Annotated in this window: 145 protein-coding genes and 16 pseudogenes (2 of these 161 only partly in view); 69 read left to right on the top strand and 92 right to left on the bottom strand. The window is 45.0% G+C overall.

The genetic code is table 11. The features are described 5' to 3' along the window. The 8 genes in view from RS881_RS37525 to RS881_RS37490 are tightly spaced (at most 55 nt apart) and all read left to right on the top strand, a layout consistent with a single transcriptional unit that may run on beyond the window. Window positions 1-134, top strand: partial view of a hypothetical protein gene (locus RS881_RS37525; protein ID WP_315815444.1) — the 3' portion only. Its footprint begins 61 nt before the window's first position; 134 of the gene's 195 nt are visible here — the last part of the coding sequence; the start codon falls outside the window, past its left edge; its stop codon occupies window positions 132-134. Continuing rightward, window positions 131-535, top strand: coding sequence for a DUF4843 domain-containing protein (locus RS881_RS37520; RefSeq protein WP_315815443.1), 405 nt, complete (start codon window positions 131-133; stop codon window positions 533-535). The genes RS881_RS37525 and RS881_RS37520 overlap by 4 nt, the downstream gene beginning before the upstream one ends. Further along, window positions 523-696: a hypothetical protein gene (locus RS881_RS37515; RefSeq protein WP_315815442.1), complete on the top strand. Its 174-nt coding sequence runs from the start codon at window positions 523-525 to the stop codon at window positions 694-696. Before RS881_RS37520 ends, RS881_RS37515 begins: the two co-directional genes overlap by 13 nt. A gap of 17 nt (window positions 697-713) precedes the next feature. Next, entirely contained in the window at window positions 714-1,376 is a 663-nt protein-coding gene (locus RS881_RS37510; protein WP_315815441.1) for a PKD-like family lipoprotein, read from the top strand. Next, a complete protein-coding gene (locus RS881_RS37505) occupies window positions 1,373-1,534 on the top strand; it encodes a hypothetical protein (RefSeq protein ID WP_315815440.1) in 162 nt (53 codons plus the stop codon). Before RS881_RS37510 ends, RS881_RS37505 begins: the two co-directional genes overlap by 4 nt. Continuing rightward, window positions 1,531-2,178 (top strand): hypothetical protein, encoded by a 648-nt coding sequence (locus RS881_RS37500; RefSeq protein WP_315815439.1) that lies wholly within the window; start codon window positions 1,531-1,533, stop codon window positions 2,176-2,178. Before RS881_RS37505 ends, RS881_RS37500 begins: the two co-directional genes overlap by 4 nt. Window positions 2,179-2,233: 55 nt before the next feature. Next, on the top strand, window positions 2,234-2,527 hold the full coding sequence (locus tag RS881_RS37495) for a hypothetical protein (RefSeq protein ID WP_315815438.1): 294 nt from the start codon (window positions 2,234-2,236) through the stop codon (window positions 2,525-2,527). Further along, the gene (locus RS881_RS37490) at window positions 2,524-3,540 is read left to right on the top strand and encodes a TlpA family protein disulfide reductase (RefSeq protein ID WP_315815437.1); all 1,017 of its coding nucleotides are present in this window, start codon (window positions 2,524-2,526) and stop codon (window positions 3,538-3,540) included. Before RS881_RS37495 ends, RS881_RS37490 begins: the two co-directional genes overlap by 4 nt. A gap of 134 nt (window positions 3,541-3,674) precedes the next feature. Here the strand turns inward: RS881_RS37490 and RS881_RS37485 are convergent, their stop codons facing one another. The 5 genes from RS881_RS37485 to RS881_RS37465 all read right to left on the bottom strand — a co-directional run bounded on the left by RS881_RS37485 (window position 3,675) and on the right by RS881_RS37465 (window position 6,735). Continuing rightward, complete coding sequence (locus RS881_RS37485; RefSeq protein WP_315815436.1) at window positions 3,675-4,082, bottom strand: MutS-related protein; 408 nt, start codon at window positions 4,080-4,082, stop codon at window positions 3,675-3,677. Next, window positions 4,079-4,534, bottom strand: coding sequence for a P-loop NTPase family protein (locus tag RS881_RS37480; RefSeq protein WP_315815435.1), 456 nt, complete (start codon window positions 4,532-4,534; stop codon window positions 4,079-4,081). Before RS881_RS37480 ends, RS881_RS37485 begins: the two co-directional genes overlap by 4 nt. Beyond that, window positions 4,492-4,767, bottom strand: coding sequence for a hypothetical protein (locus tag RS881_RS37475; RefSeq protein ID WP_315815434.1), 276 nt, complete (start codon window positions 4,765-4,767; stop codon window positions 4,492-4,494). Before RS881_RS37475 ends, RS881_RS37480 begins: the two co-directional genes overlap by 43 nt. Then, window positions 4,764-5,453, bottom strand: a complete 690-nt coding sequence (locus tag RS881_RS37470) for a hypothetical protein (RefSeq protein WP_315815433.1) — start codon at window positions 5,451-5,453, stop codon at window positions 4,764-4,766. Before RS881_RS37470 ends, RS881_RS37475 begins: the two co-directional genes overlap by 4 nt. A gap of 85 nt (window positions 5,454-5,538) precedes the next feature. After that, window positions 5,539-6,735 (bottom strand): aspartate kinase, encoded by a 1,197-nt coding sequence (locus tag RS881_RS37465; protein WP_315815432.1) that lies wholly within the window; start codon window positions 6,733-6,735, stop codon window positions 5,539-5,541. Window positions 6,736-7,120: 385 nt separating this feature from the next. Between RS881_RS37465 and RS881_RS37460 the strand changes: the two are divergent. The 7 genes and pseudogenes from RS881_RS37460 to RS881_RS37430 all read left to right on the top strand — a co-directional run. Continuing rightward, a pseudogene (locus tag RS881_RS37460) lies at window positions 7,121-7,663 on the top strand (class 1 fructose-bisphosphatase); the annotation flags it as partial. 143 nt (window positions 7,664-7,806) lie between these two features. Next, on the top strand, window positions 7,807-8,127 hold the full coding sequence (locus RS881_RS37455; protein WP_315824728.1) for a class 1 fructose-bisphosphatase: 321 nt from the start codon (window positions 7,807-7,809) through the stop codon (window positions 8,125-8,127). 180 nt (window positions 8,128-8,307) lie between these two features. Then, window positions 8,308-8,637: a GNAT family N-acetyltransferase gene (locus RS881_RS37450; RefSeq protein WP_315815431.1), complete on the top strand. Its 330-nt coding sequence runs from the start codon at window positions 8,308-8,310 to the stop codon at window positions 8,635-8,637. Further along, window positions 8,619-8,762, top strand: a complete 144-nt coding sequence (locus RS881_RS37445; RefSeq protein WP_315815430.1) for a GNAT family N-acetyltransferase — start codon at window positions 8,619-8,621, stop codon at window positions 8,760-8,762. Before RS881_RS37450 ends, RS881_RS37445 begins: the two co-directional genes overlap by 19 nt. A 336-nt stretch (window positions 8,763-9,098) precedes the next feature. Then, window positions 9,099-9,503 carry a CAP domain-containing protein gene (locus tag RS881_RS37440; RefSeq protein WP_315815429.1) on the top strand — a complete coding sequence of 135 codons (405 nt, stop codon included), beginning with the start codon at window positions 9,099-9,101 and terminating at the stop codon, window positions 9,501-9,503. Window positions 9,504-9,585: 82 nt separating this feature from the next. Continuing rightward, window positions 9,586-10,143, top strand: a complete 558-nt coding sequence (locus RS881_RS37435; protein ID WP_315815428.1) for an ATPase — start codon at window positions 9,586-9,588, stop codon at window positions 10,141-10,143. Between the two features lie 15 nt (window positions 10,144-10,158). After that, entirely contained in the window at window positions 10,159-10,341 is a 183-nt protein-coding gene (locus RS881_RS37430) for a DUF8506 family protein (protein ID WP_315815427.1), read from the top strand. Between the two features lie 189 nt (window positions 10,342-10,530). On the opposite strand, the gene RS881_RS37425 is transcribed toward RS881_RS37430, so the two are convergent. Beyond that, window positions 10,531-11,130, bottom strand: coding sequence for a DUF2306 domain-containing protein (locus tag RS881_RS37425; protein WP_315815426.1), 600 nt, complete (start codon window positions 11,128-11,130; stop codon window positions 10,531-10,533). Window positions 11,131-11,315: 185 nt separating this feature from the next. On the opposite strand from RS881_RS37425, the gene RS881_RS37420 reads away from it, so the two are divergent. After that, window positions 11,316-11,732: a winged helix-turn-helix transcriptional regulator gene (locus RS881_RS37420; RefSeq protein ID WP_315815425.1), complete on the top strand. Its 417-nt coding sequence runs from the start codon at window positions 11,316-11,318 to the stop codon at window positions 11,730-11,732. On the opposite strand, the gene RS881_RS37415 is transcribed toward RS881_RS37420, so the two are convergent. The 6 genes and pseudogenes from RS881_RS37415 to RS881_RS37390 form a co-directional block, all read right to left on the bottom strand. Then, window positions 11,722-12,057: a hypothetical protein gene (locus RS881_RS37415; protein ID WP_315815424.1), complete on the bottom strand. Its 336-nt coding sequence runs from the start codon at window positions 12,055-12,057 to the stop codon at window positions 11,722-11,724. The genes RS881_RS37420 and RS881_RS37415 overlap by 11 nt on opposite strands. A 961-nt stretch (window positions 12,058-13,018) precedes the next feature. Beyond that, entirely contained in the window at window positions 13,019-13,888 is an 870-nt protein-coding gene (eutC, locus tag RS881_RS37410; RefSeq protein WP_315815423.1) for an ethanolamine ammonia-lyase subunit EutC, read from the bottom strand. Between the two features lie 112 nt (window positions 13,889-14,000). After that, window positions 14,001-15,373 (bottom strand): annotated as a pseudogene (locus tag RS881_RS37405) (ethanolamine ammonia-lyase subunit EutB). Between the two features lie 193 nt (window positions 15,374-15,566). Next, a pseudogene (eat, locus tag RS881_RS37400) lies at window positions 15,567-16,639 on the bottom strand (ethanolamine permease). Between the two features lie 581 nt (window positions 16,640-17,220). After that, the gene (locus tag RS881_RS37395) at window positions 17,221-17,736 is read right to left on the bottom strand and encodes a DinB family protein (RefSeq protein ID WP_315815422.1); all 516 of its coding nucleotides are present in this window, start codon (window positions 17,734-17,736) and stop codon (window positions 17,221-17,223) included. Window positions 17,737-17,889: 153 nt separating this feature from the next. Further along, entirely contained in the window at window positions 17,890-18,147 is a 258-nt protein-coding gene (locus RS881_RS37390) for a hypothetical protein (protein WP_315815421.1), read from the bottom strand. Window positions 18,148-18,371: 224 nt separating this feature from the next. Between RS881_RS37390 and RS881_RS61870 the strand changes: the two genes are divergently transcribed. Further along, a complete protein-coding gene (locus tag RS881_RS61870) occupies window positions 18,372-19,334 on the top strand; it encodes an AraC family transcriptional regulator ligand-binding domain-containing protein (RefSeq protein WP_315815420.1) in 963 nt (320 codons plus the stop codon). A gap of 69 nt (window positions 19,335-19,403) precedes the next feature. Here the strand turns inward: RS881_RS61870 and tnpC (RS881_RS37380) are convergent, their stop codons facing one another. The 3 genes and pseudogenes from tnpC (RS881_RS37380) to tnpA (RS881_RS37370) form a co-directional block, all read right to left on the bottom strand. Further along, complete coding sequence (gene tnpC / locus RS881_RS37380; protein ID WP_315815419.1) at window positions 19,404-20,990, bottom strand: IS66 family transposase; 1,587 nt, start codon at window positions 20,988-20,990, stop codon at window positions 19,404-19,406. 175 nt (window positions 20,991-21,165) lie between these two features. After that, a pseudogene (gene tnpB / locus RS881_RS60450) lies at window positions 21,166-21,548 on the bottom strand (IS66 family insertion sequence element accessory protein TnpB). 3 nt (window positions 21,549-21,551) lie between these two features. Continuing rightward, window positions 21,552-21,869 carry an IS66 family insertion sequence element accessory protein TnpA gene (gene tnpA, locus RS881_RS37370; protein ID WP_315814461.1) on the bottom strand — a complete coding sequence of 106 codons (318 nt, stop codon included), beginning with the start codon at window positions 21,867-21,869 and terminating at the stop codon, window positions 21,552-21,554. Window positions 21,870-22,208: 339 nt separating this feature from the next. On the opposite strand from tnpA (RS881_RS37370), the pseudogene tnpC (RS881_RS60445) reads away from it, so the two are divergent. Together tnpC (RS881_RS60445) and RS881_RS60440 are read left to right on the top strand one after the other, a co-directional pair. After that, a pseudogene (gene tnpC, locus RS881_RS60445) lies at window positions 22,209-23,275 on the top strand (IS66 family transposase); the annotation flags it as partial. After that, on the top strand, window positions 23,273-23,440 hold the full coding sequence (locus tag RS881_RS60440) for a transposase domain-containing protein (RefSeq protein WP_350340287.1): 168 nt from the start codon (window positions 23,273-23,275) through the stop codon (window positions 23,438-23,440). The pseudogene tnpC (RS881_RS60445) and the gene RS881_RS60440, both read left to right, overlap by 3 nt. 12 nt (window positions 23,441-23,452) lie before the next feature. Here the strand turns inward: RS881_RS60440 and tnpB (RS881_RS37355) are convergent. Together tnpB (RS881_RS37355) and tnpA (RS881_RS37350) are read right to left on the bottom strand one after the other, a co-directional pair. Further along, window positions 23,453-23,760, bottom strand: a pseudogene (tnpB, locus tag RS881_RS37355) (IS66 family insertion sequence element accessory protein TnpB). A gap of 3 nt (window positions 23,761-23,763) precedes the next feature. Then, a complete protein-coding gene (tnpA, locus tag RS881_RS37350; protein ID WP_315815416.1) occupies window positions 23,764-24,081 on the bottom strand; it encodes an IS66 family insertion sequence element accessory protein TnpA in 318 nt (105 codons plus the stop codon). Window positions 24,082-24,198: 117 nt separating this feature from the next. Between tnpA (RS881_RS37350) and RS881_RS37345 the strand changes: the two genes are divergently transcribed. Further along, on the top strand, window positions 24,199-24,432 hold the full coding sequence (locus RS881_RS37345) for an IS66 family transposase (protein WP_315815415.1): 234 nt from the start codon (window positions 24,199-24,201) through the stop codon (window positions 24,430-24,432). 104 nt (window positions 24,433-24,536) lie between these two features. Here the strand turns inward: RS881_RS37345 and RS881_RS37340 are convergent, their stop codons facing one another. Genes RS881_RS37340 through istA form a run of 3 tightly spaced genes read right to left on the bottom strand, consistent with a single transcriptional unit; the run spans window position 24,537 to window position 26,867 of the window. Next, the gene (locus RS881_RS37340; RefSeq protein WP_315824727.1) at window positions 24,537-25,082 is read right to left on the bottom strand and encodes an ATP-binding protein; all 546 of its coding nucleotides are present in this window, start codon (window positions 25,080-25,082) and stop codon (window positions 24,537-24,539) included. Window positions 25,083-25,111: 29 nt separating this feature from the next. Continuing rightward, a complete protein-coding gene (locus RS881_RS37335; protein ID WP_315815414.1) occupies window positions 25,112-25,294 on the bottom strand; it encodes an ATP-binding protein in 183 nt (60 codons plus the stop codon). A gap of 19 nt (window positions 25,295-25,313) precedes the next feature. Further along, window positions 25,314-26,867, bottom strand: a complete 1,554-nt coding sequence (istA, locus tag RS881_RS37330) for an IS21 family transposase (RefSeq protein ID WP_315814078.1) — start codon at window positions 26,865-26,867, stop codon at window positions 25,314-25,316. A gap of 232 nt (window positions 26,868-27,099) precedes the next feature. Here istA and tnpA (RS881_RS37325) point away from each other — a divergent pair, with 232 nt between their 5' ends. From tnpA (RS881_RS37325) to RS881_RS37315, 3 genes and pseudogenes are all read left to right on the top strand, one after another. Beyond that, on the top strand, window positions 27,100-27,399 hold the full coding sequence (gene tnpA, locus RS881_RS37325) for an IS66 family insertion sequence element accessory protein TnpA (protein WP_315815413.1): 300 nt from the start codon (window positions 27,100-27,102) through the stop codon (window positions 27,397-27,399). A 20-nt stretch (window positions 27,400-27,419) separates the two neighbouring features. After that, window positions 27,420-27,802: pseudogene (tnpB, locus tag RS881_RS37320) on the top strand (IS66 family insertion sequence element accessory protein TnpB). Between the two features lie 175 nt (window positions 27,803-27,977). After that, window positions 27,978-28,922, top strand: coding sequence for an IS66 family transposase (locus RS881_RS37315; protein ID WP_315815412.1), 945 nt, complete (start codon window positions 27,978-27,980; stop codon window positions 28,920-28,922). A 25-nt stretch (window positions 28,923-28,947) separates the two neighbouring features. Here RS881_RS37315 and RS881_RS37310 read toward each other — a convergent pair whose 3' ends face one another. From RS881_RS37310 to tnpA (RS881_RS37290), 5 genes and pseudogenes are all read right to left on the bottom strand, one after another. After that, on the bottom strand, window positions 28,948-29,103 hold the full coding sequence (locus tag RS881_RS37310; protein ID WP_315824726.1) for a transposase domain-containing protein: 156 nt from the start codon (window positions 29,101-29,103) through the stop codon (window positions 28,948-28,950). Then, window positions 29,104-30,002: pseudogene (gene tnpC / locus RS881_RS37305) on the bottom strand (IS66 family transposase); the annotation flags it as partial. Window positions 30,003-30,295: 293 nt separating this feature from the next. After that, window positions 30,296-30,541 (bottom strand): hypothetical protein, encoded by a 246-nt coding sequence (locus tag RS881_RS37300; protein ID WP_315815411.1) that lies wholly within the window; start codon window positions 30,539-30,541, stop codon window positions 30,296-30,298. 174 nt (window positions 30,542-30,715) lie between these two features. Next, window positions 30,716-31,098, bottom strand: a pseudogene (tnpB, locus tag RS881_RS60435) (IS66 family insertion sequence element accessory protein TnpB). Between the two features lie 3 nt (window positions 31,099-31,101). Further along, window positions 31,102-31,419 carry an IS66 family insertion sequence element accessory protein TnpA gene (gene tnpA, locus RS881_RS37290; protein ID WP_315814461.1) on the bottom strand — a complete coding sequence of 106 codons (318 nt, stop codon included), beginning with the start codon at window positions 31,417-31,419 and terminating at the stop codon, window positions 31,102-31,104. A gap of 107 nt (window positions 31,420-31,526) precedes the next feature. Between tnpA (RS881_RS37290) and tnpC (RS881_RS37285) the strand changes: the two genes are divergently transcribed. Next, entirely contained in the window at window positions 31,527-32,177 is a 651-nt protein-coding gene (tnpC, locus tag RS881_RS37285; RefSeq protein ID WP_315815410.1) for an IS66 family transposase, read from the top strand. A 3-nt stretch (window positions 32,178-32,180) separates the two neighbouring features. Then, the gene (locus tag RS881_RS60430) at window positions 32,181-32,411 is read left to right on the top strand and encodes a transposase domain-containing protein (RefSeq protein WP_350340286.1); all 231 of its coding nucleotides are present in this window, start codon (window positions 32,181-32,183) and stop codon (window positions 32,409-32,411) included. Between the two features lie 510 nt (window positions 32,412-32,921). On the opposite strand, the gene RS881_RS37280 is transcribed toward RS881_RS60430, so the two are convergent. From RS881_RS37280 to RS881_RS37250, 7 genes and pseudogenes are all read right to left on the bottom strand, one after another. Further along, complete coding sequence (locus RS881_RS37280) at window positions 32,922-33,728, bottom strand: alpha/beta hydrolase family protein (protein WP_315815409.1); 807 nt, start codon at window positions 33,726-33,728, stop codon at window positions 32,922-32,924. Between the two features lie 56 nt (window positions 33,729-33,784). Next, on the bottom strand, window positions 33,785-34,735 hold the full coding sequence (locus tag RS881_RS37275; RefSeq protein ID WP_315815408.1) for a hypothetical protein: 951 nt from the start codon (window positions 34,733-34,735) through the stop codon (window positions 33,785-33,787). A 394-nt stretch (window positions 34,736-35,129) separates the two neighbouring features. Continuing rightward, complete coding sequence (locus tag RS881_RS37270) at window positions 35,130-35,450, bottom strand: hypothetical protein (protein ID WP_315815407.1); 321 nt, start codon at window positions 35,448-35,450, stop codon at window positions 35,130-35,132. A gap of 194 nt (window positions 35,451-35,644) precedes the next feature. Next, the gene (locus tag RS881_RS37265; protein ID WP_315824725.1) at window positions 35,645-35,887 is read right to left on the bottom strand and encodes a fibronectin type III-like domain-contianing protein; all 243 of its coding nucleotides are present in this window, start codon (window positions 35,885-35,887) and stop codon (window positions 35,645-35,647) included. A 174-nt stretch (window positions 35,888-36,061) separates the two neighbouring features. After that, window positions 36,062-36,828 (bottom strand): annotated as a pseudogene (locus tag RS881_RS37260) (glycoside hydrolase family 3 C-terminal domain-containing protein); the annotation flags it as partial. A gap of 92 nt (window positions 36,829-36,920) precedes the next feature. Next, window positions 36,921-37,817: a glycoside hydrolase family 3 protein gene (locus RS881_RS37255; protein ID WP_315815406.1), complete on the bottom strand. Its 897-nt coding sequence runs from the start codon at window positions 37,815-37,817 to the stop codon at window positions 36,921-36,923. A 238-nt stretch (window positions 37,818-38,055) separates the two neighbouring features. After that, complete coding sequence (locus RS881_RS37250; RefSeq protein WP_315815405.1) at window positions 38,056-38,598, bottom strand: hypothetical protein; 543 nt, start codon at window positions 38,596-38,598, stop codon at window positions 38,056-38,058. A 384-nt stretch (window positions 38,599-38,982) separates the two neighbouring features. Here RS881_RS37250 and RS881_RS37245 point away from each other — a divergent pair, with 384 nt between their 5' ends. The 17 genes from RS881_RS37245 to RS881_RS37165 all read left to right on the top strand — a co-directional run bounded on the left by RS881_RS37245 (window position 38,983) and on the right by RS881_RS37165 (window position 49,666). Then, a complete protein-coding gene (locus tag RS881_RS37245; RefSeq protein WP_315815404.1) occupies window positions 38,983-39,189 on the top strand; it encodes a hypothetical protein in 207 nt (68 codons plus the stop codon). Continuing rightward, entirely contained in the window at window positions 39,186-39,695 is a 510-nt protein-coding gene (locus RS881_RS37240; protein WP_315815403.1) for an RNA polymerase sigma factor, read from the top strand. The genes RS881_RS37245 and RS881_RS37240 overlap by 4 nt, the downstream gene beginning before the upstream one ends. Window positions 39,696-39,786: 91 nt before the next feature. Beyond that, window positions 39,787-40,524 (top strand): hypothetical protein, encoded by a 738-nt coding sequence (locus RS881_RS37235; RefSeq protein ID WP_315815402.1) that lies wholly within the window; start codon window positions 39,787-39,789, stop codon window positions 40,522-40,524. Continuing rightward, window positions 40,509-41,000: a FecR family protein gene (locus RS881_RS37230; protein ID WP_315815401.1), complete on the top strand. Its 492-nt coding sequence runs from the start codon at window positions 40,509-40,511 to the stop codon at window positions 40,998-41,000. The genes RS881_RS37235 and RS881_RS37230 overlap by 16 nt, the downstream gene beginning before the upstream one ends. A gap of 499 nt (window positions 41,001-41,499) precedes the next feature. Further along, window positions 41,500-42,003 (top strand): STN domain-containing protein, encoded by a 504-nt coding sequence (locus tag RS881_RS37225; protein ID WP_315815400.1) that lies wholly within the window; start codon window positions 41,500-41,502, stop codon window positions 42,001-42,003. Window positions 42,004-42,103: 100 nt separating this feature from the next. Then, a complete protein-coding gene (locus RS881_RS37220) occupies window positions 42,104-42,892 on the top strand; it encodes a TonB-dependent receptor plug domain-containing protein (RefSeq protein ID WP_315815399.1) in 789 nt (262 codons plus the stop codon). After that, window positions 42,877-43,410 carry a hypothetical protein gene (locus tag RS881_RS37215; protein ID WP_315815398.1) on the top strand — a complete coding sequence of 178 codons (534 nt, stop codon included), beginning with the start codon at window positions 42,877-42,879 and terminating at the stop codon, window positions 43,408-43,410. Before RS881_RS37220 ends, RS881_RS37215 begins: the two co-directional genes overlap by 16 nt. Further along, window positions 43,410-43,898, top strand: coding sequence for a TonB-dependent receptor (locus tag RS881_RS37210; RefSeq protein ID WP_315815397.1), 489 nt, complete (start codon window positions 43,410-43,412; stop codon window positions 43,896-43,898). The genes RS881_RS37215 and RS881_RS37210 overlap by 1 nt, the downstream gene beginning before the upstream one ends. 215 nt (window positions 43,899-44,113) lie before the next feature. After that, on the top strand, window positions 44,114-44,788 hold the full coding sequence (locus RS881_RS37205; RefSeq protein ID WP_315815396.1) for a SusC/RagA family TonB-linked outer membrane protein: 675 nt from the start codon (window positions 44,114-44,116) through the stop codon (window positions 44,786-44,788). 334 nt (window positions 44,789-45,122) lie between these two features. Next, a complete protein-coding gene (locus RS881_RS37200; protein WP_315815395.1) occupies window positions 45,123-46,352 on the top strand; it encodes a RagB/SusD family nutrient uptake outer membrane protein in 1,230 nt (409 codons plus the stop codon). 190 nt (window positions 46,353-46,542) lie between these two features. After that, a complete protein-coding gene (locus tag RS881_RS37195; protein ID WP_315815394.1) occupies window positions 46,543-46,944 on the top strand; it encodes a thioredoxin family protein in 402 nt (133 codons plus the stop codon). Beyond that, window positions 46,938-47,753 (top strand): tetratricopeptide repeat protein, encoded by an 816-nt coding sequence (locus tag RS881_RS37190; RefSeq protein WP_315815393.1) that lies wholly within the window; start codon window positions 46,938-46,940, stop codon window positions 47,751-47,753. The genes RS881_RS37195 and RS881_RS37190 overlap by 7 nt, the downstream gene beginning before the upstream one ends. 224 nt (window positions 47,754-47,977) lie before the next feature. Beyond that, window positions 47,978-48,262 carry an FAD-dependent oxidoreductase gene (locus RS881_RS37185; RefSeq protein ID WP_315815392.1) on the top strand — a complete coding sequence of 95 codons (285 nt, stop codon included), beginning with the start codon at window positions 47,978-47,980 and terminating at the stop codon, window positions 48,260-48,262. Continuing rightward, window positions 48,220-48,564 carry an FAD-dependent oxidoreductase gene (locus RS881_RS37180; protein WP_315815391.1) on the top strand — a complete coding sequence of 115 codons (345 nt, stop codon included), beginning with the start codon at window positions 48,220-48,222 and terminating at the stop codon, window positions 48,562-48,564. The genes RS881_RS37185 and RS881_RS37180 overlap by 43 nt, the downstream gene beginning before the upstream one ends. A gap of 56 nt (window positions 48,565-48,620) precedes the next feature. Beyond that, window positions 48,621-49,256: an NAD(P)/FAD-dependent oxidoreductase gene (locus tag RS881_RS37175; RefSeq protein WP_315815390.1), complete on the top strand. Its 636-nt coding sequence runs from the start codon at window positions 48,621-48,623 to the stop codon at window positions 49,254-49,256. 27 nt (window positions 49,257-49,283) lie between these two features. Next, window positions 49,284-49,448 carry a class I SAM-dependent methyltransferase gene (locus RS881_RS37170; RefSeq protein WP_315815389.1) on the top strand — a complete coding sequence of 55 codons (165 nt, stop codon included), beginning with the start codon at window positions 49,284-49,286 and terminating at the stop codon, window positions 49,446-49,448. Next, window positions 49,418-49,666 carry a class I SAM-dependent methyltransferase gene (locus tag RS881_RS37165; RefSeq protein WP_315815388.1) on the top strand — a complete coding sequence of 83 codons (249 nt, stop codon included), beginning with the start codon at window positions 49,418-49,420 and terminating at the stop codon, window positions 49,664-49,666. The genes RS881_RS37170 and RS881_RS37165 overlap by 31 nt, the downstream gene beginning before the upstream one ends. An 18-nt stretch (window positions 49,667-49,684) precedes the next feature. Here RS881_RS37165 and RS881_RS60425 read toward each other — a convergent pair whose 3' ends face one another. The 12 genes and pseudogenes from RS881_RS60425 to RS881_RS37110 form a co-directional block, all read right to left on the bottom strand. Next, a complete protein-coding gene (locus tag RS881_RS60425; RefSeq protein WP_315824491.1) occupies window positions 49,685-49,849 on the bottom strand; it encodes a transposase domain-containing protein in 165 nt (54 codons plus the stop codon). Further along, window positions 49,822-50,106, bottom strand: coding sequence for an IS66 family transposase (locus RS881_RS37160; RefSeq protein WP_315815387.1), 285 nt, complete (start codon window positions 50,104-50,106; stop codon window positions 49,822-49,824). The genes RS881_RS60425 and RS881_RS37160 overlap by 28 nt, the downstream gene beginning before the upstream one ends. Before the next feature lie 83 nt (window positions 50,107-50,189). Further along, the gene (locus tag RS881_RS37155) at window positions 50,190-50,336 is read right to left on the bottom strand and encodes a transposase domain-containing protein (RefSeq protein ID WP_315824535.1); all 147 of its coding nucleotides are present in this window, start codon (window positions 50,334-50,336) and stop codon (window positions 50,190-50,192) included. After that, window positions 50,337-51,361: pseudogene (tnpC, locus tag RS881_RS37150) on the bottom strand (IS66 family transposase); the annotation flags it as partial. Then, a complete protein-coding gene (locus RS881_RS37145) occupies window positions 51,262-51,774 on the bottom strand; it encodes a hypothetical protein (protein WP_315815386.1) in 513 nt (170 codons plus the stop codon). The gene RS881_RS37145 and the pseudogene tnpC (RS881_RS37150), both read right to left, overlap by 100 nt. 176 nt (window positions 51,775-51,950) lie before the next feature. Beyond that, window positions 51,951-52,333, bottom strand: a pseudogene (gene tnpB, locus RS881_RS60420) (IS66 family insertion sequence element accessory protein TnpB). A gap of 3 nt (window positions 52,334-52,336) precedes the next feature. Then, window positions 52,337-52,654, bottom strand: a complete 318-nt coding sequence (gene tnpA, locus RS881_RS37135) for an IS66 family insertion sequence element accessory protein TnpA (protein ID WP_315814461.1) — start codon at window positions 52,652-52,654, stop codon at window positions 52,337-52,339. 223 nt (window positions 52,655-52,877) lie between these two features. Next, a complete protein-coding gene (locus RS881_RS37130; RefSeq protein ID WP_315815385.1) occupies window positions 52,878-54,290 on the bottom strand; it encodes a coniferyl aldehyde dehydrogenase in 1,413 nt (470 codons plus the stop codon). Further along, window positions 54,287-55,093: an SDR family oxidoreductase gene (locus RS881_RS37125; protein WP_315815384.1), complete on the bottom strand. Its 807-nt coding sequence runs from the start codon at window positions 55,091-55,093 to the stop codon at window positions 54,287-54,289. The genes RS881_RS37130 and RS881_RS37125 overlap by 4 nt, the downstream gene beginning before the upstream one ends. A gap of 412 nt (window positions 55,094-55,505) precedes the next feature. Further along, a complete protein-coding gene (locus RS881_RS37120; RefSeq protein ID WP_315815383.1) occupies window positions 55,506-55,727 on the bottom strand; it encodes a hypothetical protein in 222 nt (73 codons plus the stop codon). Window positions 55,728-56,349: 622 nt separating this feature from the next. Then, a complete protein-coding gene (locus tag RS881_RS37115) occupies window positions 56,350-57,162 on the bottom strand; it encodes a hypothetical protein (protein ID WP_315815382.1) in 813 nt (270 codons plus the stop codon). A 306-nt stretch (window positions 57,163-57,468) separates the two neighbouring features. Further along, on the bottom strand, window positions 57,469-58,227 hold the full coding sequence (locus RS881_RS37110) for a hypothetical protein (protein ID WP_315815381.1): 759 nt from the start codon (window positions 58,225-58,227) through the stop codon (window positions 57,469-57,471). An 820-nt stretch (window positions 58,228-59,047) separates the two neighbouring features. Between RS881_RS37110 and RS881_RS37105 the strand changes: the two genes are divergently transcribed. From RS881_RS37105 to RS881_RS37045, 13 genes are all read left to right on the top strand, one after another. Continuing rightward, complete coding sequence (locus RS881_RS37105; protein WP_315815380.1) at window positions 59,048-59,347, top strand: hypothetical protein; 300 nt, start codon at window positions 59,048-59,050, stop codon at window positions 59,345-59,347. Next, a complete protein-coding gene (locus RS881_RS37100; RefSeq protein ID WP_315815379.1) occupies window positions 59,344-59,529 on the top strand; it encodes a hypothetical protein in 186 nt (61 codons plus the stop codon). Before RS881_RS37105 ends, RS881_RS37100 begins: the two co-directional genes overlap by 4 nt. Before the next feature lie 1,185 nt (window positions 59,530-60,714). Further along, window positions 60,715-61,881: a carboxypeptidase-like regulatory domain-containing protein gene (locus tag RS881_RS37095; protein ID WP_315815378.1), complete on the top strand. Its 1,167-nt coding sequence runs from the start codon at window positions 60,715-60,717 to the stop codon at window positions 61,879-61,881. Then, window positions 61,809-62,486, top strand: coding sequence for a hypothetical protein (locus RS881_RS37090; RefSeq protein ID WP_315815377.1), 678 nt, complete (start codon window positions 61,809-61,811; stop codon window positions 62,484-62,486). The genes RS881_RS37095 and RS881_RS37090 overlap by 73 nt, the downstream gene beginning before the upstream one ends. Continuing rightward, window positions 62,483-62,665, top strand: a complete 183-nt coding sequence (locus RS881_RS37085; RefSeq protein WP_315815376.1) for a hypothetical protein — start codon at window positions 62,483-62,485, stop codon at window positions 62,663-62,665. The genes RS881_RS37090 and RS881_RS37085 overlap by 4 nt, the downstream gene beginning before the upstream one ends. Then, a complete protein-coding gene (locus tag RS881_RS37080) occupies window positions 62,613-63,521 on the top strand; it encodes a TonB-dependent receptor domain-containing protein (protein WP_315815375.1) in 909 nt (302 codons plus the stop codon). Before RS881_RS37085 ends, RS881_RS37080 begins: the two co-directional genes overlap by 53 nt. A 44-nt stretch (window positions 63,522-63,565) precedes the next feature. Continuing rightward, window positions 63,566-63,880, top strand: a complete 315-nt coding sequence (locus RS881_RS37075; RefSeq protein ID WP_315815374.1) for a hypothetical protein — start codon at window positions 63,566-63,568, stop codon at window positions 63,878-63,880. A gap of 17 nt (window positions 63,881-63,897) precedes the next feature. Next, window positions 63,898-65,385 (top strand): SusD/RagB family nutrient-binding outer membrane lipoprotein, encoded by a 1,488-nt coding sequence (locus tag RS881_RS37070; protein WP_315815373.1) that lies wholly within the window; start codon window positions 63,898-63,900, stop codon window positions 65,383-65,385. A gap of 336 nt (window positions 65,386-65,721) precedes the next feature. Next, window positions 65,722-66,162, top strand: coding sequence for a carboxypeptidase-like regulatory domain-containing protein (locus RS881_RS37065; protein WP_315815372.1), 441 nt, complete (start codon window positions 65,722-65,724; stop codon window positions 66,160-66,162). Beyond that, window positions 66,156-66,338 carry a hypothetical protein gene (locus RS881_RS37060; protein WP_315815371.1) on the top strand — a complete coding sequence of 61 codons (183 nt, stop codon included), beginning with the start codon at window positions 66,156-66,158 and terminating at the stop codon, window positions 66,336-66,338. The genes RS881_RS37065 and RS881_RS37060 overlap by 7 nt, the downstream gene beginning before the upstream one ends. Window positions 66,339-66,563: 225 nt before the next feature. Then, window positions 66,564-67,223, top strand: a complete 660-nt coding sequence (locus RS881_RS37055) for a hypothetical protein (RefSeq protein ID WP_315815370.1) — start codon at window positions 66,564-66,566, stop codon at window positions 67,221-67,223. Then, window positions 67,180-68,076 (top strand): TonB-dependent receptor plug domain-containing protein, encoded by an 897-nt coding sequence (locus RS881_RS37050; protein WP_315824724.1) that lies wholly within the window; start codon window positions 67,180-67,182, stop codon window positions 68,074-68,076. The genes RS881_RS37055 and RS881_RS37050 overlap by 44 nt, the downstream gene beginning before the upstream one ends. An 86-nt stretch (window positions 68,077-68,162) precedes the next feature. Then, complete coding sequence (locus tag RS881_RS37045; protein WP_315815369.1) at window positions 68,163-68,798, top strand: sigma-70 family RNA polymerase sigma factor; 636 nt, start codon at window positions 68,163-68,165, stop codon at window positions 68,796-68,798. A 434-nt stretch (window positions 68,799-69,232) separates the two neighbouring features. Here RS881_RS37045 and RS881_RS37040 read toward each other — a convergent pair whose 3' ends face one another. The 13 genes from RS881_RS37040 to rbp form a co-directional block, all read right to left on the bottom strand. Continuing rightward, window positions 69,233-69,625: a hypothetical protein gene (locus RS881_RS37040; protein WP_315815368.1), complete on the bottom strand. Its 393-nt coding sequence runs from the start codon at window positions 69,623-69,625 to the stop codon at window positions 69,233-69,235. After that, on the bottom strand, window positions 69,559-69,801 hold the full coding sequence (locus tag RS881_RS60415; RefSeq protein ID WP_350340285.1) for a siderophore-interacting protein: 243 nt from the start codon (window positions 69,799-69,801) through the stop codon (window positions 69,559-69,561). The genes RS881_RS37040 and RS881_RS60415 overlap by 67 nt, the downstream gene beginning before the upstream one ends. Before the next feature lie 164 nt (window positions 69,802-69,965). Continuing rightward, window positions 69,966-72,038, bottom strand: a complete 2,073-nt coding sequence (locus RS881_RS37035; protein ID WP_350340284.1) for an MFS transporter — start codon at window positions 72,036-72,038, stop codon at window positions 69,966-69,968. A gap of 53 nt (window positions 72,039-72,091) precedes the next feature. Next, window positions 72,092-72,871, bottom strand: coding sequence for an MFS transporter (locus tag RS881_RS37030; protein WP_315815366.1), 780 nt, complete (start codon window positions 72,869-72,871; stop codon window positions 72,092-72,094). Between the two features lie 30 nt (window positions 72,872-72,901). Continuing rightward, complete coding sequence (locus RS881_RS37025) at window positions 72,902-73,153, bottom strand: HlyD family secretion protein (protein WP_484557641.1); 252 nt, start codon at window positions 73,151-73,153, stop codon at window positions 72,902-72,904. Between the two features lie 119 nt (window positions 73,154-73,272). Then, a complete protein-coding gene (locus RS881_RS37020) occupies window positions 73,273-73,623 on the bottom strand; it encodes a hypothetical protein (protein WP_315815365.1) in 351 nt (116 codons plus the stop codon). Then, a complete protein-coding gene (locus RS881_RS37015; RefSeq protein ID WP_315815364.1) occupies window positions 73,605-73,946 on the bottom strand; it encodes an HlyD family secretion protein in 342 nt (113 codons plus the stop codon). The genes RS881_RS37020 and RS881_RS37015 overlap by 19 nt, the downstream gene beginning before the upstream one ends. Continuing rightward, window positions 73,918-74,880, bottom strand: a complete 963-nt coding sequence (locus RS881_RS37010) for an AraC family transcriptional regulator (RefSeq protein ID WP_315815363.1) — start codon at window positions 74,878-74,880, stop codon at window positions 73,918-73,920. The genes RS881_RS37015 and RS881_RS37010 overlap by 29 nt, the downstream gene beginning before the upstream one ends. Before the next feature lie 123 nt (window positions 74,881-75,003). Beyond that, complete coding sequence (locus RS881_RS37005; RefSeq protein WP_315824722.1) at window positions 75,004-75,975, bottom strand: bestrophin family protein; 972 nt, start codon at window positions 75,973-75,975, stop codon at window positions 75,004-75,006. Between the two features lie 90 nt (window positions 75,976-76,065). Next, window positions 76,066-76,785 (bottom strand): SDR family NAD(P)-dependent oxidoreductase, encoded by a 720-nt coding sequence (locus tag RS881_RS37000; RefSeq protein ID WP_315815362.1) that lies wholly within the window; start codon window positions 76,783-76,785, stop codon window positions 76,066-76,068. Window positions 76,786-77,038: 253 nt separating this feature from the next. Beyond that, window positions 77,039-77,128 carry a hypothetical protein gene (locus tag RS881_RS36995; protein WP_315824721.1) on the bottom strand — a complete coding sequence of 30 codons (90 nt, stop codon included), beginning with the start codon at window positions 77,126-77,128 and terminating at the stop codon, window positions 77,039-77,041. 19 nt (window positions 77,129-77,147) lie between these two features. Beyond that, entirely contained in the window at window positions 77,148-77,435 is a 288-nt protein-coding gene (locus RS881_RS36990) for a hypothetical protein (RefSeq protein ID WP_315815361.1), read from the bottom strand. A gap of 98 nt (window positions 77,436-77,533) precedes the next feature. Further along, on the bottom strand, window positions 77,534-77,839 hold the full coding sequence (gene rbp / locus RS881_RS36985; protein WP_315815360.1) for an RNA-binding regulator: 306 nt from the start codon (window positions 77,837-77,839) through the stop codon (window positions 77,534-77,536). 373 nt (window positions 77,840-78,212) lie between these two features. Between rbp and RS881_RS36980 the strand changes: the two genes are divergently transcribed. The 5 genes from RS881_RS36980 (at window position 78,213) to RS881_RS36960 (ending at window position 81,428) form a co-directional block, all read left to right on the top strand. Beyond that, the gene (locus RS881_RS36980) at window positions 78,213-78,782 is read left to right on the top strand and encodes a class I SAM-dependent methyltransferase (RefSeq protein WP_315815359.1); all 570 of its coding nucleotides are present in this window, start codon (window positions 78,213-78,215) and stop codon (window positions 78,780-78,782) included. Beyond that, a complete protein-coding gene (locus tag RS881_RS36975; RefSeq protein WP_315815358.1) occupies window positions 78,770-79,018 on the top strand; it encodes a hypothetical protein in 249 nt (82 codons plus the stop codon). Before RS881_RS36980 ends, RS881_RS36975 begins: the two co-directional genes overlap by 13 nt. A 27-nt stretch (window positions 79,019-79,045) precedes the next feature. Further along, window positions 79,046-80,122: a helix-turn-helix domain-containing protein gene (locus RS881_RS36970; RefSeq protein WP_315815357.1), complete on the top strand. Its 1,077-nt coding sequence runs from the start codon at window positions 79,046-79,048 to the stop codon at window positions 80,120-80,122. A 53-nt stretch (window positions 80,123-80,175) separates the two neighbouring features. Next, window positions 80,176-80,499, top strand: a complete 324-nt coding sequence (locus RS881_RS36965) for a hypothetical protein (RefSeq protein ID WP_315815356.1) — start codon at window positions 80,176-80,178, stop codon at window positions 80,497-80,499. A 161-nt stretch (window positions 80,500-80,660) separates the two neighbouring features. Beyond that, window positions 80,661-81,428, top strand: a complete 768-nt coding sequence (locus tag RS881_RS36960) for a DUF4932 domain-containing protein (protein ID WP_315815355.1) — start codon at window positions 80,661-80,663, stop codon at window positions 81,426-81,428. Between the two features lie 243 nt (window positions 81,429-81,671). Here the strand turns inward: RS881_RS36960 and RS881_RS36955 are convergent, their stop codons facing one another. The 4 genes from RS881_RS36955 to RS881_RS36940 are packed head-to-tail and all read right to left on the bottom strand — an operon-like array spanning window position 81,672 to window position 84,065. Continuing rightward, window positions 81,672-82,106: a TonB-dependent receptor domain-containing protein gene (locus RS881_RS36955; protein ID WP_315824720.1), complete on the bottom strand. Its 435-nt coding sequence runs from the start codon at window positions 82,104-82,106 to the stop codon at window positions 81,672-81,674. Between the two features lie 8 nt (window positions 82,107-82,114). Further along, the gene (locus RS881_RS36950) at window positions 82,115-83,380 is read right to left on the bottom strand and encodes a TonB-dependent siderophore receptor (RefSeq protein WP_315815354.1); all 1,266 of its coding nucleotides are present in this window, start codon (window positions 83,378-83,380) and stop codon (window positions 82,115-82,117) included. A 38-nt stretch (window positions 83,381-83,418) separates the two neighbouring features. Continuing rightward, window positions 83,419-83,622, bottom strand: a complete 204-nt coding sequence (locus tag RS881_RS36945) for a hypothetical protein (protein WP_315815353.1) — start codon at window positions 83,620-83,622, stop codon at window positions 83,419-83,421. Further along, on the bottom strand, window positions 83,619-84,065 hold the full coding sequence (locus tag RS881_RS36940) for a carboxypeptidase-like regulatory domain-containing protein (RefSeq protein WP_315815352.1): 447 nt from the start codon (window positions 84,063-84,065) through the stop codon (window positions 83,619-83,621). Before RS881_RS36940 ends, RS881_RS36945 begins: the two co-directional genes overlap by 4 nt. 343 nt (window positions 84,066-84,408) lie before the next feature. Here RS881_RS36940 and RS881_RS36935 point away from each other — a divergent pair, with 343 nt between their 5' ends. The 5 genes from RS881_RS36935 (at window position 84,409) to RS881_RS36915 (ending at window position 86,044) form a co-directional block, all read left to right on the top strand. Then, the gene (locus RS881_RS36935; protein WP_315815351.1) at window positions 84,409-84,510 is read left to right on the top strand and encodes a tetratricopeptide repeat protein; all 102 of its coding nucleotides are present in this window, start codon (window positions 84,409-84,411) and stop codon (window positions 84,508-84,510) included. Continuing rightward, window positions 84,500-84,700, top strand: a complete 201-nt coding sequence (locus RS881_RS36930) for a hypothetical protein (RefSeq protein ID WP_315815350.1) — start codon at window positions 84,500-84,502, stop codon at window positions 84,698-84,700. The genes RS881_RS36935 and RS881_RS36930 overlap by 11 nt, the downstream gene beginning before the upstream one ends. Before the next feature lie 521 nt (window positions 84,701-85,221). Further along, window positions 85,222-85,518: a hypothetical protein gene (locus tag RS881_RS36925; protein ID WP_315815349.1), complete on the top strand. Its 297-nt coding sequence runs from the start codon at window positions 85,222-85,224 to the stop codon at window positions 85,516-85,518. A gap of 23 nt (window positions 85,519-85,541) precedes the next feature. Next, entirely contained in the window at window positions 85,542-85,763 is a 222-nt protein-coding gene (locus tag RS881_RS36920; protein ID WP_315815348.1) for a hypothetical protein, read from the top strand. A gap of 17 nt (window positions 85,764-85,780) precedes the next feature. Next, window positions 85,781-86,044 carry a hypothetical protein gene (locus tag RS881_RS36915; protein WP_315815347.1) on the top strand — a complete coding sequence of 88 codons (264 nt, stop codon included), beginning with the start codon at window positions 85,781-85,783 and terminating at the stop codon, window positions 86,042-86,044. Between the two features lie 31 nt (window positions 86,045-86,075). Here the strand turns inward: RS881_RS36915 and RS881_RS36910 are convergent, their stop codons facing one another. The 14 genes and pseudogenes from RS881_RS36910 to RS881_RS36845 form a co-directional block, all read right to left on the bottom strand. Then, entirely contained in the window at window positions 86,076-86,219 is a 144-nt protein-coding gene (locus RS881_RS36910; protein WP_315815346.1) for a hypothetical protein, read from the bottom strand. After that, window positions 86,201-87,517, bottom strand: coding sequence for an alpha/beta fold hydrolase (locus RS881_RS36905; protein ID WP_315815345.1), 1,317 nt, complete (start codon window positions 87,515-87,517; stop codon window positions 86,201-86,203). Before RS881_RS36905 ends, RS881_RS36910 begins: the two co-directional genes overlap by 19 nt. Before the next feature lie 255 nt (window positions 87,518-87,772). Further along, window positions 87,773-89,055, bottom strand: a pseudogene (locus RS881_RS36900) (TonB-dependent receptor domain-containing protein). Next, window positions 89,040-89,399 (bottom strand): hypothetical protein, encoded by a 360-nt coding sequence (locus RS881_RS36890; RefSeq protein WP_315815343.1) that lies wholly within the window; start codon window positions 89,397-89,399, stop codon window positions 89,040-89,042. The pseudogene RS881_RS36900 and the gene RS881_RS36890 overlap by 16 nt, the downstream one beginning before the upstream one ends. Beyond that, window positions 89,350-89,649 carry a hypothetical protein gene (locus RS881_RS36885; RefSeq protein WP_350340283.1) on the bottom strand — a complete coding sequence of 100 codons (300 nt, stop codon included), beginning with the start codon at window positions 89,647-89,649 and terminating at the stop codon, window positions 89,350-89,352. Before RS881_RS36885 ends, RS881_RS36890 begins: the two co-directional genes overlap by 50 nt. Next, entirely contained in the window at window positions 89,649-90,176 is a 528-nt protein-coding gene (locus RS881_RS36880; protein WP_315815341.1) for a carboxypeptidase-like regulatory domain-containing protein, read from the bottom strand. Before RS881_RS36880 ends, RS881_RS36885 begins: the two co-directional genes overlap by 1 nt. A 52-nt stretch (window positions 90,177-90,228) precedes the next feature. Then, a complete protein-coding gene (locus tag RS881_RS36875; protein ID WP_315815340.1) occupies window positions 90,229-90,483 on the bottom strand; it encodes a helix-turn-helix domain-containing protein in 255 nt (84 codons plus the stop codon). Window positions 90,484-90,502: 19 nt separating this feature from the next. Next, window positions 90,503-91,039: a hypothetical protein gene (locus RS881_RS36870; protein WP_315815339.1), complete on the bottom strand. Its 537-nt coding sequence runs from the start codon at window positions 91,037-91,039 to the stop codon at window positions 90,503-90,505. A gap of 294 nt (window positions 91,040-91,333) precedes the next feature. Further along, window positions 91,334-92,062: pseudogene (locus RS881_RS36865) on the bottom strand (transposase); the annotation flags it as partial. Then, the gene (locus tag RS881_RS61865; RefSeq protein WP_425476304.1) at window positions 92,007-92,222 is read right to left on the bottom strand and encodes a hypothetical protein; all 216 of its coding nucleotides are present in this window, start codon (window positions 92,220-92,222) and stop codon (window positions 92,007-92,009) included. The pseudogene RS881_RS36865 and the gene RS881_RS61865, both read right to left, overlap by 56 nt. A gap of 174 nt (window positions 92,223-92,396) precedes the next feature. Then, the gene (locus RS881_RS36860; RefSeq protein WP_315815338.1) at window positions 92,397-92,660 is read right to left on the bottom strand and encodes a hypothetical protein; all 264 of its coding nucleotides are present in this window, start codon (window positions 92,658-92,660) and stop codon (window positions 92,397-92,399) included. A 101-nt stretch (window positions 92,661-92,761) separates the two neighbouring features. After that, window positions 92,762-93,145 (bottom strand): class I SAM-dependent methyltransferase, encoded by a 384-nt coding sequence (locus RS881_RS36855; RefSeq protein ID WP_315815337.1) that lies wholly within the window; start codon window positions 93,143-93,145, stop codon window positions 92,762-92,764. A gap of 896 nt (window positions 93,146-94,041) precedes the next feature. Further along, the gene (locus RS881_RS36850) at window positions 94,042-94,473 is read right to left on the bottom strand and encodes a RagB/SusD family nutrient uptake outer membrane protein (protein ID WP_315815336.1); all 432 of its coding nucleotides are present in this window, start codon (window positions 94,471-94,473) and stop codon (window positions 94,042-94,044) included. 108 nt (window positions 94,474-94,581) lie between these two features. Further along, complete coding sequence (locus RS881_RS36845; RefSeq protein ID WP_315815335.1) at window positions 94,582-94,845, bottom strand: hypothetical protein; 264 nt, start codon at window positions 94,843-94,845, stop codon at window positions 94,582-94,584. Here RS881_RS36845 and RS881_RS36840 point away from each other — a divergent pair. Further along, window positions 94,833-95,087, top strand: a complete 255-nt coding sequence (locus RS881_RS36840) for a hypothetical protein (protein WP_315815334.1) — start codon at window positions 94,833-94,835, stop codon at window positions 95,085-95,087. The genes RS881_RS36845 and RS881_RS36840 overlap by 13 nt on opposite strands. After that, window positions 95,039-95,823: pseudogene (locus RS881_RS36835) on the top strand (SDR family oxidoreductase). Before RS881_RS36840 ends, RS881_RS36835 begins: the two are co-directional and overlap by 49 nt. A 19-nt stretch (window positions 95,824-95,842) precedes the next feature. Here the strand turns inward: RS881_RS36835 and RS881_RS36825 are convergent. Genes RS881_RS36825 through RS881_RS36815 form a run of 3 tightly spaced genes read right to left on the bottom strand, consistent with a single transcriptional unit; the run spans window position 95,843 to window position 96,940 of the window. Then, complete coding sequence (locus tag RS881_RS36825) at window positions 95,843-96,250, bottom strand: DUF6055 domain-containing protein (RefSeq protein ID WP_315824718.1); 408 nt, start codon at window positions 96,248-96,250, stop codon at window positions 95,843-95,845. Beyond that, window positions 96,247-96,666, bottom strand: a complete 420-nt coding sequence (locus tag RS881_RS36820; protein ID WP_315815331.1) for a DUF6055 domain-containing protein — start codon at window positions 96,664-96,666, stop codon at window positions 96,247-96,249. Before RS881_RS36820 ends, RS881_RS36825 begins: the two co-directional genes overlap by 4 nt. Continuing rightward, complete coding sequence (locus RS881_RS36815) at window positions 96,632-96,940, bottom strand: DUF6055 domain-containing protein (protein WP_315815330.1); 309 nt, start codon at window positions 96,938-96,940, stop codon at window positions 96,632-96,634. The genes RS881_RS36820 and RS881_RS36815 overlap by 35 nt, the downstream gene beginning before the upstream one ends. Window positions 96,941-97,271: 331 nt before the next feature. Here RS881_RS36815 and RS881_RS36810 point away from each other — a divergent pair, with 331 nt between their 5' ends. Then, entirely contained in the window at window positions 97,272-97,520 is a 249-nt protein-coding gene (locus RS881_RS36810) for a hypothetical protein (protein ID WP_315815329.1), read from the top strand. 39 nt (window positions 97,521-97,559) lie between these two features. After that, a complete protein-coding gene (locus RS881_RS36805; protein WP_315815328.1) occupies window positions 97,560-98,243 on the top strand; it encodes a methyltransferase domain-containing protein in 684 nt (227 codons plus the stop codon). Window positions 98,244-98,352: 109 nt separating this feature from the next. Here the strand turns inward: RS881_RS36805 and RS881_RS36800 are convergent, their stop codons facing one another. From RS881_RS36800 to RS881_RS36735, 14 genes and pseudogenes are all read right to left on the bottom strand, one after another. Beyond that, on the bottom strand, window positions 98,353-99,468 hold the full coding sequence (locus tag RS881_RS36800; RefSeq protein WP_315815327.1) for a DUF4302 domain-containing protein: 1,116 nt from the start codon (window positions 99,466-99,468) through the stop codon (window positions 98,353-98,355). Between the two features lie 32 nt (window positions 99,469-99,500). Continuing rightward, a complete protein-coding gene (locus RS881_RS36795) occupies window positions 99,501-99,668 on the bottom strand; it encodes a DUF4302 domain-containing protein (protein ID WP_315815326.1) in 168 nt (55 codons plus the stop codon). Window positions 99,669-99,709: 41 nt separating this feature from the next. Further along, window positions 99,710-100,905 (bottom strand): annotated as a pseudogene (locus RS881_RS36790) (substrate import-associated zinc metallohydrolase lipoprotein). Between the two features lie 149 nt (window positions 100,906-101,054). After that, window positions 101,055-101,585: a RagB/SusD family nutrient uptake outer membrane protein gene (locus RS881_RS36785; protein WP_315815325.1), complete on the bottom strand. Its 531-nt coding sequence runs from the start codon at window positions 101,583-101,585 to the stop codon at window positions 101,055-101,057. After that, entirely contained in the window at window positions 101,518-102,531 is a 1,014-nt protein-coding gene (locus RS881_RS36780) for a RagB/SusD family nutrient uptake outer membrane protein (RefSeq protein ID WP_315815324.1), read from the bottom strand. The genes RS881_RS36785 and RS881_RS36780 overlap by 68 nt, the downstream gene beginning before the upstream one ends. 24 nt (window positions 102,532-102,555) lie before the next feature. Beyond that, window positions 102,556-103,713 carry a SusC/RagA family TonB-linked outer membrane protein gene (locus tag RS881_RS36775; protein WP_315815323.1) on the bottom strand — a complete coding sequence of 386 codons (1,158 nt, stop codon included), beginning with the start codon at window positions 103,711-103,713 and terminating at the stop codon, window positions 102,556-102,558. Beyond that, window positions 103,710-103,985 carry a TonB-dependent receptor gene (locus tag RS881_RS36770; RefSeq protein WP_315815322.1) on the bottom strand — a complete coding sequence of 92 codons (276 nt, stop codon included), beginning with the start codon at window positions 103,983-103,985 and terminating at the stop codon, window positions 103,710-103,712. The genes RS881_RS36775 and RS881_RS36770 overlap by 4 nt, the downstream gene beginning before the upstream one ends. Before the next feature lie 94 nt (window positions 103,986-104,079). Then, window positions 104,080-104,673 carry a hypothetical protein gene (locus tag RS881_RS36765; RefSeq protein ID WP_315815321.1) on the bottom strand — a complete coding sequence of 198 codons (594 nt, stop codon included), beginning with the start codon at window positions 104,671-104,673 and terminating at the stop codon, window positions 104,080-104,082. Next, window positions 104,664-105,443 carry a TonB-dependent receptor plug domain-containing protein gene (locus tag RS881_RS36760; protein ID WP_315815320.1) on the bottom strand — a complete coding sequence of 260 codons (780 nt, stop codon included), beginning with the start codon at window positions 105,441-105,443 and terminating at the stop codon, window positions 104,664-104,666. The genes RS881_RS36765 and RS881_RS36760 overlap by 10 nt, the downstream gene beginning before the upstream one ends. Next, entirely contained in the window at window positions 105,394-106,176 is a 783-nt protein-coding gene (locus RS881_RS36755) for an STN domain-containing protein (RefSeq protein ID WP_315815319.1), read from the bottom strand. Before RS881_RS36755 ends, RS881_RS36760 begins: the two co-directional genes overlap by 50 nt. 239 nt (window positions 106,177-106,415) lie before the next feature. Beyond that, the gene (locus tag RS881_RS36750; protein WP_315815318.1) at window positions 106,416-107,603 is read right to left on the bottom strand and encodes a FecR family protein; all 1,188 of its coding nucleotides are present in this window, start codon (window positions 107,601-107,603) and stop codon (window positions 106,416-106,418) included. A 147-nt stretch (window positions 107,604-107,750) separates the two neighbouring features. Continuing rightward, window positions 107,751-108,413: an RNA polymerase sigma factor gene (locus RS881_RS36745; protein ID WP_315815317.1), complete on the bottom strand. Its 663-nt coding sequence runs from the start codon at window positions 108,411-108,413 to the stop codon at window positions 107,751-107,753. 143 nt (window positions 108,414-108,556) lie between these two features. Beyond that, on the bottom strand, window positions 108,557-108,982 hold the full coding sequence (locus RS881_RS36740) for a fibronectin type III-like domain-contianing protein (RefSeq protein ID WP_315815316.1): 426 nt from the start codon (window positions 108,980-108,982) through the stop codon (window positions 108,557-108,559). Window positions 108,983-109,021: 39 nt separating this feature from the next. Further along, window positions 109,022-109,362, bottom strand: partial view of a DeoR/GlpR family DNA-binding transcription regulator gene (locus RS881_RS36735; RefSeq protein WP_315815315.1) — the final stretch only. It continues 442 nt past the right edge of the window; the window shows 341 of its 783 coding nt (coding positions 443-783); its start codon lies beyond the right edge, outside the window; it ends in the stop codon at window positions 109,022-109,024.

Genomic DNA, 109,362 nt, shown 5'->3' with positions numbered 1-109,362 from the left:
TTAAGACCTTTGATGGCAAGCCGCAGGTGTACTTTATGTATGCCTCTCAACCCAAGGAATCGTTCAACGATATCCTGGTTGATTCTACTATTTTTACTTTTGCCTTTACTCCTGCCGGAAAAAGGACTCAGTGATCATCATACCGATAAAAGCATCCGGGACGATTATGAATACGGACCGGGCTTATGTATTGAAAACCAATGACTCTTCTACGGCCATTGCCGGGCAGCATTATGAAATAGTGAACAGTGATCTTACGATCGCTGCAGGCAAACTCACGGATACGGTGTATATCAAGCTGAAACGAACCCCTGATATGCTCACCACCTCTTTCAATATTTACCTGGAATTGAAAGGGAATGAAAATTTCAATGTAGACTATACCCGGAAATTAACTTCGGCCGGTGGCAATAAAAGCGTCAGCACCACCTGGCACCGGGTTATGGTGAATGATATACTCAGGAAGCCCAACTATTGGCTGGATACCTTCCTGGGTGTCTTTTCCCGGAAAAACTCTACCTCATGTCTGATCTGATGGGTATTCCGGTAGACCGGCTCAATACGACTATCACTATTGCGGAGCTTATTTACTTTGGCAGGTTCATGCAACGGTATTTGAATGAGCAAAAAGCGGCCGGTAATATCATTAAGGAAGAGGATGGCTCGGATATGATCATGGGCCCATCGGTTCAATAACCTGAAAAGTAAACATTATGAAACTGAATTTGCTACATTATATGACAGGTGCATTCGTTGTATTGATGTTGAATGCCTGTTACAAGGACCTTGGGAACTATGATTATGAGGATCCCAATAAAGTAATCTTTGGCGGTATCAATGATCGGTATTCTGCTATGCAGGGCAGTTACTTTGAGATCATCCCGCAATTGAACTTTACAGACCCTGCTGCTGCTGATTCGGCCAGGTACAAATATGAGTGGATTGGTATGAAGATCGGAGCATTGTTTGCTGATAAACGCAAGGACCTGGGCAACAATAAAGGACTCCGTTTCAAAGTAAACCTTACTGCGGGGAGGTATACGATTTATTACCGGGTGCTTGATACGCTGACGGGTATTCAGTGGCAGAAATCCTTTGAACTGGAAGTGACAAGTAATATTTATGAGGGTTGGATGCTGATGACGGAGGTGAATGGCAAGGCCCGGCTGGATATGATCAATAAGCTGAATAACCAGTACACGGTTTTACCGGATGTATTGACCAGTACGGGATCGGGCCTGAGTTGCAGGGTAAGCCGGTGGCTGTCAATTGTTTCAGGCTGTCGCAGGCAGCCAACGGTTATGCGATATTTCTGGGCACGGATAAAACAACGGAAAGGATCGATGCGGAAACCTTTCAGTATAAAAGTACCATGAATATCAAGTATGAAATGGTATCTAATGTGCCTGATAATTTTGCCCCGCATTCCTTTGGACTTGGCTCATCGGGTATTGTGTATATGATAGAGGGTACAGATGCTTATTATTATGATAATGTATTTAATATTCGCTGGGGCTGCCGGTCAATGTATTGAAAGGTCAAGCGAACACCTTCCGGGTTGCCCCGTTCATGGCACCCAATGCTTCGAGTGGAAGCAATATGACGGCCTTTTATGATATGGACAACAAGCGATTTGTAAGGCATGTAGGATCTGAAGGATCGATGAGCTTCATGCCCGCTACAGATACGCTGTTTGATTACAATACAGGCAAAGACCTGGCCTATATGACATATACACCCTTTGCCAATGGGAATGTATTTGCCATTCTGCGTGAATCAGACAGAAGCAAATATTACCTGGCGCGCTTTACATTGGGCAGCAGTACCAAGCAGGTGGATTATGATGAAATGACGGCTACGGATATTGATAAAGCCTCTTTCTTTGCGGTGAGCCCTGATTTTGGTTATATCTTTTATACAGTGGGGGCTAAATTATATTCCTACGATATATCGGCCATGGCCAGTAAGTTGATGATGGACAAAGGCAATAAAGTGTTTACGCAGCTGCGTTTCCGCAACAGCGAGCTGGTAGCTGCCAGTGTAGATCCCGGCCAGCCTGAGGGCGCCAATGGCACGCTGGAAATATTTACGGTACAACCCGTGCAGGGGCCGCTTGTGCTGCAGAACAGCTGGAGTGGCGTAGGTAAAATTGTAAGCTTTTCTTATCGAGTCCGCTAAAATTATATTCCGCCGGATAGCGCCTTTGTTCGCATCCAACAAACAAATCAACACCATGAAACAGTTTTTATTGTCCTTATGCACTTTGTTGTGCATACACTTTGTTATTGCACAATCCAAACCAACAACGGTTAATGGCCTATTGAGCCGCCCCACCAAAGAAGCGGTAAAACTTTATACGGTCAATCACGGACGACTTGAAGAGATAGCCGCTTCCAGGCCTGATACCTCGGGCAGGTTTGGTTTTCTTTTCTATCCGGCTGTGGAGGGCTTTTATATTATCGGAGTAGGGAGTGAGCAGATACTCATGGATAAACACTCCTTTATTTCAAACCGGGTGACCAGTTGAATGTAACGATCGGGGAGGGTAATTACCAGTTAACCGGAAAGAATAGTAATGAAAACCTGGCATTGGCTAGCTGGCATCAACATGCCGCTACGGTGGAAGAAACTGCGGTTTATTTGCTACGTGGCAAGTCAGCCACGTTTAAAGAATTCTTTCCCCAGCTGGAAAGTTTTACAGGCAGCCTTGCTGGCTGGCAACCTGCCAAAACAGGTAATGCGCCATTCGATGAGGATTTTGCCCGCCGCCGTAAGGCAGATGTGCTGAGCTGGGCCATTGGTTTTATTACCAGTCCCAACTCTGTTCATCCAACGGCTGAAGATTATACGGCTTATTACCAGTCGATAAAAGCTGAAGATTATACGCGTGATGGTTACCTGCTCAGGTATCCCATGGGTGTGCGGTTGGTTTCTTTCCTGCCAATGGTGGAAGATATGGTGGCCGGCCATAAGCTCAATATGCAACTGGATGAGCGCTTGAGCCGTGTATTGAACGATACTTTGAGGGGTGAGATGGTTTTGCAAAATGCCAGCGGTCTCAAAACCTACCTGGGTTACCAGGACCTGGATAAAAATTATGGGAAGTTTATATTGACGGCAGATCAGCAACGGCGTTTATCAGATATCAAGGCAAAACTAGCCAGGGAATCCTCCAAGCCGGGAGCAGCTGGCATTGACTTCACTTATCCTGACCTGGATGGTAAAAAGGTTTCGCTTACTGATTTCAAAGGGAAAGTAGTGCTGGTAGATGTATGGGCTACCTGGTGCGGCCCTTGTAAAGGGGAAATCCCACACCTGAAGAAAATGGAAGAAGAAATGCGGGGCAAGGATATTGTGTTTATGAGTGTATCGGTTGATGAGCAAAAAGACCATCAAAAATGGAAAGATTATATCGCTAAAGAAGCGCTCAAAGGGGTACAGTTGTTTGCTGCCGGGTGGAGTGATATTGCCCGCAATTATGATATCAAGGGCATACCGCGTTTTATGGTGTTTGATAAAAAGGGAATATTGTGTCCATAGATGCACCCCGGCCTTCGGGTACAGAATTAAAGTTGTTGCTGGAAGCTGAATTGAATAAATAAGCCCCCTCTACTCATGTGAATACAGGCTCCTCTATCCAGAGGGGCTTTTGCTTCTATGGCGCTTCCGGCTTATTAAATGATCTCCATTTTCTGCATCAGGAAGGAAGCATTCCTGTTTTTGGCTACGCCGCGTTGGAGGGTATAATCAAAAATGAGTTCGCCATCCCGGATGATGCTTTCAAAACAGTAATTGCTAAGTTGTCCGGGTAGTTCCTGTTCCAATACACTCAGAGAAAGATCGTGGGTGGCAAACATGGTGAGGGAATTGTATTGGAGCAGTTTTTTGATGAACTGTTCGGACCCATGGGTTTTGTCCTCTGAATTGGTGCCTCTCAATATTTCGTCAATCAACACCAGGGCGGGTGTGGACCGTTCCTGCAAATGGCGGATGATCTGTTTCAATCTTTTCAGTTCGGCCATGAAATAAGAAGTATGCTCCTGTAAAGAATCGCTTACCCTGATGGAGGATAAAATATTCATGGGGGTAAATGAAAAGCTGGCAGCACATACGGGGCGCCGCATTGGGCCAGCAGGAGGTTAACACCTACTGTTCTTAAGAAGGTGGTTTTACCGCTCATATTGGAGCCTGTTACCAGGGCCAGGCGTTCTTCTACGCCCAGCGTAAAATCATTGGCTACGCATTCGGCGGCGGGGATCAGTGGATGGGCCAGGCCTTTGCCTGTTATTGATACGCCGGTAGTATTAACCAGGGGCCAGTGCATGGCTGCATTATTAAAGGCGAAAGTAGCCAGGCTGTTTAATGTTTCAATAGCCCCTACGCAATTGATCCATTGTGCAAAATGGTCTTTATGGGTAGCTTTCCACTTTTCCAGCGACGCCATGCATTGCAGATCATATAAGAGGAGGGGATTCAGGAACAGCAGGACGATCATATTGATGCGTTGATCAAAGAGACCTGATAGCTTTGACAATTTTTTATAGCCTGATGCGCAGCAGCAGCCGTGGCTTGTTCTCTTTGTAATAACGTGGCGTTGGCGGTATTGATGCCACTGAATAACCTTAATATAGCTGCATACTGGTCAAGAATGGATTGCTTTTTGCCCAGCAGGCTATGTTGTTGGTTAACTTGTTTGGCAAAGGCGCCAATGATGCACCAGCCAATGAAATAGCCTGCCAGCAGGGGCAGGTAGTTGCCGGTGATCAAACAAAAACAAGGCTTCCCACATTCAAAGCAGGTACCAGCAGGCGTAGGGTAGTGGGCCATTTTTTTCCCTGTAGGATGGGCTGCCAGCGCAACCAGGAAGCCACATCGTGCAGATTGCCTTCTTTTTCGTCATGAAGCAATCCATGGGCGGTGATCAGTTGCCTTAATTCTTTTTGGGTGCTAAGCGACCGTACTGCCTGTTGTTGTTGTTCAATGGCCTCTTTGCCAAGGAGAGATTGTTGTAGTAATCCTGCCAGGGCTTGTGTACCATGATGCGTAGTGGTACGGTTGAGCAGGTGGTATACCGAGTTGGCCCCAAATATATCCAGGTCGCCTGAATAGTTGTCGTTGTTGGTAAATGATACGCCATTGCTAAACTGGTTGGGTTCGTATTGCAGGATGCCCAGTTCATTCCGGTTGAGGAATAATAATTTCTCCAACAGCTTTTTCTTATCACTCAAAGTAAGTGCAATGCGGATGAAGAGGATAAACAGTACCAGGAAGCCACCGGTGGCAATTTTATAAATATCGGCTCCTTGCTGTGCCCATTGCCAGATGCTCCAGGCCAGGGCCAGGAAACTAACCAGGCGGGCACCCGATACCAACAGGCTGCGCTTTTGTAACAGCTGTAATTCAGTACCGTATTGCTGGATCTTTTCTTCGTAAAAAGCGATGGGCGTTTGCATGATGAGAAACGTTATGGGTTGGGTTGCATCAATACCTGTACCGTTTCGGGCGATTGTTGCCTGAGCTCAATACGATGGCCGGCAATCATTTTTGCAGTATTTCCTCATTGTAGTGGCGGATAGTGAGCAGGGTAAGCCCTTTTTCCACAGCTACCTCAAAGAAGGCGGATGCTTCCAGTGCCAGCTTTTCAATTTTATCGGGCCGGTCGTCCAGGCATACCTGTATACTTACAGCACCTGTTTGCATCAGGTTGGGTTTTGTTCTGATCTCGGCCAGCAGTTCATACAGGTCGGCCACCGGTTTTTCACCTACAAAGGAGAAGTCCCTGGAATGTAGGTGTATCAGGGCCTGCTGCGGTTTTACCACAATGATGGGAGGTAGGTCTTTCACCGCTTTATTGTGGATGACAGTACCCGGCAGGTTTTTATCAAGGAAACATTTTACCTGCAAGGGGATGCCTTTGTTTTGTAATGGTTTGATGGTTTTGGGGTGGATCACCTGCGCGCCATAATAGGCCATTTCAATGACCTCGGTATAGTTGAGGGTACTGATAAATTGTGCATCGGGGAATGCCTTGGGGTCGGCATTCATTACCCCTTCTACATCCTTCCAGATGGTTTGGCTTTCGGCATCCAGCATATTGGCAAATACGGCGGCTGTATAATCACTTCCTTCGCGGCCCAGGGTAGTGCTTTCATTTTCATCGGTAGCGCCAATAAATCCCTGAGTAATGATGAGGTCATTGCTTTCAAACAGGGGCAGTATTTCGTCGTTGATCTTTTGTTGGGTAAAGGCCCAATCAATATTGGCATCGCGGAAATTATTATCGGTACGTACAATATCGCGTACATCGATCCAATGGTTGGCAATGCCTGTTTCGTTGAGGTAGGCACTTACCAGGCCGGTAGACAGGAGCTCGCCGGCACAAACAATCTGGTCGTAATAATAGTCGTAACCCCTTACCGGTTTATCATGCAGCAGCCATTCTACCTCGGTAAAGAAGTTGACGAGTTGTTCCAGGGCATCATTGTAGTGGGTTACCAACAGGTATTTGGCGGTGGTAAGGTGCGATTGCTTCACGGCTTCAAACAATAGGAGGGCTTCTTCCTGGTGGTTGTTGAAAAAAGCATCGACTACTTTTTCCAGGGCGTTGGTGGTTTTGCCCATGGCGGAAATAACGACGAGTATCTTTTCATTGGGGTAACTCTGTAATATGTCTGCCACCAGGTGGACCCGCTCGATACTTTGTACACTGGCGCCCCCGAATTTAAAAACCTTCATGCTTGGTTGATAAGTTTATAAGTTGAAAGGTTGACAGGGTTTTGTGGATCACCCGGCAACGGGGGCAAAAGTCGTTAAAAATTGATAGTTAGCGTAGAAGAGGGAGTTGGAAAGCCGGGAAAGTCGGGAAGTCCGGAAGACCGAAAGACCGGGAGTCCGAAAGTCCGGAAGACCGGTAGACATCAGGACCGACTTTCGGACTCCCGGTCTTTCGGTCTATCCGGGCGGAGGGGGCGTAATTGGATAAATATTTACCCCTTTTTGCTTCAGCTATACCGTTTTTGCAGTTCTGGCTTGGCTTTGAAGGGCCCGGCATACTTTGACTTTCAGGGCTTTCGCCTTACTTTTGGCCCCACTTTACCAAACCAACATTAAAACCAGCTACATGAGCACCATCAACCGGCAAGTAATGACCCTGGACGAGTTTACCATCCAACAGCTAAGGGATTTTCCCCATGCTACGGGTGAGTTAAGTGGCTTGCTGCGCGATATGGGAAGGGCTGCCAAAAGGGTGAATGTGGAAGTGAACAAGGCGGGCCTGGTGGATATATTGGGTGATGCAGGGGCGGTGAATGTGCAGGGTGAAGATGTGAAGAAGCTCGATATTTTTGCCAATAACCAGTTTATGGGCGTATTGCAGCATGGTATGAGCTGTGCGGGTATTGCCAGTGAAGAGCTGGACGATTTTGTATCTTTTGAGGATGCAGTAAGCTGTAACTCAAAATACATCTGTATGTTCGATCCGCTGGATGGTAGCGGTAATATTGATGTGAATGTTTCGATTGGCACCATCTTCAGTGTATACCGCCGGGTGAGCCCAATTGGTACACCGGTGGTGGCGGAAGATTTTCTGCAGCCGGGGCGTAAGCAGGTTGCTGCCGGTTATATGGTGTATGGTTCTTCTACCATGCTGGTATATGGCACGCGCCGGGGAGTGAATGGTTTTACCCTCGACCCTTCAATAGGAGAATTCTGTCTTAGTCACCCCAATATCAAATGCCCTGAGTTTGGTAAAATATACTCCGTGAATCACGGTAACTTTTTCAGTACGCTCCTGGTGTACAGAAGTATATTGACCTATGCCAACGCAAAACGAAGGACAATGGCGGTCCCTATACACAACGTTATATTGGCAGTATGGTGGCCGATGTACACCGCAACCTCATTAAAGGAGGCATCTTTATGTATCCCGGCACGACGGATAAGCCCAAGGGTAAATTGCGCTTGCTGTATGAGTGCAATCCTTTTGCCTTTATTGCCGAAGTGGCGGGTGGCAAAGCTACCAATGGCATACAACGGATACTTGATGTGCAGCCCACCGAATTGCACCAACGCTCACCCTTATTTATTGGCAGTAAAGGAATGATGGAAGAGCTGGAAAGCTGCCTGTAAGGAAAGTCCGTTTTGGTGATCAATAGGCGCTCTCTTGCCTATTGTGGCAAAATTTTATTATCTTGCCATTCTACTCGTTGGTCCACGTAAAACACAATGCCTTCAGCAGGTGCACCTATTTGCATCCAGGCAGTTCCATTTTCATTTACTTATTTATTTAACAAGCCTAAAATTGGTTTTATGATCACTATTGTATTATACGAAGACAGGTATGCAGCCGATTTCAAACGCATTAACCTGGAATGGCTGGATAAATACAACCTGACGGAATCACACGACCTGATGGTATTGGATGATCCCCGGGGTACGATCATGGACCGGGGTGGCATCATTTTCCTGGCGATGGCAGGTGATGAAGTAGTTGGTTCGGCTGCACTGATGAAAGAAGGAGAGGGGGAATATGAATTTGCTAAAATGGCTGTTACGCCTGCCTGGCAGGGAAAAGGCATTAGCCGCCAGCTGATTGATCAATGTATGCAAACAGCCCATGAGTGGAAAGCCAAAAACTGACGCTTTTCTCTAATAGTCAGCTTAAAACAGCGATCGGGTTGTATGAGAAATATGGTTTCCGGCATGTAAAAGTGGAACATTCGCCCTTTGCTACGGCCGATGTGAAGATGGAATTGGATTTATGAGGAAATGAATCGGCAATCGGTAATGGGTTGCTGCTTTCGGTACCTTGATAGCATTGGGTAACGGGCATTAATAAATGCCGGTTGGAAGCTTGCTACCCCAATGCCTTTCAAGTAAATGATTCCGATTGTGTTAAATTGTATGTTCATTCACTAAAGCTGGTATAAAATTAGTAAGGGGGTATAGTAAATTTAGTTATTCATGCAAAGGGGACTTTCTTACACAATTGTATTGTATATCAGTGTTTTTATCATTGCCTTTTCTTCCTGTTCCAGCAGTAGGCCGGGTTCTACTGCCTCAAGTCGGCCACCGGTACTAAAACCACCAGCAGGCCCGCCTTGCCCAAGCCCTCTACGGCTACCGTAGCCCCGGGCCTGGAAGACCAGATATTGGATTTGATCAACCAGTACCGGCAAAAGAAGGGATTACCAGCATTGGCTACTGATCCTGTGATTGAAGCGGAAGCCCGCCGGCATACCATTGCTATGGCTTCGCACCGGTCGCCTTTTGGACATGATGGTTTTTCATACCGCAGTAAGGTCATTACGTCCAAAATACCAGGCGTGACGGCTACGGCCGAAAATGTAGCTTATGGCAGCCGGTCGGCCAGGGAAGCGGTGGATGGATGGCTCAGGAGCCCCGGCCATAAAAAGAATATCGAAGGCAAGTTTAAACTTACGGGTATTGGAGTAGCGCGGGATGAAAAGAGTACACTTTACTTTACACAGATATTTGCGAATTAGGGAGCAAAGTCTTTCCCTGCAATTTTACTGTTATTGCAGTTGTGTCTCATGATATAATAGCCTAGATTAGTGAATTTATTGAATGCCTAACTTATACATTATAGCAGGATGCAATGGTGCAGGGAAAACAACTGCGAGTTATACAATATTGCCAGAAATCCTTCATTGTCGGGAATTTGTCAATGCTGATAGTATTGCGGCTGGGCTTTCGCCTTTTAATGCTGAAAGTGTAGCATTGGAAGCAGGTAGAATTATGCTTCATAGAATTAATCAATTGATGGAAGAAAAAGCGGATTTTGCTTTTGAAACTACTCTTTCCACTAGAAGTTATGCATCCTTAGTTAAAAAGGCGCAAGAAATCGGTTACCAGGTAACTTTACTTTTTTTTTGGTTAAATTCTCCCGAATTAGCAATTGAACGAGTTGCTAAGCGGGTGAGCCACGGAGGGCATAATATCCCTGTCAATATTATTGAAAGAAGATATTGTCGTGGGCTTCACAATCTGATGAAAATGTATATTGGAATTTGTAATAACTGGCTGATCGTTAGTAATATGGATGCGGACCCAGATATTATTGCCGAAGGCGGATCAGGAATTGATACGGTCATAAAAATACCGATATTTGGCAGATCATATTGAATCAAAGCAATCAAGGTGATCAATAAACCAACATATAATAGTGAGCTTTCAACAAAAGTTTTGCAAGGAATCAAGGATGCCGTGCGAAAACTTGTTGAAAAAAGTGCCGCCAATGATGAATCGTTGGCCATTGGTGATAAAGACGGAAAAGTAAAGATTGTCCCTGCTAAGGAATTATTAGAAACACTCTCAAAATAGAGGCGAAAAAGCATTCCCATTATCCACAATAATTGTCTCCTGCTTTAGCCATTGATCTCAACCTGTTGCCGGCTTCTTAAAAATATTGGTAAAAAAGATTGCCAGGTTTGTCCAATTCGTGTTGTCCCGGTCATTAGTAGGTTGTAATCCCACTTAAATATTTGTCTATTTTGGATCAGCCTTCATAAATCAGCTCTTTCTACGAAACGCTAACACCACCTCATACACAAACAAAGGCACCGACCAGCCCATCCAAAAGAAAGTAGGGGAGATATCGGCAAAATCACCCAATTGCTTTACCACCGGTAATTTGAGGGCCAGGCCCGAAACAATAAATGCCAGGGTGACGATATAGCTGCGTACCATCCATTCTTTATGCAGTTTGAACTTGCGTTTAATGGCAGCCCAATAAGCAATGACCGTTGCAATGATCCACACACTGACCCAAACCTGCGCAGAAAAGGCATACGCCCAGTTAATGGCATAAGCCGTGGTATGCGCCAGCACCACCGCACTAATGGAACTGGTTAAAATGGCCAGCAGGTAGAGAAAGCCGATGATCCTATGCAGTTTCCAGTTGTTATTGCGTAGTTTTTCCCAAAACTGTAAAGGCCCCAGTATGAGTGCACCACCACCTGCCGTGATATGGGCTATCAGGAACCAACGGTAATTGAAGTATTTACCGAGTGCTTCGCGTGTAAATGCCAGATAATGATCGGCGCCATGCATAAATGTCCAGGTAATGAAAATGATTGCTGCCCACCGCAATAGTTGAAATACATCGCTCAATTCCAGTCTTCTTGTGATTTTCATATTAGTAGAGAATGATTGGTTGTTCAATGTTGACATCGCAAAATTTGGACATTGGCGGGATATGAAAAATAACCGAACAATTATTCCTGTACCGAATAATTGTTCGGTATGAAATGAACTAGGAGGAAGAAAGTATTGTTCTAACTTTACAAACAAAAAAGATGTACGAAAAAAAGATCAAGGAAGACCTGGACTGTGGTATCTACCTGGCGATGAAAGTATTTGGAGCCAAATGGAAACCTTGTATTATTGATGCCATTAACCGTGGCGCCAAACGTCCCAGTGAATTGCAACGGGCCATCAATACGGCCAGTCCCCGGGTGATTGAAATGCAGTTGAGTGAATTGATCAGGTTTGGCGTTATTACCAAGGAAGTGTTTGGAGGTTTCCCCCTTTATGTGGAATATTCACTGACCGGACTGGGCAAAAGCATATTACCCATACTGGTGCAAATGGAAGCCTGGGGGCAGACCAATAAAGAATTCATTAAAAGCAGGAATGGTGACACGGAGATGGATAACAAGACAGAAGTATCGACTTGTTTAGTGGGCGAGGGGCGGCGCTCGCCTAATGCGTAACAATATAATAACCCAGGAGTGCCAATGCCGTGGCAATAAAGAGCATGGAAGAAATGGTATATGGCGGGGAAAGGTATTTCTTATCTTCTTCACTTAGTTCAAAATTGGCTCTCAGGCCAATGGCCAGCTTAAGGCCTACGGTAGCATCATAGAAACCTACCAAATTATTGACAATAATGGCCATGAGGGGCCCTTCAATGGCGGCAACGCGATACCCGATATACGTATATACAATACAAGAGGCAATACTTAACCACATGTAGTTAAAGTTAAGCCGCCGTGAAGCAATGGCGCCAATAGTCCCTATTAATGTTACTGCCACCAAACCGGCGAATAATACCGGGATAACATAAATAGAATGCATGGTGATGTTGGCTGAGGGGTATAGAAATAATATACAAGTGTAAATCTAATCATAAAGTATGGTCAATGCAAGTGGCTATTCCCTAAAACAAAAGCCCCGCTCCAATGAGCAGGGCTTTTATCATATCTATAGTAAGACGAGCGGTATAGTTTACCTTCCTGATATCCATTGATCTCCGCGCAGACCCGCGTGCCCGCAACGATGCCGCCGGTTACCCGTCAGGCGCTGATCGAAATAAACCAACAACCAAAACCTGGGCCTAACACTTTCTGTTTGATAACATCCTGCTCTTTGATTGGTAGTCGACGTTCACCATAACCATTGATCACACGTATCAGAAAATTACCCCAGTGGCAATAGCCCTCAGCTGACAGCCGATCACCATCAGCCAACCGCTAATCGCTATATCTCAACAGCGAAAGCCAGATCAAAAAACTGAAAGACCGAAGCCAAAGGCTCGTAGCTCAAAGCTCGTAGCTCGCAGCTTGTATTCAGCAGTGTTGCACAACACTTCTTCATCATCATCAACCATGCTTAGGGGCCCCGTCCACATGGTCGATCGCTTTGGTAACTGTTCCCTGCAAACGTACAACATTCAGATACCCGTTTCCAAATGCCTGATTGTCGATTCGGCCTTTTTGGTCGAAACCGCATAAAATCGACTACAATGACGTCGATTTTATACCAAAACAACCAAAAATAACCAAATCGGCCATGCCGCATTTGGATTTGGCATAGACTATGTTGTATGTTTGCTGAGCGTTATTTGAAGTCAGTATGACAGGGTAGCCTGACAACAAAGCCAACAATCAGCTACCCTACAGTATGGCTTCAGTATAGCTTCAGTATACCTTCAGTATGGATAGAGTATGCTAATAGCACTAAACGCCAAAACAGCCACTTTTTGCAGAAAATGGGAGGGCTACGAACGCCCCTGACTTAAAATGGGAAGACATCGATCTTTAGATAGCTGTGTAGTGCAATTACTATTCCAGGTTGCTGTTTCCGGAACTTGGTTCGGGAGTAACGCTCCTGCATTATCCTTCAATCCTACACCCGATAGTTGCATGCGCATGGCCTCCTGTATCAGCCAAAATAATTTATTGGCTGCCGCCTGGTAAGACAATCCTCCCGGCCGCACATTGGAAATACAATTCCGTGCTTCATCCGTGAGGCCCACTTGTGGATGGTAGGTGAGGTATATACCCAGACTATCAGGTGAGCTCAGGCCCGGCCTTTCGCCGATCAGTACCACCGTGAGTGTAGCATTTAATAAACTACCAATCTCATCACCAATTGCTACCCGGCCTTGTTGTACAATGCTCAGAGGCGTTAATGCAATACCTGCCTCCTGTAGCATAGGCAGCAATATGGCCAGTAAAGGAATGGTATTCCGGTTCACCGCTGTCGCGCTTAAGCCATCGGCCAGTATAATGGACACTGTTTGTGGCGCACCATCATTGTCCGGTGAAGATAACAGGCCGGCGGATTCCTCATGCAGTCTTCTTCCCTTATCCGGCCGCTGCAGGTAAGTGTACCGGTCGGCAGCCTGACTCTGTAGCAGGTTCACGGTTATGGGAAACGCTTGTAGTTGTGTGATCAGGCTGTCTGTATCCAGCAGCGAATGTACCGCATCCCTGGCATGCGCATGCGCCATGCGAAATTGCAATACTTCCTGTAAAGGAATAGCGGTACCCGTTCTGCCCAACGCAATACGTGCCGGTGTAAAAGCCCGCAACGATACCCAGGGATCAGCCGCTGCAATGCTATGATGGATATTGATATCGCTCATGTTTATATTTACTCAGTAATACATGCAATATGCCTGCTTTCTACGCACAATTTGCCCCACAGTACTTTCAAAGCCAAAGCTCTGCCCACTGCGGATTGCCGACTGCCGGTTTTCACATCTCGCGACTCACCAATTTATGCCCCTCACTCACTGTCAGCAAATTTCCCTCACTGCTCATGATCCCCTGCTTCACCAGCCATTGCTCAAACTCCGGTGCAGGACGCAAACCCAACACCTTCCGCACATACAATGCATCATGGAATGAGGTAGACTGGTAATTAAGCATAATATCATCAGCGCCCGGAATGCCCATTATATAATTGCAACCCGCCACACCCAATAACGTAAGCAGGTTGTCCATATCATCCTGGTCAGCCTCTGCATGGTTGGTATAACATACATCCACACCCATGGGCAGTCCCAACAGCTTGCCACAAAAATGATCTTCCAGCGCCGCCCGGATGATCTGCTTGCCATCATACAAATACTCCGGACCAATAAAGCCCACCACCGTATTGACCAGTAATGGACTGAACCGGCGAGCCACCGCATAGGCCCGCGCCTCACAGGTTTGCTGGTCTGCACCTGCATGCGCATTGGCAGATAGAGAGCTGCCTTGGCCGGTTTCAAAATACATCACATTATTGCCAATCGTGCCGCGTTGTAACGAAAGCGCCGCTTCATGCGCTTCCTGCAAGAGCGCCAGGTTCACACCAAAACTGCTATTCGTTTGTTCAGTGCCGCCAATGGATTGGAACACGAGGTCTACCGGCGCTTGCGGCATTATCGTAAGAGCAGTGGTTACATGACACAATACGCAGGACTGAGTTGGAATATCGAATTGCTGACGCAACCCGTCAATCATTTGTAATAACTGGATCACCACGGCGGGACTATCCGTAGCCGGATTGATGCCGATCACTGCATCACCACTGCCATAGAGCAATCCGTCTACCATACTGGCGGCAATGCCTTTCGGATCATCGGTCGTATGGTTGGGCTGCAACCGTACCGACAGCCTTCCTTTAAGGCCCAATGTATTCCTGAACTTTGTTATAACTTCTACTTTGCGCGCTACACTGATTAGGTCCTGGTTACGCATGAGCTTGGACACCGCCGCTGCCATTTCAGGAGTAAGCCCCGGCGCCAGCCCCCGCAAGGTCAAAGTATCGGCTGCATCACTCAACAACCAATCCCTGAACTGCCCAACCGTAAAATGACTAATGGGGCAAAGGCCCTGGCATCATGCGTATCTATAATAAGCCTCGTTACTTCATCCGTTTCATAAGGTATAATAACCTGCTGCAGGAAATCCCGTAGCGGAATATCAGCCAGCGCAATCTGTGCTGCCACCCGCTCTTCATAGCTGCCCGCTGTAATGCCAGCCAGCGCATCACCCGATCGGAAAGGCGTTGCTTTGGCCAATACCGTTTTGAGGTCATCAAACCGGTATACGAAATGGCTGATGGTGGTTTTGTACGACATGTGATTCTTCTATGCTTATGTTGTCAGGGTGGGTCGCCCTTGCCATGCTTTGTGCCAGGCACAGGGCGGCTCACCCTAATATCCTTCCGTTAAAATTACACCTTTCCCTTCCGTCTGCCGGTGTTTGCCCATCCCTGCAAATATCAAAACAGCAATAGCCAGCCCGCCAAAGAACAACAGGCTTAGCCACCGGTTATAATACATAATGGCCAGCAGGGCCACGATCGACAATATAAGTGCGATGGCCGGGAACCAGGGATACAAAGGCACTTTGAAAGGCCGGTGCAGCGCAGGTTCTTTTGCGCAACACAAAAAGACTGATCATGCTCATGATGTACATCAGTGCAGCGCCCAATACAGAAAGGACCACCAGTTGATCTGTTTTGCCCAGGCACAAGGCGATGATGCCTAGCAGTCCACCCACCAATAGCGACCAATGCGGCGTTTGATATTTTTTGTTGACCCTGGCCAGTATGTCCGGTAGGTATCCACTGCGGCCTAGCGCAAACATTTGACGCGAGTATCCAATTATGATAGAGTGGAAAGATGCGATCAGGCCAAACAATCCAATGCCGGCAAACAGTTTCGTAATGCTGTTGTTTTTGCCCAGTACAATGCCAATCGATTCCGGCAGCGGATAGTCAATCGCTGTAAGCTGTTGCCAGTCTGTAATACCTCCTGTTAACACCATCACCCCAATAGCCAGCAGCATAAGCGTGAGGATGCCGGAAATATAACCGGCCGGGATCGTCCTGGCGGGATCTTTTACCTCTTCTGCTACCATCGCTACCCCTTCAATGCATACATACAGCCACATGGCAAGGGGAGCGCTGCAAATACACCGCCCCATCCGGCCGGCATGGCATTATGAAGAAAATTAGTGGCCTTAAAGGAAGGCCCTACAATGCCCATATAGATCAGGAGTTCTCCCACCGCCAGCAGCGTGACTACCAGCGTAAAGATCGCCGATTCTTTAATGCCGAGCAGGTTGATGCACGTAAACACCACATAGCAGCCAATGGCTGTCCAAAGTACCGGCAGGGAAGGGTAGAGGAAATGGACATAATTACCCAGCGCAAAGGCGATAGCAGGCGTGGCCAGCAGGAATTCCGCCAGCGTGGCATAACCCGCCACCAGCGCGCCCAGCGGGCCGAAAGCCTTATAGGAATAGGCAAACGGACCACCTGCATGGGGTATCGAAGTCGTTAGCTCCGTAAAACTAAAAATGAAAGTGATGTACAGTATGGTAATAATGAGCGTGGCCATCAGGAAACCCACCGTTCCGGCCACGCCCCAGCCATAATTCCAGCCAAAATACTCCCCTGGATCACTAACCCCACGGCAATGGCCCACAGGTGAATAGGACGTATTGCTTTTTAGCATCGTGATGGATTCGCTCATATTTAGCTTGTTTTCCTAAAAATAAGGCATGTTGGAGCGATAGCATGTGATTGATGGTTAATTTTTACAACATTGATTGAGTTGTCCTCTGATTTCTATAAATATTTTTTTTGCGTATGTATTGAGCCTGTTCTTCTGTCCCATCGGATTTTGCCTCCCGATGGTGGGAGCAACTGTTTGGTGTCAGGCTACAGCTTTGTAGAACAATCAAATCAAGCGTGTATTCTGCCCCATAGGGGCTACAGCTTTGTAGAACAATCAAATCAAGCGTGTATTAGCCCCATAGGGGCTACAGCTTTGTAGAGGCTACAGCTTTGTAGAACAATCAAATCAACCGTGTATTCTGCCCCATAGGGGCAATACAATTCCTTGTAGTGCCCCACAAAATAAGCCCGGCTTTAGCAGCCGGGCCTCCTAAAAAGAGCGATCAGGTTAATGATTAATGTTTACTGCTTTTTATCCAGGTATATCAATTGTCCCAGGTGGTAGCTCTGGTGGTTTGTTCTGTTGATCAGAATATTCAGTTTATTCCTGTGTGGTTCTTTGGCAAAGTCTTCGGGTGAAATAGCGCTATGCCGGGTAAACCACTCCTCGGCAGGCAGGGCCGTGAAGTACTCCGTGAGCTTTGCATTGAGGGCATTCCACTGATTTTTCAGCTCAGCCAGTGCAGGTGCTACCACACCGGGTTTATTGACCTCACCGGTGAAGGCTGCTTCCAATTCGGGGTACAATTTTTCACCCAATCCCAATAAAGTGATCATACCATCATTCACTGCTATGAGGTGGCCCAATATCCAGGTGCCGGTATTACGGCCTGGCGCAGTGGGGGTATTCATTTGTTCGTCGGACAGTTTGGCGATCAATTTATTCACCCGGGCATTTTGCAGTTCCCAGTTGGATACTACCATTTTTATGAATAATTCTTTTTCTGTTATTGGCTTCGTTGATGTTTGAGCTTCCATGATAAGATGTTAATTAAGTTAGAATGATTGGCTGTATAGTAACAGTTCTTCTCCCTAATTGTTGAACCCGTTTTCAATAGGCTGGCTAACAATAAGAAACCCGGACCAGCCAGGCGGAATCCTGTGGTCCGGGCGTCCTGGTTTTCATGGCTATTACCTGGCTGCCAACTGATTTAATCCCTTTACTTGCAGGAAGGCCATCAGGGCTACCCAGCCGGCTACCGCTCCGATGAGGAAGTATCCCAGGAAAGAAAGTCCGAATAATTGGGGAACGACAATGACCAGACTTTCTATTACCCAAATGATGTCCAGCGCGATGATGCGTTTTACCCATCCTTTTTGGATGACCTGTTTGCGGCTTTGGCTGAATACCAGGGCAGCAAAGACAACCAGAAAAATACCTGCTACCATAAAGGGCCAGGATAGGGCGGCGCCACATAAATCGGCTGCCAGACCGGGAAAAATACCAATAATAAACCAGTAGCGCCTGAACTAAGTGCGTTGATTAGCAATACATTTTTAAGCATATTCATTGTTTTAATTGTTTTGTATAACACAAAAGTAGATTGGCGGGACGGCGGGGAATTGATAAATTGCGACAATATGAAACTCCTCGCTTTACACCTGTATCATTTATGGATTATGCCCGGGTACGGGGTATTGCCTGGCAGGATATGGAAGCATTGATCAAACAGCCTCCTGTCGATCTTATGGATGAGCAGGCAACGGTAGAAGAGGAGGACCTGTATACTGTAATACAGTTCATTGATGAGCAGCTCAAAGACAAAGCCTGGGGTATTCAGTGCGGGCATTTTATTTCGATGAAGCTGCTGGGGCTTATCTATAAGATATCCTTGCAGGCTACTACGATACAGGAGGCCTTGCATTACCTGCAATCTTACCTGGCGGCAGCCGTGCCGCTGGTTAAAGCGGAAACGGCTATTACAACAGATGCTGTTGCCATTCACTTCAGTGTTCATAATCGTTTATCTGCCCTCAATCGCATTATCCTGGAATATACGTTGGCAGTAGTGGGACGCGAGATCAGGTTAATGGCGGGCGAAGGGGTAGCTATTCGCATCAGCTCACCTGCCTACCTGGAGGATTATCCGGCAGCATGGAGTTATGCGGAAACTTACACGGTTGCTTTTGAGCCCATAGTGCTAAAAGCCGCTTTGCGTAATACGAGTCATTTGCAGGTGGATATACTGGTGCCAGAATACCTTAAAATGATAGAGCAGTTAAAGCCGGATGATAGTTTTGCGGGTAAGGTGAAAGTTACCCTACTATCCATGTCTGATCCGCAACTACCAGATATCCAAACGGTGTCCGGCGCTTTGTATGTGACGCCCCGTACTTTGCAAAGAAGGTTGGGAGCGGAAGGCATCACTTTCCGGGAACTGCTGGAAGAAATAAAAAGCAGATCTGCTCTTTTCTGTTGCGCCATGACCGGTATACCATTGCCGGTATCTCCAATATATTGGGTTATGCGGAGCCAGCTGCTTTTATACATTCCTTTCGTAAATGGTTTGGTGATTCGCCCGAAAGATTGCGGAGGAAGATGTGAGTCGGCAATCTGCAATCTTTTGTGTCGATAGTGTGTCTACTCCTTTCTGTGTGTCTCCGAGTAGCCTAAAAATCGTATTGTTTAGTTGCCTAATTTTGCTTTAAGCCGTAGTGATGGCTTGTGTTTTTTTCCACTGGTGGGGTAAGAGTTTCCTGAGTTGCGCGGTAGTCATCTCGTTGATGTTATGACTAAGCACTTCGCGGAGCCACTCATAAGGGTTTACGGTATTAAGTTTGCAGGTAACCAGCAGCGAGTATAAGAGGCCTGCTCTTTTGGCCGCTTCATGCGAGCCACAGAACAGGTAGTTTTTGCGTCCGACAGCCAGGTTTTTCATACAGCGCTCTATGGGATTATTATCAATATGCAAATGATTAGTAGAGGCATAGAGACTTAAGCCGTCCCAGCGTTTGATGCTGTAAGCTATAGCCTGTGCTATAGGGCTTTTCGGTTTTAGCTTTACATACTCCTGCTTCATCCACTCTCCCAGTTCTTTTAAAATAGGCACAGATTGTTCTGTCCGCCGCACTTTGATCTGGTCCGGGTTGAGCTGCTCTTCTCTACATTGCTCCTCGATCTTATAAAGCTTCGCTATCTCGGTCAAAGCATATTCTGCCCGAACTTTATCATTGCCTTTCGCCTCATAAAAATGACGGCGGGCATGGGCCATACAAAAGAACACATGTATTCCTTTGATGTCCAACTCTTCATAGACATCATAACCATCTACCTGCAAGTGACCCTTAAAATGTTGTAAGATATGTTTGGCTGCCAATGTATCCCTCCCCCGATGATAATCAAAGTAGATCAGTTGCCCGTTATGCGTTAAGTACGTCCAGTAATACCCCTGGTGGGTATCTTTCTTCTTATTCCTGTCCAGAACCTGTATGGTTGTTTCATCACCATGCCAATAATCATATTGGTACATCTCATGCAGGTGCAGATGGCCCAGTGGCGCTACCACGTTCGCAACCTGCCGTACCCAATCGGTAATGGTTGAATAAGCAATGGTGACATTACTTCTCTTGAAGCAGTCCAACTGACGATTCAGCGGTTTATGATCTATAAACTTATCTATAATGATCTGTGCTAACAACTCCGGCGTGGCAATGCTCTTAGACAAGGCTTGCTCTGGAAGATGCGCCTGCACTATACGATGCTGATCAGGCCGTTCTGCTACAGAGCATTTATACTGAGGGATAATAGTACGTTGGAGAAATATTTCTCCCGGCTTCCAGCCAAGCTGTTCCTTTACTTCTTCTCCCACCTTCTCGCATCCGCTCACATCTTCCGGAGGCTCTATCACGGTCTCTTCCACCCGTAGATGATCCGGAAAGGCATTGGCTAACCCGTTTTCCCGTTGAACCTGTTTTTGCTTTACGTAACTTATCTTTTGAACATCAGCAAGGTTGGTTGCTTTATACCCCTGCTCAAAGGAAAGGCCTAATTCCTGCTGTTGCTGTAAAGGGGAAGGAACAAACTTCTCAGTCTTAAAACCACCCAGTAACTTCGTTAGTTGATACAATTGATATTGAAGCTGCGTTACCTGATCGCGTAATTCTTTATTGCTTTGTAATAGCTCCTGGTTGTTTTGTGGTAATTGTCCATTATTTTGTTGCTGTAGTTGCAGCATTGGAAGCAGTTGCTCATAGAGCGCTTTGTAATCTATATTTTCTGCTGCTGCTGACATTATACAAAGATAGCCCGGCTATGCATTTAAGCTATATCGTATAACCGAAAGTTATACAGCCGATGCGTGGATAAACCCGCATTCAAAAATGATTTTAAAAAACAGCACCAAAAATGTGGATAACCCGGCCTGTTTTTCTTAAAATAAAAAACGTTGCCATTTTTCGATGGCAACGTCAAATATATTCAACCCATGATCCATAAGGATTACATCGTACCGATGTACCGCTTTCGAAAAACGCTTTCTTCAAAGAAACGCCCTGTAAGATCATACTTAATTGTTTAGCCGTAATACTACTGTGAGTGCCTTCCATAATACCTGCCGGTAACTCAAAGGTACCTTCCTCTAATCGCTTATAGTATAAGCTAAAACCATCCCCTTCCCATTCTAACGCCTTCAGGTGCGTTTGCCGTTTGTTCAAAAGATAAATACATCACCCGTCTGAATTTCCATTCCCAGTTCGTTGGTAACAAGCCCGCTCAAACCGTCAAAACTCTTCCTTACATCCGCCCACTTATGATACAACCAGTAATGGGTGCCGTTGTTGATCTGTAACATAAGTTAACTGATTAAAGCTTTTAAAAAACTCACAGATGGCTCCCGGTAAAAACGGATGCCCCGGTATTCCGCAAAGAGATCCTGGGAAATGGAAACCTCTTGCTGCCCTGTCACTGTTAGCAAAGTGAAACTACTTTGATTCTCCATCGGCTTATCTTCCAACCGGGCGTGATATTTCTTCTGCCAGTAGTGATATGTACCAGGTGAAAGATCATACAACTCACAAAAATCTTTTACTGTCATCGAACTGGCTTCATGTTCAGCTATCAACGCGAACATTTTTTGCTCCTTCGATAAGCCACTTGATTGCTTTTGTTCCATACGTTTACATTTTTGATAAGCCCAAAAAGTAAACTTTTTATAATATCTTAATTTTTAGCTACTCGGAGGTACACGGAGCTATTACAAAGCAATAAAGAATTACGCGATCAGGTAACGCAGCTTCAATATCAATTGTATCAACTAACGAAGTTACTGGGTGGTTTTAAGACTGAGAAGTTTGTTCCTTCCCCTTTACAGCAACAGCAGGAATTAGGCCTTTCCTTTGAGCAGGGGTATAAAGCAACCAACCTTGCTGATGTTCAAAAGATAAGTTACGTAAAGCAAAAACAGGTTCAACGGGAAAACGGGTTAGCCAATGCCTTTCCGGATCATCTACGGGTGGAAGAGACCGTGATAGAGCCTCCGGAAGATGTGAGCGGATGCGAGAAGGTGGGAGAAGAAGTAAAGGAACAGCTTGGCTGGAAGCCGGGAGAAATATTTCTCCAACGTACTATTATCCCTCAGTATAAATGCTCTGTAGCAGAACGGCCTGATCAGCATCGTATAGTGCAGGCGCATCTTCCAGAGCAAGCCTTGTCTAAGAGCATTGCCACGCCGGAGTTGTTAGCACAGATCATTATAGATAAGTTTATAGATCATAAACCGCTGAATCGTCAGTTGGACTGCTTCAAGAGAAGTAATGTCACCATTGCTTATTCAACCATTACCGATTGGGTACGGCAGGTTGCGAACGTGGTAGCGCCACTGGGCCATCTGCACCTGCATGAGATGTACCAATATGATTATTGGCATGGTGATGAAACAACCATACAGGTTCTGGACAGGAATAAGAAGAAAGATACCCACCAGGGGTATTACTGGACGTACTTAACGCATAACGGGCAACTGATCTACTTTGATTATCATCGGGGAGGGATACATTGGCAGCCAAACATATCTTACAACATTTTAAGGGTCACTTGCAGGTAGATGGTTATGATGTCTATGAAGAGTTGGACATCAAAGGAATACATGTGTTCTTTTGTATGGCCCATGCCCGCCGTCATTTTTATGAGGCGAAAGGCAATGATAAAGTTCGGGCAGAATATGCTTTGACCGAGATAGCGAAGCTTTATAAGATCGAGGAGCAATGTAGAGAAGAGCAGCTCAACCCGGACCAGATCAAAGTGCGGCGGACAGAACAATCTGTGCCTATTTTAAAAGAACTGGGAGAGTGGATGAAGCAGGTGTATGTAAAGCTAAAACCGAAAAGCCCTATAGCACAGGCTATAGCTTACAGCATCAAACGCTGGGACGGCTTAAGTCTCTATGCCTCTACTAATCATTTGCATATTGATAATAATCCCATAGAGCGCTGTATGAAAAACCTGGCTGTCGGACGCAAAAACTACCTGTTCTGTGGCTCGCATGAAGCGGCCAAAAGAGCAGGCCTCTTATACTCGCTGCTGGTTACCTGCAAACTTAATACCGTAAACCCTTATGAGTGGCTCCGCGAAGTGCTTAGTCATAACATCAACGAGATGACTACCGGGCAACTCAGGAAACTCTTACCCCACCAGTGGAAAAAACACAAGCCATCACTACGGCTTAAAGCAAAATTAGGCAACTAAACAATACGATTTTTAGGCTACTCGGAGACACACTACTCGGAGACACACTGTAATACTACTGTGAGTGCCTTCCATAATACCTGCCGGTAACTCAAAGGTCCCTTCCTCTAATCGCTTATAGTATAAGCTAAAACCATCCCCTTCCCATTCTAATGCCTTCAGATGTGTTTGCCGTTTATTCAAAAAATAAATACGTCACCTGTCTGCATTTCCATTCCCAGTTCGTTGGTGACAAGCCCGCTCAAACCGTCAAAACTCTTCCTTACATCCGCCCACTTGTGATACAGCCAGTAATGGGTGCTGTTGTTAATCTGTAACATGAGTTAACTGATTAGAGCTTTAAAAAAACTTACAGATGGCTCCTGGTAAAAACGGATACCTCGGTATTCCGCAAAGAGATCCTGGGCACTGGAAACTTCTTGCGACTCCGTCACGTTAAGCAAAGTGAAACTACTTTGGTTCACTATCGGCTTATCTTCTAACCGGGCGTGATATTTCTTTTGCCAGTAGTAATACCTCCCAACCGACAGATCGTATAACTCACAAAAATCTTTTACTGTCATTGTACTGGCCTCATGTTCGGCTATCAGTGCAAACATCTTTTGCTCCTTCGATAACCCATTTACTTGTTTCTGTTCCATTTGTTTACTTTTTTGATAAACCCAAAAAGTAAACATTTTTCGACGCCTTAGTTTTTAACTCCTCGGAGGTACACGGAGCAATGTAGAGAAGAGCAGCTCAACCCGGACCAGATCAAAGTGCGGCGGACAGAACAATCTGTGCCTATTTTAAAAGAACTGGGAGAGTGGATGAAGCAGGTGTATGTAAAGCTAAAACCGAAAAGCCCTATAGCACAGGCTATAGCTTACAGCATCAAACGCTGGGACGGCTTAAGTCTCTATGCCTCTACTAATCATTTGCATATTGACAATAATCCCATAGAGCGCTGTATGAAAAACCTGGCTGTCGGACGCAAAAACTACCTGTTGTAGTCGGCAACCCAAAGTGCAGAGTTTTTGGCAATCACGAGTGCAGAGATTTCGGCAACAATGAGTACACAAAAATGGCAACACGAGTGCAGAGCTCAAAAGTAGATTTAGTTGTTCTGTTCTTCAAAAATAGTTTTGCGATTTTTAAGCCTGTAGCTCTTTCCAGTGAGGTTAATCACTTCGCATTGGTATAGTAGCCTATCCAGTAGTGCCGTTGCCAGCACCTCATCATTAAGCATCTGTGCCCATTCCGCCGGTTTTTTATTGGTGGTAATAATGAAAGATGTTTTTTCATAAACCTGGTTAATAAAATTGAACAGTAATACCGCCTCTTTCTTTTCTACGGGGAACAGCATGATGTCGTCTATTACAATCAGGTGGGCGTTTAAAAGACGCTTGTATTCAGCCTTTGCGGAGGCTGTAATCTCCTTCATCTTAAGCGTGCCGATAAGTGTGTCCATAGTGCGGAAGTAAGCCTTATAGCCTTTCTTTACCGCTTCATTGCATAGTCCTGCCGAGAGGAATGTTTTTCCTGTACCGGATGGCCCCATCAAGATGATATTAAAAATCTGATCCATCCAGTGTAGCTCCCGTAATTGATGTAGCCGGGTAATACTAAGGCCATTTGTGAAGGCTGGGTCATAAGCTGCCAGATCACAGTATCGGGGCAGGGTGGCCAGTTTTAGCCGCTTTTGATGTCTCTTTGCCTGCGGTACTCTGCTTCGGTGGTCAGGAAGCCCAGGGTATAATCAATATACCCCAGCGCCCTGGCTTCCGCATCGGTAATAAGTTCGTCTATTACCTTGTTTACGCCAGTCATGTTAAACTGCTGGCAGTACTGCCTGATCATTTGTTTTTGTTCCATGTATTGCTGTTGTGTGTGTTTAAAACATATCGTAATCGTTAATAGAGCTGGTGTCAGGCTGTATTAGTGCCTCTGTGGGTGTTTTGTGGTTTAGTGGATTGAGGTACACTACAGGGGCTTGCTGATCTTCCAGCTCGTTGTTCAGATGCAGCACCACTGATTTAAAGTCGGCAGCTCCTTTTGCTCCAATCTTCAGACAATAGGCTAATGCCTGCGCTGCAATAACCGGTTGGCAATGCTGCGCCACCTGTATCAGCAGCAGTAACTGGTCGCGTATGTAACGAGGTTTATCCTGCCGGATGGCAGAGATGAACCTGCCGGCAGCTTCAGCATCACTGACCAGTGAGCAGAACTGGTCTTCCAGCTCCTGTATAGCAGGACTCTTGTCACGGCGATGATCATTGTTAATAATTTTCTCTCCGCTGCCAGAGCTGATCAGATGGCGGCAGAGTTCCTGGTGTTCTAAATTATAGACAACAATGCAGGTGCCTTGCCTTGCCAGCAGCACCTGGCTGCCGCGTCCCTGATAGGTGCTGGAAGGTAAAGAGTAGAAGTTGCCTTTATAGGAGAAGCTGTTGTCTTTACGAACGGCATAAAGCGTTCCTTTAGGCCCTTGCAGTACCAGTGGCGTATAAGGATGAAGCAGGGATTTTTCTATGATCCATTCCTGTATGGGCTGTTTGCGGGTGGTACTATGGGGTAACTCATTGGCTGTTCTGCTTAGCCAGGCCAGTGCTTCTGCATTCAGGGTATCTATATCGCTAAAGGAGCGATTATACAGGAAGTTCTGTTTTACGTATTTTACGACGTTCTCTACCTTTCCCTTGCTTTCCGGATCGGATTTACGGCAGAAGTGCAGCTTGAACTTACGCTGGCTGCTATAGGCCCTGAACTGTTCAGTAAGGATCAGATCTCCCTTATTCTCATCTACAATGAACAACCTGTCCTGATCGTATACCACTGTATCAGGCAGTCCCTCTATAAAGGCAAAGGCATGCTCATGGGCTTCTATAGCGGTGATGGCAGTGAAGGGTTCCTGTGAGAAAAAGACGTACTTATACCGGGATCTTGACAGCACTAGTGTAAAAAAGTATACTTTAACCCTACCACCCTGTGTGTTACGCATATTGTACTGCCCAAAGTCGACCTGTGCCTGCGCTCCATAAGGTGTCTCCGGCACCATCTCATACACCCGTACCCCTTCGGTTTTCACTAACTGGTACCGCTGGCGTACACGGGATACGTAATTAAATACGGTTCTCACAGATACGGAAGGCAGATCAGGGTAATGTTCTTTCAGCCAGTCGTGCATCTGTGCCGATGAGGTGTCGGGATACTGCTCCAGCTTCAACTTTATAAACACTTCGTAGCGATCCAATATACAATCCTTTTCTACCCCACGTTGCAGTATCTCCTCGTAATCACGGTCATCCTCTACCACCAACAGGCGCTTTACAGTACGCCAGTTTAAACCCAGGTGATTGCTGATGTAACTGATGGAAAATCCTTCTCTCGATAATCTGTGTACTTCGTGATACGTCATAAGCTTCGATAAATACGGTGTCAGCGCCATGAATGGGGTATTGATTAACCCACAAAGCTCTGCACTCTTTGTTGCCGATTTCTCTGCACCGTTGTTGCCGAAAACTATGTATCAGTTGTTGCCGATTTCTATGTATTCCTGATTGCCGAAAACTGTGTAGTTGTAGTTGCCGATTACACCTGTTCTGTGTGTACCTCCGAGTAGCTAAAAATTAAGATATTATAAAAAGTTTACTTTTTGGGCTTATCAAAAATGTAAACGTATGGAACAAAAGCAATCAAGTGGCTTATCGAAGGAGCAAAAAATGTTCGCGTTGATAGCTGAACATGAAGCCAGTTCGATGACAGTAAAAGATTTTTGTGAGTTGTATGATCTTTCACCTGGTACATATCACTACTGGCAGAAGAAATATCACGCCCGGTTGGAAGATAAGCCGATGGAGAATCAAAGTAGTTTCACTTTGCTAACAGTGACAGGGCAGCAAGAGGTTTCCATTTCCCAGGATCTCTTTGCGGAATACCGGGGCATCCGTTTTTACCGGGAGCCATCTGTGAGTTTTTAAAAGCTTTAATCAGTTAACTTATGTTACAGATCAACAACGGCACCCATTACTGGTTGTATCATAAGTGGGCGGATGTAAGGAAGAGTTTTGACGGTTTGAGCGGGCTTGTTACCAACGAACTGGGAATGGAAATTCAGACGGGTGATGTATTTATCTTTTGAACAAACGGCAAACGCACCTGAAGGCGTTAGAATGGGAAGGGGATGGTTTTAGCTTATACTATAAGCGATTAGAGGAAGGTACCTTTGAGTTACCGGCAGGTATTATGGAAGGCACTCACAGTAGTATTACGGCTAAACAATTAAGTATGATCTTACAGGGCGTTTCTTTGAAGAAAGCGTTTTTCGAAAGCGGTACATCGGTACGATGTAATCCTTATGGATCATGGGTTGAATATATTTGACGTTGCCATCGAAAAAATGGCAACGTTTTTTATTTTAAGAAAAACAGGCCGGGTTATCCACATTTTTGGTGCTGTTTTTAAAATCATTTTTGAATGCGGGTTTATCCACGCATCGGCTGTATAACTTTCGGTTATACGATATAGCTTAAATGCATAGCCGGGCTATCTTTGTATAATGTCAGCAGCAGCAGAAAATATAGATTACAAAGCGCTCTATGAGCAACTGCTTCCAATGCTGCAACTACAGCAACAAAATAATGGACAATTACCACAAAACAACCAGGAGCTATTACAAAGCAATAAAGAATTACGCGATCAGGTAACGCAGCTTCAATATCAATTGTATCAACTAACGAAGTTACTGGGTGGTTTTAAGACTGAGAAGTTTGTTCCTTCCCCTTTACAGCAACAGCAGGAATTAGGCCTTTCCTTTGAGCAGGGGTATAAAGCAACCAACCTTGCTGATGTTCAAAAGATAAGTTACGTAAAGCAAAAACAGGTTCAACGGGAAAACGGGTTAGCCAATGCCTTTCCGGATCATCTACGGGTGGAAGAGACCGTGATAGAGCCTCCGGAAGATGTGAGCGGATGCGAGAAGGTGGGAGAAGAAGTAAAGGAACAGCTTGGCTGGAAGCCGGGAGAAATATTTCTCCAACGTACTATTATCCCTCAGTATAAATGCTCTGTAGCAGAACGGCCTGATCAGCATCGTATAGTGCAGGCGCATCTTCCAGAGCAAGCCTTGTCTAAGAGCATTGCCACGCCGGAGTTGTTAGCACAGATCATTATAGATAAGTTTATAGATCATAAACCGCTGAATCGTCAGTTGGACTGCTTCAAGAGAAGTAATGTCACCATTGCTTATTCAACCATTACCGATTGGGTACGGCAGGTTGCGAACGTGGTAGCGCCACTGGGCCATCTGCACCTGCATGAGATGTACCAATATGATTATTGGCATGGTGATGAAACAACCATACAGGTTCTGGACAGGAATAAGAAGAAAGATACCCACCAGGGGTATTACTGGACGTACTTAACGCATAACGGGCAACTGATCTACTTTGATTATCATCGGGGGAGGGATACATTGGCAGCCAAACAGTGTGTCTCCGAGTAGCCTAAAAATCGTATTGTTTAGTTGCCTAATTTTGCTTTAAGCCGTAGTGATGGCTTGTGTTTTTCCACTGGTGGGGTAAGAGTTTCCTGAGTTGCCCGGTAGTCATCTCGTTGATGTTATGACTAAGCACTTCGCGGAGCCACTCATAAGGGTTTACGGTATTAAGTTTGCAGGTAACCAGCAGCGAGTATAAGAGGCCTGCTCTTTTGGCCGCTTCATGCGAGCCACAGAACAGGTAGTTTTTGCGTCCGACAGCCAGGTTTTTCATACAGCGCTCTATGGGATTATTATCAATATGCAAATGATTAGTAGAGGCATAGAGACTTAAGCCGTCCCAGCGTTTGATGCTGTAAGCTATAGCCTGTGCTATAGGGCTTTTCGGTTTTAGCTTTACATACTCCTGCTTCATCCACTCTCCCAGTTCTTTTAAAATAGGCACAGATTGTTCTGTCCGCCGCACTTTGATCTGGTCCGGGTTGAGCTGCTCTTCTCTACATTGCTCCTCGATCTTATAAAGCTTCGCTATCTCGGTCAAAGCATATTCTGCCCGAACTTTATCATTGCCTTTCGCCTCATAAAAATGACGGCGGGCATGGGCCATACAAAAGAACACATGTATTCCTTTGATGTCCAACTCTTCATAGACATCATAACCGTCTACCTGCAAGTGACCCTTAAAATGTTGTAAGATATGTTTGGCTGCCAATGTATCCCTCCCCGATGATAATCAAAGTAGATCAGTTGCCCGTTATGCGTTAAGTACGTCCAGTAATACCCCTGGTGGGTATCTTTCTTCTTATTCCTGTCCAGAACCTGTATGGTTGTTTCATCACCATGCCAATAATCATATTGGTACATCTCATGCAGGTGCAGATGGCCCAGTGGCGCTACCACGTTCGCAACCTGCCGTACCCAATCGGTAATGGTTGAATAAGCAATGGTGACATTACTTCTCTTGAAGCAGTCCAACTGACGATTCAGCGGTTTATGATCTATAAACTTATCTATAATGATCTGTGCTAACAACTCCGGCGTGGCAATGCTCTTAGACAAGGCTTGCTCTGGAAGATGCGCCTGCACTATACGATGCTGATCAGGCCGTTCTGCTACAGAGCATTTATACTGAGGGATAATAGTACGTTGGAGAAATATTTCTCCCGGCTTCCAGCCAAGCTGTTCCTTTACTTCTTCTCCCACCTTCTCGCATCCGCTCACATCTTCCGGAGGCTCTATCACGGTCTCTTCCACCCGTAGATGATCCGGAAAGGCATTGGCTAACCCGTTTTCCCGTTGAACCTGTTTTTGCTTTACGTAACTTATCTTTTGAACATCAGCAAGGTTGGTTGCTTTATACCCCTGCTCAAAGGAAAGGCCTAATTCCTGCTGTTGCTGTAAAGGGAAGGAACAAACTTCTCAGTCTTAAAACCACCCAGTAACTTCGTTAGTTGATACAATTGATATTGAAGCTGCGTTACCTGATCGCGTAATTCTTTATTGCTTTGTAATAGCTCCTGGTTGTTTTGTAGTAATTGTCCATTATTTTGTTGCTGTAGTTGCAGCATTGGAAGCAGTTGCTCATAGAGCGCTTTGTAATCTATATTTTCTGCTGCTGCTGACATTATACAAAGATAGCCCGGCTATGCATTTAAGCTATATCGTATAACCGAAAGTTATACAGCCGATGCGTGGATAAACCCGCATTCAAAAATGATTTTAAAAAACAGCACCAAAAATGTGGATAACCCGGCCTGTTTTCTTAAAATAAAAAACGTTGCCATTTTTCGATGGCAACGTCAAATATATTCAACCCATGATCCATAAGGATTACATCGTACCGATGTACCGCTTTCGAAAAACGCTTTCTTCAAAGAAACGCCCTGTAAGATCATACTTAATTGTTTAGCCGTAATACTACTGTGAGTGCCTTCCATAATACCTGCCGGTAACTCAAAGGTACCTTCCTCTAATCGCTTATAGTATAAGCTAAAACCATCCCCTTCCCATTCTAACGCCTTCAGGTGCGTTTGCCGTTTGTTCAAAAGATAAATACATCACCCGTCTGAATTTCCATTCCCAGTTCGTTGGTAACAAGCCCGCTCAAACCGTCAAAACTCTTCCTTACATCCGCCCACTTATGATACAACCAGTAATGGGTGCCGTTGTTGATCTGTAACATAAGTTAACTGATTAAAGCTTTTAAAAAACTCACAGATGGCTCCCGGTAAAAACGGATGCCCCGGTATTCCGCAAAGAGATCCTGGGAAATGGAAACCTCTTGCTGCCCTGTCACTGTTAGCAAAGTGAAACTACTTTGATTCTCCATCGGCTTATCTTCCAACCGGGCGTGATATTTCTTCTGCCAGTAGTGATATGTACCAGGTGAAAGATCATACAACTCACAAAAATCTTTTACTGTCATCGAACTGGCTTCATGTTCAGCTATCAACGCGAACATTTTTTGCTCCTTCGATAAGCCACTTGATTGCTTTTGTTCCATACGTTTACATTTTTGATAAGCCCAAAAAGTAAACTTTTTATAATATCTTAATTTTTAGCTACTCGGAGGTACACGCCAAACATATCTTACAACATTTTAAGGGTCACTTGCAGGTAGATGGTTATGATGTCTATGAAGAGTTGGACATCAAAGGAATACATGTGTTCTTTTGTATGGCCCATGCCCGCCGTCATTTTTATGAGGCGAAAGGCAATGATAAAGTTCGGGCAGAATATGCTTTGACCGAGATAGCGAAGCTTTATAAGATCGAGGAGCAATGTAGAGAAGAGCAGCTCAACCCGGACCAGATCAAAGTGCGGCGGACAGAACAATCTGTGCCTATTTTAAAAGAACTGGGAGAGTGGATGAAGCAGGAGTATGTAAAGCTAAAACCGAAAAGCCCTATAGCACAGGCTATAGCTTACAGCATCAAACGCTGGGACGGCTTAAGTCTCTATGCCTCTACTAATCATTTGCATATTGATAATAATCCCATAGAGCGCTGTATGAAAAACCTGGCTGTCGGACGCAAAAACTACCTGTTCTGTGGCTCGCATGAAGCGGCCAAAAGAGCAGGCCTCTTATACTCGCTGCTGGTTACCTGCAAACTTAATACCGTAAACCCTTATGAGTGGCTCCGCGAAGTGCTTAGTCATAACATCAACGAGATGACTACCGGGCAACTCAGGAAACTCTTACCCCACCAGTGGAAAAAACACAAGCCATCACTACGGCTTAAAGCAAAATTAGGCAACTAAACAATACGATTTTTTAGGCTACTCGGAGACACACTGTTCTGTGGCTCGCATGAAGCGGCCAAAAGAGCAGGCCTCTTATACTCGCTGCTGGTTACCTGCAAACTTAATACCGTAAACCCTTATGAGTGGCTCCGCGAAGTGCTTAGTCATAACATCAACGAGATGACTACCGCGCAACTCAGGAAACTCTTACCCCACCAGTGGAAAAAAACACAAGCCATCACTACGGCTTAAAGCAAAATTAGGCAACTAAACAATACGATTTTTAGGCTACTCGGAGACACACCTTTCTGGTTCGGAACCTGCGTTTGTAATGATCTGCAATCAGTCTTATGCAGGAAGATTCCTATATCCAGGTTAGATCAAATACAAGCTAATGCATTCGCTAAACTAAATGTTCGCCAATTCACATGGTTTTGCTTGTGCCTTGGGTAGTGGAATATTTTTACAAGCGATTTTTGACCTAAAGTAGCTCAACTTGCTTTAGGTTTTACATCTGCCCCCAAAATAGGGAAGAGTTTTAAACTTGGAGAGTATTACAATTGCGATAATGATATTAGTGCATTTGATTTGTCGAATCCAAATCATAGTTATTAGGTGAAATTGATGTACCCATAGTTGCAGGAGTTGTCATCCATTTCGGGGCAATCTTATTTTTAAGATAGTGATCAAAATATTGCGTAATCCGTATGGTAAAATCATATGCACTTTCATTTCTTAAATTGTGTTTTTGCCCTTGATATTCTAATAGCCAGGCTTTCTTTTTAATCGTCTCAATGCCAGAAACATCTCAACACCTTGCATCCATGGAACGGCATAATCCTCTTTATTGTGCATAATCAATAATGGGGTCACTATGTTTTTTGCCAATAGAATAGGGCTACTACTTAAGTACAAATCTTGCCTTTCCCAAGGTGATGCCCCCATACGACCCTGCCCAAATTCAAAAAAGTTCATGATTTGATTTTCAGGATTGCCTAATGCCCCAGATAATCTTAAATATGAACTTATCTGATCACTAGTGCCAGCCGCTTCAACTGCTGCTTTAAAGTAGTTAGTTTGTGTAATTATATAATTCGTGCATCCGCCAGCCATACTATGACCTTGAATTCCTACTTTTTCCGAATCAATCCAAGGTTGTTTATTTAGTTCCCTAATTGACGACATTATAGCGTCAAATGCATTTTGAGCGTTAGTCTTATTACTTCCTGCTGCTAAACCTAGGCTAATATCTGGTGTAAATACAAGATACCCTCTGCTAACGAACCATGGAATATTGATGTTGTCGCTTGTAAGGTCAGGGGTGGGAAATTCGTTTAATCGATGCGAAAGCTGTTCATAAAAGTTGATTATTAGCGGATATTTTTCTTTTGCATTAAAATTTGATGGCTTATATAAGACTCCTTGTAAGGATTTACCTTCACTTGATTTCCATGTGAATAGTTCACTTTTTGGCCAATTGTATATGGTATGTGGGGCCAAATAGGTCAGCTGATTAAATTGTTTAAAGTCAGATGTTATATGAAAATTGGGGAAAGTCGTACTATTCATTCGCTGTACAATCCATGACTTTGCATTGCGTGCTTTTATTATTAAATTTGAGTAAGTTAGGTGAAAAGCAGACGGCGGAATTGGGATTCTTCAGTATATATTAAACAAGAACATTTATAAAGCAATTTTGGAATACTATTCGCATTTATTTTAAAGGAATAGAATCCATTCTCTTTTGTTTGCTCATTGACCGATGTGACGAAAATGTCTTCTGAAACAGATGGTTTAATTTTTGTTTCAATGAGTCTTAGTTTAATATTATTGTTTCTTCCAAAAAAGTTTGTTACACAAATTGGTTCTGACACGCCCAATGGATCAAGAAGCCAAATGTCATGGTTGTCATATGCTAAAAATGAGTTAGTCGATTTAATAAAAGTTGCTACTCCTATATCAGGGCAATGACCGGATGGTATTAAGTATTTATAATATTCATTAAAGAAGGTTACATTAGAGGATATTAACTTGGTCTCATAATTTGTCAGGCTCAATGAATAATATTTACCATCCTGCTTATAAAAAAAAATAACATATTTACAATCTGGCGTAAAAAATGGATCACTTCGATCGTCATTTTTAATAAAGTGCTTTTCTCCATTTGTTAGTGACGTAACGTTGTATTTTTTTTTCTTGTACCCTTCAAGCCAAGGCTCTGTATTAAAGGCATTTGTATTAGTGATAGCAAAGTTTCCTAATTCAGAAATTGCTACAAATGACTCTTCCGACGATTCTAATTTAATCAATAGGTTCGATTGCAAATTTATGGCTGCGAGGAAGTGATTTTGAAACTCCTTCTGCTTATTTAATACAGGTTTAATTTTTAAATCTTCATAATGCCAAATTTCTACATTTACGTTATCGTTAGATGAAGATAAGTTTAATGATTGAGGAAGGTTGTACTCAAGATTAAATAATACCGTTTGTCCATTATCCGAAAGATCTAATTTAGTATCACTAATGCGAAAATTTGGATATAATGTGTTAATAAGCGAATCATTAATCGATTTCATGAAATTCCTCTCTACATCAAAAACGAAAATCTCCACCGCCTTAGAACTTGTTGTCGAAAAAGCAATTGTTTTCCATTCTCTGATTCGGAAATATTAGAAATTCTTTGATTGCCTCTTTGACTGCTTATCCAAATTGTATCAATTATTAGTTTTTCCAATGAGCACTTAATTAATTGTAGGTTCACCCAATCCCCCTTTCTTGATTCACAATGAAGTATTACCGTGTTAGCATTATTCTCAAATTGTACATGTTTAACTGAGTCAAAGGTTAAAGATGTTTTATCGGAAATATTTTTAACTACAATTCTTCCTGGAATTGATTTTACCGAATAAGCATACCATATTTTACTTGCGTTTCGACTGAAATAGAGATCATTTACTTTTTCAATGAATCTTAGCCTTTTATTTTCGAGACCGTACTTAAATAGTGAATCTTTTTTTTTTGGAGAAGTGCATTTTGGCTATCACCTGTAAAGAATATGTCATCATACTCTTGAAAATGATTAGAAGTATTGGTTTTAGTTGATTGAACCACTAAAAAATTTGATGTATTGTTATTGCTTTTAAGCTGATATGAAAAGTAATTTGCATTATTGCTTAGTTTGGGGTTTTGGAGTTTAGGCCAATTATTAATAGTATTCGTATCTATGATGCTCTGGCCAAAAGTATTTGCCCTGGCGAGGATGTAGATTGCGATTAATAATTTGATTTTCATTAATGTTATTTTATGTTTATGTATTGACTGTAGATTTCTTAAACTGTTCTCATGGATTTAAGATTCATATCTAAGTTCTGATAAGTAAATGATGGATTTGGGATTTATCATCTATTCTTGGGTATTCTGTTGTAGAGAGATATCTATGTGAGCTTAAGAAACATTTATAGCGCCTTAGTCAATTATAGATGTGCTTAATTTTCAATCGTTAGATTTATCTTCTGCAAGTTATTTGAGTTTTTGCCGGTCATTACTTCAATAGTGGATGTTTCTGTCCGGTATTTTAGTTCTGAATCCCAAAATGCCAATTTGGTAGCATCCAATGTAAATTGAACCGTTTTCTTCTCTCCTGGCGCCAGTGTAACCCGCGCAAATCCTTTCAGTTCTTTTACCGGCCGGGTGACGGATGCCATTTTCTGATGGATGTACAATTGCACAATCTCGTCTCCTTTCAGGGTGCCGGTATTGGTGATATCCAGGGATACTATTACCGTACTATTCCTTGTCAAAACTGTATCTGACAATCTCGGAGAGGAATATTGAAAACTAGTGTAACTGAGGCCATGTCCAAATGGGAAAAGTGGCGTGTTCTTTTCTGTCACGTATTCGAAGAACTGCGCTCCGGGCTTATGGTTATAATACATGGGTATTTGGCCTACTGAACGGGGATAAGTGATGGTGAGCTTGCCAGAAGGACAAACATCACCAAAGAGTATGTTGGCAGCAGCCTGGCCCGCTTGCTCACCCATGAACCAACCGTCCACTAAGGCAGGTATATGATCATTAATCCAGTTGATGGTTAAAGGACGGCCATGTACCAAGTAAACGATTAGCGGCTTGCCAGTAGCTGCCAAGGCTTTTACAAGGTCTTCCTGCTGGCTTTGGAGATTTAGATCTGCCATATCACCAAAGTGGTCTGACAGCCAGGATTCACGGGAAAACTGTTCGTTCTCACCAATGGCGAGGATGATAATATCGCATTGCTTCGCCACTTGTACCGCTTCATTGATCAGACGTTGATTATCGGCCACTGTGGGCAGGCTAATTTTATTTATATACTGGTAATTGTTCTGGCTAATGGTATCGCCATTGGTGGTAAGGTTGACACCTTTGGCATAGATCACTTCGGCGGCGGTACCCACTTTCTCCCGAATGCCTTCAAAAGACTGGTATTGTGCAGGGGGATACCGGAATAATCGCCAAGATAGTTGACGGCGGCACAGGGTCCTATTACGGCGATCTTTTTATACTGGTCTTTCTTCAGAGGCAGCAAATTATTGTCGTTTTTGAGCAGTACGATCGATTCTTCAGCCGCTTTGAGCGCTAACTCACGCCCTTCGGGATTGGTGATGCTTTCTTGCACTTTAGCGGCATCCATAGACCCTTGTTCAAACAATCCCATTGCGAACTTAAGCCTTAACACGGCTGTTACGGCACTATCCAGTTCTGCCATGCGCAGATTCTTATCTTTTACGAGTTGGATGAGATGCCTGTAGTTCCTGCCATTCGGGAGGTCAGCGTCACGCCTGCCTTGAAGGCTTTCAGAGCTGCTGCAGGCTCATTAGCAGCGATATAATGCTTATTCCACAGTTGATCAATACCATACCAATCCGACACTACAACCCCTTTAAAGCCCCATTCTCCCCGTAACACATCCCGCAGCAACCAGCTATTGGCATGGGCGGGAATGCCGTCTATTTCGTTATAAGAGGCCATGATGGCCGCCGGCTTGGCGTTTTGTATACATATCCTAAAAGATTCCAGGTGTGCCTCCCAGAACGTGCGGAGCGAATAATTGGACGGAGCTTGGTTTACGCCCCCTTCCGTTTGACCATAGCCAGCAAAATGTTTGAGTGTTGCCGCTACATGCCCCGGGGCAATAGAACCATCCTGGCTGCCCTGGAAGCCTTGTACCATTGCGCTGCCCAGCGAACCTGTTAGGAAGGGATCTTCGCCCAGCGTTTCTCCCGTACGCCCCCAGCGGGGATCACGACACACATCAACAACTGGTGTTAGCACCAAGTTGGTACCCCAGATGGCCGATTGTCGGGCAATATAATTGTAAACATTACGAAGCAGGACAGTGTCCCAGGAACAGGACAGGCCAATGCTATGCGGAAATACGGTGGTTTCCCTAGCCAACAAGCCATGGTGCGCTTCATCAATAAAGATCACGGGGATGCCGAGTCTTGTTTTAGTCTTAAGATATTGCTGGAGGGCATTGTGCCTATTGATCACTTGTTCTTTGGTAGCGTCAAATGCGGGATTGATCATACCTAGGCCATTGCCATAAATGGAATCCATTTTGGTAGAATTGGTCAGAATCGCCTCTGTAAGCGTACTTACATTGGCGTGGTTCGTTTGCAACTGGGCAACCTTTTCTTCAAGGGTCATTCTGGAAAGCAAATCCTTAACTCTTTGATTAATTGGCAGTTTAGAATTCTTATAATCTTGCGCAGAAATTTTAATAAGACTATCGAATAGAACGACAAGTAAGAATATTTTTTTCATTTACTATTTGCCTTGCATATTTTATTATTATACTACGAGAGCTTTAGTATCAAGCAATATGATTAGTTTTTACGGCCTCCAAATCACGAAGGAACTATTGTTTAATAAATATGCCTCTTACTTCCCAACTATCGCCTTTTGCCTCTATTGATTTCTTATCTATGTTCAATTGCATCCCATCTTTTGATAATTGCCATATTTCGATTCTTGTCAGATCAATTTTGTTTTCATTTTCTGGCATGGAATAAACTGAAGTAATAGTGAGCTTTGTTTTATCTTCTGACCAAGTCAAACTTCTTACGATTTTTCTTTTACTTGTAGGGTTAATATAAGTTACTGATGTTCCACTCATGGAGAGGGTATGTGCATTAATTATGTCTTTACCTTCAGTTCCTACACTAATGGTTTCAACAAAGAGCGAATCTCTTTGTTGAATGTTTACTTGTTTGGCCAACGCATTGGCATATTCGGGGCCGGATACATGTTCTGTTGAATTTAATATCCAAGATCCGGAAAAATCGGACTGAGCATTTGCAATGGAGGATATAATAAGCAGTCCAATAAATACAAAAACGGAGCACCTGAATTTCATAATATTTTTTGATTCTAAGACGATTGGCCTTTCGATATATTTCAAAAAAACAACAGAAATATTGAATAGATATGGAACACGGATTAATTCAAGAGTGAATTTTATTGCTAGGTGATATGTGAAAAAAGTCATTTTTGATCTTAAAAAACAATACAAAACAAAGGATTATACCAGTTTTTCACTATTTTGTGGCTGCTTGTGCGTCGGTTTACCCACCTTATTTTTTGAAATTTCCCCATATCCTTAATTCACCGTTAGTCAGTCGTTAACTTTTTCAAACCACCTTTCTATTATCTGGTGCCAAATTTGGTTGCGTGATATACTATTGTTATGATTTTGAGGATATTAGTACATTTACCCGTCAAAACTAATTAACTATTGATAATGGTTAGGCTTTCTCTTCCACATAGAGAATTATTGATTCAACAGTTGGGGATCATCCGAAGTCGCTGGGAGACTATAAGGGAAAAATTTATTTTAAAGCGCCTCCTCACCATTTCTGATAATGGTGAGGGCGACGATCACCCTACGCCTGTATTCCCTATTTCCGTAAGGCCTGCTTATGCCTTGTCCGAACGTGAAAAAGAGAACGTGAACGGTTTAATGCGCTATTTGAGGAAGTATATACTCCTTTGACCAGCCTTGCTAAATCCATTGTGCAGAACGAGGCTCAGGCAGAAGACATTATCATGGATGTTCTTTGCACGTATTGGGAGAAGAGAGGTGATTTTCATCAGGTTAGAGATGTCAAAGCATACCTCTATGTAACTGTCCGGAACCGTTGCTATGATTATTTCAGGCATCAACAGGTGATTAAGGCGGCGGGCCCTCAGTTGGAATATTTATTCCAGCCAACAGACGAAATAAGTTCTTTTGAGGAGATGCAAGCCGAGGTGACAGTTGCCGAAACTATTGTACAGCTTTATCAAGCCATAGAAGGGTTGCCTGAGAAATACCGGCGGATTTTGGAACTGCAGTACTTTGAAAATAAATCTATTACGGAAATTGGGGATATCCTGGCGAAACCTTATCAAACAGTCGTTACCCAACGACTGCGTGCACTCAGTCGATTGAAAATCAAACTACATCATACCAGGGCCAGCGCGTTCTTACCCCTCATTTATTGCGCCGTCCACTCCTGATATTTCGACTTTATTATCTCAATAATATTTTTCCTTTAATTTTTGAAATATTCGAAGGGGTAGCTCGTCGTTATACAAATAAGTAATCGTTTTGAAAATTAACCTGGAAAGATCCACTTACCTATGGATGCGTTTGTTACAAGGGGAAATTTCCTTGGACGAACGGGCTGAGCTTGATGCATGGATTCAGCAGAGTAAACGAAACGAGGAAGCTGCTGTTGCTTTGCAAAATAGCGACGTTCTCAAAGAGCAATTATCAGGTATCGCGCAGATCAATACTCGCAAAGCTATTGTTGAAGCAAAATTACGTGAAAGACTATTTGAACTTCCTGGAGCTGAAGTCGTTCAAGTGGACAATAGAAAAGCAATGAGCTTGTGGGCTAAAAGAATAGCGTCGGCTGCAGCCGTTGTGATTGTTTTATTTTCTACTTATTGGATTATTAACTTCAGAAGTAGGCAACCTGAAATTATTGACAAAACGACTATTGCTGAAGCACCATTACCCGGTGGCAATAAGGCCGTGCTGGTGTTAGCGAATGGGAAGCAAATTGCTTTAGATACTATTGCTTCGGAGAAAATAACATTACAGGAAAGCACGGCTATCTTAAACGCCCGTAAAGGTGTTATCACTTACGAGGACCAACGTGGGTTGAAAACTAAAGGCATTGAAAGAAATACATTGCGCACACCAGTTGGGGGCCAATACAAATTGCGTCTCAGCGATGGGACAATTATTTGGCTCAACGCGGCTTCTTCCGTTACCTACCCTACTTCTTTTTCAGAAAAAACAGATTCATCAGCGTTACTGGCGAGGTGTACCTGGAAGTAGCAAAAATGAAGAATCGCCCATTCATAGTAAGAATGCCGGATCAATCTGAAATTGAGGTTTTAGGGACCAAGTTCGCCATTAATGCCTACCCGGATGAGCCGGCCAGCAAGGCAACCCTGGTAGAGGGTTCAATATTATTGTCAGCAAACGTGTTGGGACAAAAGAAGGAAACTATTCTTAGGCCTGGGCAACAAACGCTGTATAACCATGAAAATCTTACCTTAATACCAGACGCCAATGTAGAGGAAGCCACGGCATTTGCGAGAGGCTTCTTCTACTTCTCAAAGGCCGATATTAGAGCGGTGGCCAGGCAGCTTGCTAGGTGGTACAATGTTGAAGTGGTGTACACGCGGCCAGTTCCGGTCCTCAATTTTACCGGCAAAATGGAGCGAAGTTTATCCCTGGAAGATGTGTTGGACATTTTAAGATTGAATCAAGTTGAATTTACCGTTTCAGGGAATAAAATTATCCTGTAATAAAGTCAACTATTGGAATACATGGGGAGAGCCCATTTTTGGAGCAGAATGAGGAAACAACGGTAACGGTTGGTCTCTACCTTCCGTTTTACCTTTTACTTCAGGTGTTCATTTTCAAGATCGCCCAATTGTTCATTATTATAGATCATTGCAGCTGGGTAGAACCTCTGCAGTAGTTAACCTGGCCTTATCCTTCAAACAAAGCAACCCAACCAATCATGAGACAGACATTCAAATTCCCGTATGTGCTTACCCGAAGACCTCTTCAGTTCATGCTAGTTAATCAAATACGTTCCTGTTATTTCTATCCGATCGATTCGCCCCATTGACTTTTTGGTCCATTAGTCTCGAATCTATGCCTATAAACGGTATCAGATCCCCTCACGCGATCAAACGTTAACCACTCAAAAAGAAAACCACTGCCGGGTGCGACCGTAGTGGTTTAGGTTAAAACGTAACAACAGGAATCGTTTATTACTCATTTTAACACACCAAAGCTATGCATGAACTTGCAGCCAGCAAAGGGTTTGCCATGGAATTTAATGGGGTAAACCGTATAAAATCTACTTATGAACTCAAAACAGACAGGTACTGGTCAACAACGGCACATCTTGCTATCAACAACCTGAACGCACAAATAGGAAAAGTTATGAAACTAACTCTACTATTATTATTGGTCGGCATTATCCAGACAAAGGGAAACATCTACGGCCAACAAATTACCCTGGATATCAAAAATCAATCGCTGGGGATGGTTTGTGGCGCTATTGAAAAGCAAACTCCCTATGTATTTTTCATTGCCTCTTCAGTCGACCAGACAAAGACCATCACCGTAAAAATTCAATCGGCCAGCATTGAAGAAGTGTTGAGGCTGATCTTAAAAGATTTACCACTCGATTACGCTATTAAAGGGAAAACCATTACTATAATTAAGCGAATACAAAAATACATACAGCGGCACTTTCTAATCTCCCGCTACCTATCGATGTACGTGGTCGCGTGATCAATGAGGAAGGAGACCCTGTAGAGGGGTTAACTGTTATGTTAAAGGACAAATCAATCACTGTACTAACTAACGCCGAGGGAGTTTTTTTCTTAAAAATGTGAATAATGACGAAGTAATTATAGTGTCTGGAATATCGATCGAAACTTTGGAAGTAAAAATATTGGAAGCCAGAAATTTGAATCTAGTTGTTAAACGAAAGGAAACAAGTTTGCAAGAAGTAATAATACGCAAAGGCTACTATGATGAAAAACGTAAATTTAGCGCTAGCAATGTTGGACAAGTAACTGGAAAAGAAATCGAAAGACAGCCAGTAAACAATCCATTACTTGCTCTACAAGGTAGGGTTCCTGGTTTAGTAGTGACTCAAACCACTGGGCTGCCAGGTGGTGGAATTACAGTCAAAATACAAGGACAAAATAGTATTGGGAATAGCAATGATCCTCTATTTATTATTGATGGAGTTCCATATGCCTCCCAAATGCTACCAACAACTGTTGGTGGACCGCTAGGGTCTTCATCAACTGGAGGCGGAGGATCAAATCCGGCTGGTGGGGGTAACCCTCTTAGTTTTATAAATCCCAACGACATTGAAAGTATTGAAATATTAAAAGATGCTGATGCAACTTCAATTTATGGATCACGAGCTGCGAATGGGGCGATATTGATAACCTTAAAAAAGGGTAAATCAGGTAGAACTAAATTAGAAATAAACTTAAGAAATGGTTGGGCAAAAGTTACAAAAAGATTGGATTTGCTTGACAACAAACAGTATTTGCAAATGCGAAGGGAGGCCTTAGTTAATGATAACGGTTCAATTTCATCAACTGATTATGATTTAAATGGGTTTTGGGACACAACCCAAAATACGGATTGGCAAAAGAACTAATTGGACATACTGCCCACTATCTTGATGCCTCTGTTAGCTTATCTGGTGGTAACTTTTCAAATTCATTTTTATTGGCAGGTAGCTATCATAAAGAAAGTTCGGTGAGTCCTGGGAATTTCTCCGATAGAAAAGTTTCTATAAGATTTAATTTTGACCATCGAAGTATCGATGAAAGATTTAAAATCCAATTTTCTAATAACATATTATACGACGATAACCAATTGAGACCTACCGATCTTACTAGATTAGCAATTACACTAGCACCAATAGTCCCCTCCTTGATAAATTCTGACGGAAGTTTAAACTGGGCTCCCAACCCTTCAGGAACTTCTACAATAAATAATCCATTAGCCGCAAATTTAAATAGATATAGAAGTCAATCAATAAACTTATTAAGTAATATTAATTTTAGTTATAGAATTTGGGACAAATTGAATTTTTCCACCGCCGTAGGGTTTAATAGATTAGAAACAGATGAAGTAACAACCAATCCAAAAAAGCCAGACGCCCAGAAGTAATGGCAACTGCTTCAAATTCAGCATTTTATACCAAAAGCAGTATTACTACCTTTATAATTGAACCTCAGTTAAATTATTCCCTTAAAATCGCTCGTGGTGAACTTAACGCATTCCTTGGTGGGACAATTCAAAAAAACCTAAACTTGGGCCAAGAATTGAGAGGTAGTAATTTTATTAGCGACGAGGTGTTAGAGGATATTAGATCAGCAGCAGCTATTCAAGTACTTAGTTCAGTAAACTCAAGATATAATTATAATGCCATCTTCGGTAGAATAAATTATAATTGGGACGATCGTTATGTGATGAATTTTAACGTTAGAAGAGATGGAAGCAGCAGGTTTGGTTCTGAGAATCTTTATGAGAATTTTGGATCGCTTGGAATAGCTTGGATTTTTTCTAATGAGAAAGTGATAAGAGAAAAATGGAGGTGGCTAAGTTTTGGTAAATTTAAGGCAAGTTATGGAACCACTGGGAATGACCAAAGGTAATTACCGGTTTATGAACTTGTACTCCCCATATTCTACTGGTGTTCCATATCAGAATATTATTGGTCTAGAACCTTTAGGCCTTCCTAATTCACATATACAATGGGAACAGACAAAAAAAAGTACAATTAGGAATGGAGTTGGGTCTTTTCAATAGCATATACATAACCACAGCCTTCATCCGAAATAGATCGTCTAATCAACTGTTAAGCTTTTCGTTGCCTACAACTACCGGTTTTATTTCAGTTATTTCAAATTTTCCCGCAACTCTTCAAAATACTTCTTGGGAATTTCAGATTAACTCAGATAATATAAAAAATAAGAGTTTCAAGTGGTCCACAAATGCAAACTTGACAATTCCTAGGAATAAATTATTGAAATTTCAGAACCTTGAGAAATCAACATATTCATACCTAATTATAGGGAAATCCATTAATACTGCACGCGCGTACACATCAACAGGGGTAGACCCAACAACGGGCAAATACATCTTTGTCTCAGTAGAAGGAAACCCAACCTTTTCACCCGATTATGCTACCGATAGAACATATATATACAATCCTGATATCAAATTTTATGGAGGATTGGAAAATAATATACGATTCAATAATGTTGAACTAAGCTTTTTATTTCAATATGTGAAACAGATTGCTCCCACATTCTTTAATGATGTTATTCCTGGCAATTTCAATTCAGGATATGGCAATCAATCTACGTCTGTTTTAGATCGTTGGCAAAAGGTAGGTGACAACTCAAAATACCAGCGCTTTAGCACGAATTCTAATGTTGGAGATGCATTATCAAATTACAGAAACAGTAATCTTGCCATTGGCGATGCCTCTTTTCTTCGGCTTAAAAATGTTTCACTATATTGGACTATTCCAAAAAATTAATAGCCAAACTTCATTTTAGTAATTGTAAACTATTTATTAACGCGCAAAATCTTGCAACTTTTACAAACTATGACGGGTTAGATCCTGAGAGCCGAAGCTCGACATCACTGCCTCCACTTAAAGTATTCACTTTTGGAGTCAATGCAATTCTTTAATTAACCATATAAAATGACGTCATGAAGTTATTCATAAACAAAAATATCTTGTCTAGGAGTATAATACTGTTATGCATTTTGTTGATATCAAGTTGCAGGAAGCTAATTGAGGTTTCGGCACCAGTTACTACTGTTAATCAAAAAACGTCTTTCAAAGTAATAGTACTGCCATCTCCGCAATGACCTATCTATACTCAAAAATTAGTAGCGATGGATACTTAGGAAGTGGAGGATTAACCACCTTTAGTATATATGCAGGCCTTTCTGCCGATGAACTCTCGTTACATTCAAGCGTGGGTAGCTTACAGTTACTCGCATTTTATCGAAATGACTTAAGTGTTAACACGGGAGGGTATGAATTTTGGAGTATAATTTATTCTCATTTGTTTGTATGTAATTCTATGATTGAAGGATTGAATAATAATACATCCATATCTGCTATTGTACAAAAGCAACTCTTAAGCGAAGCAAAATTTATGCGGGCCTTATTGTATTGGTATTTAATTAATATCTATGGAGATGTACCTTTAATCCACGGAACTGATTATAAGATTAATTCTGGTTTATCAAGATCTCCTAAAAGCGAAGTGATCGCGTCAATAATAAAGGATCTAGAAGAAGCGGAGCAATTTTTGAGTAAAGACTATTTAGATAGAACTTTGCTCAAAGTTTCTTCTGAACGAATTAGGCCAAACAAATATGCTGCCTCAGCTATGCTAGCTAGAGCTTATTTATATAATAAAGAGTATAGCAAAGCAATTTCAAAATCAACAGAGATAATAACCCAAGATTCCTTTTATGGCCTAACCGAGCTCGAGAATGTGTTCTTGAAAAACAGCAAAGAAGCTATATGGCAGCTACAACCTGTAAATAGTAATTGGAATACGGAAGATGCAAGAATCTTTATTTTACCATCCACAGGGCCTAACAATTCATCAAATCCAGTATTTCTCTCCCCTTATTTGGTTAATGCTTTTGAGATTGGTGATAGAAGAAAAGAAATTTGGACTAGTGTCTATTCAGACATTACTGGAGATTATTTTTATCCAACGAAATATAAAAATGCGACAAATGGTCTTGCTGTTACAGAATATTTAATGGTGTTACGATTAGCAGAGCAGTATTTGATTCGAGCAGAAGCCCGGGTAATGCAAGGAAATATAGAAGATGGCATTTCTGATGTTAATTTGCTTAGGGCAAGAGCGAGAGATAACATTCCAGGAAGCTTACCCAATTTGCCAAACAGTTTGAATAAAGAAGAAGCATTGATGGCTATAATTCAGGAGCGAAAAATTGAATTATTTACTGAATGGGGACATAGATGGCTTGATCTAAAAAGGTATGATATAATAGATAATATAATGAGCAGTGTGACATCTCAAAAAAGGTGGTATTTGGGTTACGACTGATCAATTGTATCCTATACCTTCTAACGATATCCTCTTAAATCCTAAGTTAGAGCAGAACTTAGGATACTAGAGCACGGCGTGATCCTTTTGTCATCCAATATCGACCTAAGCTGTTTAATAAGTTATTTAGACAACTGCATAATGATTTCATAAATAATTAATAAATGAGTAATTATAACTTAATTAAATATTGGGGAGGATTACTAGTATTGGCTTTTTTACCTACTCGCATTTTTCTCAATCTTATACCTTTAAAGCAAAAAGTTGGAGTGAAGCTCTTACAAAATCACGAGCTAGTGATAAATTTATAATTGTCGACTACGGCGCAACGTGGTGTAAACCTTGCAAACAATTAGATAAATTATTTCTAGATAGTGACATTATAAAATTAATTGACACAAACTATGTTTTATTGAAAATGCAGGCAGATACGACAACTAAGGATAGTAAATCTACAAAGAGTATGTATCTAACTTCAAGAATGTTTAAAGATTCATTTGAAATTAGATCATATCCTACTTTGTTATTTTTTTCTTCAGAAGGAACGATTTTGCATAAAGAAGTAGGATTAAAACAAAAGAGGAATTGGTGAATATTCTTCGAAAGACCTTAGATAGTTCAAGTCAATTTTACACGACAATTCGAAACCTTAAATCATTTTCTAAGAATGCTTCGTTGTATTCCCCAATATTAAGACATGCGAAACAAATTGGAGACTTTAAAATTTATGAAAAAGTAGGAAGTGATTATGTTTATGGGTACCTAGAAAAAGAACCAAACTGGGGATTGACCAAGAAAGATAATGTACAAAGTGTGGCAAGTTTGATTATTGATTATCCAAATCAATTTAATAAAATTAGGAATTTCTTTTTTTCAAATCAACGCTTTATTGATTCAATTTACGGCGAAAAGCTTGTTACTAAAGTTCGTGACATTTTTATCAGAAAAACTGAAATAGATCCAATAGTATACAGCAAAGAAGGTTTCAAGGAAGAACAATGGCAGCTAATTAATAATAATATCTCTCGAGAATATGACAGTCTGACTGCAGATCGATTAGTGTTAGATTCTAAAATTGTCTATTACGAAAAAATAAAGAGTTGGGATTATCACGTTCACTATTTCTTAATGAAATTTAGAAAATATGGGGTGGACAAAAGTGACTGGCTAGCAGATGCAGCCTTAAATAATCAACTTTGGAGTAGCGTTTTTCTTCACAGTAATAATAAACTGCACTTATACGAAGCAGTGGAGATAGCAAGGCAATTAGTAGAAAGAAATAAAGGGGATTTCAACTATTGGGACACTTATGGAAATCTTTTATATAAACTAGGAGATAAAGCCAAAGCCCTTTCTGCAATGAGAGAGGCAGAAAGGTTGAATCGAATAATTCAGAATTAGAGAAAAGTATTACTAAAATGGTAAATAATATTCCTACCTGGGAAGTCGAAATTAAAAAGGTTTCTAATACTTTATGTTTACAAATATGGAATTGCATTTTCGTTATTTAGTTAATTGATTCGGAAGAATTTCATAGTGATCTATTTTCTCGGAATTGTGTAGCTCTACTTTGTCACATTAGATTTATCTAATGTGACAAAGTAGAGCTACATTTGACCTTTAAAATGGATGTAATTTATGAACGGACAGCAAAAAAAGTGGTGGTCATCGGAGGAGGATTCGCCGGCGTCTACCTGATCCAGCAGTTAGCTAAAGATCAACGCTTTCAAATTACCCTGGTCGACAGAAACAACTACAACTTCTTCCCTCCTCTTATTTACCAGGTTTCTGCCGGCTTTCTCGAACCTTCCAATATCAGTTATCCATTCCGTAAGTTGTACCACCATAAAAGAATGTCACTTTTCGTATGGGCGAATTCCTGCGCGTACTACCGGAGCAGCATAAGGTAGAATTATCATCCGGTGAACTGGGGTATGATTACCTGGTTTTTGCTACAGGCACCCAAAGTAATTTCTTCGGCATTGAGAATGTTATGAAGAAAGCCGTGCCGATGAAAACGATCAATGATGCCATTGAGTTGCGCAATTACATATTACAAACCATCGAGAAAGCTACTATAACTACCGATCCGGAAGAGCGTAAGAAATTGCTCACGATGGTAGTGGCCGGTGCTGGTCCCAGTGGAGTGGAAATATCCGGCATACTGGCCGAAATGAAGAATGGTATCTACAAAAAGACTATCCCGAGCTGATAGGTCAGCCAGGTGATATTTACCTGGTAGATGCTGGTCCAAAAGTATTAGGCCCCATGAGCGCCCAATCACAGGATTATACCCATAAGTCGCTGGAGAAAATGGGCATCAAAATACTGTTGAGCAAACAGGTAAAAGACTATGTGGATGGCAATGTGATACTAGCCGATGGAGACAAGATCCCTACCGATACCCTGATCTGGACAGCGGGTGTAATTGCCACTGAAATACCGGGCCTGCCCAAAGAAAGCATTGGCCGGGGCCGTCGTGTATTGGTTGATGCACACAACAAAGTACAGGGCTTTGAAAATATCTATGCCATTGGCGATAGCAGTCTAATGACCACCGACCCTGCCTTCCCCAACGGTCACCCCCAACTGGCCCAGGTAGCCATGCAACAAGGCACCAACCTGGCCAACAACCTGCGCCTGGCACCCGGCAAACCATTAAAACCCTTTATCTATTGGGACAAAGGCACCATGGCTATTATAGGAAAAACAAAAGCGGTGGCCGATATTGGTAAATTACATTTCAAAGGTTTCATTGCAGCATTGATCTGGGGTTTTATCCATATCTGGTCACTGATCAATTACCGCAATAAGTTCAAGACCTTTTTCAACTGGGCATTCACCTGGTTCACGAGGGATGTGGCCATGCGCTTTATTTTCAGGCCAAGTAATAAAAATCCTTAGCGACTTATAGTCATACAAAATAATCATATGGATACTAGAACAGCCTATAATACCTGGGCCTCACAATACGATACCAACCTCAATAAAACCAGGGACTTCGAAGCGAAGGCCCTCCGGGCCACCTTGTCGCCCATCCCTTTTGAACGTTACCTGGAAATTGGTTGCGGCACAGGAAAAATACCGAATGGCTGATCAAGAAAGCGCAGGAAGTAACAGCCGTAGACCTGTCGGAAGAGATGCTGGCCGTAGCCAAAGTAAAGATCAACTCACCTAATGTACAGTTTATTCAAGCGGATATTACCACTCCCTGGACCTTTACCAAAGGACAGTATGATATAGTGGGCTTTAGCCTGGTGCTGGAACATATTGAACAATTGGGGCCAGTGTTTGAGAAGTGTGTCTCCGAGTAGCCTAAAAAATCGTATTGTTTAGTTGCCTAATTTTGCTTTAAGCCGTAGTGATGGCTTGTGTTTTTTCCACTGGTGGGGTAAGAGTTTCCTGAGTTGCGCGGTAGTCATCTCGTTGATGTTATGACTAAGCACTTCGCGGAGCCACTCATAAGGGTTTACGGTATTAAGTTTGCAGGTAACCAGCAGCGAGTATAAGAGGCCTGCTCTTTTGGCCGCTTCATGCGAGCCACAGAACAGGTAGTTTTTGCGTCCGACAGCCAGGTTTTCATACAGCGCTCTATGGGATTATTATCAATATGCAAATGATTAGTAGAGGCATAGAGACTTAAGCCGTCCCAGCGTTTGATGCTGTAAGCTATAGCCTGTGCTATAGGGCTTTTCGGTTTTAGCTTTACATACTCCTGCTTCATCCACTCTCCCAGTTCTTTTAAAATAGGCACAGATTGTTCTGTCCGCCGTGTGTCTCAGTAGTGTGTCTCCGAGTAGCCTAAAAAATCGTATTGTTTAGTTGCCTAATTTTGCTTTAAGCCGTAGTGATGGCTTGTGTTTTTTTCCACTGGTGGGGTAAGAGTTTCCTGAGTTGCGCGGTAGTCATCTCGTTGATGTTATGACTAAGCACTTCGCGGAGCCACTCATAAGGGTTTACGGTATTAAGTTTGCAGGTAACCAGCAGCGAGTATAAGAGGCCTGCTCTTTTGGCCGCTTCATGCGAGCCACAGAACAGGTAGTTTTTGCGTCCGACAGCCAGGTTTTTCATACAGCGCTCTATGGGATTATTATCAATATGCAAATGATTAGTAGAGGCATAGAGACTTAAGCCGTCCCAGCGTTTGATGCTGTAAGCTATAGCCTGTGCTATAGGGCTTTTCGGTTTTAGCTTTACATACTCCTGCTTCATCCACTCTCCCAGTTCTTTTAAAATAGGCACAGATTGTTCTGTCCGCCGCACTTTGATCTGGTCCGGGTTGAGCTGCTCTTCTCTACATTGCTCCTCGATCTTATAAAGCTTCGCTATCTCGGTCAAAGCATATTCTGCCCGAACTTTATCATTGCCTTTCGCCTCATAAAAATGACGGCGGGCATGGGCCATACAAAAGAACACATGTATTCCTTTGATGTCCAACTCTTCATAGACATCATAACCATCTACCTGCAAGTGACCCTTAAAATGTTGTAAGATATGTTTGGCTGCCAATGTATCCCTCCCCGATGATAATCAAAGTAGATCAGTTGCCCGTTATGCGTTAAGTACGTCCAGTAATACCCCTGGTGGGTATCTTTCTTCTTATTCCTGTCCAGAACCTGTATGGTTGTTTCATCACCATGCCAATAATCATATTGGTACATCTCATGCAGGTGCAGATGGCCCAGTGGCGCTACCACGTTCGCAACCTGCCGTACCCAATCGGTAATGGTTGAATAAGCAATGGTGACATTACTTCTCTTGAAGCAGTCCAACTGACGATTCAGCGGTTTATGATCTATAAACTTATCTATAATGATCTGTGCTAACAACTCCGGCGTGGCAATGCTCTTAGACAAGGCTTGCTCTGGAAGATGCGCCTGCACTATACGATGCTGATCAGGCCGTTCTGCTACAGAGCATTTATACTGAGGATAATAGTACGTTGGAGAAATATTTCTCCCGGCTTCCAGCCAAGCTGTTCCTTTACTTCTTCTCCCACCTTCTCGCATCCGCTCACATCTTCCGGAGGCTCTATCACGGTCTCTTCCACCCGTAGATGATCCGGAAAGGCATTGGCTAACCCGTTTTCCCGTTGAACCTGTTTTTGCTTTACGTAACTTATCTTTTGAACATCAGCAAGGTTGGTTGCTTTATACCCCTGCTCAAAGGAAAGGCCTAATTCCTGCTGTTGCTGTAAAGGGGAAGGAACAAACTTCTCAGTCTTAAAACCACCCAGTAACTTCGTTAGTTGATACAATTGATATTGAAGCTGCGTTACCTGATCGCGTAATTCTTTATTGCTTTGTAATAGCTCCTGGTTGTTTTGTAGTAATTGTCCATTATTTTGTTGCTGTAGTTGCAGCATTGGAAGCAGTTGCTCATAGAGCGCTTTGTAATCTATATTTTCTGCTGCTGCTGACATTATACAAAGATAGCCCGGCTATGCATTTAAGCTATATCGTATAACCGAAAGTTATACAGCCGATGCGTGGATAAACCCGCATTCAAAAATGATTTTAAAAAACAGCACCAAAAATGTGGATAACCCGGCCTGTTTTTCTTAAAATAAAAAACGTTGCCATTTTTTCGATGGCAACGTCAAATATATTCAACCCATGATCCATAAGGATTACATCGTACCGATGTACCGCTTTCGAAAAACGCTTTCTTCAAAGAAACGCCCTGTAAGATCATACTTAATTGTTTAGCCGTAATACTACTGTGAGTGCCTTCCATAATACCTGCCGGTAACTCAAAGGTACCTTCCTCTAATCGCTTATAGTATAAGCTAAAACCATCCCCTTCCCATTCTAACGCCTTCAGGTGCGTTTGCCGTTTGTTCAAAAGATAAATACATCACCCGTCTGAATTTCCATTCCCAGTTCGTTGGTAACAAGCCCGCTCAAACCGTCAAAACTCTTCCTTACATCCGCCCACTTATGATACAACCAGTAATGGGTGCCGTTGTTGATCTGTAACATAAGTTAACTGATTAAAGCTTTTAAAAAACTCACAGATGGCTCCCGGTAAAAACGGATGCCCCGGTATTCCGCAAAGAGATCCTGGGAAATGGAAACCTCTTGCTGCCCTGTCACTGTTAGCAAAGTGAAACTACTTTGATTCTCCATCGGCTTATCTTCCAACCGGGCGTGATATTTCTTCTGCCAGTAGTGATATGTACCAGGTGAAAGATCATACAACTCACAAAAATCTTTTACTGTCATCGAACTGGCTTCATGTTCAGCTATCAACGCGAACATTTTTTGCTCCTTCGATAAGCCACTTGATTGCTTTTGTTCCATACGTTTACATTTTTGATAAGCCCAAAAAGTAAACTTTTTATAATATCTTAATTTTTAGCTACTCGGAGGTACACATTTCAATGATTGATTTATAATGTTTCATCTTTTTATTTTCTATCTTTTAATAAGGTCAGATGGAATTTCACGCAAAAAATATTCATTAACCCGGGTATAAAAATGAATATTTTTTATGTTCCATTTCATTACTCTTAAAGTTAACGAATTAACGAAGAAAGAGATTAATAAGCCTGTCCGTATTTTTAGTGAAGGGAGCATGCAGAAGGTCCATACCATTCCAAATACCCTGTTCATAAATTCCCTTGGCATGACTGAGTGTTCGGAAACCTTCTATGCCATGATACGCACCCATGCCGCTTTCGCCTACGCCGCCAAAAGAAAGATCATCTTGTGCGATATGAGAAAACGTTCCATTGATCGTCACATTGCCAGAGACAGTTCTGTCCAAAACTTTTCTTTTATCGTCGTCATCATGTGTGAAAAAATAAAGTGCTAATGGTCTTGGCCGGGCATTTACATAATTAATGGCATCGTCAATAGATTGATAAGATAATACTGGTAATATAGGCCCGAAAATTTCTTCTTTTGCAATGCGCATTTCATCGGTTACTCCCAACACAATAGTTGGTACCATTGTATGCGGACGTTTTGCTGCATCACCGGGGCGAACACCCACTTCTATTATCTTAGCTCCGTGGCTTTGAGCATCATCCATCAGGCTTTTTAAGATTGCATATTGTTGTTCGTTCACAATTGAAGTATAATCGTCTCCGGTTGGTCCTTCAGGATAAGCCAATTTTACATGGTGATCATATGCCTTGATAAAAGCATCCACTTCACTTTCATGTACCAATGCATAATCAGGTGCAATACATGTTTGCCCGGCACTTAGGAGTTTACCATACACAATACGGGAGGCGGCTTTTTCCAGTGGATAATTTTTAGAAATAATGACAGGCGATTTACCTCCCAATTCCAGGGTAACGGGCACGAGGTTTTCGCTTGCCGCTTTCATCACAGATCGTCCTACGGCTGTACTGCCGGTAAAAATAAGATGGTCAAAAGGTAATTTGCTGAATGCGGCGCCATCACCATTCACAAGGGTTACCTGCTCTTTTGGAAAAATTTCACTAAACATCGCAGCAATCACCGCATTAGTGGCAGGTGTAAACTTTGATGGTTTAAGCATTACCCGGTTGCCGGCAGCAATAGCAGTAACAACCGGCATCAACGATAAATTGATCGGATAATTCCATGGTGATATGATCCCAACTACACCAAGTGGCTGGTATTCCACTCTCGCCGTTCCAAAACGCATGTGCAATGCAACTTTTCTTTTGCTTGGAGCCATGAATTTCTTCAGATTGCTGCTTAGGTATTTGATGCCCTCTATAACGGCTACAATTTCTACGATTGCAGTTTCGTGCCGGGAGCGATGACCAAAATCAGTATTTATCGCTTCTTCAATTTCTTTTCTCCGGGCAACCATTGCTGATTTAAATTTTTTCAAATCAGCCCGGCGTTGTTCAAGTGTGGGTGGACCATCCTGCAAAAAAGCATTCCTCTGATTGGTGAGAATGGTATGGAGTTCGTCTGGTGCTAAAATATTTGTTGTCATGATCTTTCAATATTATAATGTAAAGAGAAAATGTGTTTACGATTGAAGCTGGAGGGCATTTTTGCAGGATTCACTAATCTGTATGCCAGTTTGGGAAATAAACGGTTGAATACATACACGATTTTAGTATCTCCAACACGTATGGTGAACCGGTTATTCTTGATGCCGGCAATCAATGCGTTTACCAATTTTTCCGGAGAGATTCCTTTGGTCTCCATGCTTTCCGTCATGCTTGTTGCCACTACAGGTGGTAACAGCTCAAACACTTTCACCCTGCTGCCCAGTATTTTTAAATGATCTCTCAGCGACACTGTGTAAGAGTGCATGGCCGCTTTGCTGGCAGAGTAGGTTGCGCCAAGATTTAATGGCACATAGCTTAAAATGGAAGAAGTATTGATGATGGCCGCTTCTTTCCTTGACTTCAACATTTCGATGAACAGGTTGTTCAGGCGGATCACACCCAGGTAGTTAATATCCATTTCATACTTTGCCAATTCAAAATGTTTGTCATCCGCTATTCCCAAATTTGGTGGATAGCTCATAACGCCGGCATTATTGTAAAGGATGTCAATTCCTCCAATCTCCTTAATCTTATTGAAAAGCAACTGGGCGTCGTCTGCATTGGCTACATCACTTTTTATAGCCGTTAATGCAGGATATAATTTTTTGGCTTCGTCCAGTTTATCCTGCTTCCTGCCGGTGATGATCACTTTTGCGCCATTGGCTAAAAATTGCTTTGCTGCTTCCAAACCGATACCAGCTGTGCCGCCGGTTATCAATATTGTTTTTCCTTTTAGTTGCATAATTTTATTTTTTGAATATTTATAAATCGTTTGATAATGCTTCTTTTAAGTTTTGCTTTATGCTTCATCCTTAATTGCATTTTGACAAAACAAAAGTAGCTTGACCTGATGCCTGCGTTTTAACCCAAAAAGCGGAACGTCTGACACAAAATGACGGAACAACCGGGGCCGGTCCCGGTTTTAATCGATAGAAAGGGAAGTATGGTACAGCCGCTAAAAGAGGTAGATGCTAAGATTTATAGCCTGGGTTGATTCGATAATATTAGCTTTACTTTATAAAGTGTCAAAATCTTTGCGAAAGGCTGTAATTCAATACCTTAATAAGGGTTTAAGCTGATAAATCAGGTTTAAATCCTCAATAAACCGGTTCGATAAAAATCTTACGTGGGGCACTTCAGAAGCCTTCTAAGTCTTAAAACTTAGGAGGCTTTTTTGTTTTTGTAGTGTACCGCTTTTTGTAGTCATAAAAGCCGGCGGCGAGTGAGTGACCGCCGGTTTTGTAGGGTTGACCGATCAAATTATTTTTCTTCATTGCGTTTTCAGTAATTTGATCAGTGATCTTCGTTGAAGCGACTGTGGCGGATCCTATGGTCCGAGACCCACCAAGGGCAATCTTGCTGAAGCCATATCTCATTTTTTTGTGGTTATCAATATTGTTTTAATCCCAGTTAAAGAATGCACAGACTTTGTCTATATCAAGGTTCATTTTAGTACAGAACTCCGGAAGGTAAACCAGGGCCCCCTCAGGCTTTTTGAAATAATTCCTGGTCTCCTGCAAGAAACTGGTTGCCCGCCGGGGGATACTTTCATTAAGCTCTGTACGTGTTTATTTTCAATTATCCGGAAGTCTCTGGAACTTGCCATATTTATCCATTTTTTAATTTTATTTATTGGTTAAGTAAATGCAACAACAGTTGCAATGGAGTAGTCGCTAAGGGAGGTGGTTGATGATCATGGTGGTCCGTTAGGCATGGGCCAGCCGCAGCAAGGAAGCAATTGCATGGCGTTTAGTTTAGTCGTTAATAAAAATGGTTTGTTAAAATGCTGCAATAGCCTGGCCTATTGTAGCATAATGGGAAGCGGCAGCATTCAGTCATGATGCTGTGGAAAGGATGTAGCTGAACGGACCTTTCTTTGTGCGTGTAAAGACAAGGTTTAACAAATAGTGATGGCTGGTTGGGCGATGGAGCACTAACAATGATCCAAGGGGCGATCGTTGTAAAAAGAATAAGTGGTACTCAATGGTGGGGGACCAATTACAAGGGCTCTACTATTGAGATGTTGGGGTTGCGTTTTTCCATAACAAAAATATAAAAAGTTAGAAAGACCGAAAACCTGGCTTCATTGGTGCCGGATATAGATGATGCTAAGAGGGCCGGGGGCTTCCTGATCAGGGCACCTTTATAACCCGCGGGGGCATACCAGTTGATACCGACGGCCACTATGATGAGGCGGTCTTTCATGTGGGTCAATTCTGCCGTGAGATGCCTGGCTTTTAGCTGTATCTGTTTAATGGGGATTAGTGTGGTGGTCTTGGTTATTGTTTGCGTCTCCTCTTCGTCCTGGAAGCTAATGGCTGCTGTTGTAGTAAAGATGCGACAATGGGTAAAACCTTCGGGCGGTACCAATGCCTCGGAGGGAATGAAGGCGGGCAGCCTGGTGGTGATCCAGTTTTTATTTGTATTGGCTACTACTTCGGGAAGGATGGTGGTGCATTGCTGCCAATCGATGCGGAAATTGAAGTTGAAGTCAATGAGGTTATCGAAACAGGCGGTGGAGAAATCGCGGCCGGCGGATGTGCTGGTGCGCAGGGCAGTAAATAATCTGCCTGCCAGCAGGTGGACATTGGTTTTGATGGTGGTGTGTTGGAGCAATGCATTTCGGATGCGTTTGCCAAGGCGGGCTGCTTTTGCAAAGTCGCCGGCACATAGGCGGGTGCGGTGAAAAGCCGGATCATTTTTTACGCGATCGGCGGTGAGGCTGATCTTTCTTACCTGGTGGTGATCGCCTTTGGGAATGAGGGAGTAGCCGGGAATGGCGGTGCGGGAGATCTTGTTTTTGTAGATCATGATGTTCGTTTTTGGATGAAGAGAATACAGAATACAGAATACAGAATACAGGAGACAGAATACAGGAGACAGAAGAATACACGGTTGCTTCGATAGCTTCGGTCCCGCCATGCGGCGGGAGCAATGAATACACTGTTGCTTCGAAAACAGCTGCGAGCTACCAGCTGTGAGCGAATACACGATTGCTTCGATCATTTTTTTGAAAAGGAACCGGGATGGACCCGGTCCCTTTTTTTGTATGTGGGCTATCTACCAGGGTGAGCCTTCCCGTTAACTAGCGGGAAGGGCGACCCACCCTTTGACCCGTTAAGGGAGTTGGTCGACCTCCCGGACCTGTAAGGAGCTAAGGCCCTTACTGAGTGGGTATGACTTGCCGTTGACGAGCTTCACAAATTCGACTCCCAGCAGGAGGAAAATGGGGAGCGGGGTATTGGGCGCCACAGCCATCTGCAATACAGAGAGTGTAGTAGGGTTATTGTCCCATGGCAGGTTGGCACTGTTTGCCCGGGTAATGGAATACTCACCTGTTGCAAAATCAATTGCGGCTGCTGCAGCAAAGAAATTGTAATGGGTGGCATTTTCGGGTGCTGCTATTTCCAACTTTGGAATATGGGAAAGCAGGTTAATGGATACCTGACCTGAAACGCGGTCGATGATAAAAGGAAACAGGGTTTTGACGGTGGCCGCAAAGGTGACACCGATGTTGAACTCAAATCCTTTTAACAATGTGAGGTCTCCATTTTCCACGCGCCGAAACCCGAGATCACTGACGGGATCCGATTGCAGTATGGCCACCATGGCCTGAGTAACCCTACTGGTGACGCGGTTGTCACGGGCTTTGTTGAGCTCGGTAATCCATACGTCGCGGAAGAGTTTTCCGGATTTGCCGCCAGCGCCAAATTCCTGACCAGCCCTGCGGGTGAGGTCGAATTTGGGATCTGTCTTCATGCGTTCGGCAGAAATGGAAGTTTTCTGTCGTGCCATGAACCCGTCCTGGGATTTGTAGAAACTGATATCGTCAATGGCTCCTTTGAGCTTGACGATGGGACTTATTTGTTTGGGCATTGTTGTTTTTTAAAAAATGATAAAAATGTTCTTTAGTTAATCTGTGACAAAGCCGGAGGCTTTGAAATAGGCGTCACCAGCCGGAGGCTGGCGACTGCGCGGCTGTCAACTGCTCGAAGCCGGAGGCTGCGCGACTGCGCGAGCCGGCAATCGACAGTCGGTATTAGCGCTTGCTTCGCCAGGTCCATGCTTTGTAAGTGACGGCTTCACTAAAGAACTGTTTTGGGACGGTTGCCCGCGGTGCAACCTATATACATCCATAGCTTCCCTGGGTGGGAGGCGCCAGCTTCCCTACCACTTTTAGTAACAATGGGCTGTTTTTGTGTTTGGTGCTTTTTGTATACTCTATCTATACTAAAGCTTTACTGTAGGTATACTGAAGAGATGGCTGAAGTGAGTTCCCTTGCTGTTGTTCTCTTTTCTTTCTTGTCTTTTATTTTTTTCTCTTTCAATAACACTGTCAAACAAACATACGATAACGGATAGGCCATTTCCAAATATCAAAATGTCGTTTCGGCTATTTTATGTCTAAACCGCTATAAATTGACGTCATTGACGTCGATTTATAGCGCTAACGACATAAATCGGCAATGGGGTGTTGGAAACGGGTATCTGCGTGTCGTATGTTTGTGATGAGGAGTTATAAAAATCATTCTGTATTCATGCTTAAACTTTTTATTATGCGCATATATACAACCGGTACATATAAGAAACCTGTAAAGCCAACCGGCGCACAGGCTGAATTTTGCAGGGTGGCGAAGTGCAGCAAGCTGATCCGTGATGCCTTTCACCAGCAATTGTTCAACCTGGGGAGGCCCGATTGGCGAATCGTTTGTTTTCACGGGTATTTGATGTATTGCGTCAGGATAGGGCGCATGCTGTTGGATCGCGGAAGATAGTTGCCGGTCAGTTGAATAAGCTGGAAGGCTTTGAATTTAATAAACGAAAACGGTTGCCGAGGATCTTTAACGGAACATTCGATGTGACGATCAATCGTGGTCAAGGGCTCTGTGTACTGGAGATACCTGGTTTTGATCCGATGTGTGATCTACGCTGGAACGGACGGGTGACTCATTTCAAGATAGTCGCTGCTACAGCGGTACTGGACTTCAGGGGATGAAATACCTGACGTTTGGAGAGGAAAGTGATTACCTGGATGTGCAGCAACTTACAGCGGCGACGCTGCTGATGCCGCTGCCTGCCAGGACGCGGCGACCGATCGTTGTGGTGATGGGGATAGCTTATTACCAGTTTGTAGGAAGCCGGTATTTTTGCGTCAACAGGATGGAGCGAAGTCGCTGACGATTGTGAAGGCGGATCGCTGATTGAATCGCGGATCAAGGGATTAAAGGGATTTCGTGGATTGAGGAGTTATGAACTTTTGCTTCGCTGCATCTCTTATGAGATGTGGTGGATTTAATCCCGGGTTTGATCGCGGATTGACGGATCAAACTGATTTCGCGGATTGAGGAGTTATGAACTTTTGCTTCGCTGCATCTCTTATGAGATGTGGTGGAAATAAAATAAAAATGCTGATCGACTGTGTGGACGGGGCCCCTAAGCACGGTTGATGTATGGTAGTGTTGTGCAACACGAAATGAAGGCAGCTGTGAGCTGCGAGCTTCGAGCTACGAGCATTGAACGGTCAATCATCAAAGGTTGATGGTTTAGTGTTAGCTATCAGCAGTTTGGGTTCAGCTAATAGCTTTTAGCGATTGGGTTTTAGGGATTGGCTTCTTAGGTTTTAGCTGCCGTTATTTGCTTTTGCAGATAGCTATCGGCTGAGGGCTATTGCCACTGGTTTTTATTTTGCCGCTGTGATCAATAAAAGCTTTGGTGAGCCAGCCACCAGGCACTGGACAGTGGTCCGCAAGCAACGGGGAATAAAAGGCAGGTTTTGGACGAGACATACAGCTACCGGAAGTTAGTTGTCTGAATCCAGTTATTAGCAGTTATGAATTAACTGTTAGTTATTAGCTGTAACCAATAGCGGATAAGGTATTGGAGAAGTAGTTATTTTTAACAATAGAAAAGGCCCCGCTCGCAAGAGCGGGGCCTTTTTTTCAGAACTACACAGGCTACACAGTTATGCAGAGAAGGGTATTGATAGGGCCAATACTCAGGTGGTTATCATAAATCATTTACGCCAGGCATCGAGCGAAACAAGGCCCGCAAAGTGGCTGGACTTTAGCAGGCGGCATTGCCTACGCCAATGGAAGATACTGTCAAGCCTTGTCTCAATAGGTTATCAACTCTCCTAAGCTCCCCTGTAAGGTCCAGGACTCTCATTGACAAGGTACACGCCAACGACTGCCTTCGATTGACCAACCTGCCAAAACTGCTGACCAATGAATTAACAGCAACGCTGTTGCCTGTTGGTATTGGCAATGGCTTCGCCGGTTGATTAGGCAAAACGATGGTGCAGCGGCCAATTAGTTTCGGTGCTCCAATAAGCCTAACGGGTTTATTCACCAAAACTAATGTACAATGAGAAAAGTTCTATTCCTGCTCTCCGTAGGGCTGCTAATCACTATTGCCCTGCACGCACAAAAGACCATACAGGGTCAGGTGCGCGATGAGGATGGTAAAGCCATCCCTTATGCTTCCCTTCTTTTAAAAGGTCAAACAAAAGGCAGCACGGCTGATGCTTCCGGCAAGTTTTCGCTACGCAATGTGGAGAACAGTGCTGTGATCATTTTCAGCGCACAGGGTTATGTTCCTGTAGAACTGCCGGTGGCTTCGACTACTTCCTGGGGCGTAGTGCTGAAGCCTGGCGGTAACCAGCTGGCCGAAGTGGTGGTTACTACGGCATTGGGTGTTGTTCGTACTCAGCGTTCCACAGGTTATGCGAACCAAAAGATCTCCGGCGAAAAGCTTACGACCACAAAAATTGCGGATATCAATACGGCCCTCGCCGGTAAGATAGCTGGTGTGCAGGTGCGCAGTGGATCGGGCGCCAAGTTCGGTACTTCGATGATCCGCCTGCGTGGTGTAAACACGCTTGGCGGCGGTAGTCCCATCTATGTGGTGGATGGTGTGATTGTAGGCGCGGATGGTATCAACCCGGACGATGTAGAGTCGCTTAACGTATTGAAAGGCCCCGCGGCTACAGCCCTTTACGGTCAAAGGGGTTCGGAAGGGGCAGTGGTGATCACTACCAAGAAGGGCAGCAAGAAAGGTATCGGTGTGGACTTCAACCACAACACGACGATTGAGCGGGTGTATATTTTGCCCGATTACCAGGATGAATATGGCGGAGGTTCTTCGCAGACCTGGCAAACGTTCACGTACAATCCTGCCACGCATCCGGCTTACCTGGCCCCTATGAATGGCGCCAAGTATTACCGGTATGATGTAGATGAAAGCTGGGGACCCAAAATGGACGGCACGCTGCATGCGCCCTGGTATGCCTGGGACCCTACTGATCCGGAATTTGGCAAACTCAAGCCATTTGTAGCGCAACCGGATAATGTGCGTGAATTTTTCCGTACGGGCATTGCGAACAACACGACTGTATCCTTTTCAAAAGTGGGGATGCCAGCAATACGCGTGTTTCCTTCACCAATCTTAGCCGGACTGGTGTGGTGCCTAATTCGCGCCAGCAAAAGAACTGGCTTGCACTTACGAATACGATCGATCTTACCAGCCGGTTAACGGTGGGTACCTCCTTCAATTATGTGTATGAGTACCTCTTCAATGTACCCGCGGAAGGCTATAGCACACAAACAGCAGCTTCCTTCAACCAATTTTTCCAGCGCAATGTGGAAACGGAAAAACTGAAGCGTTATAAAAGGGCAGATGGCACGTATACGACCTGGAATATCACTTCGCCTACCAACCTTACGGCCAAATTCTGGGATAATCCCTATACAGAGGTCAATGAAAATATTGCCCACAACTATATACAGCGGCTGTATGGAAATGCTTTCGTGAGCCTGAAACTGTTGCCCGGCCTGAAACTGTCGGCCATCGCCAGGGGTAATTTCCAGAATGTCAATGGTGATGCGCGGATTGCTTCCTACACGCTGGGTACGCCAAGATTCGCTACGTCGGAAAGCAAGTTCAGGGAAACCAATTTCGTGGGTTCGGCAGAATATGAAAAGACGTTCAGCGACTTCACGCTGAATGCAGCGGTGTTGGGCGAACTCATGACTCAGCAAACGGACGTTGTCAACGCCTCTACGAATGGTGGTTTTATCCTGCCCAACGTGTACAACGTCAGCAATTCGCTCGGTGAAAAACAGCGAGCAATGCCATGAGTGTGAAGAAAGTGAATAGCCTGTACGGATATGCCAATGTCGGTTACCACAACATGCTCTTCCTGGAGTTGAGTTTGCGCAACGATATATCTTCCACGCTGTCGAAAGACAATAACTCGTACGTATATGGCGGCGCCTCGGGATCGTTTGTCTTTTTCGGAGCTGATGGGCAAAAATAATATCCTGTCCTTTGGTAAGTTCCGGGCCTCGATAGCCCGTGTGGGTACAGATATTGGTCCGTATAATACCCTGGCGTCGTACCCGCTTGGTATCAACTATGTAAAACCCGTTGGCGCCAGCAATGTGACTTATTCCACCCAAACGATACCCAACAGGCGCACGAATGAAAACCTGGCGCCAACGCTGTCTACCAGCTACGAAGCCGGTCTCGATCTGCGATTCCTGAAAAGCCGTGTGCGGATGGACCTCAATTATTATTTCCGCGAAGCCAAAGGACAGATCATCCCTGTGAATGTACCTGGCTCAACAGGCTATACTTCTCAACTGATCAACGCCGGTAATATCCGTAACTATGGCGTAGAACTTACGTTGGGCGGCACGCCGGTGAAGAAACCCAATTTCTCCTGGGATATGGATTTCAACTTCGCGGTGAACCGCAATAAGGTGATTGAACTGGCGGATGGTATTGACAATATTCAATCGGGCCTGGATGGTTCCAGTTTATCCACTGGTTTTGTAGGTTCGCCTGCTTTATCGCTCAATGCGAAGGTTGGCAAGCCTTACGGCATGATCATCGGTAACAGTATTAAGAAAGATCCGGCTACTGGTCAGCGCCTCATCGGTGACGATGGTTTGTATGTTACAGAAGACAATAAAGACCTGGGCACGATCCTGCCCGAATTTACGGGGGCTTCTCGAACTCCATTCATTACAAAAATGTATTCCTCGCTTTCACGCTCGACTTCCAGCGGGGGTAGATTCATTTCTACCACGAAGATGTTCAATGCTGCATCGGGATTATCTGAAGAAACAGTGGGCCTCAACGAGAGAGGAAACCCAAGAGAGATCCGGTAGCCAATGGTGGTGGCGTTAGGTTGAATGGTTTGAACGCGAATACGATGAAAGAAAATGAAGTGTATGCAGATGCACAGGAACTGTATGAAACGGCTTTGTTTTCGGTATGGGAGAACTGGATGTTTGATGCTAGCTATGTTAAATTGAGGGAATTGTCTATCGGTTACCAGTTGCCCAAATCGCTCTTCGGCAAAACAGGCATACAGGGAGCCTCTGTATCGCTGGTGGGACAAAACTTATGGCTTATTTACAGTAAAGTGAAAGGGCTCGATCCATCGGAGCTGGAGCAATCTTGGCGCGAAGGTGGTCAATTACCTGGCACGCGTACGATGGGCATCAACCTCAAACTGAACTTTTAATCTCATAACAATCCATTATGCACACACGAACTATTAAGCTGCTGTTGCCTGTGATACTGGTGGCAATGGTGCTCTCCTCCTGTAAAAAAGATTTCGGCGATATCAATACGAGTCCCAATGCTCCGGCTACGCCCAGTACTAAATTCCTGTTTGGCAGTGCCGTGCTTGGCGTTACCACGACCCGCAATACTGCCGGTGCTCTCTACGTACAGCATATGGCGGAGTTTATCTATACGCAGGAGTCGCGTTATTTAAACCGTATATTCAATTATGATCCTATTTATGCAGGCCCCTTGATGGACCTCCAAACGATCATAAACCTCAATACTGATGCTGCCACTAAGAATACGAAGGCGATATTGGACAATGGCACGAATAACAATCAATTGGGGCATGCACGTATTCTAAAGGCCTATTTCATGCTGCATATTACTGACCGTTGGGGGGATGTTCCTTACAAAGAGGCTTTTCAGGGCGGCGGCAATACGAAACCTGTGTTTGATAAGCAACGGGATATTTACGTGGACCTGCTGAAGGAACTGAAGGAGGCTACTGCACAGATCACGGGCGGGCTTAGCAATGATCCGCTGTTTGATGGCAATGCCAATGCCTGGAAAACCTGGGGCAACTCGTTGCGGGCGATCATTGCGCTGCGGATGAGCCGCACCGCAGATGCCGAACTTGGGAAAACGGCCTTCAATGAAGCTGTGACAGCCGGTATCATGGGCAGTAATGCAGACAATGCGATTTACAAATACCTGAGCAATGCCAATTACGAAAACCCTTTTTATACGAACTACACGCGTAGCGGGCGGTACGATTATGGTACTTCTGCTACATTTATTGACAAGCTGAAAGCAACCAGTGATCCCCGGCTCCCCATTTTTGCCCGCCCTTCGATCAATAATACCAGCTTATACATTGGATTGCCTTATGGCAAAAATGAATATTATGATTATGCTGATTTCAGTTTGTTGGGTCGTGCTATTTATGCGCAGAATGCACCCTTGCAAATAACGACGTATGCTCAAATGTGCTATACCATGGCGGAAGCAGCTTTGCGCGGCTGGGTAAGTGGTGGGGATGCAACGGTGGCTACCTGGTACGAAAAAGGTATCAATGCTTCGATGGACCAATGGGCGGCGGTGTCTACCAACCCGGTAGTAACTGTCTCTGCGCAGCAAAAGAATGATTACCGTATACAGGCTACGATCAATATTGCGGCTGCCAACACGCTTAGCTTCGAGCAAAAGCTGGAGCGTATTCAAACGCAAAAGTGGCTCAACTTTTACGTAAATAATATTTATGAGTCCTGGGCGGAATGGAGAAGAACGGGTTATCCGGTGCTGACGCCTGCGCTCGATCCGTTGAATACGGATGGTAAAATACCCCGCCGTCAATGTTATCCGCTAACAGAGAAGGACCTCAACAGTGCCCATTATGCAGAAGTGCTTTCATCGCAGGGACCTGATGAATTGTCGACCCGCATGTGGTGGGATAAATAATTGCCTGCTAAGGTGTCGATTGTTCCTCATGTGACGCTGTGGTGTTTTAAAGGCCCGCATTTTTATGCGGGTCATTTTTTTATTGGATAAAATGGCAGGGGCTGTAGCCCCGGGTGTATACGTTTATTGGGGTATTGGATTGGAAAGAATAATCGGTAGCCTGATTTGCAGGCTCTTCAGCTAGCTGTCACAAAAAGATCTCTCTCCTGTCATATGTTTCGGTAATAAACCAGCCTGTATGTAGCATATCCGGACCATCCTGGCCTGGTATGGCGGTTTTTACTATTATTTTAAATAAATAAACATGTATAACAGGGTCTTTTACACTATTTTTCAATGTTCATCAGTACTATAATGGTGGCGCAGCACAAAAGCGGCATCAAAGGAAAAGTAATTGAATACAGAACAAAGCAGCCACTGGCGGGGGCTACGATAGCCATCAGGGAAAAAAATATGGTAACGGTTACAGACAGCACAGGGATTTTCTTTATTCCCAACCTGCCTGCCGGTACTTACAGTATAACAATAACCAGTATTGGTTATTATGATAAAACGTTGAACGATATAAATATAGTGCCCGGTAAAGTCTGGTATTTTGAAACAGAACTGACGGAGGAAACTGTGAAGCTGAGCGATGTTACCGTAAGGGCTTTTAAAGGAGAAAACAATCCCCAGATGCCCGTATCTGCTTTTGCGCTTTCGAGGGAAGAGATATTCAGAAGTCCGGGGGCGCAGGGCGATATTTTCAGGGCGATCGGCATCCTGCCGGGGTGGTAAGCAGTGGCGGTCAGTATTCTGCCATTGCAGTGCGTGGACAGGGCACTTCAGATAATTTGTTTATAGCCGATGATATACCCCTGTTCCAGGTCTCTCATCTGGAGATCGAAGGGTTCAATACTGGCTTTAATGATCCCAACGGCGGGCGTTTCAGCATATTTGCCCCCGTGTGGTAGAGAATGCCACTTTCCAGGCTGGCGGCTTTGGCGCCCGCTATGGAAGAAAAGGTTCATCCTACCTGGGCCTCGGCATCAAAGAGGGTAACCGCACCAATCCCTATACAGTGGTCAGTTCGACCTCATTGGTTTTACACTTATGTACGATGGTCCCTCAGGCATCGACAAAAAAAAACAAGCCTCTTTGCTTCCGCCAGGTACCAGCATTTCGATCTGCTGCTCAAAATGATTGGCCTCAGCCATTCCGGATCTCCTTCCTATGGGGATTATATGCTCAAAACAACTACAGAGATCAACGCCCGCAACAAATTATCCTTCATTGCCATGTTCAATCCGGAAACTTATAAGCGTACTCTCAAGAATGTGCTGGAAAGCAAAAACCTCAATGATGACAACAATTCCAATTTTATCGGCCGGTCAAAAGTAAGCAAAGCGGTTGCCGGCCTTAACCTGCGTACGCTGACAGGGAAATCCAGCTACTGGAAAAATATCCTTTATTTCAGGATGATGGACGTTAACAACGATCTTGGTTACTCAAATCCTGTGATTGAGCCCGATGGGGATATTGTACCAACTGATAAGATCAATTTTGAACGGGACCTCCGGAAAATTGAGAACAAACAACAGGAAGTGGGTTACCGGAGCATTTTTACACAGCAGGGAAAACATATTTCATTCACCGCGGGAACTGATGTGGCCAGGGTGAATATGGATTATAACCGCAGACTGAAGCATACTGATACGCTGTACAGTTTTTGCCTACGGATTACAGGCCCAATCCCGCACAATATTATCTCATCCTTACACCAGGCCGTTTCAATGCAGCTTTTGAAGATGCCGCCTGGAATGTCTCCGGTATCTCGATCTTTCCTTTACGCTGTTTAAGGGGCTCACTTTAAATTCTGGTGTAAGATATGACTACACTGGTTTTGCGGCACAACATACGTTGTCGCCAAGGATCAGTGGGACGCTTGAGTTGGGAGCAAAACACAGTATCAATTTTGCTTCAGGTATTTATTACCAGGATCCCGCCCTGGCGGATGTTGCTTCTCAGCCGCAGGGCCACCGGTTAAAGGTTGAACGTGCGATTCAATACATACTTGGCTACAAAATATACTTTAGCCCTGATGTGAAATTGATTGCAGAGGGATGGTATAAAGAAATGGATGACCTCGCTGTAAGGTCATCCAGTGGTCAGCCGTTGTTGAACAACAATGGAACGGGAAAGGCCCATGGGTTTGATGTAAGTCTTACCAAGCGCCTCTCTCAAAAATACCACGGACAGATTAGCTATTCCTACATGAATTCCAGAAGAAATGACCATGATGGATTGGGCGAATACAACTATATTTTTGATCTTCCGCATGTGATCAGTTTGCTTGGCAGTTACAAGCCCAATAACAAATGGATCATCTCCGGCAAATTCAGGTATGCAAGCGGCCGCCCTACTGATAAATACATCGTGCATGCCGATGTTTTTGATAATTCAGGCTATTTACGGTATGGGCAGGAAGTAATAGAAAAAAATGGTGAGCGCTTGGCTGATTTTATCAGCCTCGACCTGCGGGCTGATTATAAATTCCAATTGAAGAAAATTGGATGGACAGCTTTCTTTGATGTAGTAAATGTGCTGAACAGGTTCAATGAAAGCTCCGCTCTATTCCAGCCGCTCACGGGAAAGACTTATTTTCTTGGCCTTGCGGTTTTCCCGACATTTGGTATGCGGATGGACTTTTAGCTGTCACAAACAGACCGGGTAATTTGTCTTCTGTTACAAGGCTTCCCTGCAGCACTGTAATATGGAAGGCTAAAATTATTGACCTCATGAACAATAAAACAGCAATATTTCTCGAATACAAATCACTCCTCTTTTCAATAGCCTACAATATGCTGGGCAATATAGATGCTGCTGAAGACATTGTGCAGGATACCTTTGCGAAATGGTTGGAAATCAATTCCGAAGAGATACGTCATACAAAAGCCTACCTCGTTAAGGCTGTTACCAATAAAAGTATTAATTACCTGCAGAGCGCCAGGGTAAAACGCGAAGAATATACCGGCATTTGGTTGCCAGAGCCACTGGGTGACCAGGAAAGCAACAGTACGCATTCAAAAATAGAGACTTACCACGCGCTCTCTATTGGCATACTGGTGCTGTTGGAAAAATTAACGCCCAATGAAAGGGCGATATTCCTGTTAAAGGAAATATTTGCCTATGACTACTCGGAGCTGGCAGATATATTTGATAAAACGGAGGACAACTGCCGGCAGCTATTTAAACGTGCCAAAGCCAACCTGGGCAAAGACGTACGGCGCTTTGAGGTGGACCTGAAAGTGCACGAGAAAATGTTAAACACCTTCCTCCTCGCAGTTTCCGAAGGAAACCTGGAAGACCTGATCCAGGTATTGAAAGACGATATTGTTCTCTTTACAGAGGGGGAGGGGCTACTTTCTTCGTAAATGGTCAGCGCCTTTCTGCTTTCTCGAAACCCATTTTTGGAAAGGCCAATGTAAGCAGGTTATTGCTAAACATTTTCCCAAAAATAGATCAGTATATTCCTGATCTGCACCGGGAAATCGTTATCGTCAATGGCATGCCTTCCATTATCAGTTATTCCGGTGATACTGCCAGGGCGCTGGTGTCGATTGAACCAGCCGGTGATCAGATCAGAAACATTTATGTGCAGACAAATCCGGAAAAACTTAAACGGTTCAAAGGCATATTCGCAGGTGAAGGCTACCGGTCCGCCAAAAGCTATCTGGTCAACTTGGTAAGCTGTTGGTTTTTAAACAGTATGGAGATAAAACCGTCGTCAATAAACACCAGGATATGCGGCGCCGCGAATAGTCTGTAAAAAGGGCAGCAGTGGATGATAGATCGTGAAGAAAACTACCTAATTATAAACCAACACTTCCTTCCGCCCAATAACCTTGCAGCTTGATGTTTTTAGAATTGATACCCTGCTTTTTAGCACCGTTCGGAACTTTTGCACGGAAGCTATATTGCCCGTGAGGTAAAACACGGATTGCTTCAATAGTTCGGGTTGGGCTGTTAAGTATTCTTCTAATAAAGTAATGGCTTCCCTGGCTGGCTCCTCAGGGGTTCTTGGTACGGTCTCGACATCGTAGCCCAGGTCTTCCGGGATGCGCCTGTTGATCTCGTTCAATTCAAAGATGCACTTGATACATTGGTTGTTTTTGTTGATCTCCCTACATAGGGCTATATAGAAGCTGAGACTGGTCTCGTCTCCGAAAAAGAAATGGGTCGTTTTGTCCTTGTCATACAACTTTTTCCGCCAGGTACGGATACTTTTAAACGCTCTCCGGGTAATAACCGGTCTGCCAGCTTGCTGCCCGGGCCATTGCCATGTATGTGAAACAGTACTTCAAACATTCCCCGCTCGCGGTCAAAGGCCGATGGTGTGTAATGGCGCAGTTCCCTGTCACTAGCCCGAAATACCATGGATGAACCAGGATAGAAGCCGATATGGTTCAATGGTGCACGGAACGTTATTTTTTTATTTCGGGGCTGTACCGGATCGTTTCGATCACCTCAACGTCAAGGTATTTGGAGGACAATAAATTCTCCATCTGGTCGGCAACCCATTTAGGTACATTAGGCATAAGTTATTGATTGGTGTTAAAATGGTTGGTGGCCTTTTGCAACTGAATTTGCGCCAGTATCAGTTCATAAACGTTTTGAATGTAGTTGCGCTCGGTGGTGCTGACGCTTTTCTCTGTATCCAATAAGGCGGTGTAGTCAAATGCGCCCAGGCGGTACTGTTGCTGCTGATTTTGGAGGATGGTTTTGGATAGCTCATAGCTGCTCCTGGCACTCTTCATATTGAGGACCGCATTGGCGAGTGTGGTACGTGCCTGCTGTACCTCGTAGTTGATGTCCGCCTTCTTTTGCAGCAGCATTAATTCATGCTGGCTGATCTTTTGCCGGTATTCAGCCATCACTGCCTTATTCTTGACATGCGCAGAGATCGGAATATGGATGTTCAGTGTGAAATAACTGAATGGGCTCCACCACCTCCCTTTTCCGTAATTGAAATCATTGGACAGGAATTGCTGGGAATAATTGGCGCCTACCGAAACTGATGGCAGGGTGGTCTGCTGGTACTTCTTCAGGTTCAGCTTATTTTCCTCCTGCATGATTTCCAACTGGCGTATTTCGGTACGTTGGCCAGTCATTTGATCATCAGTGAGCTGGTCTTGTGTTGCAAGGCCCAGGGAATCGCTCAGTTGCAGGGTTGTATTGTCCGGCAAGTTGAGCTGGTACAGTAGTTGTAGTAAGGTAAGTGCATAGTTCTGCCCGGCCTGCTGCTGTAGCTGATCGGCATTTTCCCGGTCTAATTTGGCCCGCAGGTAATGGTTCTCGATCAGCGTTCCGTTTCTAACCATGCCTTCCGCAATGGCTTCGTATTCTTTGTTCCGCTTTGCCATGTCGCCCGCCACTCTTTTCTGCAACCCACGTAACCCGGCATTGAGATAGGCCTGGCTAATGGTGAGCATGATCTCAATCTCGGCAGCGCGGTTCTTTTCCTGCTGCAGGGCAAGCTGGTTTTTCGCGAGTTTGCTGTCATTGATCAGGTTGGCGTTGTAAATGGGCTGGCTGAGGTTGAGACCCAATACCGTTTCGTTCTTTACGATCAGCGGTACCAGGGTAGTCTGTTCAAAGCCCGGAAGCACCCCTCCCGGTATTACTGAATTTTGCAGTTGCGGGCTATACTTGATTTGTCCGTCGCCGCTTAGCTCCGCCCACCAATTGTTTCGTGCCTGCCTGATCCGGGTCTCGGCGATATTGATGTTATATTGGTTGGCTTTGATATCAAACCTGTTTTTCAAACCGATCTGTATGGCTTCGTTAAGCGATATGGTAAGGGTGTTGGTGGCGGTTTGAGCCTGGCTAACCACTACCGCTATGATGTTAAATAGGAGCGCAATTATTCTTTTCATTGTAATGTTTAGTTTAATGTGCCTGTGCCACCGCTTCTTTTTGGCTTTGGGTGTTTTAATAAGCAGGATAACAGGTATGCACAGTACAAAGAGGAAAGCAAAGGCAATGAAGCCGTGGTTGTAACTGAGTAAGGTTTGCTGGCTGATAATGCTTTTGTCCAGCACCTGGTGGGCCGCCCTGGCTGCCTCATCGGTTGCATAACCTGCACTGGCAAAGGTTTGGGTGAGCATGGCTGCTCTTTCCTGCGTTGCTGTATTGTATTCAGTAACATGGCCAACCAGGTTACTGCGTACAAAGGCCATATTATTGGTGGTGTAAATGCTGATGAGGGCTACACCGATGGCGCCTCCTAATTGCCGGGTCATGGTGGAAAGACCGGTGGCCTGGGCGAGATCTCTGCCGCGCAAGGTACCTACGGCAATGCTCATCATGTTGGGGGCGACAAAAGCCACGCCGATATTGCGGATGATGAATGGCCAGAAGAACTGGTCTTTGGAGGCATCCGGCGAAACGAGTCCCATTGGTATGAGGGAGATGATGACCAATACCAGACCGGTGGTCATCAACACTTTTGGGCTGGTTGCCGGAAATGCCTTTTTAACCACGATCATGGAGATGGCGCCTACCAATCCACCGGAGATCAGAAATGCCCCGGTTTGTGTGGCAGTCCAGCCCAGGCTTACCTGTGCCAGCAAAGGGAATATGAACAGTGTGCCATTGGCCATGATGCCGTACATCAAACCAATAATATTGCCCAATATCAGATTGAAGTTCTTGTACAGGCGGAGGTCTACGGCCGGATGGGGGTGGTTAGTTCGCGCCAGACAAAAGCAATAAAGGATAGGATGGAGATCCAGAAAAAGGCGCGAATCTCGGCGCTGTCAAACCAGTCGTGTATCGATCCTTCCTCCAATACGTATTGCAGTGAGCCCAGGGCCAAAGCAATGAATAGGATCCCGGCCCAATCGATCCGGGGCGGCTTCACAGCGTCTGCCAGGTCGGTAACGTAGATCCAGGATAAAAACCCAGCGATGATACCGATGGGAACGTTGACGAAAAAGATCCAGTGCCAGGAAAGTGTATCCGTAATAAATCCCCCAGTACGGGGCCGAATACCGGCCCGATCATGATGCCCAGGGCAAAGATCAAAAAACCGGTCTTTGCCTGTTCGGGCGGGAAGGCACCAGCACGATGGACATGGCTGTTGACAACAGGCCGCCTCCGGCCATACCCTGTATAAAACGCCATAGCACGAGTGTCCATAAACTGTTGGAAAGACTGCAAAAAGAGAGGTGATGGTGAAGATGATGACGGAACAGGTGAAGTACAATCGCCTGCCGAAGAGGTTAGCCAGCATGCCCGACAAGGGAATGATGATCACGTTGCCGATGCCATAGGCTGTAGAAACCCAGCCGATCTCCGTTACCGTAGCGCCGATATTGCCGCTGATCTCCCGCAGGGATACGTTTACAATAGTACTGTCGATCAATTCCATGACGGCACAGGACACGCAGGTAAGCACGAGGATCCATTTGGCTGCGCCGGTTGGATAGATTGTTTCTGCTGTCATGTCAGTTCACTTTTACTTTTACAAATGCACTTAGACCGGGATACAGGGGGCGTTTCCGGAGTAGTTGTCCAGTTTGATGCGAACTGGGAATCGTTGTGCGATCTTAATAAAGTTGCCAGTAGCATTGTCAGGAGGAACCAGTGCAAAGCGGGCGCCGGTTGCGCCGCCATACGAATCGATCGTGCCGGTGAGTTGGATGTTTTCGAAAGCATCAACGGAGATCGCTACTTGCTGGCCGGGTTTGATCTTGTTCATCTGCGTTTCTTTAAAGTTGGCTGTTATCCAAAGGTCCCGGTGATTGATGACCGCGCACAGGGCTTGTCCTGCGGTGATGTATTGGCCGGTCTGTACATTGCGTCGGGTGACGATGCCTTCAAACGGGGCGATGATGAATGCATGTTTCAGGCGGGCTGTGGCTGCGTCGAGTTCGGCTTTTTCTGCAGGATGACGTTTTGTGCAACCGCCACCTGTTTATCGTCCGTCTGCGCCCGCGTCTTTAATCCCGTCGAACTGCTGGTAGAAGATAGCTGTAGGGTTTTGGCTCTTAAGTATGCTGCCTTTGCTATCTCTGACTGTGTTTGCAACTGCTCATAAGCTGTTTGGGTAATGGCTTTGATAGCCAGTAATTGCTGGGCCCGGTTAAGATCGGTCACGGCCTGATCATAGGTAGCTTTGGCGGACTGTATAGCCTGGTTGCCGGACGCTAACTCAAAGACGGCGGCCTGGGCATTTTCTAAACTGGCCTGTGCCATACCCCTGAAACGGCCACATTCAGTCGAGCATTTTCCAGTTCGGCACTTATTCTTTCTACTTCCGCTTTTAATTCAGCCGTATCAAATACGATGAGGGTATCGCCGCACTTGATCTCCTGGTTGTCCTTAAAACGGATTGAAGCGACATAACCGCTGATGCCGGCCCTGACGGGTAGCAGGTCGCCGTCGAGCTGGGCGTTATCGGTAGTTTCATATACGCGGCCGTTCAGGTAGGCGTTGACGGCATATACCAGGATACCGATTATAAGCAGAGCGCCGATCAGCAGCTTCTTCTTATTGTTTTTGGGTGCTTTTTCTTCCATTTTTTTGTCTTGTTTTGAATAAGACAAAGGTCGGAAGGCAGGTAGGGCGAGTCAATGAAGCATCCCGGGGAAGGTCTGGACTATTTGCGGTAATTGCTCCGGAATTGGAGGGAGGCATGCCGGCGATCTTACTGAAAAGGCGGATAAAATAAGTGGTGTCCGCATATCCTAGCAGGTGGGATATCTCTTTAACGGTGCTGTTGGTATAAAAGAGCATTCGCTTGGCTTCGAGCATAATTTCCTGGTGTATCCAGTAGCTAACGGGATGGCCTGTGGTGTCTTTCACCACTTCATTGAGGTAGGAGGGTGATATGTTGAGTGCAGCTGCATATTCAGCGGGGCTCTTCATGTCGCGGAAGTTCAATAGCAACAGGGTCCTGAACTGCCTGGTGATGAGCTGGGGTCGGAGCGCCGATGGCGCTATGAGGCTCCTATCGCCCTGGCAGGCAGCTACAAACAAACCAATGCATACTTCGAGCATGGAAAAAACCGGCTGGTTTTCTATAGTCATTTCGGATTGTTCATCCAATTGCTTGAGCAGTGAAAAGCTTTGGCTGAATAATTCACCTTTTGAAGGTGGCAGCGGCACTGCCTTGTTCATAATGGCGAAGCTGGCCAATACAGTGCGAAAAACTTCTTTGATGCAGGTTGGATCCAATGCCAATACCCACGCAGTGGTATTGCCTGTAGAAACGCCGTAATGCACCTGGCCTGGAAGGATGCAATAGATGGCGCAGCCTGCAATGGTGATCTCCTGGAAATCGACCATGACGATACTGGAGCCGGATTGCTGAAACAGCAGCAAATAGTTATCATCGCGGTGTGCCTGGTCCCAATGCGAGATGTCGGGATATCGATCTAATGAGAGCAGTTGAAAGCTCCTATTGGTGCGTTCGTGCAAATGGTATACTGGGATCGGCGGCTTGTGTTTCATTCAAGTAGAAAGCATCAGCAAGGTACACCCTGGCGACGGTAAAAGGATGGAGCAATCGCGGAATACACTGGACTATTCGCGGTAGTGGGGCTCATTGGCAGGATACAACTGTTGCTGCATAGCCTAGGTCAGGATCATGTTTTTGGGTTGAATGGCAGGCGGTATAACTGGTTCATCGAGCATTTCCAGCAGGTCGATCTCGATGGTTCTCGATAAGGCAGTAATGGGCACATCATTGGCGCCCCCTTCAAAAGGATTTTCCGTATTCTCGCCAATGCGTTCCATGGTGAGAAATACCCAGCCAATCAGGGTGGCCAGTGGAATGGCTACCCAGGTCATGAGATCGCCTAGTTTTTGAAATTCATTGAGCATGCCAAAAGGTACCAGGCATACAAATAACCGCGTAAGCATTTGGCTAATGGTAGCAAATTGACGGGGATAGGGAAAGTTTTTGATCCGCTCACATCTTCCCTGCTGGTCGTATAATACCGTGAGCAGGTTTACCAGTTCTACATAGTCCAAGGGATCGATTTGACCTGCTTCCTTCAATACTTTCAGTTCTTTTGATTGGAGGGCTATCAGGTGGGTAGCCCGGTTTTTCTTACTCAATACGTAAGCCAGGTCTTCGGCAGATAGGTAGGGTTGCAGGCAGGAGGCCAGGTCCTTGTCCCATTCGTCGATGCTGAACTTGAGTGCATATCGTTTATTGGAAGGTTTACTGCGGCTGGTTTCCCAGGTGCGTTGTTCTCTTAACTGGAAACGCAGGGCGGTTAACCAACCAATATGGCGCATTACTAATTGCCGGCGTATTGGGGTCAGCTGCCTGTTATTGCTGCTGCCCACCAGGTCGCGTACCATCATGCCCCAGGAGCGGCTATTGTTTACAATGGAGCCATAGATCTGCCTGGCTTCCCATAGGCGATTATAGGTTTGTGTATTGCGGAAGCCTACAATAAAGGCGGCGGCAGTGCCAACCAGGGCAATGGGTATCCAGGGAATGCCGAGCCAGGTCCAGCCTGTTATTTTGGAAATGACTACGGGTATGGAGGATAGAACGGCCATGAGCACAATATCACCGCGTGTCCATAACAGCATCTCTGGCAAGGAGTATCTTTGGCCTGCATGCATAACTTATTGTTTAAAGGCTTAAAAATAAGGTTTTGCCTGCAAGTAGATGCCATGCCGTTACCAGTTCACTTCTTGTCCATTGTGTAAAAACTTGCCAGAGGGCGCCTGATCGCCTTGTTCGATCAATTCAATAATGGGGGCTACGGCTTGAGCTGGAGTAAGCGGTGCAGCGGGACCACCCATATCGGTTTTTACCCAGCCAGGATGAATGGCATTGACCTTGATATTGGTATCGTTGAGCAAACTGGCCAGGTGTAGGGTATAAGAATTCAAGGCCGCTTTACTCGTATTGTAAGCAAAGGTTTTGGGCATACCGGGTTGTGTAGCCTGCAGATGGAGGGAACCCATATTGCTGCTGATATTGATAATGGAAGGGGCGGCGCTTTTCAGCAGCAGGGGAATCAGGCAATTGGTTAATTCCACAATGCCAAAGAAATTAATGTCAAAAGTTTGCTTCAGGGTTTCTGGCAGGATGGAGGCTGTTGAATTGTTCATTAATTCACCATCCAGCATGACGCCCGCGTTGTTTATCAGTACATCGAGTTTACCATACGTGCGTTCTATATGTTCATAAACCCAGGGGAAGGAGAGGGGATTGGCCATGTCGATAACGAGGGTTTGTGCCGATTGTTTGCAGGGTAGTTTTTCCCAGGCAGGAACGGCTTGCTGCGCATTGCGCACACCCATTAATACAAAATGGTTTTTGGCGGTCAGTTGATTGGTTAGTTCCCAGCCAAGGCCACGGCTGGCGCCGGTTACCAGTGCAATTCTTTTCATACAGGAAATAATGTTGAGGTTTACGATCGAATGCACAAGTATAGGCAGATAGGCCATCAAAAATGACAGCTATAGCTGAAGAGGTGTTTTAGCTGCTTCAACTGCCCAAGCAATAGGCCGGATCATTGGGCATAAAAAAACCTGGCAGGCATGCCGGGAGGAATGCCTGCTGTATTTTGAGGTAGTAATTAATTAACCTTGTTTGATAACTTGCACTTGCACGGCTACATAGCCTTTGGGGCTTCTTTCCACTTCAAAGGTCACAGTGTCTTTTTTCCTTGATGGGGCCGGATAAATTGTTCACGTGTACAAAGATCCGTTCGCCGGTTTGGCTGTCGTTGATAAACCCAAATCCTTTACTGTCATTGAAAAACTAACGACTCCAGTTCTGGGTTCGTCTTGTGCACGATCTTCCTGCTTGGGAACGCTGATCTGGATATCTTCCTGGGCAAAAGTTCGTTTTTGGCGGGATTGGGCGGGGTAGTGGTTAAGTTGCCATTTTCATCCAGGTAAGCCATCATGTTTTCCAGGCTATTGCCTTTGTCTTTGTTGCTTTTGCGCTCCTTCATTTTCTCCTGCTTGTCCTGCTGTTTCTTGATGCGCTGTTTTTCTCTTTCTCTTTTGTTAAATGTTTCCTGGGATCTTGCCATATTATAAATTTAGTGATTCCTGTTAAACAGGATTGTTGTTTAGAATCAAATTGTTGAGTGTATAGGGTCCGTGAGTTACCACGGACCTGAGTTTAATATTACCACTTACGTTTGCCGAAATTAGAGTCGTTTTTAAAAGGACTATTGTTGAACGATTTTTCTGGTTTGGGCTTGGCTTCTGATACTTTTATCTGTCTGCCATCAATGCTTGATTGATCCAGTTGGCTAATGGCTTCACGGGCTGCATTGTCGTCTTCCATTTCTACAAAACCAAAACCTTTAGAGCGTCCGGTTTCTCTGTCATTGATCACTTTAGCGGCACTAACCTGTCCCAAAGGCGTAAATAAATTCTTCAATTCCTCATCCCGGACAGTAAAAGCGAGGTTCGCAACATAGATGTTCATGTATAAAATTTTAAATAATAAAATCTGAGTAAGGCAAGAAGTAAAGGATAAAAAACGCAGCTAAAGAGCAGATTATGACAATACTGGATGCAAGGCTCAAACGAATGTTCCAAAGTTAGGTTTATTTATCCAAATGGTCACCTTTTATTTGAATTGAGGGCCTTATAGGTGATTTTTAACCTTTTATAAATTATTGGGGAACTGCTTATTGGTGGAATAATGGGTTTTATTAGTTATCTTACCTGACCAATCAAACGCAGCAATGCCGGAATTGACCAGGTGACACCTTGTGTATCATTGCTTTCTCCGTAGATGGTCCGGCTAACCCACATTCTTTATACATCACTGGCATTCTTAACTAAAATAATATCGTATGGTAGCTAAAGCATTTTTGTCTTTAACAGAATACCCAGCCTTTAGAAGAATGATCTGGAAACCTGTATATGAAGGTCTTGCCCGGTATTTTAAAATTAATGACTGGCATTTTATGAATTATGGGTACGCCCCGGGAGCCGAACATGTTTCATTGACCTTGCTGCCACATGATGAGATCAACCGTTACCCCATACAATTGTATCATTTCCTGGCACAAAAAACGTCCATTAAAGACAAGCATGTCTTGGAAGTAGGCAGTGGCCGTGGTGGAGGAGCCAGTTATATCAGCCGCTATTTATACCCGGCCAGGATAACCGGAATGGATATTGCCAAAAATGCTGTCCGGCTGGCGAAAGAACGGCACCAGGAAAGTAACCTTGATTTTATGCAAGGCGATGCAGAAAAGCTGCCCTTTGCCAATGAAAGTTATGATGTGGTGATCAATGTAGAAAGTTCACATGCCTATGGATCGGTGCCCCGTTTTCTGTCGGAAGTAAAAAGGGTGTTGAAACCGGGGGCATCTTTTTATGTACCGACCTTCGTGGACCCGAAGGTATGGAAAAACTGAAAGGGCAACTGGAAGGTAGTGGCCTGCAGCTGGTATCGGAAGAGAATATCACCCATAATGTAATCCATGCTATTGAAAAAGAGGACGATATAAAGCAAAAGCGGATCAAGAAACATATTAAGGGATGGATGCGTCCCGCCTTCAGCCAATTTGCCGGTACCAAGGGGTCACGTATTCACAAAGACCTGCAAACAAATGCCCTGATCTATTATAGTTTTGTACTGCAAAAACAGTGATCTACATTTAGGGCAATTCTTTTAGTCATGGATAGTTGGCAAACAAGTGCCTTATTGCTGGCAGGAGGGCAGGGCATCTTTTTGAGTATAGCGATGTTATTGCCGGGTGAACAAAAACACCGTTCCCGCTTTTTCCTGGGGCTGCTATTGCTGGTACTTTCGCTGGTGGTGCTTAATGTGTGGGGCATGCAGTCGGGCTATCACCATTCGCCTCATGCTTTTCCATTCTGGTTATTTGAATCATTCCTGTTGATACCGCCCTCCTGCTGGTTTTTCATCCGGCTTAATACTACACGGTCTTTTCAATTCCGGTCAAAACATTGGTTGTTTTATTTGCCTGCGCTGGTGGAGGTATTAACCGAATCGACGCTGTACGTTTACAATCAATATACCGGGGCAAGAGTAAACCTGCTCAGCCAAACGGGCTGGTGGCTGGCTACAGAAATTGCGCCGGCATTGTGGATGGCAGGCGTATTAATAGCAGGCGGACGGTTACTGCTTGCCCAGGCCCGGCAAGGTGGTTCTGCAGCTTCTTTTCCTGCCTTACATCCTGCCAGGTTCTTAGCGATCTATATTTTGTTATGTGTATTATCGCTTTTATGGATTGGGGATGCCGTTTTACAGTTACCGGTATTTCCAGCGGTTGAATTGGTCCTGGTTCTGGTGTTGTTTACCTTAAGTTTCCTTTCGTATGCCCAATCGTCCTTATTTGAGGTTGCCAGGGTGATAAAAAGCAAATTGCCCGTTCAGCAGGCATTTTCAGGCTACCATGACCAAACTGAATTAGACCGGCTACAAGGGTGTTTAGAACAGGCTGGATTATATAAACGGTCAAAACTTACGTTGGAAGAACTGGCCGGCGAATTGGATCTGCCGGTACGGTATCTGTCTTATCTTATCAATACTTATCATGCTAACAATTTCCACCAGTTCATCAATAGTTGGCGGGTACAGGAAGTGATCCGTAAGATCAAAGATCCTGGAGAACGTCATAAGACGCTGCTGGCCCTTGCGCTGGAATCGGGCTTCAGCTCCAAATCGTCCTTTAACCAGGTGTTTAAGACGCACACGGGCAAATCGCCCTCCCAGTATTTCAGGCAATAAGGTCCAATAAGCCGATCATTGGACTTGTACACCCGCACCTGGTAAGCATTTGAGTGACGGGACTGCTTTCTTTGCAATTAAAAGAATTGTATGAAAGTATCAGTGCTCATTGCCCGCTCCGCTGGCTTGTATTTCACAAAGCAGGCATGCTTTTTTCAAAAATAGCTGCCCTGTTGCTGGTTTGCCTGCTGACCAGTAGCCTGGCCAACGGACAATTGTTCAGCAACAAAAGTCAGGGGAAGGAAATAGGGGTAAGGTTTTATAAGAACATTGAATTACTGGGATTTGCTTTTTTGTGGGTACAATGGCCAGTGATGCTGACCGGGAAGAAGCAAAGATGCCAAATGGTACTAAAAACGCGATTGGTTTGCCTATGACCTGATGCTGTATAAAAATACAAGTCCTTTGCCAACGATGCTGACCTATTGACAGTGGCCCGCTTTGGAGAACAACACGACGGCAATCATCTTGCTTTGCTGCTCATTCATCTTCCTGAATTTCCTCATGCTGCGATCAGTCGGGAGAAGGATGCGTTTTTTTGAAGCCTTTTATCCGGCCTGGCGACAGTGCAGCCTCGGTGAAGGAGGTGTTTGAATTTGTGGCTGCTGCCAACCGCTTGTACCAGGCGGTGGATTTTGATGCCTATTTCAGGGAAAGTGCGCCTCTTTACAAAAAAGCCTTGCAGGAGATACAATCTGTATTACCCGATGCGCGGCTCATCAAGACCATGGAACAATTTCACCGGAAGCAATTTGATGAGTATACGTTATTGCCCAGCCTTACCATTCCTACCGGGATGGCCTTTGGGGTCAATTATAGTGCCGGAGGTAAAACAAGGATCATGAACCTTTTTGGTCCGTTTGCCATACAGCAATTCAAGGATACCGGTTCCCTGAATATGGGATTTGCGGATGCTGATCATATCCGGGAGCTGAGTACTCATGAGTTTGGACATCCTTTTTCCAATCCCGTGGTGGCACTCATTCCGCCAATGCTGGTAAAGGAAACAGCTATCCTGTATGAGCCGGTAAAAGAAGCAATGGATAATCAGGGATACAATACCTGGAACAGTTGTTTGTATGAATATTTTGTACGGGCAGGGGAAGTGGTGATAGCCCGTAAGCTGGGTAATATGGCGGCTGCCGGCCGGTTGCATAAATATTATACGGAAGAACGCCGCTTTGTATACCTGCCCCTGGTCATTGCAGAATTGGAAAAGTACGACCGCGCACCCTGGATGTCTTACCTGGAAGCGGTAACAAAGGCCATGGAAAAGTTGCGGGCGATAGCGGTTGCCGGTAAGTAAGATCGTTGAAGAGGGTGACCCTGAGAGGGCGACCCACCCTTGGTGAGCCGTCCTTAGAGGGTGAGCCGCCCTTGGTGAGCCGCCCTAAGATCAAGGACTGTGTATTATGTATGTTTATAAAAAGCCCGCCCTTGAATACCGGGGCGGGCTTTTGGGTTTTGCTCATAGTGCAGACTGCTTATTGCCAATGTGCATGCGAGGTTGCGGTTGTTCAATACACAAACAAGGTATAATGGTGATCAATTAAAATTTATAACTGATGCCAAACCGCACATTCCTGGGTGGTTCGGATTGCCAGTAATAGGCTTTGAGCCAGTCATAATAACTGCCGCTGTACAGGTTCTCATCCAGGATATTGAATACATTGAAGGTGAGCCTGATCTTGTCTTTTTCCCAGAACAAACCACCATCCAGTTTGAAATAATCGGGTAATTCCTGCCTGTTAGGCGTTTCACTCCAATCCGAGGTAGCCCGGTCTATCAGCCAGGTAAAGCCGGCTGAAATACCGGCACCTTTCAGTATGCCATTGGATATTTTATAGTTGAGCCAGCTATTGGCGGTGTGTTTGGAGAAGCCAGGTACCAGGTCGCCTACTTTATACTTACCGCCGGCTGCTACTTCAGTAAACTTACCATCGGTATAAGCATAGTTGGCCACGATGTTTAATCCTTTGAGGATCGTACCTCTTACATCGAATTCAAACCCTTCGGCCTTTTTTGTCCTATCTCCACACTGAACCCGGACGTGGGATCCTGGGGATCTGCTATCAGTTCATTGTTCTTGATAATGCGGTAAATAGAGGCTGTGGTATTCCAACGTCCGTTGAACCAATCCCGCTTGATACCAAATTCTACGTTTCCGCCGGTGATGGGTTGTATTTTACCGCCATTCCTCATCCGGCCACTTTGTGGTACAAATGCTTCATCGTACAATGCGTATACTGAGGTATTTCTGTCTACCGATACACTCAATCCAATACGGGGTGTAACGCGTTTGGCTTCTTCAGATGCGCCGCCAAAGGAGGATTGTTTTACAAATGTATAGCGGCCTGCCAGGGTAAGCCTTACGGTATTATCGAAGAAGCCCAGTTCATCGGAAACATACAAGCCAGCATACTTCTGGTTGATATCGCCGCCTGCTTTTGCCGATCTGGCTTCAATGCTGAGGCTGCGGTCCCAAATGGGAAATCCGTTTACCGGAACGCCATAGAAAGGGTTGGCGGGGTCAAATTCAGCGCCGGCAGAATCCAATGGGTGTGATTGTGACCAATCGGCAAAATATTCCTTGGTACCCATGTCCAGTCCTGCCAGTATGCGGTGTTGTATTAAACCGGTAGTAACGTTACCGTTTACAAATACCTGGCCCAATGTCATTACACTCTTTGCATCCCAGACGCCTACGCTTCTGATCATTTTACCATCGGGGTTTACTGAGGCTGGCCACATGCTGGAGCCTTTCTGCTGGTAGTTATAATAAGCGGCTTGGGCAGTCAGCTTCCAATCATCATTTAACTGGTGTTGTAGGTTAACGGTCAGGCTGTGGTCATTGATCTTTGTAGGATCAAGGCCAGGCGGCATGGCTGTGAAATTGCGTGGCAAGCTGGCATAACCGGCAGGGCTGAATACGTAATAAGAACCCACGTCGGACATCCGGGCGCTTTGCAGGTTGTATTCAACGGTAAGTTTTGTTCTTTCATCCACCTGGTAAGAGAGGACGGGTGCAAATGTATACCGGTTATTGAATTCAAAATCGCGGAATGATTTTTTGTTCTGTGCAGCGAGGTTGAGGCGATAAAGGAGTCTGCCATCTTTGCTCAACTTGCCATCGAGATCGAGTGTTGTGCGGTACATGTCGAAGCTGCCTACAGTAAAAGTTGCTTCACCTCTGGTTTGCCCGGTTGGTTTTTTGGTCACCACATTGTACAAACCGCTTGGGTCGCCATTGGCCAGCATGAAACCTGCCGGACCTTTTACAAATTCGATATGGTCTACTATGCTGGCATCTTCTGTGAGCGGGCCCCAAAAGAGCTTACTACATTGAAGCCATTGCGGAAAGCCTGTATTTGGGAACCGCGCATGTGGATATTGGCATATAGATCACCCCAGTGTTCCATGCGCACGGCGCCGCTGATATTGCGGATCACACCATCACTCATACTGATAATTTGCTGATCGGCCAGGTTGGCAGCGGTCACAACTTGTATGTTCTGGGGGCTTCCAACAGCGGTTCATTTAACCGGAGTGAGGCAGAACCCTGTCTGGCATTGTACATACCCTTGCTGCTTCTGATGATCACTTCCTGTAATTGCTGATTGGATACACTCATGGTGAGATCGACGGTACTGGTCTTATTTTCTTCCACGGTAACGCTTTTAACAGCGCTTATATAACCTATGAGGCTGGCCTCCAGCTCGTAGGTGCCGGGTTTGATGTTTTTCAGGGTAAAATGCCCCTTTTCATCAGTAGAGGCCGTTTTTTTATAGCCTTTTAATTGAATGGTGACCCAGGCTGCGGGACGGTCGTCATTGGTAGTGATATGGCCCTTTACCGACCCTGTGGCCTGCTGCGCCCATACTGGCATAGCCAACAGGGAACACAAACAGGCGAGTACTAAAGCAGTGTAGTGTTTTAAATGCATATTGTACAATATATTTCAGGCCGCAAATTAGAATACGGAGCAGGCGGGGAACTTATCAAGCGGGAAATTGTGGTTACGCAAATGGGAATTTTGAGCAATCGGAAAAGTCGGGAAGACGGGAAGTGGGGAAGTCGGGAAGACGGAAAAGTCCGGAAGACGGAAAAGTCCGGAAGACGGAAAAGTCCGGAAGACGGGGAAGTCGGAAAGTCGGGAAGTCGGGGAGACGGGAAGACGGGAAGTCCGGAAGCCGAAGGTTCGGGAGAGTGGGAAGAGCTAATGACAAGAGAATGTATTCCTGAAAACAGGTAGCTGATGATACTGGTAAGCAGGTAACCGCGGTCATGTGTACTTTATCCGGCAACAGTATAACCAGGCCATTACCAATTATACCAAATCCATTGAACTGTACGACAAAAATCCAGATGCTTACCTTAATGTCGACTGAAGCCAATCAATACCGCATTCAGGCCTATGCAGACAGGGATGGCCGGTTTGTGTTTGAAGGGCTGAAACCAGGTAAGTATTTTATTCAGATCATCCATAGTTTTAACCAGGCGAAAACGTCCAGGATATATACGGGTTCAACTGTTTCTCAGCATGGCCCCTGTGCGTACAACAACGAATTATTATTATGACCAGGATTATACGGTTGCGCGTTCAAAAGACTGGAGAAATTTGTAGAGATCAAAGAAGATGGAGATGTAAAAAAGATCACGATGGCGAATGGATTGATCAAGTCTTGTGCGTTGTATTAGGAATGCAAGTTACGAGCTTCCAGCTTCTAGCTGCGAGCTGAATGGCATGAATCGGAGGACCACGGATTATATGAATTAAACGAATACCGCGAGTTGGCGTGGTTGTAATTGATAAAGCAGGAAGTGTGAAGGCTTCCTGCTTTTTATTAATAATTGTCAAAGGAATTGAGCTTTATTGATAAATGTCGTGTACCGATAGATACCTGTTAATGCGAATGGTAGTATTTAATAAATTACAGTGATTCCCCGCTTGACTTTCTTTAGAATAGTATTTAATGTTGTATTGCTTCTCTCTATTTACCTGCCTTTGTTTACCACAATGATGTATTGCTGACCAATTGAACGGTTATTGGTTATGACTGTGTACTGTTTTTAAGTAATAAACCCCATAAGCCTTGCTTATGCGAAACCTTATTCCTATGCTCGTGCTGATCATGAGCTTGCCGGTAATTGTATTGGCACAAGACGGCCCTGTTGTTGATAACGTAGACTTGCATTCGGGTGGAACAATCCTGAATGCGCATGACAAGGAGCTGAAACAAAAATGGCAGGCTTGTGTCGATGCGAAAAGATACTATGATAGTGTGGCTGATCCACACCAGGATTTGTCCAAGGACAGCCTAAGGCGGCGCGGATTGTATACTAATATTCTGGAAAAGGCATCCGATCAAATTAAAAAGCAAAGAACCTTTATTTAAAAGTACATGAACGGTGGCGTTGTGTGGAAGAGGATATCCTGGAATACAGGAACAATGACCCTGTAGGGTATAAAGCGTTGAGCGAATTAAAGGACAGCAAAGGACAGGTAATTTATGTGTATATCGGTAGGAAAGATATTTGTCTTATTCCCGGAGCAACCTATTGGGATTATCATAACGCGTATAAACAGTTTTTTTGTGTTGTGGACTCCATCCTCCTGAATGATGCTTTTTTGTGTGCCTGAATAAACCAGGCCTTGATGTGGGCAGGGTCATTGCGCATGAGCAAGGACATATTGCTCATATACTTAACAATGTAAATGATTATATGACCCACCTGGGGGAGTGGAACAGTTTGAATTGCCAGGCATGGGAAAACAGGAATCACCGGTATGTAGTGCCAGCCAAAGCAGCCGAGGATACGTTTGTGAAACGTAAGGATAGGTTAAAGCAGCCTTATAAGCGCAATAAATATGATAAAAAGTGGTGGCGCGACTGGGTTGATACCAAGCTGGGTGTACAATAAGCCCGGCTGGGACCCAGCCGGGACTTACAGTTTACTCTACGGTTACTTCTGGTATGGGTGATACCAGTTTTTTATAAGGATGGGCGATGAACATTTTGAGAAAGTCTACGCCTTTCACTGCTAGCCGGGCGCCATGGGTATTGTTGCGCACGGTTATTATCTGTGCATTGGGCATGGTGCGTTTGATGAGGCGGTTATAAAAGGCCGGCACCAGGGATCTGCATCTCCCCCTGCTATCAGGACCGGCACTTTGGAATATACAGGCGTTTTGACGATGGGCGGTTCCCGTTTTACATTCCAGCAAGCACAAATCGGATGGTTTACATTGTTGAAGGGATGACCTGCCAGCCAGGGTAGGATGGCATCCTGTTTTTTGATAAGTGCTTCATCGCTGTACGCGATTTGCTCCGAGCAATAAACACTGTACCGCATACCCTGCGACAGACCAGGATTGCCAGTAAAAATGCCATTCAATTGCTCCCGTACGTAGGGTGCATGGTTGCCATTGATGATCTCATTCATTATAAAGGGCACTGTTTTTAACTGGGCATTGTTCATGTGGTCGATCACGGCATCGGTCAACTCGTTTTTTGAATAATGGATGGTGAAACTATCCTGCTTACCGGGTTCGGCATAGCGAATGGAGAGTGACCTGCCTGCCAGAGCGGTAAAATATTGATGGAAACGCTGTCTTAGATCGGTATAGCGGGCATCATGGGTAGAGTCGGCCTCGCAATTGCTAAATACCTGGTCGAGGGCTTCATTGTGATTGAACAGGGCATGTTCTTCATAGTTCACAAAACTGGGCAAAGGGCTGTTCAATACGAGCGCTTTCACGGCTTCGGGGTGGTTGCGGGCTACGGTAAGCATCAGGCCGCCGCTATAGGAAATCCCAAATACGTTGAGTGAATCGAGCTTTAACGCCTTGCGCAGGTCGTTGATATCGGCGGCGCTTTCGATGGTGTTGTAGGCGGAGAGGTCAATTCCCTGAGCAGCCAGGCGCTGGCGGCACTGTTTTACGGCCATTAATTCGAGACTGTCCTTCGATAGGTTTTCTCTGTAGGCGCGTTTGTAGGCTTCTCCTACTTCGGGACAATCGAGGCAGGGTTGTGATCGTTTGGTGCCGCGCTGATCGAAGGCAATGAAGGGGCCAAATTGAAAGAAGTCTGAATTGTATCGCAGGCTGTCGAAATTGGCAATGGTGCTGTAGCCGGGGCCGCCTGTAGTGGTAAGGAATACGTTTTTGACGGAGTCCATACCGGGCTGGCGAACGAATACAAAGGGTATTTTAATGGTGCGGCCCTTAGGCTGTTGGCGGTTTTCGGGCACCACCAGGTAGCCACAGCGGGCTATTAAACCAGCCGCTATTTTGATCTGGCAAGCGCCGGTTTCGATCCTGGGTGTGTATCCCTGGGCAAAAATGGGACTCCCTGCTGTACAGAGGATACCTAACAAGAGGTATACGGTTTTCATGGCGCTTAATTTGATGCAAATTAAGTACCTGCGCAGTAGCAAGAAAGGTAAAAATCGGACAATCTGGGAGCGGTAGGGTGAGCCCGCCTTAAGTCGGTTTCGACGGGCCCTTTAGATAGCTGTCTGGGTCTGTAGCCGGAGGCTACAAAATCACCTCACTCGCCAGAGGCGAGCGAGTGAAAGACAACAAAGCCGGAGGCTTTGAAATCGGCACCACCAGCCAGCCGCTGGCGACTGAAGAAGATCGGTTTCGATCTAAAATTTAAAACCATATCCGATGCGGAATACCTGGGTTTCGTAATAGTCGGTACTGATATAGCGGAAGCCATTGCCCTTGATCTCCTTTTTCGTATTGAGGGTATTGGCTATATCGGTGGCATTCAGGAACAATTCTCCTTTGCCTTTCTGAATGGTCTTTTTAATACCGCCATCAATGGAGAAACGGGCAAAGGTTTTTCCCTGTGGCACTAAGTCCGGGGCATGGTACACGGCCAATAACTGAATCTCCAGCTGGCGGGGTAAGCGCCATTGGGCATTGAGTTTGATATTGCCTGATAGAATATCTTCCCGGTCTGCATGGAAGGTATTCTCTACCGGGTATTTGTTCACTACGGTAAATGCGTCTATGATATTTTTATAGCCATTGGCGTTGAGGCTCATGGTAAGAGCAGGCGTAAGGTTTTGTGAGATCATGAGTTCCACGCCCGAACTGGAGCTATTGCCGGCATTTTGAAAAATATTGTAGATGAGGTTACTGCCTGGTACTACGCTGCCAATACGGGTAATGGTAGCCTTCATACGTTTGTGGTAGGCGGAGGAGAAAAAGTATCCCTGGTGCCAACTGGTGCGATACCCCAACTCAAAAGTATTGGTGAACTGTGGGCGGAGGGCGGGGTTGCCCACTTTAATGATCCCGGCATCATCGTATTTGGGGAAGATACGGATGTCTACTTCATTGGGTCTGTCAACCCGGCGGTTGTAAAAGAAGGTCAGCCTGTTGGTCTCGTTTATTTTATAGGCCAGGCGCAGGTTACCAAAGGGTTGGAAATAAGAATAGCGGTCGCTCTTGTATACCGGGTGGTTGGGATTAACATCGTATTCTACGTGCACATATTCTACCCGTAAACCGGCTTCCAGTTCAAATTGTTTATTTTCTACTACGTAATTGCCATACACGGCGGAATGGTCTCGCTATAGTCGGCTTTGCCGCCGGCATTCACATCCAGTGGTGAGTTTAGACCGGGCTTAAAATGCATGTTGGTGGGGATAGATCTACGACGGAACTTCAAGCCTGTTTCAAAACGGCCATAGCGCAAGGGCTGTACATAATCAATATTGAGATCGGCCACATGTTCATCTGAGATCAGTTTAAACGAATCGAGCCCGGTGAAGGTGGGCATTATATTGGTGAAGAAATACTTTTCATCTTCGCGGTGAAAAGTATAGTTGAAGTTGGCATTGAGTGATCGTCCAGGCCGGGCAAATTTATGCTGCCAGGCTGCGGTGGCGGTTACAGTGGTTTTTAATTCATCTTCCAGGAACTGCCAGAGGCGATAGCGGTCTTTAAAATTAGCACTAAAGAAAGGTTCTTCGCCACGGTCGAGGATCTTTCGCTGCTGAACAAACCGGAAACGGTGAAGGTATTATTGGCATCGCGGAACCAATCGACACCCGATCGCAGGGTTACAATATTGGTGGTCCGGTTTCTTCTTGTTTGCTGTTTTACTGTATCGCCATTGTCGTAAAAGCGGTCTACAAATTCATTCTTATTCAGTGTTTTTGTGTAGAGGTCATCGCCCTGGAAAACAAATTGATCTTCTTTTTCCGGTAGTTCAGGGAGATGGAGGGGTTGATCTTTGAGTACCCTGGTATTGAGCGCCAATGGTAGGGAAGTTGTCTTTTTCTCCACAAGGCGCCCAGTCCGCCAGCCAATCCCAGTTTGCCATTGAATCCTTCTTTTTCTCTTTTTTATAGATGATATTGATGATGCCGGCATTGCCATTGGCATCAAACTTGGCGGAAGGATTATTGATGATCTCTATGCGATCAATGGCCGATGCGGGTATATTATCGAGCGCGCTCTGAGTGCCAAAGCCGGTCAAGGCGGTTTGTTTACCATCTACCAGGATCATCACCTTGTCGCTCCCCGCAACTGCACTTTACCATCCTGTGTGGTAATACCCGGCAGGTTTTTCATGGCTTCCAGTACTGAGCCGCCTGATTGGGTAAGGTTGTTGGCCAGTGTGAAAGTTTTCTTGTCCATTTTCGCTGCTATGGGCTCCTGCCTGCCGGTTACCGTTACCTCCGTAAGCGATTGTGCATCGGGCGCCAGCTCGATAATGCCCAGGTCGAGGAAATTGTTCAGTTGCCCCACGAGCAGGGGTTGATTTTTGGGCTGGTAACCTATATAAGAATAGGATATTATATAATTTCCGCTGGGGATGCCTTCGATCACGAAGCGCCCCTGTTCTCCGGCGATGGTGCCGGCTACCAGGCTACTGTCATTTGCATGCTTAAGCGCAATATTGACATAGGGCAACAGGCTTTTGTTGTTGCCATCGCGCAAAATACCCGACAGGGTAACTTTTACGGTTTGGGCCTGACTTGCTGCAAACAGGAATACCAGTATGGGTAATAACAGGGTTATTTTCTTCAACATAATGGGGCATAGGTACAACCCGATTTCAAAGAAATTCTAAACTGGCTAGATTTTACTGCCTGGCTTGGGTGATTTTGCGGCCGGTAAATTTAACCACCTCTTTATAGAAATGGCTAAGGTCGTAATAACCGTAGGTCAAGCATTCAAACTGCGTTTTGTTGTGGAGGTAAGCTGTGAGGGCGGTGCGGGCCCGGAGGGTAGCAAAGTAATGTTTGGGATTGGTGCCAATGGCCTGTGTGAACCAGCGGTACAGGGTTTTTTCCGTGAGGTGGTGGCGGCTGGCCAGTTGCTGGAGGTTGAGTTGCATACCAGCGCCGGTAAAAGTTTCAATGATGTGCTGAACGGTGAGGAGGTAATGACCTTGCTTTTTTTTGCCGGCCTAATTTATCCAGGAGGAAGGTTTCTATTGCCTGAATGCGGTCATCGAAGCCATCCATTCTTTTTATTTTCTGCAGTAAAGTATCCGGAATCAGCTGGTTAACGTTGATCACCTCGTGGCCTATTTGTTGTTGGGAGAAGCCAAAGCAGGCTTCAAAACCACCGGGATTGAATTTGATGGTGAAGATATTATCGGAAGGTAAGTTGCGTCTTTCGACAATGTCACTGCGCAATACCAGTACATCTGTATGTTGATCGACCAGCTGTAGATTTGAACCATGCTTTAACTGATAAGGGGCGCCCAGGTTAATCCAAATGGTGGGGGTAAAGCTGGGAAACATTTTTACGGTGAAAGGGGCTTCGCCTATATAATGATACATGGCTTCGGGCGCTGTTTCAGAAAAGAATTCAATATGGGGTAGGAGCTCCGGACAGGGGCGCTCAAAGCGATACAGTTTACGGATATTATCGAAGATCTCTACCATACAATAAGGATGTAGCCAAACCAGGATTGTTGCACAAGATAAGGCAGAAACTTCTTTGCCGGGGGCTGTAATTTCGAGTGTATATTATTAAATAGTGTCTGTCCATAAAGTCTCAATTTCTATTGTCTAACCAAACAGTCTATAAATAATGTAGACATTATGGATATTATTTTAAATGACTTTTTCAGGTATTTTCAGGGTTTAGCATTTTTTTGAGGCATGATAAGCGTTTTTTACCATTTTCTTTTACTCCAGGACATGCCTTTCCCTGTACTGCTTTATAAGTAGGCGGTATCAGGCTGTTTTTAGTAAAGACAGCATGGCCGCCGTCATTACCCGTATGTTATACCCAATAACGCTCCACATTACTTTGGCCTCAAAATGTTCAAATCCTTTCCAATTACAACGGAACAATCCAAACCCTCTTTTTATGTTGGAGATATTGGCTTCTATGCCGCTTCTCCATTTCTTTAATCTGGTTGCCCGGTTCTTACTGCTTACTTTATTTTGAAGACTGCCTACTATCTTATTGAATACAATATTCACAATACCCTTTTTCTCTGCATACTTCAGGTTATCTTTAGAAGCGTAGCCACCATCGGTTACAATATCACGGGGAACGACCCCATATGTCTTCTTAATTTTATCAATGGTTCCCGCGTACAGCGATTTATCTGATGGGTTGCCCCTTAACACTTCGCAGCTTACAATCAGATTGCTTTTACTTGTCACCAGATTGATCTTATGACCAAATGCAGCTTCCCGCTGACCTTTAACAATGATATCTGTATGCTGCTCATAGATTGAAAATATTTTCTCTTCATTCGGTACTTTCAAGCCCATAAGCTCTTTAGGCTCAGCAATACTATATACATGCTCCATTACGGGCAGCAATTGTTCCAGGGATAGTTCGATGCACATTCCTCTAAAACTAAAGCTTGACTTTTTTACTGCATTGGCTACCTGGTTAATGCTTTTGGTGAAAATATTCAATTGCTTTTTGAATAGGTCTGCCCGCTTGTCTGCCAAAATCACTGCATTTGTTGCCTTCCGTAATATCTTCTGCCACATAATTCAACAACCCCGGGTGATGATCAAGGATGGTATCCATCAATCCAAATTCCGGATTGTTGGCCCAGTCAGCTTGCTGAAACTTCAATTGCAAGGGTTCAAATAATTTCATGCGCATGACACAAAATTGCAAAAATATCTTTTCAAAGATCAACTCAACTAATTACTAATCAAAATTTTATGACTTAATGGACAGACTCTAAATAAGACTTCGTTCCAGTAGAGATCCGCGAAGTCCACTGGAAGTATAATTTGTCGTTGACTATATGTGTTTTACATCTTTCCTTCACCAGGTTGTAGGTTTCATTTCGCACACCATCATCCACTTTTTCAATGCATCCGTCACTGCGGCGCTAACGGAAGTCACGTAATCCCAATATTCGTCCATCGAATCAAACGCGACAATGCCGGTAAGCTCTCTCTCTTCTACCTGGCACAGCTGCACTTCTTCAAGCCAGTCGGACATAAAGCCAGCCTGCATACCATAAAACATGCCCGGAACATGGTAATTATATGGTCGCCGTTTGGTGACATCCCGGATGGCATCCAATACTATTTTAATCCAGAGATTCTTTTCCAGTAAGTTCCATGTAGATAAGGCAATCCGCCCACCCGGTTTCACAACCCGGCAAATCTCTCGAAGCCCGGCTCCTAAGTCTGGGAAAAAGATACGCCATTCCTGCACATCGCTGCATCAAAGTGACCATCGGTGAAAGGCATGTTAGTTACATCACAACAAACGGTTTTAAAATTGGGAATAGCCTTTTTCCGTGCGTTGGAATATGCTATTTCCAGCATCGTTTCCGAGATATCGATGCCTGTTACTTTTCCTGTGAGAAGGTAACCCGCGGCTGTCAGTCCGGGCTCTCCTGTTCCGGTAGCAACATCCAATACTGAAAAATGCTGCTGGAGATACAGTGATTCAATAATGGCCGAGCTCACCGGCGCAAGAAAAGTAGCAATAAAGTTTTCCCATTTTTTTCGACCATAAGCGAGTTCATCCCATTTCCCTCGATCAACGATTGGCATTTTCATAGATTAAGATTTTGGTAGTATAGCGTTTGATTAATGGCAGACCGGTTTTTCCAGTCCGAAAGCTATTGTTGTAGATCATCCATGAATAGAGGAACGCAGCGATAGCCTGAAATTCTTTTATTATGCAACTAACCGGAGATACTAAGAGAGCTAGTGAGTGAGAGCAGCAAAAGTAAATAATATTCAATTCAAGCTATTGTTGATTTTTACGTTATTTAAAACTCTTGATAATGTGGCTTGTCGCCAAAGAAATAAGAATTTATTTCGGTAAATAGTTAAGAGGCAGCGCATTCTTTTGCTTGACAAAAATAAATATCACCTCCTACGCCTTAAATTTTAATGTCAACGGAAGTGTGTAACAACCAATTAATTTTTAGTTAGATATAGCTGAACGAAAAATAAATTCCCTTATTCAACAGCAATCGGAAAAGCAGCCATCAATCCAATTGATGGCTGCTTTCGTCTATGATAGTAACTTCGTACCAAATCTGCAATGATAGAAGCAGCTGTAGCTACCTACAGCTATCCTCCCTTTTAAGCTCCTCACTCAAGTTTTGTTTGCCTGAGAAAACAGGTCATTTATTATTAATCATTAAACTGTTGTGTTATGAAAAAGAATTGTAACGCTGTCATTGCAGTATGTTTATCTCTGTTGCTGACTATTAATTTGACTTCTTTCCAGCCAGTAATTGTTCTCGCTCAAAGTTCCACCAGAATTATTGCATTCACCTGGTTCAAAGATGAGGAACTGACGGATCCTACCGGCACAACATCTGCTATTAATTTGGAAATCAACAGACTCCAGGTACTTTTTCCCGGCTACACTTTTTCATCCGCCTCCAGCATGGGACTGTCTCCCTACGAATTTGGATACCATGATTTTTACCCGGGAACAGTTATTTATTCAAACCGGTAAGGATGCCGCCGCCGGCATCATCATTAATACCCTGGATTTTGGGTAAGTTGCGGCGCATTACGTATTTCATCCCCGGTATTGGGAAGTGTATTTTATAACTTGCCCAATACTGGGGTTTTATTTCTGTTAACACATCATCAGCCATTCGTTTACCAGCTCCAGAATTGCTTTGCCATCTTCTGATATCGAACCACCGGTGTCCTAATTCTGTAAAATATTCGTGCCTGTTTTCATCTTTGAGGGCCCGGATGATTTGCTGGGCAGGTGATGAAGCAACTATTTTATGAAGTCCCGCTCGTTCCCTGACGGTATTTACATCAGCTATGGCCTCTGACAGCTTGCCCTTTGCTGCACGTGCTTCCGCCCTGACCAGGTACATTTCCGGTAACCGTAAGAGTACATTAAATTCCATAGGGAATTTTGCTCGGATTCAAACACATGGTATTTATAAGGAACGGTATATTCTTTACCTCTAATGGGCACTTTTAATGTCCACTTCAACAATCGCTGATCGGTTTTCTCAAAGCTGGCGAGTAGAGCCTGGGATAAATAAAAGACGCTTTGCGTGTTTGGGGTTTACGCCAAAAATTCTTCCTTCAGCGGTATTGTAATTATCGATAATCGGGAGTAAAGCGAAAATTGTTTCCTTGCTGCCGGATAAAAACACGCTATCAATATTTTGTTCGAGTTCATATAGCCCACATTCAATTAGCCAGGAACTTTGTTTTTCCGCATTGTCGTAGTCACCCAGATATAAATTAATTAATTTTATTGGATGCCACAAAAGAATATCGTTGTAAAAACCTGGGTGAGCTGTATACCCTCATGGGCCTTTCGCCTACGGACGTGGATACCCAATCGGGCTTTTCGATCCATTACCTGCAGGATATTTTTAAGGAGCTGCCCATCGCTTCGATACCTTACCGGCCTGATTTTTCAGCTTTCTTCATTTGTAAATGGACAGCACCTGCTGGTGAATGGCGGGGCCAATCAATAATAATAACCACACAAAACGAAATTATATGAACAGGTTAAGTAACAAAGTAATACTGGTAACGGGCGCTTCCAGGGGTATTGGCGCTGCAGTAGCTAAGGCACTGGCAGCAGCAGGCGGGAAACTGATCATTAACTATGCGGGCGGGCAGGCGGCGGCCGAAGAAACGGTCACCTCGATCAAGGCGGCAGGTGGGGAAGCAATTGCCCTGCAGGCGGATGTAAGCAAGGCTGTGGAGGTGACCGGACTGTTTGATGCTGCTATTGCGCATTTTGGCCGGATCGATGTGTTGGTGAACAATGCGGGTATCATGATCACCAGGTTGCTGAAGGATACAACGGATGAAGATTTTACGCGGCAGTTTGACATTAATGTACGGGGCACATTCAATACCCTCCGGGAAGCGGCTATCAAATTGTCGGATGGAGGCAGCATCATCAACTTTTCTTCTTCCACTACGCGGTTAATGATGCCTGGCTATGGTACTTACGTGGCCACCAAAGGGGCGGTGGAACAGCTAACACGTGTATTTGCCAAAGAAATAGGGGGCGGGGCATCAATGTGAATGCGGTATTGCCAGGACCTACTAATACGGAACTGTTTACCAAGGGTAAACCACAGGAGCTGATCGACCGGCTGGCATCGCTCAATGCGTTTAACCGCATTGGCGAGCCGGAGGATATTGCACGGGTGGTGACCTTCCTGGCCAGTGATGACGCAAAATGGATCAGCGGGCAATGTATTGGACTAAATGGAGCGATGGCCTAAGTATCCAAGAATTATTTTATCACCGATGGGTCGGGGGCCGTGCCGGTGAGTTTAAATTGATAAGGCCATTGTTCTTCAGCAGGCGGCTGGGCTTCTTTGTTGTTTTGCCCCTTTGCCTGCCTGACGATACAGGCCAATGTTCGGATGGTGCGCCACTAACTACCAACCATAGGTATTCGGTATCCCGGGGTACTTTGAAGGAGGCGGTACTATTGGAATTGCTAAATACCTTGCCATAGACCCGGCTGCCATCTTTCAGAGAGGCAACAAAACCGTAGCGCCAGCCTGCTTTATCGGTTTTTACATTACTGTATCCTGCTGAACCAGCAATGCCTTTGAAACCCAATTTTATCCTGGTCCCTGCAGCAGGCACCATGAGTTTGATGCCATTATACCCATAGTTCTGCGGACAATGAGTAGGGGCTATCTTATACCATCCTTCGCCGGCGGGTTGCAGGGATGTGATAGGTTGTTCTCAAAGGTCATCCATCCGGGATATACCTGCCATAACATGTATTGGGCCGACATTTCCATGATAGCGCCACGAGGGCCGCGTCCATTGTCGATGCGTGCCAGGAACTGAAAAGAGTGACCCAGTTCGTGCGCCAGAGCGCCATAAGGAGCTTTGTTCACCCTGGTAGCGGGCGTCCACAAGGCGCCTACCTTATCGTCGATGCCACCGCCAAAAGCAGTGCCTTCCGATCCCCCGATAACAAAGAGGAGTATCTTGTACTTATCAGAAATGGAATGGCCTTTTGTACCAGTTTGAGGTCGTTGACATAGAAGGCATAAAACCTTTCCAGTTCCTTCAATGCTTCGGGTGCGTTGAAGCGCTTCTTTCATCGGGATTGGCGGTGGGGTCGTTGCCAAATTCTTTGTGCCAGAAGACAGCGATGTTGGCTGATTGTACCATCCGCTGGTAGCTGTAATCGCTTTCATTGTTGTTGTAATCGTTGCTGTCGGGAATACGGTATATTTTGGCTGGTATGAAAAGCTGCTTGCCTATGGTATCGGGGGTGGTTGATGCTTGTGCCGTTGCCTGCAGGGTACCAGTTACAATCAACAGGAAAAAGGGAACCAGGTAAGGCAGCAAGTTGCGGGTGCTATTGGGTGTCATTTGTACGATTGTTTAATTTGCTGCGTTAAATTAACAACAATGTGCCCTGCAAGATCCACCGTTTGCCTTGTTGGGTAATATTCACCAAACAATGGTGAAAAACTGAATCATTACCCGGCTGGGACTAACCGGGTAATGAAGGAAGTGAATAATCCCTTAGTTGGATTTCTGTGGGAGTTTCGCACTGAACTATACCACCTACGTGAATGGGATGAGTTGTTCATGAAGGTATTGAATACCATGGTTTTGTGAAGTAATTGATTGGTGATCAGTTGAATTCAGAAATTGCTACATTTGCTATATATTATTGATTATTTAGAACCATTTTGCCATGCCAACTATGAATGGATTAACCATTATATCTGAAAGCATTGATTCCTTATATACTCTTTCTAAAAAGAATACCATTTTGTTAGAGGATGTACAAAAGGAGTTCAGGGCTGACCTACAAAAATTTATTGTCGGAGAAACGCTCTCCATGATGGATGGAAAATTGGTTATTGGGAATAATTTGTATAAGAAATGGTTGGAAAAAATTAGTACCAGGGGATTTGATTATGAAATAGATTGGAAACAATGAATCTTTAAAAAGGCAGCACAATTTTTCTGTTTTGTATCAATGAAATTACTGAAAGAACATGAACTGATTTGGTCCGATATAGTGGCCAACAACAATATGAACCGCAAGCGAAAAGCCAGTGGGGTCAATAGTTATGAAAAGAATCTGAAGTTTAAACCCGAAGTGTATTTGAATGGGTGTTTGGAGCAACAGGAACAAATAAAATGGCTGGACTTGTGTTGCGGTGAAGGGAATGCATTGCTTCAATATGCGCATGAGCTGGCTGGTAGAGGGATGCAGGATCGTGCCAGGTTGCGAGGCATCGATCTGGTCAATCAGTTTCAACCTGTACCGGCATGGATCAGTTGCTTGCAATGGGAGACCGGCTCCCTGGTTGATTGGACTGCGGACGACCAGTATGACCTGATCACCTGTGTGCACGGGCTTCACTATATAGGTGACAAGTTAAAGGTGATAACAGAAGCACTGAAGGCCATTTCGCCAAAAGGGATGTTGATCGCCAACCTCGACCTGAAGAGTATCAAGGTGGAAGGTGATGCGGATAATAACATGCTTAAAAGGCTTTTCGGGGAGTACCAGGTGGAGTACAATGTTAGAAGGAAGATCATTTCTTGTAACGGGCCACGGGATTTAGTTATCAATCTTACCTATAAAGGAGCCGATGACCAGGCCGGTCCTAATTATACCGGACAAAACGCGGTGGATGCGTATTATCATACCTGATTTTTAGTATAGTATGCGGCAGATGGACAATGCTTTCCCCACAATCAAAACGGGTGCATTCACTAAAGAATGCACCCGCTTTTGTTTATACCCCGGTAGGGAGCAAGGGTTATTTCTGCAGTCTTCCATAGAAGAATGAGGTATTGTCGGCAACCCGGTACAGGCCGCCTATATTGGTGACATTGGGGTTGCTGCTTTGAACATAATCTACTTTGAAAGGGCCCGACAGAAAATAGTTCTGCAGGTCGATGAGCTGCGTGAGGCGCGCCTTCCAGTTATCATCATAAGAAGGGGTGTTGAGGGTAACCACCCCATTTTCATAGGTATATTTATACGTGGCTACCGCTGTGAAGGTAGTAGTGCCATTGTTGTTCCGGATAGTCACCGATGCAGTGGTAGAATTGGATAAGGTAAACTTCACATCCACCAGTGTACGGGTGGGCGCCATGGCCGCAAATTTGGTAACGCAGGCCTGGTACACGGCATTAAAACCTGAAGTGATGCCTGCGGGTAATGAACTGCCGATATACAGTTCCTTATAAGTACCATTGTAGGCAAACAGCACCGGCATGGGCAGGATGGGGATATCGTTTTGCTTCACGGTGTATTTGGTGCCATTGGTGGAGTACAGTACAAATTCACCATTTTCCATTTTTCCCTTTACATAGGTAACACCCTCCACGGTTAAACCGTCTGGGAAGTTGATCCCTATATCTTCAAAATTGTATTTACCGGTGACTTGCGACACGGTACCGTTGTTGTTGACGTATTGCAATTTGGCAATCTTGCTGCCTTTGTCCAACACAAACTCTACTTTATTGGTAATGCCGGCTACCATTACATAGTTGTTGCTCTTAACGGCAAAGTAATTATTGATCTCATCAATATTGGCCTTGAAAGCAGCGCTGAGGTAACGGTCCTTTTCTGCTGCCTTTGCTTTTACCAATACCAGGTTGTTCTTGTATTTGAACCCACGCAGGATGATGGTATCTGCATTGCTGCGCTGGTATTCAAACTCCACATCACTTTGTAATCCCGATCCGGCAGTTCCTCCATACACTGCTGCAGAGGGGTCCTGCAGCATAGTGATGTAGTTGTAGGTATCAAATATGAGGGTGGCATTCATCACCCATTTGATGCGATAGGAGGAGGTATTGGATTTGGTAGCGGTTTCGTCGTTGAGATCGGCCACCATTAAGATCGCCTGCGATTTGTCGAAATTCATGTAGAAACCATAACCACCCTTGGCCGAAGTAGTCAGGAGGCTTTCCAGCCATGTTCGGAGGAAAGTAGTGCTGTATTGAGCTCATTGATCCTGGCGGACATGCGCTCTTCGGGTGTTTCATCGAAAATTTTGGCGTCGTCCTTATCACATCCAGCCAACAGCAAGGCGGCGCACAGTATATAAAGCAGTTGTTTTTTCATCTTTACAGTTTTAGAATTTACCATAGAAGTAATTGTCGGCCTCACCTTTCACATAAAAGCCGCCGAACTTCAGGAAATTGCGGGGGCCTGCTTTTCGGGTATCCAATCGCCTTTAAAGGTGTTGGCATTGAGGTAATTGATAAAGGGGTATAGCCTGCCAGTACCTGCACATTTCTTCCGTTGGCATATTGGGTAACAGTGCTGCCATTGTCAAAACGGGCGAAGGTGATATCGCCATTGGTGCCTACGGTCAGGTTGAAATCGTACCAGGCGGTAAGTGCGTTGCCGGCAGCATTGGTATAATTGTGTTGTACCTGCATCACTGTAGGTGAAAGGAACACGATATTGAAATTGGCAGGTTTACGCCCATTTACACCAAGACCTGTTTTTACAGCTTCCCATATCTGCCTGAACTTTTCTGACTGACCAAATTCCTCATAGTGGGTGCCGTCAATAAAGTTTACCACCAGGGGATTGGTAATAAGGCTGTTTTGCAGCGCATAGATGAACGTCTTGGTATTGTCGTTATAATTTTCGCGCAACACTTTAGCCACTTCATACTGCAGCTCGCGGAAGTTGATGTTGAAAAACTGCTTGAAATAATCCACCACCAGGGCTTCCTTTCTTTTGAGTTTGGTTTGTCCGTCCGTACCGGCGGCCTTGGCATAGGCATCGTACCACAATTGTCCTTCTATAAGCAGGTGGGCAACCACTTCAGCAAAGTCTTCGGTATACTTACTTCTGGCATATTGAGATATAAAACCAAGCGTTTGCGCCAGGGTAGCCGTATTGCCCGAGCCTGTCCAGTCTTCATTATAGTCTGCCTTGGTCACCTGCTGAAATTCGGGTGGAATGGCGATCAGCTGGTTCAGGATATGGGTAAACTCGTGGTGGATGGTGCGCATCTTACGGCTTACCTGCTGTGCCTTGGTGAAATCCAGGTCGTTGAGTTCATACAATACCACGCGGCGGCCACCATCGGCCGTGCCAAGGGTAATAGACCCGTTGGAATTGTATGCGGGTGATCCATACAACACAAACTGCTTAGGCGTATAGGTTTTGATAAAGGCCGGGCCAGCTACTTTCTCATAGGTTTTGAGGAAAATGTTGAGGATGGCTTCGGCCGTTGGCCTTACTTTTCGAGTTTGATGGGTGAGATGTCTTTTGATACATCAGTGAGGTTCCTTTCAAACCGGTAGACCAACTGGATATTATAGGGATTGGTGAGGGTGGTCATGATCCAATTATCCAATTCCGTTTGTGCCGGGCCATCCACAATGTATTTCGACATGTCTACATCGAGGGTGTCAGACTTTCTGCAAGACCAGGTGCACAGAAGCAATAGTGCGCAGAGTGTTGTATAAATGATATTTTTCAGTTTCATGTTTAGCGGGGATTTAATGGTAAACCAGACAATTTTACTTCCTGGGGTAATTGAAATACCCTTCTTTTATCACCATGCTTCAGTTCCGTAAAAGTCTCTGTATCGTTGGCATCAATGTGGTTGTGCTTAACGGTGAGTTTGTGGCGAAGGATATCCATCCAGCGGATACCTTCCTGGAGAAAGGCCCTTTTCTTGGTATCCAGCAAGGCCTCCAGCATGGCTTCTTTGGGATCGGTTTTACCGGTAAAGGTTTTTGCCTTGTCAATGGTAAGTCCGTGAGTGGAAGGCGTGTAGCCTACAATGCGGGACCTGCCAAACTCATTAAGGTCGCTGAGCGCATAGGTATAGCTTTCTTTTTGGATATAGGCTTCAGCGCGGTTTACGAGTGCCTCGTCTACAGTAAGGAGGGGCATCATGATATAGGGGTAGCCAATACCTTGCGCTACATTGGTATAATAGAAATATTCATTGTATTTGCCGGGGCTGTAATTGGGGCTCCCAGCTAAAGAGGCGGGTGCGGAAGGAGGCGCCATATACGGTTGTGCCGGTCCAATGAGCCTTTATCTGTTCACCAAATCCATAACGGGTGGCTCCTACAGCCGAACTGCGTTGGAATACGGAGTAGGTATTGGCCAGCAGCAGGTTGAAGGGCCTTTCCGCTTTCGTGTATTCCTGCCGGTGTTCATCGCCCGTAAGGTTGTACAGGTTGCCTGCATATTGGCGAAGGTTGTCGTAAAAATTATTCTCGGGCAGGATAGCGGATGCATGTTCAATAACCTTGTCCCAATTTCCTTTGAACAGGTAAAACCTGGCAGCAAAGGCATTGGCAGCCTGGGTATTGAAATGGTATTTGGGCACTTTTAAAGTAATACCTTTTAGCAGCTTCAGGCCCTCCGTAAGGTCTTGCTCGATGTGTTCATACACACTTTTTACCGTGCCACGGTCGTAGTTGGCAAATACCACCGTTTCGGGTTTCGTTACGTAAGGGATGCCCATACCGGCATTGGCGCCACCGATCTCATAAGCTTCGGCAAAGAGGGTTACCAGCATATGGTGAGCGTAGGCGCGGGCAATAAGGGCTTCGCCTTTATAGGGTATCACTTTACTGTTGAAATTGTTTTCCTCAATAGCCTGGAGGGCATGGTTGGCCGCTGCTATGGCTGCATAGCAGGCATTCCAGTATTCGGCCGGTGTACCATTGCCCGATCCTTCCGGGTCTCTCCAGAAATACAGGTCCAGGTAAGGTTGCGGTTGTGAAGGTGAAAATTTTGCATTCCTGTCTTCCGCATTGTCAGAAGCCGTTTCTGTAAACAGGTAGTGACGTTGTGGATAAGCGGATACCAGCAGTCCGGCCACTTTTTCCACAGTATTTATTTCTGCCCTGTTATCGGGGTTTTCTTCCAGGTATTTATTGCAGGAAGTGCACAACAGCATTCCCAGCGATAACAGGCTGCCTATGATGATAGAGGGTGTTTTCATTGTTTGTTTTCGGTTTTAAGGTGCTTAAAATCCTAATTTAACAGCCAGTGTATATTGTTTGGGGATGGGCATGGCCACGCCGCCATTGTTGAAAAATTCCGGATCGGCGCCAAACAGGTTCTTGTCTGAGTACAACAAAGCAATATTGTTGGCTACCAGGGAAAGTTGCGCCGTACGGATCTTGAAACGCGACAGGAGTTTGGCGGGCAGTTCATAATCAATGGATATCCTTTTCAGGCGGATGAAATCCCCTTTGGCCACCGCTTCCGTAGAATAGTTGTAAGCGTTATAAGGATATACACCGTTTATTGTAGCGCCATTGTTTTGCACACCGTTCACCACATGATATACGCCCAGCAGGGAAGGGATATTGGTGCGTTTTTCATCGCCCGCCTGCAGCCACCGGTCATTCATACGTGTTGACATCGTATACATATCGGAATAGGCGGCAGCAAAAGCCGGTTGCAGCCTGATCCAGTTGCCGGCAGAGAAAGTAACCAGGGCGGAAATAGAAAAACGTTTGTAAGAGAAGTTATTGTAGAAACCACCCGTGAATGTGGGGTCGGTAGGGCCATGGTATACCATGTAGTTTTTGTCCTCATCCTGCAGGCGCACATAGGTAGTCGTGTTTTTGCCATCGGCAGCCAGGTATACGGGGTACCCATATTGCGGGTCGAGCCCTGCAAAGGGGATGGAATAAAGGCCGCGTTGGGCATATCCTTTTCTCATGCCGCCTTCTGCCCGTACGTTGGACCAGATATTGGGGCTGATCTGCAGGTTGGTGATCTTGTTTTTATTGACGCCGAAGTTGAACTGCGTTCTCCAACGGAATCCATCCGGTATCTTGATGGGATTGCCGGCAATGGTGAATTCAAAACCTTTGGCTTCCATATCTGCATAGTTGGCTGTTTTTACAAATTGGCCACCGATGCCGGAGGTATTAAGCGTGCCGATGAGGTCGAACGATTTACGGCGGTACCAATCAATGGTAATATCGACCTTATTGAACAGGGCGAGGTCGGTACCGATATTGAGTTCATACATCTTTTCCCAGGTAAGCTCTGAGTTTTCGAGACCACTGAGGTAAATAGCCGATTCTTTTTCGTTATCGTAAGGGCGATAGGTAACCTGGTTGTAGAATACGGCCGATGAGTTGCGGGCATTGCCGATGCTGGCGGTCATACCATAGGTACCCCGGATGGTGGCGCCTGAAATGATCTTTGCAATTTTATCTGTATAGAAAGATTCATTGAAATATGCCAGGCGCCCGATACGTTCCAGGTAGGCAGCCAGCGCGCTACTTTCGATTTACCCATTTTGTTGGAGCCATCATAACGGGCTGTAGCATTGAGGCTGTATTTTTCCTTGTAGGAATAGGCGGCTCTTCCCATGAAGGCAGCATACCGTTCTTTGCTATACCCCATACCGAAATAAGGATCGCCGCCTTCGATCATCTTTTGAAATACCGGTAGTTGGGGTTTACCAGTCCGCCATTCTCATACTGGTAGCCGATACCTTCATAGCTGGAATTCTGGCGGTCAGTACCCCTCAGTTCCATCGAACCAAAGATGTTGACGCGATGATCGTCGCCAAAGGTATTGTCGAACTCCAGGTTTTGCCGGAAATAGAAGTTTTTGAGGTTGTCGATCGTCGTATTGTAAAACCTCCTTCGGGCAGTACGACCACCGGCAGCGAGTTAATATTATCGGGATCGGTGTAGAGGTTGATATTACCGGCTGCGATCGTGGCATCATAATCGGCGCGGAATGATTCGGCCATATTCGAGCCTTCCTTCACATAATGTTCACGGGTGGTATTGGCATAGCGATAAGCCCCGTCAATAGAATATTCCAGTTGGGGAATGATCTTGTATTTAAGCCCAATTTGCACCTGCAGGTCAAGCCCCTTGAGTGTGAGGTAATTTGTGTTCAGTTCATTGATGATATTGAAAGGCGCATAGTTCCTCACAAAATATTCCTGGTTGCCGTTTTGGTCAAACGCCGTCATAAGGCGGCTGGTATTGAGGGCATACGAATAGGGATTGATATCGAAGTCGCGGGAATACTGACCATATACAGGGTCAGAGTTCCTGGTAAGCGTGCCGGGTGTGCGCTGGTCCCTGATAGAACCATTCACCAACACTTCCCCCTTAATTTCTCACTCATTTTAATGGTGTTGCGAAACTTGGCTGTGTAGCGGCTTACCTTATCCCCAATGGTCATACCATTGTCTTTCATCAGTGAGGTAGAGAAGTAGGTTTGTGAGTTGGGTGAGCCTGAATTGATGCTTAAGGAATGTTCCTGGAGGAGTGAGTTTTGGAACAGCAGGTCAAACCAATCAGTATTGGCCTTTGCATACCGTTCCAGGAATTTCATCCTTTCTTCCAGCGTATTTTTCAGTGCAAAGGAATTTGTTGCGGCATCGTATTCATACATCAGGTTGTACATTTTGAAGAAGATGCCTCCGTCTTTTCCACGGGAAACGTTGCTGTGGTTGTAATAACCTTTGTTTTCCAGTTCGAGCAACACAGAGAGCTGGTCGGCCGAATTCATGATATCAAACTGCTTGTAAGAAGGTTTGAGGTAGGTGGTAAAGGTGCCTGAATAGTTGATCTGGGCTTTACCGTTGGTGTTCCTTCCTTTTTTGGTGGTTACTACGATTACCCCGTTCATGGCGCGGGCGCCATACATAGCGGTAGCGGCGGCATCTTTGAGGATCGTGAAAGACTCAATATCGTCGGGGTTGAGGCCGGCTACAGAGGAGCCGATCAGCGTATTGGCATCCCCGGTGGAGAGGGCTTCATTGGAGATGTTGACCACATCTTCCAGGATGATACCATCTACTACCCAGAGCGGTTTGTTTTCACCAGAGAGAGGTGGCGCCTCGTACCCGTATTTTGGGTGCAGCCCCAAAAGTACCCGAAACGTTTTGTACCGTTACGCCGGCCACCTGGCCTTCGAGCATACGGGAGATATCCGGCACCCCATTGCGTTCGGCATCTTTGGCATTTACTTTGGCCGTAGCGCCGGTAAACAGTTTACGGTCGATATTCTGATAGCCCGTCACTACAACTTCCTGCATCCTATTTTCCGAGGGCAGCAGTTCGATCATAAGCGTAGTGCTGGAAGCCGTCAATTTTACTTCTTTGGAGGCATAACCTATGATACTGAATACGAGGGTGCCTTTTTCGCTGACACTCTTCAGTTCAAACCGGCCATCCTTATCCGTGGTGGTACCAATGGTGCTGCCTTTGATCATGACCGATACACCCTGCAGCGGCGTGCCTTCGCCGCTTTTCACCACACCAGACACGCTGATGGCATCGGGCGCTTCGATGGTAATGGCCGGGGCTTTGGCCGGCTTGATCACCACACTGCTGTCTACAATGGTATAGGTGAAGGGTTGGCCTGACAGGGAAATTTGAAGGGCCTGTTCCAGGGGCGCATTTTTCACCGCAATACTTACTTTACCGGCATGCTTCAGCATTTGCATGTTGTATACAAACTGGTAACCGGTTTGTCGCCGCATTTCGAGGAAGACCTTTTCGAGTGGCGAGTTTTTAAGGTGGATCGTAACATGTTGGGCCAGTCCGGCTGCGGAGGCCTGCAAAGTAGCTACGACGGTTAACAATAGCATTAGTCTCATGATCAATAGAGTTTTGGCTGGAAGCCGTCCCCGCATGCGGGGAGGTTACCATAAGCAGTAATTTTCATACTTTCGAGTGTTGGGTTTTACTTTTTACCAATTGTTAGTTGCGAATAGTCTGATCCAACGCTTCGCCGGTAATGCGCTAACATTGCCGGCTTTTTATGGATCATAGCGTTTTCTGGTCTACTGTTTTCTCATTGTTTTTGCTGTTCTATCAGTCCCTTTTTATGGTGTTTTTATGGTTGAACGATTATTGTGTTGCCTTCCATCGTAAAGTTGACTGCGCCGGTGAGCTCCAGCAGGGCCAACAGTTTAGACAGTTTGTCTTTGCGCGAAACTGTGCAGGTAAAATCCATATTAGCCACATTGCCTTTGTATTGTACATCTACATTGTACCACCTGGATACCTGCCGCATGATTTGGCGGATATTGGCGCCATTGAAATAGGTGCGGCCGTTTTTCCAGGCTGTTTCTTCTTCTATATCTGCCTTTTCCACGTGCAGGTAACCTGCATTGTTTTCCACCACGGCATGATCGCCGGGCGCCAGGATGCGTGGTTGGTTGCCAGGGGCCGTAATGCGTACGGCGCCCGAAACCAGGGTGGTTACAATGCTGTTTTCATCTTCATATCCATTGATGTTGAACTGGGTACCCAGTACAGCTACATTCACATTCCTGATCTTTACTTCAAAGGGGTGATCCTTGTCTTCCGCTACTGCGAGGTAGGCCTCTCCCGTCAGTTCTACTTCTCTTTTGGCGCCTGTAAAAGTGGTGGGGAATTGGAGTGAGGAGGCCGCATTGAGCCATACCTTGGTGCCATCAGACAGGGTAACGGTAAATTCACCGCCACGGGGAGTGGAAATGGTATTGTAGGCGATGGTTGCCGGGTCCCCGCCAGGCTGAGGTATATAGGCCAGTTGTTTGTCTTTTACTAATACCTGCGAGCCGCCTTGCCGGGGCAGGGTAATATTACCTAAACTGTCGATCTCAACTTGCGAACTATCGGCCAGGGTAAGGATGGCGGTATTGCGGCCAGGCTCTTTTTCGGGTTTGGGCAGCTTAACCTGGGTAATGCTGGGCGGCTTTTGCCGGCGGCTGAAGATGAACCAGGCGCCTGCTGATAGCAGGAGTAATACCACGGCTGCAGCACTGAACCAGCGGCGACTGATCATCCGGTTAATACCTGTTGACCCGGCTGTATTTGTTTTATCGGCCGCCAGGATGTTGCTGAACGTTCGGGCTGCTGTTTCTTCAGTAACCATATAGGATGAATGATCATCCCGTTCGGCCAGCATGGCGATGTCCTCCACAAGCTCGTCGCGGTTGGAGGCTGCCAGCAATTGTTCCAGTTCCTGCTGCTCATCGGCCGTGATGGCGCGGGCGGCAAATTGTTGTAATAAATATTTTATACGGCTTTGCTCCATTGGATGAGTTTAATATAAATGACATTGAATGAAAGGGAATGATCCCTTATTCAATGACATTGGATTATAGATTAATGAGTTGATAATGATTTTGTGAAGGCATTCGGTCAGGGGCCAACAGGTAAAAGACCGGACTGGGGGAAAACGTCACGCGGGAAACCAGGATATTTTAGAAAAATAGTAGGCAAGGAGCGCCTGGAGGTATAAAATGGTAATGGGACCATAGCCGGATGCCAGCAGTTGTTCCCGTACTTCACGAAGGGCGGCAGACAACTGGTTTTTCACCGTGCCTACGGGAATATTGAGCTGGGCGGCGATCTGAGCCGGTTTCAAACCTTTTTCGCGGTTGAGCTGGAATACGATTTGTTTCTGTTCAGATAGTGTATTGAGAGCCAGGCGGATACGGTGGTGTATTTCCTGTACCTGAGTGCGTTCGGCTGGTATATCAAAGCCAGTCCCGTACAATGCGCGGCCAAAAGCGTCTTTGCGTTTACGGCGTTTTATTTCCCTGTCAAGCTGATCGAGGTACACCCTGGCGGCAATCCGGTAGATCCAGCCAGGAATATTTTCAATGGAAGCCAGCCGGTCGCGGTTAAGCCATACCCGGATAAAGGTTTCCTGGATAATGTCTTCGGTATCAGTAGCTGATCCTGTATAATGGATTATAAAGGGGCGTAATTGGCTGGCGTGGTAACTATAGAAGTTGAAGAAGGCCTTCTCATCGCCTTCTGCAATAAGCAATAAGTCGGATTGGTCATAATTTGGTGTAGCCGCCTGCAATTTTCTTGGTTGATTATTGCAAATATGCACAAAAAACAAGATAGTTTCCCCCTTTCCCAGTATTCTGGTAACCAGTTTATACATCAATTTTTGCCGGATCACAACCCGGAACCCGTATTCCTTCCCGACGCATATAGGGACCATTAACCATTTCCTGCCAGCTATTTACCATTTTATTCCTTCACAGTAAGCGTAGCCTTCGGCCGCAGGTCGCGGGAGGAGGCGCCTATCATGATCCTGAATTCACCCGGTTCCACTACCCACTGCATATCCTTATTCAGCATTTGCAGCAGGGCAGGGGTAAGGGAGAATTCAACCTCTTTGCTTTGTCCCGCCTCCAGGTGGATACGTTGAAAGCCTTTTAATTCCATGACTGGTCTGACCACTGTGGCCAGCATATCCCTGATATACAGTTGTACCACTTCATCGCCTGCCCGTTGGCCCGTATTGGTAATGGTACAACGTACCGTGGTGGATTCTTCTTTGCCAATGCCAGCCTTATCGAGCTGCAGGTTGCTGTAGGCAAAGCTGGTATAACTCAAGCCAAACCCAAAAGGGAATAAAGGCTGCCCATTTAAAATGTAATGGGAAATGAGCATTGATTATTGCATTCGAGGTAAAGGACCGGCGATTGCCGGTTACAGGATCGTCACTTCTTTCGCACCATATCCTTGCAGTTCGGAGCTATGCGGTGGAAGTTCGGTAATGAGGTAGTCAATATCATCTACATCCGCTATTTTCATTTGCATCACCGAGTTGAGTTTTTCCGAGATGGTGAGTACCGCTACTTTTTCAGCTGCTTTGAACATCGCTTTCTTTACCTGGATCGTTTCCCAGTCCGAGTCAGTGAGACCGCCAACAATGTCGATGGCATTGATGCCTATGATGCAAAGGTCGGCTTTGATATTGGCCAGGTATTCAAAAACCTCTCCGCTTACCGTCATCTGACTATAGGCAGAGATCTGCCCGCCGATCATGA

Source organism: Paraflavitalea speifideaquila, assembly GCF_032395985.1.
Taxonomy (GTDB): domain Bacteria; phylum Bacteroidota; class Bacteroidia; order Chitinophagales; family Chitinophagaceae; genus Paraflavitalea; species Paraflavitalea speifideaquila.
Note: the sequence above shows the minus strand (reverse complement) of the source record. Positions and strands in the feature narration are given on the sequence as shown.

Coding starts and splice junctions, on each gene's coding strand:
- RS881_RS36910 (WP_315815346.1), bottom strand. CDS start 86,219: ATGCCCAATGCACAGATAATAACCGTGCGCAACAATACCCATGGCGCC.
- RS881_RS37210 (WP_315815397.1), top strand. CDS start 43,410: ATGGCAACTGCTTCAAATTCAGCATTTTATACCAAAAGCAGTATTACT.
- RS881_RS37225 (WP_315815400.1), top strand. CDS start 41,500: ATGCATGAACTTGCAGCCAGCAAAGGGTTTGCCATGGAATTTAATGGG.
- RS881_RS37145 (WP_315815386.1), bottom strand. CDS start 51,774: ATGTCAGCAGCAGCAGAAAATATAGATTACAAAGCGCTCTATGAGCAA.
- RS881_RS37435 (WP_315815428.1), top strand. CDS start 9,586: ATGCCTAACTTATACATTATAGCAGGATGCAATGGTGCAGGGAAAACA.
- RS881_RS37065 (WP_315815372.1), top strand. CDS start 65,722: ATGTTCATCAGTACTATAATGGTGGCGCAGCACAAAAGCGGCATCAAA.
- RS881_RS36810 (WP_315815329.1), top strand. CDS start 97,272: ATGCCAACTATGAATGGATTAACCATTATATCTGAAAGCATTGATTCC.
- RS881_RS37450 (WP_315815431.1), top strand. CDS start 8,308: ATGATCACTATTGTATTATACGAAGACAGGTATGCAGCCGATTTCAAA.
- RS881_RS37170 (WP_315815389.1), top strand. CDS start 49,284: ATGGATACTAGAACAGCCTATAATACCTGGGCCTCACAATACGATACC.
- RS881_RS61865 (WP_425476304.1), bottom strand. CDS start 92,222: ATGAAATTATTTGAACCCTTGCAATTGAAGTTTCAGCAAGCTGACTGG.
- RS881_RS37115 (WP_315815382.1), bottom strand. CDS start 57,162: ATGATCTACAAAAACAAGATCTCCCGCACCGCCATTCCCGGCTACTCC.
- RS881_RS37120 (WP_315815383.1), bottom strand. CDS start 55,727: ATGAGATATGGCTTCAGCAAGATTGCCCTTGGTGGGTCTCGGACCATA.
- RS881_RS37270 (WP_315815407.1), bottom strand. CDS start 35,450: ATGAAAATCAAATTATTAATCGCAATCTACATCCTCGCCAGGGCAAAT.
- RS881_RS36880 (WP_315815341.1), bottom strand. CDS start 90,176: ATGTTGAAGAAAATAACCCTGTTATTACCCATACTGGTATTCCTGTTT.
- RS881_RS37470 (WP_315815433.1), bottom strand. CDS start 5,453: ATGCAAACGCCCATCGCTTTTTACGAAGAAAAGATCCAGCAATACGGT.
- RS881_RS37300 (WP_315815411.1), bottom strand. CDS start 30,541: ATGTCAGCAGCAGCAGAAAATATAGATTACAAAGCGCTCTATGAGCAA.
- RS881_RS37465 (WP_315815432.1), bottom strand. CDS start 6,735: ATGAAGGTTTTTAAATTCGGGGGCGCCAGTGTACAAAGTATCGAGCGG.
- RS881_RS37085 (WP_315815376.1), top strand. CDS start 62,483: ATGAGTGTGAAGAAAGTGAATAGCCTGTACGGATATGCCAATGTCGGT.
- RS881_RS37315 (WP_315815412.1), top strand. CDS start 27,978: ATGTCAGCAGCAGCAGAAAATATAGATTACAAAGCGCTCTATGAGCAA.
- RS881_RS36770 (WP_315815322.1), bottom strand. CDS start 103,985: ATGATCGAAGGCGGCGATCCTTATTTCGGTATGGGGTATAGCAAAGAA.
- RS881_RS37180 (WP_315815391.1), top strand. CDS start 48,220: ATGGGCGAATTCCTGCGCGTACTACCGGAGCAGCATAAGGTAGAATTA.
- RS881_RS37130 (WP_315815385.1), bottom strand. CDS start 54,290: ATGACAACAAATATTTTAGCACCAGACGAACTCCATACCATTCTCACC.
- RS881_RS37110 (WP_315815381.1), bottom strand. CDS start 58,227: ATGCCCAAACAAATAAGTCCCATCGTCAAGCTCAAAGGAGCCATTGAC.
- RS881_RS36930 (WP_315815350.1), top strand. CDS start 84,500: ATGTCGACTGAAGCCAATCAATACCGCATTCAGGCCTATGCAGACAGG.
- RS881_RS37510 (WP_315815441.1), top strand. CDS start 714: ATGAAACTGAATTTGCTACATTATATGACAGGTGCATTCGTTGTATTG.
- RS881_RS36850 (WP_315815336.1), bottom strand. CDS start 94,473: ATGGAATTTAATGTACTCTTACGGTTACCGGAAATGTACCTGGTCAGG.
- RS881_RS37485 (WP_315815436.1), bottom strand. CDS start 4,082: ATGAATATTTTATCCTCCATCAGGGTAAGCGATTCTTTACAGGAGCAT.
- tnpC (WP_315815419.1), bottom strand. CDS start 20,990: ATGTCAGCAGCAGCAGAAAATATAGATTACAAAGCGCTCTATGAGCAA.
- RS881_RS37045 (WP_315815369.1), top strand. CDS start 68,163: ATGAACAATAAAACAGCAATATTTCTCGAATACAAATCACTCCTCTTT.
- RS881_RS37495 (WP_315815438.1), top strand. CDS start 2,234: ATGAAACAGTTTTTATTGTCCTTATGCACTTTGTTGTGCATACACTTT.
- RS881_RS36785 (WP_315815325.1), bottom strand. CDS start 101,585: ATGGCGCCTCCTTCCGCACCCGCCTCTTTAGCTGGGAGCCCCAATTAC.
- RS881_RS36990 (WP_315815361.1), bottom strand. CDS start 77,435: ATGGCAAGATCCCAGGAAACATTTAACAAAAGAGAAAGAGAAAAACAG.
- RS881_RS36950 (WP_315815354.1), bottom strand. CDS start 83,380: ATGCTGGCCAATGGCGACCCAAGCGGTTTGTACAATGTGGTGACCAAA.
- RS881_RS37035 (WP_350340284.1), bottom strand. CDS start 72,038: ATGTACGGCATCATGGCCAATGGCACACTGTTCATATTCCCTTTGCTG.
- RS881_RS36870 (WP_315815339.1), bottom strand. CDS start 91,039: ATGGTAGAGATCTTCGATAATATCCGTAAACTGTATCGCTTTGAGCGC.
- RS881_RS36905 (WP_315815345.1), bottom strand. CDS start 87,517: ATGAAAACCGTATACCTCTTGTTAGGTATCCTCTGTACAGCAGGGAGT.
- istA (WP_315814078.1), bottom strand. CDS start 26,867: ATGGCGCTGACACCGTATTTATCGAAGCTTATGACGTATCACGAAGTA.
- RS881_RS36755 (WP_315815319.1), bottom strand. CDS start 106,176: ATGAGACTAATGCTATTGTTAACCGTCGTAGCTACTTTGCAGGCCTCC.
- RS881_RS37185 (WP_315815392.1), top strand. CDS start 47,978: ATGGATGTAATTTATGAACGGACAGCAAAAAAAGTGGTGGTCATCGGA.
- RS881_RS36940 (WP_315815352.1), bottom strand. CDS start 84,065: ATGCATTTAAAACACTACACTGCTTTAGTACTCGCCTGTTTGTGTTCC.
- tnpA (WP_315814461.1), bottom strand. CDS start 31,419: ATGGAACAAAAGCAATCAAGTGGCTTATCGAAGGAGCAAAAAATGTTC.
- RS881_RS60415 (WP_350340285.1), bottom strand. CDS start 69,801: ATGGTATTTCGGGCTAGTGACAGGGAACTGCGCCATTACACACCATCG.
- RS881_RS36780 (WP_315815324.1), bottom strand. CDS start 102,531: ATGAAAACACCCTCTATCATCATAGGCAGCCTGTTATCGCTGGGAATG.
- tnpA (WP_315814461.1), bottom strand. CDS start 52,654: ATGGAACAAAAGCAATCAAGTGGCTTATCGAAGGAGCAAAAAATGTTC.
- RS881_RS36855 (WP_315815337.1), bottom strand. CDS start 93,145: ATGAAAATGCCAATCGTTGATCGAGGGAAATGGGATGAACTCGCTTAT.
- RS881_RS37055 (WP_315815370.1), top strand. CDS start 66,564: ATGATTGGCCTCAGCCATTCCGGATCTCCTTCCTATGGGGATTATATG.
- RS881_RS37395 (WP_315815422.1), bottom strand. CDS start 17,736: ATGGAAGCTCAAACATCAACGAAGCCAATAACAGAAAAAGAATTATTC.
- RS881_RS36875 (WP_315815340.1), bottom strand. CDS start 90,483: ATGCAACTCAACCTCCAGCAACTGGCCAGCCGCCACCACCTCACGGAA.
- eutC (WP_315815423.1), bottom strand. CDS start 13,888: ATGAGCGATATCAATATCCATCATAGCATTGCAGCGGCTGATCCCTGG.
- RS881_RS36820 (WP_315815331.1), bottom strand. CDS start 96,666: ATGAAAGAAGCGCTTCAACGCACCCGAAGCATTGAAGGAACTGGAAAG.
- RS881_RS37275 (WP_315815408.1), bottom strand. CDS start 34,735: ATGAAATCGATTAATGATTCGCTTATTAACACATTATATCCAAATTTT.
- RS881_RS36975 (WP_315815358.1), top strand. CDS start 78,770: ATGGAAAAACTGAAAGGGCAACTGGAAGGTAGTGGCCTGCAGCTGGTA.
- RS881_RS37000 (WP_315815362.1), bottom strand. CDS start 76,785: ATGAAAAGAATTGCACTGGTAACCGGCGCCAGCCGTGGCCTTGGCTGG.
- RS881_RS37280 (WP_315815409.1), bottom strand. CDS start 33,728: ATGAATAGTACGACTTTCCCCAATTTTCATATAACATCTGACTTTAAA.
- tnpA (WP_315815416.1), bottom strand. CDS start 24,081: ATGGAACAGAAACAAGTAAATGGGTTATCGAAGGAGCAAAAGATGTTT.
- RS881_RS36970 (WP_315815357.1), top strand. CDS start 79,046: ATGGATAGTTGGCAAACAAGTGCCTTATTGCTGGCAGGAGGGCAGGGC.
- RS881_RS37005 (WP_315824722.1), bottom strand. CDS start 75,975: ATGCTGTTATGGACACGCGGTGATATTGTGCTCATGGCCGTTCTATCC.
- RS881_RS37175 (WP_315815390.1), top strand. CDS start 48,621: ATGAGCGCCCAATCACAGGATTATACCCATAAGTCGCTGGAGAAAATG.
- RS881_RS36750 (WP_315815318.1), bottom strand. CDS start 107,603: ATGGAGCAAAGCCGTATAAAATATTTATTACAACAATTTGCCGCCCGC.
- rbp (WP_315815360.1), bottom strand. CDS start 77,839: ATGAACATCTATGTTGCGAACCTCGCTTTTACTGTCCGGGATGAGGAA.
- RS881_RS37420 (WP_315815425.1), top strand. CDS start 11,316: ATGTACGAAAAAAAGATCAAGGAAGACCTGGACTGTGGTATCTACCTG.
- RS881_RS37010 (WP_315815363.1), bottom strand. CDS start 74,880: ATGAAACACAAGCCGCCGATCCCAGTATACCATTTGCACGAACGCACC.
- RS881_RS36885 (WP_350340283.1), bottom strand. CDS start 89,649: ATGATCCTGGTAGATGGTAAACAAACCGCCTTGACCGGCTTTGGCACT.
- RS881_RS36925 (WP_315815349.1), top strand. CDS start 85,222: ATGCGAAACCTTATTCCTATGCTCGTGCTGATCATGAGCTTGCCGGTA.
- RS881_RS37020 (WP_315815365.1), bottom strand. CDS start 73,623: ATGGCACAGGCCAGTTTAGAAAATGCCCAGGCCGCCGTCTTTGAGTTA.
- RS881_RS37100 (WP_315815379.1), top strand. CDS start 59,344: ATGAAATACCTGACGTTTGGAGAGGAAAGTGATTACCTGGATGTGCAG.
- RS881_RS37200 (WP_315815395.1), top strand. CDS start 45,123: ATGACCTATCTATACTCAAAAATTAGTAGCGATGGATACTTAGGAAGT.
- RS881_RS37125 (WP_315815384.1), bottom strand. CDS start 55,093: ATGCAACTAAAAGGAAAAACAATATTGATAACCGGCGGCACAGCTGGT.
- RS881_RS37095 (WP_315815378.1), top strand. CDS start 60,715: ATGAGAAAAGTTCTATTCCTGCTCTCCGTAGGGCTGCTAATCACTATT.
- RS881_RS36800 (WP_315815327.1), bottom strand. CDS start 99,468: ATGAATTTCGACAAATCGCAGGCGATCTTAATGGTGGCCGATCTCAAC.
- RS881_RS36775 (WP_315815323.1), bottom strand. CDS start 103,713: ATGACCGCCAGCATCGGCAATGCCCGCAACTCATCGGCCGTATTCTAC.
- RS881_RS36805 (WP_315815328.1), top strand. CDS start 97,560: ATGAAATTACTGAAAGAACATGAACTGATTTGGTCCGATATAGTGGCC.
- RS881_RS37080 (WP_315815375.1), top strand. CDS start 62,613: ATGGCGGCGCCTCGGGATCGTTTGTCTTTTTCGGAGCTGATGGGCAAA.
- RS881_RS36980 (WP_315815359.1), top strand. CDS start 78,213: ATGGTAGCTAAAGCATTTTTGTCTTTAACAGAATACCCAGCCTTTAGA.
- RS881_RS61870 (WP_315815420.1), top strand. CDS start 18,372: ATGGATTATGCCCGGGTACGGGGTATTGCCTGGCAGGATATGGAAGCA.
- RS881_RS36795 (WP_315815326.1), bottom strand. CDS start 99,668: ATGAAAAAACAACTGCTTTATATACTGTGCGCCGCCTTGCTGTTGGCT.
- RS881_RS37075 (WP_315815374.1), top strand. CDS start 63,566: ATGAAAGAAAATGAAGTGTATGCAGATGCACAGGAACTGTATGAAACG.
- RS881_RS37335 (WP_315815414.1), bottom strand. CDS start 25,294: ATGGAACAAAAACAAATGATCAGGCAGTACTGCCAGCAGTTTAACATG.
- tnpA (WP_315815413.1), top strand. CDS start 27,100: ATGGAACAAAAGCAATCAAGTGGCTTATCGAAGGAGCAAAAAATGTTC.
- RS881_RS36740 (WP_315815316.1), bottom strand. CDS start 108,982: ATGCTCATTTCCCATTACATTTTAAATGGGCAGCCTTTATTCCCTTTT.
- RS881_RS37505 (WP_315815440.1), top strand. CDS start 1,373: ATGAATATCAAGTATGAAATGGTATCTAATGTGCCTGATAATTTTGCC.
- RS881_RS37030 (WP_315815366.1), bottom strand. CDS start 72,871: ATGACAGCAGAAACAATCTATCCAACCGGCGCAGCCAAATGGATCCTC.
- RS881_RS37015 (WP_315815364.1), bottom strand. CDS start 73,946: ATGGAAGAAAAAGCACCCAAAAACAATAAGAAGAAGCTGCTGATCGGC.
- RS881_RS37070 (WP_315815373.1), top strand. CDS start 63,898: ATGCACACACGAACTATTAAGCTGCTGTTGCCTGTGATACTGGTGGCA.
- tnpA (WP_315814461.1), bottom strand. CDS start 21,869: ATGGAACAAAAGCAATCAAGTGGCTTATCGAAGGAGCAAAAAATGTTC.
- RS881_RS37390 (WP_315815421.1), bottom strand. CDS start 18,147: ATGGTAGCAGGTATTTTTCTGGTTGTCTTTGCTGCCCTGGTATTCAGC.
- RS881_RS37515 (WP_315815442.1), top strand. CDS start 523: ATGTCTGATCTGATGGGTATTCCGGTAGACCGGCTCAATACGACTATC.
- RS881_RS36815 (WP_315815330.1), bottom strand. CDS start 96,940: ATGACACCCAATAGCACCCGCAACTTGCTGCCTTACCTGGTTCCCTTT.